Genomic DNA, 88,313 nt, shown 5'->3' with positions numbered 1-88,313 from the left:
GTTGTAAGCAAATACGATGTGGGCTGTCCACATAAGGCTGCCGCCTATGGCACGCCATAACCAGTACGGCGCCATAAATACCACACTATCTATAAATGGTTTCCCGGACTGCCACATGATCCCTCTGTAAGTAGCGCCGTACATCAATGGGACAGTATAGAATAACAAGCCGATCAGGGCCAGCCAGAAATGAATACCCACGGTGACCTGCGGAGGCTTCTACCGTTAATCTTGGTACAACCGTATAAATAGCCGCCCATAGCAAAAATGTGATAATGCCATACATGGTAATGTGCGAATGCGCTACTGTAAAGTCTGTAAAATGCCATATCAGATTGGTGTAGCGGAATGCCTCTGCGGTACCCTGCATGGAACCGGTAAAGTAAAAGACCAGTCCCACCAGAAAGAAAGGAAGCGTATAACTGCCTGCCAGTTTATGCCATCCATTGCGGAAAGTCATAAAAAAGTTGGTACTCCCCGATGTTACAGGGATCAGCATACCTGCACTGCCGACGATCGCGACTGTCTGTAACCACCACGGGATAGAACTAAATACAAAGTGATGCGTACCGATCACTGTTAGAAAACGATCTGTGACCAGAAGGCGAGATCCCCAGACTATAAGAATAAATAGGACGATTGAGCTGCTGTGGTAGGAAGTAGTACGTAACGCCCAACATAAAAAGCATAAACCACATCCCTACTCCCTGATGCATATAATACCCCTGAATGATCGTCTCTCCAAGCCCGTCCTGCCAGAAGGGTAAATATGCCACCAATACAATGACGATCGCAAATATGACCGCTGAAACAATATACCAGTTAGAGATATAAATTTCTTTGGAAGCTCTTCTGGCAATGGTCTGAAGAAAATTCGCGAGCGTAATACACAGACCTCCAGCAAACAAAGCCATCACGGCCATATGTATTCCCTGTATTCCCCGCCGGCATATTAATGCCCGCCATCAGACAGACCGTTCCCGATACAACAGCAGCGTTGACAAGTATAAGCGTATACCATCCTTTTTTCAGACTGGCAATGGAAGTATTACTTACTCTGGGCACAATATAATAACCTAAGCCCAGCATGGCCAGTGAGGCCCAACCCAGAAGACAGCATTGGTATGTACCGGGCGTAATCTGCCAAAACTCAGCCAGCTTACATGGTCTACATCAGGACTGACGAATTAATTCCGACATATTCCCTACCGTCGTTCCAAACAAAAGCCAGAAGGTTGCAGTACCCAGAAACCAAAGTACCAGTTTTCCGAGTGCAGGATCAACAGGCGGACGTGCTGCAGCATCCTTTTTCCGTGTTATAAAATTGATGTCAGGCGCATTACTGATATCACTCAGCAAACCTTTATTATCATCAGCTGGCTGCGTACCTGCCAGTTCATCGTGACGCAAAGAATAATCAAGTGCTGTTTTACGTTGTGATAATTCATTCAATAGCTCCACATCATTCATCTCTTCCAGATAAGCCGCCAGCTGCCCGGCGTCCTCCCGGTGTACTTTACGACGGTAGTTATCAATGACCCTTTTCAGCTTGAAAACCATCAGCGCAATACAACCAGCACCGGGATCAATATCAATATGATGGTAATCAGGATACCTGTCTGATTCATTAATTTAGTAGGCCTGATATCCTGTGCTTTTACTGACAGACTGCATCCCAGCGCCACCAGTGCCAACATTTTTATTTTGGTACTTTGTTTTACCTGTAGCAATACTGTTAGCTGGTGACGATTCAATTGACGGATATGCGCAACAATACTTTCTTGCTGCGAATGCTGACGTCTCGCCTTACGGAACCTGAGCACGTTCTGCAAACGATACTTCATATACAATGCTAATTGCAATATCACCGCCAGCAGTATTAAACAGCATGTCCATAAGCCGGCTTTGGAATTTGTCGCAAAGAAAGCATTCCCTTTTCCTGCGCCTGTGCAGCATATATTCCGGCTATTAAGACAAATGCTGTCAGCATAATTCGCTTTGACCAATGTTGTTTCATTTATTTATTTTTTGATGCTGCCTCCGCTTCCTTTTTGAGTATATGTTTGTCAACGTAGAATGTTGCGAAAGGAATGAAACAGGAGATTAAAATCCTTAAGGTTGTCTTTGTAAAGCTCCATTGCCGTTCCACCCCGACACTCAGGGTCAGCACAATAAACAAGAGAAACAATATACCATGTACCGGGCCGATGATGCGGACCAACACCGGATCACCGGCCCAATATTTCAGCGGCACAGCAATACCGGCCAATACCAGCAGGGAGATCCCCTCCATATAACTGACAAGCCTGAGACGTCCTAAAGATGTTTTAAAGAAAGATGCCATGACGATTGTTTAAAAGTGAAAGAATCTCAGTAAGGGTCTTTGCGCAAGCGGAGAAAACGGCCATGGAATAGCAATGATCAGGATGACCAATGCCGTCAGAAACCATTTCAATATCGTCTTATACTTTTCCTGATCGCCTGCAATTCTCTTTGCCTTTGCCGATCCGATAGTTATCAGTACAATCGCAAGGATCATCAGCGATATATGGACGTACCTGAAAAAAGTATATTCGGAAAAAGACGCTCCCTGCGCACCGCTGATCTTCATCCTGAGCAGGGGACTTAGTATATAAACCGTCATTCCGATCACCAATTGGATATGGGAAATTGTCATTGTCCAATGACGGATAGCATTAGCCTTTTCAGTAAACAGCTGCCGCTTGCTGATTCCACACCAGGCAGTGTAAACGGCATAGCAAAGACTTCCCAACATCAGCCACCTTAGCAGCGAATGCAGTACTAACAAAACGAAATACATGTATTGAGATTTTATTTTAGAAACAACCTGAAAGGCAATTGTATCCCGCACGCACAGGTAGCTGTGCGTATCAGGCAGGCAGGGCTTGCCAGCAATAAATTATAGCTTAAGTAGTGTATTAAACAGGCAACGCTTCATGGTCTCCGGTATCTTTCAGTGAAGTACGAAACGCACGGCGATAGTCTGAAGGAGTGATAGCAAGTTGTCGCAGAAATATACGCCGCATCGTAATAAGGTTACCAAACCCACATTGCTCAACGATCCTCTCCAGTAGCATATCTGTATCCTCAAGATACACGCGGGCCTTTTCTACCCGGAGTTTTTCTATAAACTTCGCAGGCGGCATACCTGTATGCTTTTGTAATACCCGCGTCAGATTACGAACACTCATGTTGAAGTTTTCAGCGATCTTACTAAGATCTACAGGTTCATGCAGCCGTTCATTCAGCCAGAGCTTCAGCTTTTGTCCGATGTTGTTGTTATCATAAACAGGAAGCAGGTTTCCAAATTGAGCCTGTACCCCCGGCCTTCTCAGGTAAAATACTAATTGCCGTGCTACCCTGACAGCAATCTCTTTCCCATAATCCTCCTCCACAAGCGCCAATGATAAATCTATGCCCGAAGACACACCCGCGGAGGTATACACATGACCATCCTGAATAAAGAATGCATTTCCATGTACGTCTATCGACGGATACTGTGCCTGTAGTTTTTCTGCCACTTCCCAATGCGTCGTCGCCTTCCGACCATCCAGCAGACCAGCTTTTGCCAATGCAAAAGTGCCGGCGCAGACCGATCCTATACGACGGGTATTTTGTTCACTTATACCGGACAACCACTCATAAAATGGCCCGAACTCGCCCGTATTAAGCGCACAATAGTCATCCCCCGCAATGAGTAAGGTATCAATAGGTATTTTTATATCCATTGCGCAGTATTGACAATTGATGGCAATACCGGCGGAAGTGCTTACTTTCTTATCATAGGTAGGCGCTACCACTTTTACCTCATAACCCTCGTTAGCGCCTGTAGCCTGTAAAAACCTGTCTGCGTTGGTAAACACATCCGCGGGCCCGGTAAAATCAAGCAGCATGTGCCTTGTCATCGCAACGATAACTACCAGTTTCTTCTGCCCTGCTGCGTTTCCTTTGTCTTGACTAACTTCCATGGCCACAAAATTAGCTACGGGATCATTTGTCTCAAAGGACATTAATTATACATTTTGGGACATTGGGGAGAGGTGGGAGCTGCTGATATGAAAACTGTGTAAAATAAAAAAGCAGCTTGTATACGCAAGCTGCTTTTGTGTCTGTGACCTCGTCTGGATTCAAACCAGAAACCTTCTGATCCGTAGTCAGATGCTCTATTCAGTTGAGCTACGAAGCCATTCCCGTTGTTGGGATTGCAAAGGTAGGAATATTTTTATAATCACCAAATTTTTGAATATTTTTTTGTTTGATTCATAACAAACAGGTTACGTACATTTACCGCCCGGCTTTTCAGACCGGTAGATGATCAAATATTTGTACGGTGAAAATACAACTCTGGAGTATAGGAAAAGAGAATGACCCATATATAAGGGATGGTATCGCGATCTTTCAAAAGCGATTGCAACACTATGTGGATTTCGAATTAAAGCTGATCCCTACGGTGAAACAGGCCGCCAGTCTCTCTGTGCCCGAACTGAAAAAACAGGAAGGGAAAATGATACTGGATATGCTGCAACCACAGGATTATCTGGTCGCACTGGATGAATATGGGAAAATGCAGACGACCATGCAACTGGCAGACTTTATTCAGCAAAGGGCCAATGCCGCTACGCGCCAGGTGATATTCCTGATCGGTGGCGCCTTCGGACTCGATACCGCCGTACTCGAAAGAGCACAACTTAAATTATCCCTGTCTCCCCTCACCTTCCCTCACCAGCTGGTGAGACTGATCATGACAGAACAACTCTACCGGGCCTATACGGTCATCAACCGGGAGAAATATCATCATCAGTAAAAAATCAGTATAATTACATTCTCATCAATTAAATTACCTGTTTCGAATGGAATTGACACTTAGCATATCAATTATCGTCATCACCTGTATTATCTCATTCACCTCTTTCAATAATGAAAGACGTATGGGAGATCTCAGTATGTGGCCTTATCTGGTAAGAGAAAAGAACCAGTACTATCGTTTTATTACTTCCGGCCTTGTACATGCTGATTTCATGCACCTCGGCTTCAATATGTTTACCTTATATTTCTTTGGTAGCTTTATTGAATACGCATTCGGGCAGATCTTTCAAAGTAAGATTTATTATCTGTTATTTTATGTACTGGCATTGGTGCTCTCAGATATACCCACTTACCTGAAACATAAGAATAATCCACATTATCAGACGATTGGTGCTTCCGGCGCTGTTTCCGCTGTTGTATTTGCAGCCATTCTTTTCAACCCATGGGCGAAGATATATGTATTCGTTATCCCGATGCCAGCTATCGTTTATGGGGTTGTTTATCTCGGCTATACGATTTATATGTCCCGCAGAGAAGGTACTGGTATCAATCACGACGCGCACCTCTGGGGAGCTGTATTCGGTTTGCTATTCCCATTAATTTTTAAACCAGAGATCGGAAAACTGTTCCTGTACCAGCTGCTAAACCACTTTTAAAGCGGCTTCTGCCTTTTCCGGTTTGTTTTTTGCTAAGTGTATGTCGGACAATATGCGCCATCAAAGCAAAACAAGCCACACATATGAAGCTAGACACAGCTAAGATTTTACAGAAAAGGAAAAAGCAGATTCTCGAATTGTGGATGAAGAACCAATTAGTGGATTTTTCTCTACGGGAGGACCTCATGTCGAACGACGAGCTGAGCGTGCAATCTGAGGAACTTGTAGACGTTTTACTACAAGCTTTGAGTAGTTCAACCCTTGAGGATATACAGTCATCGTCTCTGGAGCCTGTCTACGAAGTCCTGGAGGGCATTTCTATTTCCCGTGCTAAACAGGGCTATTCTCCCCGGGAGACCGGTACTTTCGTATTTAGTCTGAAAGATGCCTTATTATCCGTTCTGCAACAGGAGATCAAAAGCGATCCTTCCCAGTTGCTGGAAGAAAGCCTGAAGGTCAGTAAACTGATTGACAGCCTCGGTATTGTAACTTTTGAAACTTTTATTAAAGGAAGAGAAGAAGTGATTTTGCGTCAGACAGACGAAATAACCGAGATCTCTACTCCCGTTATCCGCGTATGGGACGGCATCGTCGCCATGCCAATTATCGGTACCCTTGACAGCTCCCGTACTCAGGTAGTGATGGAAAGCCTGTTACAGGAAATCGTTGACACTTCCAGCAGCATCGCCATTCTGGACATTTCCGGTGTACCCGCAGTGGACTCCCTTGTGGCCCAGCACCTTATCAAAACAGTCAGTGCTACCCGTTTAATGGGAGCAGAATGCATCATCAGCGGTATCCGCCCGGAAATCGCACAGACAGTCGTTCACCTCGGAATTGACCTATCCGGTATTGTCACCAAAGCTACGCTCGCAAGTGCTTTGAGATACGCATTTGGACTCTTGCAACTGGAAGTGAAAAAAGTAGTAGTAAAGTAAAAGTTTCTTATTAATGGATAAAATACCTATCCTTAAAATTGGCATTTCCTCATGGTTGCCATACAGGTAGACCTATATGACAGACTTGCATTGAACCTCGAAGCAGATCTGGTACAAGCTGTAAGTAAAACCGGCGCCAAAGGAGTGTTAATCGATATTTCTGCTGTTTCAATTGTAGACTCCTTATGGGAGAATACTAGGAAATATTGCAGGCATGAGTAAAATTCTGGATGCAGATACTGTAATTGTCGGAATGCAGCCCGCTGTCGCCATTACACTGGTTGAACTGGGCCTTCCATTGAAAGGAGTACAAACCGCGTTGAATGTGGAAAAGGAATGGAGTTGCTTCAACAAAAAATACAGATCACCGAAGAAGAAGAACCTGAGGAATGATAGTACTATCCAGCGATAATATGCGCATAGAGAAAGAGTTGGATATGGTGGTGTTCAGAAACAGATTAAAGGAATTTGCCGTAAAAATAGGCAGGGCCTTGTCAATCAGACAAAACTGATTACTGCCGCCAGCGAGCTTTCCAGAAACATGCTCCGTACGCCGGAAAGGTGCTGTCCTCATTGAAATAGTTAACGGTCAACGTCAGAATGGTCTCCGTGTTACCTTTTCAGATAAAGGTCCGGGCATTGCCAATATTGAACAAGCCATGAAAGATGGCTTCTCTACCGGCAAAAGCCTTGGATTAGGATTGCCTGGCGCCAACGCCTCGTAAGCGAATTTGATATTAAAAGTACGGTAGGTAAAGGAACTACCATTACAATTACTAAATGGAAGAATGGATAACCGGACGGCAGATCAGTTTTAATATTGAAGACAGAAGTTATCTGGCGCTGTTAAAACGCGAAGTGCATCGTCTTTCTGTACAATGCGGACTAAGTGAAAAGAAAGTAGCGGAGATAGACATCGTCGTTGCCGAAATCGGTTCCAATATCATTAAACATGCGGGTAGTGGCGAGGTCCTCGTCATGTTGACAGACCAGCCCCAACCGCCATCGAGATCATTGGCATTGATAATGGCCAGGGCATAAATGATCTCGCCCGGATGATGCGGATGGTACATCCACGACTAATACACTTGGTCATGGTCTGGGAGCTATAAAAAGGCTGTCGGACTTCCTACAGGTATATTCAGTAAAAGGTTGGGGTACAATATTATTGGCCAGGTTTTTCATTAAATCCACAGAACAGCTGCAATATCTCCTAAACCAGGACCGGAAATAAGAACACTGCTGGTTGCGAAACCTGGTGAAAGAGTATGCGGCGACGGTTATTTTGTCAATACGGATAAGGCAGGGATCCGCATTTTTCTTGGTGATGGATTAGGACATGGACCGGAAGCACACAAAGCTGTCACAGCAGCTATCAGCTCTTTCAGATATTGCATGCTTCGCGATCTGGGCGAAGTAATACGTCAAATACCGAGGATGTGAAACGTACGCGTGGACTGGTAGTATGGCCATTTACAACTATAGAACAGGAAATGGCAGCTTTGCGGCGTAGGAAACATACACTCGCGTATGTGGACAGCTGCTTTGTCAAAGACCTATCTCCCATACAACGGAATCATCGGTCATAATCTGCCAGTACTATCAACGAGCAGGAAATAGAACATCCTGCAGGAAAAGAGCAGATCCTCATCATGTGTTCCGATGGTATCAAAACACGGTGGGAAATGACGCCTATCCCGGCATATTCAGATACGATATGTCGTACTCGCCGCGCTATCTATAAAGACAACGCACGTAAAACAGATGATATGTCAGTCGTAATTGTTAAAGTAAAATAAAGGCAATGCAGGAAATAACCCGGATCACGCTCGAAACTGATATGGACCTGGTGCTGGTGCACAAGCGTACTATGAACTGGGTGAATTGGCAGGCCTTTCACTGGCTTCACAGACCACCTTCGCTACCGCGTGTCAGAAGTAGCCAGACATGTCATTGAATATGGATACAACGCAGTATTGTTACTCGGTATCCGTGCCGATATCAAAGATCCGGAGAAATTCCTGATAGCAAGAGTACTGGACCGTAATATCAACCTCACCGAAAAGATCAATGAAAACCTTGTATATGCCAAAAGACTGGTAGATCAGTTTACATTGGATCGTACGGATAAAGGTATTGAGATCACCATGGAATTCAAAATTCCGGGAGTACAAAGAATTATCAGCAGTCGCATTGAACAGTGGATCTCCGCTTTCAGTGTCGAACAACCTATCTCTCCTTACGATGAAATCAAACGTAAGAACAAACAGTTACAGGAACTCGCAGAAAAGCTGAAAGAGAGTGAAACCCAATATAGAGAAGTAACCAATGCGCTCCCGCTGATAATATTTTCTATAAATGATGACGGTGAAATACTCTATGCCAATAGCTGGCTTAAAACATTTACAGGCTTTGATGCAAACGCACTCAATGAAAATAAATGGAAGCCCGTTCTGAGAGAAGAGGACTTTGTCATTAACTGGGAACAGTGGTGGTATCATGTCGCAGAAAAACATCTTTCAAAAGAGAGCTGGAACTGAAAAATGGCGATACAGGTGACTTCATCTGGCATTTGGTCACGGTTACACCAGTCACAGATGAAGGTGGAGAAATCAGCTACTGGACGGGATCTATGGTAGATATCCATGCGCAAAAGGTCATGGAGCAAACGCTTAGAGACAATAAAGAGCTGAAAGAAATGAAACTGCTGCTGGAGGAAAAAGTCAAAGAACTGAACCGCAGTAATCAGGAGCTGGAACAATTTGCATACGCCGCTTCTCATGACCTGCAGGAGCCATTGAGAAAGATTGTCTTTTACAGCGATTATCTGAATAAACATTATTCAGAACAGATCGATGAACGTGGCAAGCTATATTTCGGTAACATGACGAGCGCCAGTCAGCGGATGACACAGCTAATTCATGATCTGTTAAACTTCTCCCGTATCTACCGGGAAAATCTGCATCTGGTAAAAACAGATCTGAATGCACTGGCTACAGAGGCAATGAATGATCTGGATCTCGCTATTAAAGCCAAACATGCACAGATCGAAGTGAGCCCTCTGCCTGTTATTTCTGTTTATCCGATGCAGATGCGACAGCTGTTCCAGAACCTGTTGTCTAATGCCGTTAAATTTTCAGATGATAAACGTATACCGCTTGTGAAAGTATACGCAGAGACAAATGGAAGTGATGTGCAGCTGATTTTTGAAGACAATGGTGTGGGCTTCGAAGAGAAGTATCTGGATAAGATGTTCAGTTTATTTCAACGCCTGCACTCACGTGAGAAATACGCCGGAACCGGTATAGGACTCGCCATATGCAAGAAGATAGCCGACCTGCATAATGGGAGTATTACGGCCTGCAGTCAGCCGGGAAATGGAGCAAAATTTATACTGACTCTGCCTTCGGTTGCATAACCCGGCAGGAATATTTGGTTTTTGATTTTAAAGAAAGAATTTATCAGTTATGGATAATACTGTAAAGATATTACTGGCGGATGATGATATTGAGGATCGTTTCATCATGCAGGATGCCTTTAACGCGATAAATCTACCGGAAGTACCATTACTTGTGGAAGATGGAGAAAAAGTGCTGGAGTACCTTTCCGAAACACACCGCAATGCAGGCGTATTGCCTTCATTGGTAGTACTTGACCTGAATATGCCACGCCTGAGTGGTACACAAACCTTGCGCGAATTGAAAAGTCGCGACGCCTATAAAGACATCCCTGTTATTATATTCTCCTCCTCACTGAACGTGATAGAGATGCATGAATGTAAGCAACTGGGAGCCCTCTCCTATATGGTGAAGCCTTTTACCTATGAAGAGTATCTGTTGTCCGCACAGCACTTTTATGACTTCTGCCTGAAGAAGCATTCTTTTCCCGAGTTCAACAGTCTCATAAATAACTTTAAATAAGAAGGGAGGCTTAATAAGCCTCCCACTCTATTGTCAGTAATTCTTTTGTTTGCGGTGTGATCTTAAACCGATCATCTATTCTTAACCCCACAATCCACACAACCCGCTTCGCTGATTCCAGCACCCAGATATTTTCCTTCTGCACAACAGACAATTTCTGATCTATAAAAAACCGGCTCAGCTTCTTCTTCTTCCGCATCCCTAATGGATAGAAATAATCGCCTTGCTTCCATCTGCGCAATAATAGAGGATATTGTAATGCTGTCTTATCCAGACAGGCAATATTGGCGGCTGCAGGAATCGGCGTATGTGCCGACCGCTCTGTCAGTTTGATCCTGAGCACTCCATTTGCCGTACTGACCACCCCTCTCTCCTTTTCGATCACGATGGCAGCCGCCTCCTCTTCTGCCAGTGGCGTGATAAGCAACCATTGACGGTCCCTGATGATGCGGTGGGTGGCTGTTTCTATCATCTTTCCGGACCCGCTGTGCAACAGTTCCAATACCTGTGGCAGCTGCGCCGCCGTACAACCGTATTGCCGGAAGATCTCCCACGCCACGGTCCGCAGGGGTACGGTCTTCTGCAACTTCAGCACAGGAACCATATAAGTGTTTCCCTTCTGCGTGACCATTCTTTTAATATGTCTCTGCAAAGCTTCATTATACAGTAGCTCCGCCTCCCGGAAACGTTCTATACTGGCTGCAATATTAGGTACTGTACCAGCATTAGCTTCCTGCATGACAGGGATCACCTTATGACGAAAGAAATTGCGTGTATATTTGACGGTAAGATTGGAGCTGTCTTCCACATATGGAATATTATGCTCTGCTGCATACGCAAGCAGGTTTTCTTTTTCTGCGAATAAGAGTGGACGTAATAATTTCCCCTGTTTGGGCAGAATGCCATGCAGACCGGCAATGCCAGTGCCTTTACTGAGATTCATCAGTAAGGTCTCTACACTGTCCTGCATATGATGCGCCGTAACAATATGGCTGTAGCCACCTTCTTCGCGGGTCTGTTCCAGCCATTCATAACGCAGCTCCCGGGCTGCCACCTGAATGGATACACGTTTGCCTGCAGTATATGCAGCTGTATCAAATCGTACCTGATGAAAGGTGACGTCTAACTGCTTTGCAAGGCCTGCCACAAACGATTCATCACGTACTGACTCATCGCCTCTCAGCTGAAAGTTACAGTGGGCGATAGCAAAACGAAAGCCTGCCGCTTTAAACAGATGGGCCATTACAACGGAGTCTGCGCCGCCGCTGACAGCAAGCAGCAAAGACTGATACGGCATGAACAACTGCTCTTTTTCAATAAATATTTTAAACCCTGTCAGTAAATCCATTTGCTGGTAGTTAAATTAAATCAGATCGTCCAGTGCTGCCTGTAACTCATTATATGCGTGCCTGTCATTGGCTGCTTTCGCCATCTCCATACCTTTTTCGTATACGGCGATGGCCTCCTTCGGAAGCACGGCCCTTTCCAGCAGACGCCCGAGGTGATAATAAGAGCCGACATAGCCCGGCTCATATGCCAGCAGCTCTTCAAACAGCTGTCTGGCGCCCGTATCATCACCCAGTTTAATGTACTCAAGTGCAAGCGCATGCTTCAGAAAGCTGTCATTAGGAGTGCTTTTAAGAAATTCCTTTATCCTGGCTATTCTATCCATTATTTAAATATATTTGCTCATACCGCTTTAAAAAATAAAACAGTTTAGGCCATGAAGATTTTAGTTTGTATCAGTAAAACTCCGGACACGACTGCAAAAATAGCTTTCACAGACAACAACACGAAATTCAATGAAGCCGGTGTACAATTCATCATCAACCCCTACGATGAATGGTATGCCCTGGTTCGTGCGCTTGAACTGAAAGAAACGCTGGGCGCAACCGTTCATCTCGTAACCGCAGGCGGTGCAGATACGGAGCCAATTATCCGCAAAGCACTGGCATTGGGTGGAGACGAAGCTTTCCGCATTAATACTGATAGTCAGGACAGTTTTTATATTGCTTCACAAATAGCAGACCATGCCCGTAAACAGGGTTATGACCTGATTTTTACCGGTAAAGAAACCATTGATTATAACGGTGCAGCTATTGGCGGAATGGTAGCAGAACTGTTAGATCTTCCTTTTGTATCCATCGCTGCAAAATTTGAGCTGAACGGTACTGAAGCCACCATCCACCGTGAAATAGAAGGCGGAGAAGAAATTGTAAAAGTAACACTCCCCGTAGTAGTATCCTGCCAGAAAGGAATGGCGGAACAGCGTATTCCGGGGATGCGCGGTATCATGGCTGCCCGTACCAAACCACTGGCGGTAGTAGAACCCGTAGCAACAGATGCCTTAACCTCTGTGACCAGTTTTGAACTCCCCCCGGCAAAAGCAGGTGTGAAGCTTATCAGCCCCGACAATGTAGAAGAACTGGTAAAGTTGCTGCATGAAGAAGCAAAAGTGATCTGATCATTTTTGTAGTGATAAGCCCCCTAATTTTTTTCATTAAATTCTACGTCAAACATGTCAGTTTTAATATTCGCAGATCAGGCCCACGGCAAAATCAAAAAAGTAGCATTCGAAGCAATACAATATGGCGCAAAAGTAGCACAGCAACTGGGCGTAACTGCAACCGCACTCGTACTAGGCGCTGTTGACAATGCAGAACTGGAAGCACTGGGTAATTACGGTGCCACCAAAGTACTACATGCTGCAGATGCCAGACTGAATGAAGTCGAAGGAGCCGTATTCACCAAAATAATCGCGGCCGCTGCCGATCAGGAAGCAGCGCAGGTTGTTATATTCCCCCACAATTTTGACGGTAAGGCCGTAGCTCCCCGCGTGGCAGCACGCCTGAAAGCCGGATTTGTATCCGGAGCCGTATCCCTGCCCGATACCAGCAACGGTTTCGTGGTAAAAAAGAGCGTATTTTCCGGCAAGGCATTTGCCAATGTAAATATCACTTCCCCGAAAAAAGTGATCGCTGTGATGCCCAATACTTTTGCACTGACACCAACGGATGCAAAAGCAGCAGTAACAGCGTTCTCCCCTGCTATCAATGATGCAGATTTCCGGGTAAAAGTGAGCAGTGTTGAAACTGTCAGCGGAGAAGTGCCGCTTACAGAAGCTGAAATTGTAGTGAGCGGTGGCCGTGGCCTCAAAGGCCCCGAAAACTGGGGAATTGTGGAAGATCTGGCAAAAACACTCGGCGCGGCAACTGCCTGCTCCCGTCCTGTAGCAGATACAGGCTGGCGCCCCCATCATGAACACGTGGGTCAGACTGGCCTTACAGTCCGTCCTAATTTATATATAGCAATCGGCATTTCAGGAGCCATCCAGCACCTTGCTGGCGTAAACGGCAGCAAAGTCATCGTGGTTATTAATAAAGACCCTGAAGCGCCCTTCTTCAAAGCAGCCGACTACGGCATCGTCGGAGACGCCTTTGAAGTGGTGCCCAGATTAACAGCGGCCCTTAAACAGATAAAGTAGGTCAGTCGCCCCTGAGCACTAACTTATTATCTGTTTTTTAGATAAGGAATATTTTTTCTAACTTCACGGTCTTATAAAATATTCAGCGACAACGCAGGACAGATATGAGAAAAATAGAACTGGAAATAGTTGCTTTATCGCACAGCATTACGCAGACACATTCTTACGCCGTCGTTTTGGGAGAGGTGAACGGTTTGCGCCGTCTGCCTATTGTAATTGGCGGCTTTGAAGCGCAGGCGATAGCTGTGGCGTTGGAAAAAATGCAACCCAGCCGCCCATTGACACACGATCTGATGAAAAACTTTATGAATGCTTTTAATATTGAGCTTCATGAAGTAGTGATCAGCAACCTGCAGGAAGGAATTTTTTATTCTAAATTGATCTGCTACAGTAACGACGAAACAATAGAGATAGATTCCCGTACTTCAGATGCCCTGGCACTGGCGGTACGCTTTGGCTGTCCGATCTTCACCTACGAAAATATCCTTAACAGTGCCGGCATCCTGCTGGATGATCCTGCCGGAAAGAAAAGTGGTGTGAAACCCGTAACGCCTACTATCTCTGAACACGAGAAAGGTGCGGAAGACGACCTGAAAGTGCTGAACCTGGAGGAACTGACAACATTACTACAGGAAGTACTGGAACAGGAAGACTATATCCGTGCAATCGCTATCCGTGACGAGATCAACAGTCGCAAGAGCCACTGATAGTCATCTTAATAAAATTTATTATCAATAAATGATCCATAAACCATAGTATAACAGCTATGGTTTATGGTTTTTTATACCATGATCGTCTTCCCAAACTGTAAAATTAACCTCGGTCTGCATGTAGTCAGCAAAAGACCAGACGGCTTTCATGAACTGGAAACCGTTTTCTACCCCCTTCCATTGACCGATGCACTCGAAGTCCTCAGTCCGGGAAAACTTTCATTTACAAGCTCCGGCATCGATGTTCCCGGCGAACAGACAGACAATCTTTGTCTGAAAGCCTGGCGCCTCCTGAAACAGGATTTTCCTGAACTACCAGAAGTAAATATTCATCTGCATAAAAATATCCCGATTGGCGCCGGTCTCGGCGGCGGTTCTGCTGACGCAGCCTTTATGCTGCAATTACTCAATAACCGATTTCAGCTGGAAATATCAAAAGAGCAACTGATCAGCTATGCCGCCGCTCTGGGCAGCGACTGTCCTTTCTTCATTGAAAATAAAGCAGTCTACGCCACCGGTAGAGGAGAAATCATGCAACCCATTGCGCTTGACTTATCCGCCTATAGCTTTGTATTGGTATATCCTGCTGTACATATTAATACCGGCTGGGCTTTTGGAAAAATTACACCCGGCCCCCCTGCCCGCTCTTTACAGGAAAGCATCATGCAACCGCTTGCAAGCTGGAAAAATACTATATCAAACGATTTCGAAGCGGCGGTCTTCGGTACACATCCCGAGCTCATTACTATTAAAGAAAATTTATATACGGCAGGTGCCATATATGCATCAATGAGTGGCAGTGGTTCTGCCTTCGTCGGCATTTTCCCTAAAAACGAAATCGGCGATCTTAATTTCAATCCTGCATATAAAGTATTTGTATTATAGAGGCTATCCCCTATTTCCGTCAGATATAATGAACGTCTCGTAGCCGTAAGTCGCTCCCTGCCCTACCAAACACCAACCATCTCACAGCGACAATCCACTGCGCTGGTCTGTATTACCACTTCACAACTACCCCTCTTATATTATTTTTTCCCTAAAAAAAAGAAAGGCGCCCCGGAATAACCGGGACGCCTTTGCCTATTGTACTTTACACTTCTTATCTGATAGCGGTCACTTCGCCTTTCACAACATTTGTGTTGCCACCGAGCGATTTCTTATAGCTCAGCATCCAGACATAAGTTCCGTTTTCAACCAGGGCGCCTTTGTATCGGCCATCCCATCCGGTCTTCTGATCTTTACTTAAGAAGATCAGTTCACCCCAACGGTTGTAGATACGTAAGTCGTAGTCATACATCGGACCGCGAACGACAGGTCTGAAGATGTCGTTATGTCCATCACCGTTTGGCGTAAAGCCGGTCGGGAATTCTGGTTTAGCTTCACAAGGCTGATAGCGAACCACAATCTGGTCAGACATGGATCCACAATCATTGGAGATCGTCACTGTGTAAGTGCCCGGAGTGGTCACTTTATAAGTAGCAGCGGTTGAACCATCCTGCCAACGTATAGTGTTACCTGCACCAGCATTTACTCTCAGCGTCAGATCTTCACCGATACATAACATGGTGTCTCTGCCCAGATTGAAGTCAGGAATACCTGCCACAGTTACATTCACACTATCCATGGTAATTCTTGAACAGAATCTGTCCATTACAGACACTACATATTTACCGGCGCCAGTGATTTCTTTCACCGGATTCGTATCACCATCATTCCAGAGGTAAGAGATTGCATCAGGATGAGTAGCGTCGATCACTACACGTCCGCCGTTACAGAACTCTCTGTCTGGTCCGAGGTCAATACCCAGGTCAGGTCTTAAAGTGACGGTTACTTTATCAGTTACCACGCAACCATCGCGGGTTACAGTCACAGTATAATCACCTGGTCTTGATACTACGATCGAATTGGTGTTTTCACCTGTATTCCAAAGTACGGAACCTCCATCAGGTTCTACGTTCAGCATTACTGTTTCATTCGGACACAGTTCGGTATCGTCGGTCAGAACGATATTTGGCGGTGTACCTACGAGAACAACTGCTTCACCGTGATTAGAACAACCATTTACAGTCACATCCACACCATAAGTACCAGTTGCATTTACAGTGATAGAAGCGGTGGTTTCACCAGTTGACCATACATAGCTGCCACCTTCTACATAAGCGTTCAGTGTTACTGATTCGCCCTGACAGATAGCAGTGTCACGGATATTGATCGGTGGTGGCAGATTAACGATGACCTTCACAGAGTCTGTTGCAGAACAGATACCGTTAGTGACAGTCGCATAATAAGTACCAGCCGTGCTTACATCGATGGTTCTGGTAGTAGCACCAGTTGACCAGCGGATAGCGTAAACATCATTTGCGATACCGGCATCAAGGGTTGTTGTACTACCCTGACAGATAGTTACATCGTTACCCAGTTCAACCGTTGGTTTGGTTACATATTGCAGATCGTACGTGATAGGATCAGATACGCAGCCAGTTACACCGTCTGTTACGATGAAGGTAGCCTGAGTGGCACCATTCAGGTCAAACACGTTGCTGCTCTGTGTCAGCGGAGTGTTAACCGCAGTAGCCGGAACTACGCTCGTCAGGGTGAATTTAGGTCTGCTTACCTTATTCTCCAGCAGGATTGCAAATTTGGTATTGTCAGAACAGTTAGCAGGCAGGGATGGAACCAGGGCCGGTTTCGGACAAGGATTCACCGTGATTGTCTGTACACGTTCAGTTGCTGTGTTACCACATGCGTCAGTGATAGTCCATCTTCTTGTGATGGTATAACCAGCACACAGATCTACTGTAAACGGATCCTGGATCATGATAGCCTTCTTAGGGAAGGTAGCGTCACAGTTGTCACGTGCATACAGTGTAGCTGCGGCAGGGATAGCGTCACCACAATTCAACGTTACGTTTGCCGGAGCAGGATCGATCGTTGGTCTTGTAGTATCCGTTACGGTGATCACCTGACGGAAGATCGCTGTGTTGTTACATGCATCTTTTGCAGTCCAGATACGGATCAGACGGTAGTTGCTTGCGCAAGCGCCCTGAATCGTTTCACGTGTCTGGGTGTAACTGATTTTCACAGTGCTGCAATTGTCGGTTGCTCTCAGATTGGTCGGAGGAGCAGGAACCGCATCACAGCTTACTGTTGTATCAGCAGGAGGTGCTACAACGAACACCGGCCTTGTAGTATCCTGTACAGTGATCACCTGTTGCATTACGTTCGTATTACCACAGTTATCGGTAGCTGTCCAGGTACGTGTCAGTTTGTAGCTGCTTGCACAGGAAGAAGACAGGTTATCTCTTCTCTCTGTAACTCTTACGGCTACGGTTGAAGTACAGTTGTCTGTAGCTGTTATAGTTTCAACAGACGGTACCTTGTCGCAATCTACAGTGACTGCCGGAGGTACTGACATGGAGAATCTAGGCTTGATTGTATCCTGAACAGTGATAGTCTGCGTCAGTACGGTTTTGTTACCGCAAAGGTCAGTAGCTGTCCAGGTACGGATGATCTGGTAGTTGTCAGTACACTTGCTGCCGGAGATGTTCTTACGGGTATCTACCGGATTGATAGTGAGGACACCAGGTGTACAGTTGTCAGTCGCTGTCATTGGCGTACCGGCAGGAACCTTATCACAATCAACAGTGATATTGGTCGGAGCCGTACCGTCAAATACAGGAGGCGTCATGTCTCTTACAGTGATGATCTGTCTCAGCGTATCGCTCGCGTTACCACAAGCATCAACTGCAACCCATTTACGGATCAGCTGATAGTTGCTTGCACAAGCACCTGGCTGGTCGATTCTCACCTCGATCGGAGTGATCGTCATAGCGCCGTTACAAGCGTCGTTTGCAGGCAGGGTAACCGCTGCAGGTACTTTATCACAATCTACAGTGATGTTGGCAGGAGCAGTACCCGTGAATACAGGTGCTTTCGTGTCTACCACAGTGATTGTCTGTTGTGCCTGAGTAGTCAGACCACAACGGTCAGTAGCTGTCCATGTACGTCTTACCGTGAATGTACAAGCGTCAACTGTTACTGTTACGTCGTTGTAAGTGATGCTCAGTGGCTCATTGTCATAAGGAGCATGGCTGAACACCGGAGTACCGAATTTCTGGGTGTAGTCAGTACCCTGTTCGCAATCCACTGTCAGCGGACCAGGAACGGATATTACTACCGGAGGAATGTTCATCAGGGTCAGCATTACTGCGTTGCTGATGTTACCAGTACAAGCACCGGACATTACCACACGTCTGTACCAGGTATTACGGGTGATCATCGGAGGAGTGAATGTTGCATTGGTACCACCTACGGTTACGTTTGCGAAACCGACTGTTGCGCTGGTTGTACTTACCTGCCACTGATAAGTGAAGGTACCGTTACCACCGCTCAGGGTAGCACCCTGCAGCATTGCAGGTGTTTCATTTCCACAAAGCAGCTGATCAGCGGTGATGGTGTTACCCAGGATCATTGCCTGGTTGGTCAGCACCACGTCATCAGGAGTGGATGTACATGTTCCGTTAGAAATTGTCCAGCGCAGGGTTACTGTCTGACCTGGTTGAACTCTTACGGTAGTAGAAGGATTGTTTGGATCAGTGATTGTCGCTGTACCGCTTACGATTGTCCAGATACCTCTCGCTGTAGCAGGAGAAGGAACATTAGCTGACATTGTGAAGGTTGGATCGTCACAATGAACCTGGTCTGCACCAGCAGCCGCATTAGATGGCATTTCGTAGTTGGTCAGGATCACATTATCAGAAGTGGTACAAACACCATTTGTGATAGTCCATGTAGCTGTTACCGTCTGACCCGCAGGTACATTGATCACAGCATTAGGGTTAGAGCTGTCAGCTACGGCGAAGGAAGCCAGAGAACCAGCTGGAAGACTCCATTTACCTGTACCTACAGTTGGCGCCGTAGCAGCCATTGTGAATGCAGGAGTGTTACAATGTGTCTGATCAGCGCCGGCATTAGCAGCAGCAGGAGCCACAAAGTTGGTCAGCCTTACAGTATCTCTTGTTACGCAGACACCGTTAGAGATAGTCCATACCGCGTCAACTGTTACACCGGCAGGTACGTTGATTACCGCATTCTGTCTGGTGCTGTCAGCTACCGCGAAGGAAGCACCTGTACCTGTAACCGGTACGAGGCTCCATTTACCTGTACCTACAGAAGCTGTATTAGCAGCCATTGTAAAGGCAGGCGTATTACACTGTGCCTGGTCAGGACCGGCAGCAGCGGTTGTTGGCATTACGTAGTTGGTCAGTCTTACAGTATCTCTTGTTACGCAGACACCGTTAGAGATAGTCCATACCGCGTCAACAGTTACACCAGCAGGTACGTTGATTACCGCATTCTGTCTGGTACTGTCAGCTACTGCGAAGGAAGCACCTGTACCTGTAACCGGTACGAGGCTCCATTTACCTGTACCTACAGAAGCAGCGTTAGCAGCCATTGTAAAGGCAGGCGTGTTACACTGTGCCTGGTCAGGACCGGCAGCAGCGGCAGTTGGCATTTCGTAGTTAGTCAGCGCGACAGTGTCTCTTGTTTCACACACACCATTGGTGATGATCCACACAGCCTGTGCTGTTACGCCTACTGGAACATTTATTACAGCATTAGGATTGGTACTGTCAGCTACTGCGAAAGAAGCAGTAGTACCCGGTACCAGACTCCATTTACCTACACCTACATTGGCAACGTTAGCAGCCATTGTGAAGGCAGGTGTATTACATTTCTGCTGGTCAGGACCGGCAACAGCAGCAGCAGGCATTACTCTGTTAGTCAGTACAACATCATCAGATGTCACACAATAACCATTGGTAATGGTCCATGTAGCTGTTACGGTTACGCCCGCAGGAACGGTGATCACCGCATTAGGATTAGTACTGTCAGCTACCGCGAAGGAAGCAGTCGTACCCGGAGTCAGACTCCATTTACCTACACCAACAGAAGCTGTGTTAGCAGCCATTCTGAAGGCAGGGATGTTACAGTGTTCCTGATCAGGACCTGCATCCGCAGCAGTTGGCATCACGTCGTTAGTCAGCAACACAGTGTCTGAAGTAGGACATGTACCATTTGTGATCGTCCAGATCGCGGTTACTGTAGTACCCACAGGAACATTGATCAGTGCAGCTGGATTGTTGTCGTCACCTGCGTTGATTGAACCCGGAGAACCAGCAGCCAGTGTCCAGGTACCGGTAGCACCAGGAACATCCGGTGCATTAGCACCCATATAGAACGTAGAGATATTACATTCACGTTGATCCACGCCAGCATTAGCCGGAGATGGAGTCAGATAGTTGGTCAGTTCAACATCATCAAAGTTTGAACATGTACCGTTTGTGAGCGTCCAGCGCAGGATAGCTGATTCACCGTTCGGCACAGTGATGTGCGCTACAGGGTTATTCTCTTCGCCTGCTCTGATTGTTGCATTACCACTGATAACGGTCCACGCACCGGTTGCACCAGTAACTGTCGGCGCATTGGCAGCAGTTACGAAGTCAAGACCGGCACATTGTTCCTGATCCAGACCTGCATTTGCAAGGTTTGGTTGCTGGTAGTTGGTCAGTGTTACATCATCTGAAGTGGTACAAACACCGTTGGTGATTGTCCATCTCAGGGTTACTCTGCTACCTACAGGTATCGTGATACTTGCTGTACGGTTGTTCACCTGAGCAGCAGGGAAAGTGAATCCTGCAGGAGTAGAAGATACTACGCTCCATGCGCCTGTACCCACAGAAGCTGCATTAGCCGCCAGTGTGAATGTAGACGTGTTGTTACAATCTTCCTGGTCAGGACCTGCATTGGCAGGAGTCGGTGCTGCGAAGTTAGTCAGCACTACATCGTCTGTTGCAGAACAGGTACCGTTAGTAGCGGTCCAGCGCAGGGTCACAGTTGTACCGGCAGGTACAGTGATCGCTGCAGTCGGGTTGTTCACGCTACCGGCAGGGAAAGTAAATCCGGCCGGAGTTGAAGAAACTACGCTCCATGCACCCGTTCCTACTGTAATGGTGTTAGCCGCCAGTGTGAAAGCAGAGGTGTTACACTTAGACTGGTCAGGACCAGCGTTCGGTGTAGTTGGAGGTGCGTCATTTCTTAATACTACGTCGTCGGTTGAAGTACACACACCGTTAGTAATTGTCCAGCGCAGTGTCACTGTTGTACCTACAGGAACAGTGATAGCAGCTGTTGGATTACCTACGCTTGCAGCAGGGAAAGTGAAGCCGGTTGGTGTAGAAGAAACTACGCTCCATGCTCCGATACCTACTGTAGCTGTATTAGCGGCCAGTGTGAAAGAAGTATTGTTACATTTTGCCTGATCAGGACCCGCAGCAGCAGTTGTTGGCAGTGGTCTGTTAGTCAGGACAACATCGTCAGTAGAAGAACAAACGCCGTTTGTGATAGTCCAGCGCAGGGTTACTGTAGTACCCACAGGGATAGTTACAGCAGCGTTACGGTTGCTCATCTGAGCGGCGGTTAAAGTGAAACCAGCAGGAGCAGAAGAAACTACGCTCCATGCACCGCTACCTACAGTTGGTGCGTTACCAGCCAGTGTGAAGGCTGAAACGTTACACTGTTCCTGATCCGGACCTGCGTTAGATGTAGTTGCAGGCGCGAAGTTGGTCAGTGTCACAGTAGAAGAAACGGTACAGCTACCATTTGTTACAGTCCATGTAGCTACTACGGAAGTACCTACCGGAACATTGATGGTAGTGGTCGGGCTGGTTGTGCTTCCTGTGATGGTAGCAGTTGTACCAGCAGGGAGTGACCATACACCAGCACCAACGGTCGGCGTGTTAGCCGCCATAGTGAAGGATGGTGTATTACATTTCTGCTGAGCAGGACCAGCATTGGCAGTTGGCAGCTCGTTGTTGGTCAGCGTCACAGTAGAAGAAACAGTACAGGTACCGTTTGTTACAGTCCATGTCGCTACTACAGAAGCACCCGCAGGAACGTTGATCACCGCAGCAGGATTATTCTGCTGACCAGCAGTGATGGTTGCTGAAGAACCAGCAGGCAGCGTCCATGTACCAGTACCTACCGCAGGGGTGTTAGCCGCCATGGTGAAGGTAGTAATGTTACATTTTGTCTGGTTAGGACCTGCAGTTGCAGTCGGCAGTACATCGTTTCTGAGTACAACTATATCGCTGGTCGTACAGGTACCATTTGTGATGGTCCATACCGCGTTTACAGTTACACCAGCAGGAACGTTGATGGTAGTGGTCGGGCTGTTTACGCTTCCTGTAATGGTTGCACCGGTACCAACCACTGGTGTCAGGGTCCATGTACCAGTACCTACAGAAGCAGCATTAGCTGCCATTGTGAAGGAAGGCGTATTACATTTAGACTGGTCAGGACCAGCGTTAGCAGCAGTTGGTGCTGCGAAGTTTGTAATTACTACATCATCTGTAGAAGTACAAACGCCGTTGGTAATTGTCCAGCGCAGTGTTACAGTAGTACCGGCAGGTACACTGATAGCAGCTGTTCTGTTATTTACCTGAGCAGCAGGGAAAGTGAAACCGGCAGGTGTAGAAGATACTACGCTCCATGCACCTGTGCCGATAGTTGGTGCATTAGCAGCCAGCGTAAAGGCAGGGTTGTTACAGTTTGATTGGTCCGGACCTGCATTAGAAGTAGTTGGTGTTGCAAAGTTTGTCAACACTACATCGTCTGTTGCAGAACAGGTACCGTTAGTAGCAGTCCAGCGCAGTGTCACAGTTGTACCGGCAGGTACAGTGATCGCTGCAGTCGGGTTATTCACGCTACCGGCAGGGAAAGTGAAACCGGCAGGTGTAGAAGATACTACGCTCCATGCGCCTGTTCCTACTGTAATGGTGTTAGCCGCCAGTGTGAAAGCAGAGATGTTACACTTAGACTGGTCAGGACCAGCGTTCGGTGTAGTTGGAGGTGCGTCATTTCTTAATACTACGTCGTCGGTAGATGTACATGTACCGTTAGTAATTGTCCAGCGCAGTGTCACTGTTGTACCTACAGGAACAGTGATAGCAGCTGTTGGATTACCTACGCTTGCAGCAGGGAAAGTGAAGCCGGTTGGTGTAGAAGAAACTACGCTCCATGCTCCGATACCTACTGTAGCTGTATTAGCGGCCAGTGTGAAAGAAGTATTGTTACATTTTGCCTGATCAGGACCCGCAGCAGCAGTTGTTGGCAGTGGTCTGTTGGTCAGGACAACATCATCAGTAGATGTACAAAGGCCGTTCGTGATGGTCCAGCGCAGTGTTACTGTAGTACCCACAGGGATAGTCACAGCAGCGGTGCGGTTGCTCATCTGAGCGGCGGTTAAAGTGAAACCTGCAGGAGCAGAAGATACTACGCTCCATGCACCAGTTCCGATTGTTGGTGCGTTACCAGCCAGTGTAAAGGCTGAAACGTTACACTGTTCCTGATCCGGACCTGCGTTAGAAGTAGTCGGAGGTGCGAAGTTGGTCAGTGTTACAGAAGAAGACGCGGTACAGCTACCGTTAGTTACTGTCCATGTAGCTGTTACAACTACACCTGCAGGAACGTTGATGGTAGTGGTCGGACTGGTTGCGCTGCCAGTGATGGTAGCACCAGTACCTGTTACCGGTGTCAGTGTCCATGTACCTGTACCTACAGTTGGTGCAGTAGCAGCCATAGTGAAGGTAGGCGTGTTACATTTAGACTGATTTGAACCAGCAACAGCAGTTGGCTGTGCGTAGTTGGTCAGTGTAACAAATGAAGACACTGTACAACTACCGTTCGTTACTGTCCATGTAGCTCTTACAACTACACCGGCAGGAACATTAATAGTAGTGGATGGTGTCGTTGTGCTACCAGTGATAGTAGCACCGGTACCTGTTACCGGAGTCAGTGTCCATGTACCTGTACCAACTGAAGGCGTGTTAGCCGTTACATTGAATCCAGGTGTGTTACATTTAGACTGATCGGTGCCTGCGTTAGAAGTAGGCAGTACATCATTTCTGAGAACAGCGAAATCGCTGCTGATACAAGTACCATTAGTAATGGTCCATACTGCGTTTACCGTAACACCAGCAGGAATATTAATAGTGGTCGTTGGTGTGGTTGCGCTACCAGTGATAGTAGCACCAGTACCAGTTACCGGAACCAGTGTCCATCTGCCTGTACCCAGTGTCGGCGTGTTGCCGGTCACCGTAAAGGCAGGCGTATTACATTTAGTCTGGTCAGCACCCGCATTTGCAGTAGTTGGCTGTTGGTAAACAGTTACAGTACCGCTTGCGCAGGTTGTATTACCACAACCACCGACGGTGCTTTCAGCACGTACATAATAAGTGGTGGTAGCAGTGATGTTATTGACAGTGATAGTAGCACCGGTACCGATAGCAGTACCTGTTCCGCAACCACCTGCGTACCATCTCCATACTGCATTTGGTGTACCATTTGGCTGAGTGCCCAGGTTACCGCCTACAACAGTCAGTGTAGTGGAACCGGTTACGCAGATGCCAGGTGTACCAACAGTTACGGAAGTCGGAGCAGTCGGAGGCGTTGCTACACCTACCGTGAAAGTAATAGTAGAGTCACAACCCGCAGACGCGCTGTTTTTATAGCTCATGTTGAAGCTATAGTTGCCAGCTGGCGTATTTGCAGGAATGTTGAAGGTCAGAGGCCATGCTTTGATGGTGTCATTGGTGACAGCCGTGAAGCCTGGCATTGCTGGTGTACCGGTAGTCAGTGAGTATACATTCGGGTTACCTTTTGTGGAAATAGTATCCAGATTGAAGGTAGTCGCTGTGTTACAAAGCACTGGTACTGGTTGCAGTCTGATGATCGGTCTGGTAGTCTTGTGCAGTATAACAGTATCTTCATTCGGCGTACAATTACCAGCATTGGTAATCTTCCATGTCAATACGATATCCTGTTCATTTACCAGAGAGGTAACGGTGGTATTATATTGATTAATATTCGCGATGGTAGCGTTACCGCTCACCAGTTTCCAGGTTCCTGTCTCCGCATACAATCCTGTAAGCGTCGGATCAGGTCTGCTGGCCCTCATCGTAAATACATTATTATTACCACAAAGCGTAGTATCCGGACCTGCGTCGCTGTAAGACGGATCGTACAGGAGAGACAGGGTTACGGTGTCGCTGCTTGCACAGGCGTTGTTGGTTGTACTTTTTACAGTCCATTTGAATCTTACACTTGTACCACCTTTTTTCAACGTTACTCTTGTGTTGCGAAGAGTAGGCAGGGTGATGTTCGCGTAATCTTTCAGATTTACACCTACAGTATCAGGAGGTGCAGCCGGACCCCAGATAGAGTCAATTGTCCATACACCGCTTTCACCGGTCAGCAGTTGTGCTGCCATTGTGAAGTTACCGGAAGAGTTCATACTTGCACAAGCGAATTGTGAAGGACCAGCTTCGGCTACGGGGATTGGTGTTACATTAACAATGAATGGTGCGGATTGTACCCTACATATGTCACCCGGTGTGCTTACCACAACGGTGAAAACGCCTTCAGCAGAATTATTGATCTGTACCTGAGAAAGTGTAGTCAGACCATCGTATGCTGGTAAAGGAGTAAGTGTACCACCTGCATTAGGACCCTGGTACCATTTAATAATATTAGTACCATTGTTCAGAACGTCGTTGATTTTGATATCAACAGAGGATCCTTCACAAATATTCTGTGAAGTTGAGATGACTTCTACAACAGGCGCTTCTACGGAACTGATGAATGCAGTATTGGAGTCCACACAGGTGTGTCCATCCGCATAATCCACATAACCGTATACCATAATAGTGGTATCACCCAATATCTGGATGGTACGGGTATCACCTACGTATCCCGGAAGGTCTCTCCATGTAAACCGGTCGAAACCACCAGATGCCTGTAATTCAACAAAGGCCCCCGCGCAGACCCTACTCTTGGTGAGGTAGAGCTGTGGCATTGGCAGGATCGTTAACCGGACGAATTCCGAGGGCGCCGCACACGTGACCGAGTTACTCCCGACTTCATAAATACGGACGCGGAAACGATAAGAAGTGGGAACGTTTCTGGTACCTTTCAGTTCACCAGGTCCGATTACCAGTTCTTTTGCTGTATTGGTACCAAATGGAACATTCACATAAGTGAGACCTTCGTCATCACTCATTTCCCACTGGTAAGCCGGATTTGTAAAATAAGTAGCAGGAGTATAATTTGATGTAAGGGTAATAGGAGCGCCTTCGCAGACTACTTCCGCGAGGTTATCTGTCTTACCTTTAATAGATGCGGTGATGCTTGGGCTACAATATGCGAATTCGATATCGTCAATCGCGATATCGTTACCACAACCACCATCCATGTCGTTCATGATAATTACCTTAACGGAGTCAATATTGGACGGTACCGTAAATGAGCCACCATATTTTTGCCAGCTCGATTTAGCATTACTGAGGTCCATTGACACGTTATAGGTTGGGAAGTTTGCCAGAATCTGGCTTGGGTTGGCGGCATTCACCACCTGGAAGGTTACACCAGCATATTGATATTTGCTGACACAACCACTTTCAAAAACGCCAATAGGGTTGATGTTAATCAACCATGCACTAAAGTTGTATACAGAACCGCGACAGAGACCTGTTACTGTTTTCTGATACATTCTTTTCGGGAGATAAGCGGAGTTTGCAACCAGCATCGCACCACGGTTGTTACCGGTGTGGTCAGTGTTGTTCACCCAGTCTCCCTTTAACTGGGTCGTGTTAGAAATTGCATAATAGTTATCTGCAAGTTCCCCTGTACCCTGATAGTCGTAGGTTACTACGCCATCGATCGGATATTTTCTACGGGTTTGTCCGCTGGCCATCGTACCAAAGTCCTCAAAGAAACCTGGTTTATCATTGGCCTCGTTGGATCCACAGATATTAATGGTACAGTCATGCGCTATAATCGTACGGCTGGTGGTATAAGTTCTTACCGATCCATTGTTGTACGTATAGGGAATGGAAATATTCACGGTATAGGTACCGGCCTGCATAAACTGCAACGTCAGCGACTTTGTTCTTTGTAGCTTGGCTGCTTTAGTCGTTGCGGCGGTATTACCCGTGTACAGGATTTCATAGTCCGCATCAGTCCCGGATGGTCCCGATATCGTCCATGTAGCCTGGTCGGAAGTTTGCCGGTACCCATTACTGGTGGGTATCATGGCGTTAATGCTCAGATATTTGGCCTGACCGGCAGTACTACTGGCGGTCGAGATACAAACTTCATCCGGCACGTTAACATATACCGGAGGGTTGGTCTGGGCCATCGCCACGACACAACACATCATAGTATATAATAGGATTAGAATCTTTTTCATCAGTAGGTGTTTTGTGAAAAAAGTATCAGATGAGCCGCGATTAGACATCGCACCAACTGACGGATTTACAATAGCTTACCGATCGTTCATGACTCCAATCCCTTTCCGGAATGGCTTTTTGAGAAGTGTAAAGTGTTTCCATAGGCTTGATCATTTTTTTCTTGATATGGCTAAGAAATGAGACTATTTTAAAATTAAAATTATAACTAATATAGGAAATATAAAAAATGTGTATATATTCTAAAGCGATAAATGGAAGCATAATTAGAAATAAGAGGGCGGGGGGAATTTGATTTTCAGTACCTTAGTTGGACGAAAAAAAGTTTGCTGTTGTGGTTAAAAGTTATCCACACTCGCAATACGTTAATAAATATTTTATAACACGTGCTTGTTGTATGAAATATTTACCTACCTTTGCAGACCAAATTTGATGTAAGATGCCCAAAGTAAAGACTCATTCCCGGGCGAAGAAGACCTTCAAGGTGACCGGGAGCGGACAGATTAAGAGGTATAATGCCTTCAAAAGTCACTTGCTGACTAAGAAGTCTAACAAGAGAAAACGCCACCTGAGAGGTAGCACCCTTGTAGATTCGGCTAACCTGAACCTGGTAAAAAGAATGCTTGCTCTCAGATAATGAGAAGTGGTGTTGTTGAGTAATTAATTATTAAACCTGATCAAAAAAGCACTATATGCCTCGTTCAGTAAATGCTGTTGCTTCCAGGGCCCGCAGGAAGAAAATATTAAAGCAGGCCAAAGGCTTCTACGGTAAACGTAAAAATGTTTATACCGTAGCGAAAAACGTATTGGAGAAAGGTCTTACGTATAGCTACGTAGGTCGCAAACTCAAGAAAAGAAATTACCGTCAGCTGTGGATCGCTCGTATCAACGCTGCAGTTCGCGCTGAAGGAATCACTTATTCTGAGTTTATCCATAAATTGTCAGTTAAAAATATCGGCCTGAACAGGAAGGTATTAGCTGATCTGGCAATGAATGAACCAGAAACTTTCAAAAATCTGGTTGCTTCCGTTAAGTAATCTCGCGAAGCTTCGAAGCATAAAATACTTGATAGCCGGTGTTAAATAAACACCGGCTGTTTTGTTTTTGGACAAATCTGATCCACCCCTGCATTGGAGATAAAGTCCTGCGTTTTATCTTTATAGTTGTCAGCCATTGGCTGATAGTCTATAAGCTCTTTTGATAGTACTCAACTTACGTTAATGCTACGTTTAAAACGTAGCATTAACGTAAGTTGAGTACTATCAAAAGGGTTTTTATCGTTTTCCCCCCTTTTTTAGCTATCTTGGATGCGATAGGTAACCTATACCACCCTCTTAATAACTGTTAAATTGTCCCAGATGACAATCCACGTTCTCCGTTACAAACGGATAATGCAGACCCTTGCATTATTCCTTTTGCTGCTGACCGCAGCTTTCCATTCACAGGCTCAGACGCCCCGCTTTAAAGTCATTGCTTTCTACAATGGCACATGGGACGCTGCACACATCAGCTTTGTACAGGAAGCCAACCGCTGGTTTCCCACCATCGCCGCGCAGTACAATTTCTCCTATGAAGCGACCAACAACTGGAACAACCTGAATGCAACCTTTCTGTCGCAGTACCAGGTAGTCCTCTTCCTCGATGATCTGCCTTCCGGCGCCGCTCAGCGGGCCGCCTTTCAGCAGTACATGCAAAACGGTGGCGCATGGATGGGCTTCCATGTGTGCGCTTTCACCACCAGCGCCTCCGGCTGGAGCTGGTATCACAACACCTTCCTCGGCAGCGGTAACTTCCGCAACAACACCTGGGGACCTACCAGCGCTACGCTCAAAGTGGAAGACCGTACGCACGCCAGTACCCTGCGATTACCGGCAACTTTCACTTCGGCTGTCAGCGAATGGTACAGCTGGACCAATGATCTGCGAACCAACAGCAACATCAGGATTCTTGCATCCGTAGATCCGGTGAGCTTCCCGCTCGGTACCGATCCAAACCAGTCCTGGACAAGCGGTTACTACCCGATCATGTGGACCAACAACAACTTCAAAATGCTGTACGCCAACTTCGGTCACAACGACATGAACTACAGCAACAACACGCCGAAATCATCCACCTTCGCCAGCGAAATCCAGAACAGATTTATTATCGACGGATTACTCTGGCTCGGTGGCGTTACACCGGGAGGCCCCGCTCCTGCCCTTCCAATTCCAGGTACCGTACAGGCAGAAAATTTCACCAGTATGAGCGGTATCCAGACAGAAGCTACCACAGATGCCGGCGGCGGATTAAACGTTGGTTACACCGATGCGGGTGACTGGCTGGATTACAAAGTCAACGTACAGACTGCAGGCACTTACAATGTTCAGTTCAGAGTAGCCAGCGAGACTGCCGGCGGTACTATCGAACTGAGAAAAGATGGCGCAGTATTGTCCACAGCTACTGTGCCGGTTACAGGTGCATGGCAGACATGGACCACCGTCACCACAACTGCCACACTCTCTGCCGGAGAGCAAACATTACGTCTCCATGTCTCTGCAGGTGGCTTCAACCTCAACTGGGTACAGTTTTCCACAACCAGCAACCCCGGTAATAACATTCCGGTCGGCCAGATCATCACGCTCAGAGGTAGCAACAATCTCTATGTAAGTGGTGAAAATGGTACAAAAGCTATGACCTGCGAAAGAACGGCTCCGCAGACGTGGGAACAATTCTCCGTGTGGAATGCCGGTCCGGGCAAAGTAAACCTGCGTAGCATGGGCAAATACGTTTCATCTGAAAATGGTCTGCAAGCCATCACCTGTAATCGTACCACCGCCGCTTCTTATGAAGCTTTCGACTGGATTTCCAATGCCGACGGTACCATCTCCCTGAGAGGTAATAATGGCTTGTATGTTTCTTCGGAAAATGGCGCCGCTGCAATGACCTGTACACGCCCTACAATTGATGGATGGGAGAAATTTAATTTCACTATCGTCGGACCAGCAGCTGCTGCTTCCACACTCGCAGCTTCCAGACCGGAAGAGACACAAAAAGATGTACAATTAAACGTATATCCGAATCCGTTTGGTAATCAGCTGAACTACACTGTACCTGCGGCCTACGCTTCTCACGTAGCAACAATCTTTGATCTCAACGGTCGTCAGGTGTTACGTTCTGTGGTAAAAGGTAAACAATCTGCGTGTTTCCTGAACACCTCCAACCTGCCGCGTGGGTTCTATATTCTGGATATTTCAAGTGGTACTTATCACAAACGTTTTAAAATTCAGAAGGCAGGATAAACCTTAAAAATCAGGAATTACTTCGTCTTAAGTTTTACTAATTTTACTTAACGTATAGTCAATTTAGTTAGTAATAAAGTAAATAATTATTTCCGCTTAAGATGACTGATAGCAGCTGATTTAATTACAAACTTCTTAGTATAATATCAGATTATTTAAATTATCGTATATGCTATTAAATTAGTAATACTTCATCTCACCAGAATTCAATTCCTGATTGCAGCATATGAGATAAAAAAAGGCGATCGCTGTTCAGCGATCGCCTTTTTTTATCTCATATGCTGCTTAGTAAAGCAGTCTTGTTTTAATCGTATGATTCACATCTTTCAGTAATGCAAATGCTTCTTTGGATAACTTGCTATCCACGTCCAGTACCACATAGCCAATCGCGTCATTCGTCTTCAGATACTGACCCAGAATGTTGATCTTATTCTGAGACAATACAGTGTTGATCTCTGACAGCACACCCGGAACGTTCTGATGAATGTGCAGGATACGGTGTGTATGATCTACAGCCGGTACGCTGATAGCCGGAATGGTATGAGAACCAAAGCTCGCACCTTTCTCCAGATAGTTCAGCATTTTTGCACTCACATCCAGACCAATATTATGCTGTGCTTCTTCTGTGCTACCACCGATATGTGGCGTCAGAATTACATTGGATAATTTCTGCAAAGGAGTAGAAAATGCTGCACCATTTTTCTCAGGTTCAACCGGGAACACATCGATCGCTGCACCTGACAGCTGGCCGCTTACCAGCGCATCCTTCAGGTCATCCAGTTCCACTACTTCGCCACGGGCGTAGTTAATGAAAATAGCGCCCTTCTTCGCGTGTTTCAGAGTTTCTTTATTGATCATGTTTGCGGTAGTCTTTGTAGACGGAACGTGCAGGGAAATAATATCCGCCTGCCCGAACAGTGCTTCCAATGAACGTAACTGAACCGCATTACCCAATGGCAGTTTTGTTTCCACATCGTAATAGAATACATTCATACCAAGAGCCTCCGCCAGTACGCTGACCTGACTACCGATATTACCATATCCTACAATACCAAGTGACTTACCACGCAGTTCGTAACTACCCTTTGCTTCCTTCATCCAGATACCTTCATGTGCAGCCGCGTTCTTATCAGGAATACGGCGGATCAGCATGATAGACAACCCTATCACCAGTTCTGCTACAGAACGGGTATTGGAATATGGAGCATTGAATACAGCCACCCCCATCTCACGGGCGCTCTTCAGATCTACCTGATTGGTACCAATACAGAAACAGCCCACCGCCTGTAACTTGGTGGCAGCTTCCAGTACTTTCTTGGTAACCTGTGTCTTCGAACGGATACCCAGCAGATGAACGTCTTTCACTTCACGGATCAGATCTTCCTCACCTAATGCGCCCGACAATCTTTTTACATTGGCATACCCCGCCGATGAAAACTCCGCAGCTGCGGCATCGCTGATATTTTCCAACAATAAAATATTGATCTTCTCCTTCGGATAACTTGTCAACTTTTGCTGATCCATTGATTATATTTTATGCGTTACCAACTGCAATAAACAATTGGCTTAATAATTGTAATATGCCAAAACGAAGGCACAAACCTAAAAGATGTTCAGCAATTATCAAACAGTCTGCCCTCCGAATTTGATTTCGTCAAAATTTAAGTCGAATTTGGCCCTTTTTTAGGCGTTTTTGTCCTTTAAATCTTAAAATACCTTTAAAATCGTGTTTTGGCGACTGTTTTTTTTGCGTAACAATTCATCCGGGGCTAATTTTGGCGCCTTTACAATTAAGTAAGCAGAAACAGAACCGACTCTAACTAGCAGATGAAAGCAGCTTATATCGTATTAACTATTTCTGGCATGGCCTTGTACGCAATTACAGCCTGTCAGAGCAATGCAGCAAATAATAAAGAAGGTAAAAATAAAGCAGATACTCCGAGGACAGAAGTGTTAAGCGAAACAGCCATGGCCGTTCTTAACGCCCCCTCCACCAAAGCACAGCAGGTAGAATTAAACAGTTTCTACAAGGATATGGTTCGCGGTGGCTTTAATGGTTCCATGATTGTCGCTAAAAAAGGTGTTGTCATTTTTGAACAATACCACGGGCTGGAAAACTACCGCAACAAGAACTCCGCTATCAATGATAGCTCCTCTTTCCAGCTGGCCTCCGTTTCCAAGACTTTTACCGCAATGGGCATCCTTTCCCTGATGGAAAAAGGAAAACTCAGCCTGCAGGACTCCGTACAGAAATATTATCCTCAGTTTCCATATAAGGGTATTACCCTGCAGATGCTGCTCTCCCACCGTAGCGGCCTGCCTAACTATCTTTACTTCTGCGACAGCATCTGGCCGGATAAGGATAAATTCCTTTCCAATGACGATGTGATCCAGCTGATGATAAAACATCGTCCGCGTATCCAGCATGCACCGGGCACACATTTCCAGTATTGTAATACGAATTACATGCTGCTGGGTGCAATTATTGAGAAAGTAAGCGGACAAAAGTATGCCGAGTTCATGCAGCAGACCTTTTTCAATCCTCTGGGCATGACCAATACCTTTGTATATGATCCGGCAAGCGCTGTACGCGCCCACCAGACAGCCAGTCATAAATACAACGGACAACTGGAACCTGACACCTACTTCGATGGCGTGTTTGGTGATAAAGGTATCTACAGTACTGCCAGAGACATGCTCAAATGGGATCAGGCACTGTATAACGGTCAGCTGTTCTCTCCGGAAACCATTAAGGCAGCTTATACGCCTTATAGCCACGAAAAACCCGGCATCCGTAATTACGGCCTTGGCTGGAGACTCATGGTTTACCCTGACAGTAGCGAGATCGTTTACCACAATGGCTGGTGGCACGGCAATAACACCGTGTTCAACCGTATCATAAAAGATACTTCCACAATTATCATTCTTGGAAATAAATACAACCGGAATATCTACCGTGCGGTAAAACCGGTAAGTGCCATCTTAGGACATGGTACTGAGGATGGGGAGGAATAATTACTCCCCATGCTTCCTGTTGGGAAGGACATTTTCTCTCTTCCATTCAATCATCCCTGTAAAAGCATCCTGCCGTACAGGACAATTTTCCATCTGACAATAATGACAACAGGACGGAATGCAAGGGTCCGTATGTATAAAAAATTCCACTTCTCCGGAGGAAAACGCATCATTCACCAGTCGTTCGATCGCCTTTAATTCTTCATGCGCGTCACTGAGTTCCAGATAATAGGGTAAAGTCAGATGACAATCAATATGATAGTTGTTACCATATTGCTGCACCCGCATATTATGTACATCTATCCAGCGTGCCGCACGATGCGCAGACAATACCTGTATCACCTTGTCCACTACACGCATATCCGTTTCATCCATCAGACCGGAAATTGACGTCCGCAGCAGCTGATATCCCTGACGTAAAATTAATACGCCCATCAGCGCGGATGCTGCCGGATCTATCCATTGCCAGCCGGTAAAGTGTATGAGCAGCAAAGCGGCAATCAATCCGAGACTGCTGTATACATCCGTCATAATGTGCTGCCCGTTACCGGTGATCGTCATAGAATTCAGTTTCTTTCCTTCCCGCACCAGAAAAAGTCCCAATAACAGATTGGCCACTGTCGTACCGCCTACCAGCCAGACACCCTTATCCAGTTTATTCAGTTCCGTAGGAATAAAGATATATTGCCCTGCCTTGAAAAGAATAAGACAACCGGCAATAAAGATCATCGCCCCCTCAAAACCAATAGAAAAAAACTCCACCTTCCCATGCCCATAAGGATGATTTTCATCTTTCGGTTTCCGGGTAAGATAAATACTATAACAGGCAAAAGCCCCCGCCACTACGTTGATAATCGATTCCAGCGCATCAGAAAGGATGGCTACAGAGTGGGTCAGGAACCATGCAGCAAATTTGGTCCCCGTTAAAACAAAACTGACAATCAGTGATATTAATATAACGCGTAAGTCTCTTCTCTGCAAAACGTGACGGATTGATTCACAAAGAAAAGGAAAATATTGCGTAAGTTAGTAGAGGGGTTCGTAACAGAGCACTGTATGTAGAAACCTTGCAATTATCCTAATATCATATAAATGTTTTCCTTTTAACCCGTTGAAGGGTAACCAAAATCTGTAGTATGTACATTCTAAACCCAAAAGCAAAGTGGCTATGCCTGCTCGTATGCAGTGCATTCGGCCAGCTGCATGTAAATGCTGCCCCCGTCATGACGGAAACCGTTTCGCCCGGTACCTATGGATTATTTCAACAACCTGTTACTGAAACAGCTACCGGTATTGTGAGGATCTATGGTAAGAATGGCCGCCCGGAAGCTATCCCAGGTATTAACGTAATAGAAAAAGGTACCGTTAACGGAACCGTCACAGATGCCGCAGGCGCCTATACGTTAAAAGTAAAAAAAGGAGCTACACTCACCTTCTCCATGGTCGGGTACAAATCCCGCGAAATGAAAGCTTCCTCTACGGAACCTCTCAACGTCATTCTGGATGAAGACGTCAGCGCATTGAAAGAGGTCGTTGTTACCGGTTACCAGACAATTGACCGTAAACTCTTCACGGGTGCCGCCGCCAATGTCAAGGCCTCCGATATCAAACGTGATGGTATCACCGATGTGAGCCGTATGCTGGAAGGTCAGGTAGCCGGCGTCAGCGTACAAAACGTATCCGGTACCTTTGGTGCCGCACCTAAAATACGCGTGCGTGGCGCCACCTCCATCACCGGCGATAACAAACCGCTTTGGGTGGTCGATGGTGTTGTACTGGAAGACGTCATCAATGTCTCCAACGAACAGCTTTCCACCGGTAACCCCGCTACCCTGCTGGGCTCCTCCGTCGCCGGTCTTAACCCGGATGATATCGAAAGCTTTCAGATCCTGAAAGACGCAGCAGCTACCGCTCTCTATGGTGCGCGTGCGATGAATGGTGTGGTGGTCGTAACAACGAAAAAAGGTAAGGTTGGTAAACCTGTTATTTCCTATACCGGCAACTTCTCCACCTATCTGAAACCGACCTATAGCCAGTTCGATATCATGAACTCGGACGATCAGATGGCTTTCTATAACGAACTCTCCCTGAAAGGATGGCTGAACCATTCCGACGCTACCCGCGCTGAAAATGGCGGTGTCTATACCAAGATGTATAATCTGATAGACAAATACAACGCTACCAATGGTACCTTCGGACTATATAACAGTCCCGAAAGCAAACGCCAGTTCCTTGAGCGTTACGCTAAAGCCAATACCAACTGGTTTGATGTATTGTTCCGCAACTCCTTTATGCAGGAACACTCACTCAGCGTATCCTCAGGTACCGATAAATCACAACTCTATGTGTCCACCAGTTTCCTGCAGGATCAGGGCTGGACACTGGCAGATAAAGTAAAACGCTTTACGGGTAACGTAAGGGCCAACTACAACATCAACGACAAGGTATCCTTCGGTTTTATTACGCAGGGAGTGATCCGCGATCAGCGCGTACCGGGTACCCTGAACAGGAACAGTAATGCGGTAAGCGGACAATTCGACCGTGACTTTGATATCAACCCATATAGCTACGCGCTCAATACCAGCCGTGCCCTGACCGCTTATGATGAAAAAGGGGATCTCGAATATTTCACCCGCAACTTCGCTCCTTTCAATATCGTCAATGAAATGAACAACAACTATATCGACCTGACCCAGCTCGATATCAAGTTGCAAGGCGATTTCTCCTATAAGATCCTTAAAAATCTGAAATACACCTTCCTCGGCAATCTCCGCTATGTGAAATCCACACAGGAACACAAGATCAAGGAGAATTCCAATATGCCACAGGCATACCGTGCCGCAGGTGATGCTACCATCCGCTCCCGTAACCGCTTCCTCTATCGCAATCCGGACGATCCTGAAGCTGAACCGGTAGTGGTATTACCTTATGGTGGTATCTATACAACGGAAGATGATTACCTCGTCAGCTATTACTTCCGTAACATGATCGAATGGAATAAAACCTGGAATGATAAGCATATGGTGAATTTCCTCGGATCGCAGGAATTACGTTATGCTAACCGCCAGAACAGACAGTTCGATGGCTATGGATACCAATTCGATAAAGGAGGCGTACCATTCATCGATCCTAATATCATCAAACAAAACATCGAAAATAACTTCAACTATTTCGGCATTACGCAAAACTATGACCGTTATCTGGCATACCTCGCCAATGCTGCCTACTCCTATAAAGGAAAATATAACTTCAATGCCAGCATCCGCTATGACGGATCCAACCTCCTCGGCGAATCCCGCACTGCACGCTGGCTGCCTACCTGGAACGTCAGTGGCTCATGGAACGTGGATACAGAAGACTTTATGCGCAGACAGGAAACGGTGAACCGGCTGACACTCCGCGCCACTTACGGTCTGACAGGTAGTATGGGTAATGCGCGTAACTCCAGTGTCGTATTGCAGAACCGTAGCGCCAAACGTCCTTATCTTTCAGAAATAGAATCTGTAATTTATATCCAGAGTCTGGAAAACTCAGAACTGACCTGGGAGAAACAATACGAAACCAACGTCGGTATCGATGCAGGCCTGTTTCAGGACAGACTGACCTTCACCATCGATGGTTATCTGCGTAAAGGATTTGATCTCATCGGCCCTATCCGTACCTCTGGTATCGGTGGCGAAAGCGTAAAAATTGCCAACTACGGTGATATGAAATCCCATGGTGTGGAAGCTACTGCTGCCTATAAAATTGTCGATAACAAAACATGGGGACTCCGTACACAATTAACAGCCGGCTATAACAAAGGAAAGATCACCAAACTGGAAAACCTTCCTATCATCTGGGATCTTGTAGTTGCGGATGGTGGTGCTACTGTTGGTCACCCGGTACGTGGCTTATACTCCATTCCGTTTGAAGGATTAAATCCAAAAGACGGTACACCTGTATTCACCAATCAGGATGGACAGAAAAGCGGAAACGTATACCTGCAGAGCGACAAGGTAAATAACCTAGTTTACAATGGTCCGGTTGATCCGACTCTGACCGGTGGCTGGTTCAATACCCTTCGTTACAGCAATTTCTCACTTTCTGCTCTGGTGACATACAGCACAGGTAATAAGATCAGGCTGAACCCGGGCTTCAAACAGCAGTACACCGATCTGGATGCCAGTTCAAATGACTTCCTGAATCGCTGGACACTGCCGGGAGATGAAACCCGTACAGACGTACCTTCTGTACTCGACAAACTGGGCAATTCGCTACTGGACGGTGCATATCCCTACAACAATTACAACTATTCCACCGCCCGCGTAGCCAATGGTGATTTTGTCAGACTGAAACAGGTATCCGTTGCATACAATCTTTCTCCTAAGATGATCCGCAGGGCCGGATTTAACAACCTGTCCGTCAGTCTGGTGGCCAATAACGTATGGCTGATCTATTCCGACGACCGTCTTAACGGACAGGATCCCGAATTCTTCAATTCCGGAGGTGTTGCACTGCCGATCCCAAGACAGTTCACCCTTTCCCTGAAAGCAGGTTTATAACGTAAAAACCATGTAATGATGAAAAAGATAACTTACTATATACTTGCTGCAACACTGATCACGGCTGCCGGATGTAAGAAATATCTGGAGCAGTCTCCTGACCAGCGTACACAGCTTAACTCGGTAGAGAAAGTAGCCGAATTGTTAGCCACTGCCTATCCGCAGGCAGACTATGCCACCTTCACAGAAGCCGCCTCCGATAATGCAGCCGACAAAGGTACCGGTGGTTTCCTGACGGAACAGATCAATACCAACCCTTACTTTTTCCGCGATGTGACAGAAAGGGAACAGGGCTCTCCTACCAACTACTGGAATGCCTGCTACCAGTCTATAGCCGCTTGTAATCAGGCGCTGGAGGCAATTGCAAATGCAGACAATCCGGAGGACTACAACGCGCAAAAAGGAGAAGCACTGGTAGCCCGCGCATATAATCACTTTATGCTGGTGACCCTGTTCTCCAAAGTATACAACGCTACAACAGCAGCACAGGACCCTGGCATTCCCTATGTCACTACACCGGAGAAAGTCGTTAATGCGAAGTATGAAAGGAAGACAGTCGCCTATGTATATGAGCAGATCGAAAAAGACCTGCTAACAGGTTTACCGTTGCTGGACAATACCTCCTACAAGGTGCCTAAATACCATTTTAACAAAGCCGCCGCCAATGCCTTTGCGGCCCGCTTTTACCTGTTTAAAAAGGATTACCAGAAAGTAATCACCTATTCAAACAATGTTTTTCCGGGTGGAAACTTCAAAACCAATCTGCGTCCATGGGTGACGGTATATAGTCAGCTGACCGGTACTGAAATGGAGGCCATCTATACCAAAGCATCCGAAACAGCGAATCTGTTACTCGTAGAAACACCTTCCAACTGGGCCCGATCCGTAGCCAGCTATCGCTATGGTTTAAGAACAGATCTGGTGTATGAATTATTCATCTTCAGAAACGTAACCGGCTCCACATGGATACAGCCACTCTATTACAGAGGAAGTACGGAGAACTGGGTAGTCCTGAAATTCCGCGAGCATTTCGTACGCTCCAGCGCGAATGCAGATATCGGGGTGCCTTACACCATCTTTCCGCTTTTCACAGCAGAAGAAGCCCTGTTCAACCGTATCGAGGCGAATATCTATCTGGGCAATAACACCGCTGCCAAAAATGATCTCGACGATTACGCCAGCATGCGTATCGAGAACTATACCAACAACTTCAAGATCACAGACAGCAAGCTGAGAAACTTCTATGGCACCAATGATCTCAAAACAGCACTCATCGGCGCCCTGCTCGATTTCAAACGGGCGGAGTTTATACAGGAAGGTACCCGCTGGTTTGACATCTTACGCTACGACCTTCCAATTACACATACCAGCGTAACGGGGGAATCAGCTACCCTGACCGCTAATGACCCACGCCGTCTCTTCCAGTTACCACAGGAAGTTGTACTGGCCGGCATTCAACAGAACCCCCGTTAATACGGTAAAACTAATTGACTATGAAACAAATGCAGATAAAATTGCTCATGGTATTTATCTTCTTCGGCAGCCTGATGGCCTGTACAAAGGATGATAAAATAGATAGCGTTAACATCCCCGGACTCGGAGGAGAAACCTGGGAAAAAGGACCACTGGATTTCTGGCTGGATTCCGTTTTCACAAAACCATTCAATATCGAAGTCAAATACCGCTTCGAACGTTACGAACTGACACTGGATAAAACGCTGGTACCGGTTATGGAAAATAAGGTGCAACCAGTGATGAGCACTATCCAGAAAACATGGATCGCGCCTTACATCGCAGAAGCCGGCGAGACATTCTTCAAGACCTATTGTCAGAAACAGTTTGTGCTCGTAGGTAGTCCGCAGTTCAATTCAAACAATACTATCACCCTTGGTACAGCGGAAGGTGGTCGTAAAATCGTGCTGTTCTGGCTGAATGATTTTACACTCACTGATAAGCCCTTTGTAAAGGAAATGCTGCATACCATTCACCACGAATTCGCGCATATCCTGCACCAGACCATCATGTACCCTGTAGAATATAAACGCATCTCCACGGGTTATACCGGTAGCTGGAATGACTATACACTGGCAGAAGCGCTTGAAAGAGGATTTATCACACAGTATGCGCGCAGTGCCCCTGATGAAGACTTTGTAGAAATGATCTCCACGATGCTGGTAGAAGGCAAAGACGGTTATGAAGCCATTATCGCAGACGCACCCGATGATGCGCAGGCCAAATTCCGTCAGAAAGAAGAGATCGTAGTACGCTACTTCATGGAGAATTACAATATAGACTTCTACCGCCTCCAGACCCGCGTACAGGATGCAATTGATAACTTGTAAAACAGGAAACATGCTTTATAACAGACTATATATTATATTGCTGGCATTCCTCTTTGCCGCATGCTCGAAGGATAAAACCGAATCGCTCTTTGGAGAGAAACCGGAGGAGCGTTTGGAAGAAGCCATGAAAGAATATAAGGCTACTTTAACAGGAAGTACCCACGGCTGGAAAACGGCGGTTTATCCTGATGCTGGTGGCGGATATGCCTTCTATCTGAAATTTGGAACCAATGACCGCGTAACCATGTACAGCGATGTAACACTGGATGCTGCTTCCACAGGACTGGAAAGCACTTACCGCCTGAAAGCAGTACAGCGGCCGTCTATCCTGTTTGATACCTACTCCTATCTGCACCTGCTTTCCGATCCCGATCCAAATGTCTATGGCGGAGCTACAGGACAGGGTTATGCGATCGACTTTGAATACAGTATTGACGCCGTTTCTGCAGATACGATCAAGCTGACCGGTATCGCGAACAACACCAAAATGGTACTGATAAAAGCCACGCAGGCAGAAGCGGAAGCCTATGCGGCGGGTAATCTGGCTTCGCTGATCGACAATGTAGAAAGCTATATGGCGCAGAACCCATGGTTGTATCTTCAGTTCAGCGATGGCCGGAAACTACAGGTTAGTGTGAATTCCTTTGCCAAAAACTTTACCCTGATCTACATCGACGACGCAGGACAGGTACAACTATTATCAACCGGCTACTATTATACATTGAATGGACTCTATCTGAATACGCCGATTACATATAATGGCAATACATTCCATGAAGTCTTCTGGGATCCGGTGAAAGAAGTTTTCTATGTGACGGTAAATGGTCAACGGGTTGAAGTAAAAGTCTCCCCCACTTCAGTAGTCCCTGCACATAGACTATTAGGTGTTGACTTCTCTTCCCTGATCGTTCCTCCACAGGCATTACCGGGATGGTCAGCAGACTTTACGACTATTTACTCCACCGCTGCGAATGCGATCCGTACCGGTCCATATCGTCTGACCCTGTATTACACTGAGTTTGCCTTTGATGTGACACAGGGAATCATGAATGTAGATGTCTACGTCATTCAGAATAACAACCTGTATCTGGCTGAATATCCTTTCACATACACCAAAACAAACGATGGGGTATTTAAATTTACCGGACAAACCTTTGGTGGTAATGCGGCACTGATTGCTACTGAGATGAAGCCTTTGCTGGATTATATCCGTAATGACAGGTTTACGATGGATTTCCTTGTGGACAGTCAGGAAGGTAAACTGGCCCAGTTAAAAAGTATAGAACACCCCGGGTTCTATTTCTCCGGTTATCCGCAGTAATGATTGCGACGGACGAATCAAACAAAAAGAGGAACTGACTGATCAGTTCCTCTTTTTGTTTGATATCCTGCCGGTATATTAAGCTGGTAATATTACGGTAAATGTGGCCCCTTCGTTTAGCTTTCCGCTCGCCCTGATCACCCCATGATGGTTCTCTACGATCTTCTTACAAAGCGCTAATCCTATGCCGGTACCCGAATATACTTTACGTTCATTCAGGCGTTGGAAGATCGCAAATATTCTCTCTGCGAATTGCTGTTCGAAGCCAATTCCGTTGTCTGAAAATTCCAGTTTTACATAAGAAATCTCCTCTTGTAAACCCGGATAAAACGGTATTTCCGGAGCTGGCAACGGCGATGCTGAAATAGTAATAAGTGGCTGATTCTCACAGAATTTGAGCGAGTTACCTATCAGATTGGTAAAGAGCTGTTGGAGTTGTAAAGGGATCCCTTTTACAACGGGCAGCGTACTGTTTTTTATCACCGCCTGTTTCTGTTCTATCAGCAGATCAAAATCGCCTTTTACCTGTTGTAAAATGGTGTTAAGATCTATTGGTACAAACTTTTCTTCTGTATTAGACAGACGCGAATAATCCAGCACATCTTTGATCAGTTGCGTCATTCTCTCTGCGGATGACTGGATCTTCTCAAAATAGTTATTAACGGGATTACCTTTCTGCAGACTTTTCTGTAACAACTCAGAAAATGTCCTGATCTTACGCAACGGTTCCTGCAGGTCATGACTGGCGATATACGCAAACTGCTCGAGCTCTGAATTCTTACGCAACAACTCTGAGGTACGTGCTTCTACTTTCTTTTCAAGTTCCTCCGCGCTGTGCTGAAGGATATCCAGCGCATGACGGTGTAAACGTGAAACCCTGATCTGTGCACGTACTCTTGCCTGTAATTCTCTCGCAGAAAATGGCTTTGTCAGATAATCATCCGCACCAATATCATAACCTTCAATCGTCGCTTCCTCTCCTGCTCTCGCTGACACCAGAATGACTGGTAATGAATGCGTTACCGGATTGTGTTTCACATGGTGCAATAGCTCGATACCATCCATCTCCGGCATCATCACATCACTGATGATCAGTTCCGGCTGATGCGTATCTATTTTCTCAAGTGCCAGTTTTCCGTTGGCAGCTGTTTCGATGTAATAGTGTTTTTCGAGCAGACGATGCAGATAGTCACGCATGTCAGCATTATCATCAACGATCAGGATACGTGCTTTTTCATCACCTTCTTCGATCTTATTTATATCGATGCCATTGCCATCATCCTGCCTGCTGAAATACATGGCCTCATTGACATATGCTTCGCTGAGACCTGTACCATAATCGTCAACCATAGCGGTTTTTTCTACCACCTGTTCTTCCGGCAGATGCGCTCTTCCAAGGGGTATTCTTACGACAAACGTGCTGCCTTTACCTTCCTCACTCTCCACACTGATATCGCCGTTGTGTAACTGAACCAATTCTCTGACAAGAGAAAGTCCGATACCCGTTCCTTCAAAAGAGCGTCCTTTACTTTGTTTAACGCGATGGAAACGTTCAAACATATTAGGCAGTTCCGACGCCGGAATACCAACCCCGGTATCACGTACGAGCAATACGGCGTGTTGGTCGTCTTCCTCCAGAATAACACTGATGCTGCCCTGTAAGGTGTATTTAAATGCGTTGGATAACAGATTAAGTATGATCTTCTCCCACATGTCACGGTCTACATAGGCCGCCATAGAGAGGTCTTTACAGCTCACATTAAACTGCAGACCGGCATGTTCTACCGCTGCCCGGAACGTACTGGCAATGTCGGTCGTCACATCACTGAGGTTCACCGGGAAATACTGCGCCTTTACCTTATCTGCTTCAATACGGCTGAAGTCCAGCAGGGTATTTACCAGCCGCAGTAAACGCATAGCGTTACGATGTGTAGCGGCGACATTCGCCTCCTGTTGCTTATTCAGGACACCATCCTGTTGCGACAATAGTTCCTCCAGCGGACCAAGCATCAATGTCAGTGGCGTCCGGAACTCATGACTGATATTACTGAAAAAAGCAGTTTTGGCCCTGTCTATTTCCAGCAGGGCTGCGGCTCTTTTACGGGCTTCTTCTACTGTATGTACATTAACAATGTTACTTGCAATCTGGTCGGCTACCAGTTGAAAGAAACTGGCGTATTTTTCGTCCAGTTGGCGGTGCGGACTAAGTCCTACGACAAGCAAAGCAAACGGGCAATCCTGTCCATTTTGCATCACCGGGATCACTACTGCCTGATCCGGACTTATCTTCCAACTACCCGAAGGCAGTGTGCCGTATTTCTCCCGGAGCCCTTCTATGGTTGCGGTGCGGTTATGGGCAACTACGTAAGGGAATTGCCATTCACCGGCGATCCCGCTTTCCAGTAAAAGCTCTGGCGGCAGTGCAGCTGTCGATAACGAGGCAGCTGTTTTTGCGGTCATACGCAGGCTGGCTGACTGTATATCCAGTTCGTAAAGACAGGCAAAGGGGAAATCCGCAGGATTTTCCTTTAGTATCTCTACAGCACGGGTATATACATCTGTATCATCCGTTGCTTCTGCCAGATACCTTCCAAGGTCTTTCAATGTCCGGAGTTGCCGTTCTCCGAGGATACGCTGTGTATCATCCGTATTTGCGCAGATAATACCGCTGGTGCCCCCCTTGTCGCCCGGCACAGGACTATAGGAGAATGTGTAGTAAGTTTCTTCCGGATAGCCATTCCGTTCCATCAGTAATAACAAAGACTCATCGTAGGTACCGACGTTCTGCTGCATACATGCATCTACTCTCGGTCCTACCTCATGCCAGATCTCCGTCCATACCTCACTGGCAGGACTACCCAGCACGGCAGGATGTTTTCCCCCGAGAATACTTCTATATGCATCGTTATACAGGTTAATCAGGTCGCTGCCCCACCAAACAAACATGGGTTGCTGTGAAGTAAGCATAATACGTACACAGGTCTTCAAACTTTGGGGCCACGCTTCTACAGGTCCTAATGGCGTTTCAGACCAATCCCTGGAGCGAATCAATTCCCCCATTTCACCTCCGCCGGTGAGGAATTCAGGGGTTAAGGTCTTGGTTAGTTCCATAAAGTATCTAAATCGTCTTTGTTCTACTTCTCAAAACTTGCTCCAATCTTTTGACAAGTATAGAGATGCTGGGAGGCTTTATGATATAATCAGTGGCTCCTAACTGCTTTGTTTCAGTGATATCTTTCTGCTCAGAGGAAGTGGAGTATATAATTACGGGCGTCTCTTTCAGGCGTGGCAGTTTTCTTATTTCGGTCAGGCATTCCCTCCCGTTCATCCGTACCATATTCAGGTCAAGGAAAATAAAGTCAGGCAGGAAGTCACTGTCAATATTCAATTTGTTCAGCGCTTCGATTCCGTCATTTGCAGTGACGCAAGTAATATCCGTGTCTATCGAGCTAAGTGCCAGGGCAAAAATTTCCTGGTCGTCGTCGTCGTCGTCAATTAAAAAACAAATGATTTTTTCCTGCATATTGTGTCAAAACTTACCCAATATAATGAATTTGGGTATTTGATTTATCTGTTGTTAAACATAAGTATTCCCTATCTGTGACTATATGGAGGAAATAGTAAGGAGGACTACAAACAAAAAAACCCGGAACACAGGTCCCGGGTTCATTCGATATAATTGCACCAAGTAAATAAAGCGGATTAAGTTCCTATTACTCAGGTTTACCTTCAGATGGAGTAGGCGCTGGACGCGGCTCTCTTGGTTGCTGAGGGCGATCTTCTCTCGGACGATCATCTTTTGGACGGTCTTCTTTTGGTCCATCAGATTTCTTCTTGGCACTCTTAGGTGCGAAGATCGCAATCATGCGTTTACCTTCCATCGTTGGCATACCTTCGAGGGCGCCTACTTCAGCCAGCCTTTCAGCGAACTTCAGCAGAATCAGCTCACCACGTTCTTTAAACATGATCGCACGACCCTTGAACTGTACATATGTTTTTACCTTGTTACCATCCTTCAGGAATTTCTCCGCATGTTTTGCCTTGAAATCGAAGTCATGGTCATCTGTATTTGGCGTAAAACGAATTTCTTTCACCTCGCTCTTATGAGCTTTCGCCTTCATCTCTTTTTCCTTCTTCTTCTTCTCGTAGAGGAATTTGTTATAGTCGATGATACGGCATACCGGAGGTACGGCATTAGGGGAAATCTCAACCAGATCCAGCCCCTGCTCTTCTGCCATGCGCAGGGCTTCCTCTGTACGATATACCCCAACCTCAATGTTTTCACCTACCAATCGCACCTCAGGCACACGAATCATTCTGTTCGTGCGGTGCTCTTGCTGTTGTTCTCTGCGAAAGTTAGGATTTCTACCCCTGTTGGGATTGTTACTGTTAAAACTTGGTCTGGGTCCTTGTGGCATTAAAAAAAATAAAGTTACTAATTAATAATTGTCAGTATGTGGTCCATAGTCCACGAACAGCGTCTTTGAGATTGGTCGCCCGGCGGGTGATCTGAATCCGCAGACAGTCATCTGTAATCTATGGACTATAAAGCAATTAACGTACCCGAAAATACAAAAGTTCAATTAGTTAAAAATATATTTTATGATCTTTTGTATAGAATTGAATTATTCGAACGGTTTTCTGCTAACTACTTCCTCTTTTACAAGAGCAATGAATTGATCAATGTCCATCGAGCCGAGGTCGCCTTTTGCTTGTCTGCGTACTGCGACTTTGCTTTCAGCAGCTTCCTTTTCACCGATAACGAGCATATAAGGTATTTTTGCAAGTTCAGTTTCCCTGATCTTCTTCCCTATTTTCTCGCTACGATCATCAATTTCTGCGCGAATTTCAACATTTTTCAGCAATTCTGCTACTTTTTCTGCATATTCCTGGTTCTTATCACTGATTGGCAGGATTTTCACCTGAGTCGGCGTCAGCCACAGAGGGAATTTACCGCCACAGTGTTCGATCAGTACCGCAATGAAACGTTCCAGTGAACCGAATGGTGCACGATGGATCATTACAGGGCGATGTTTCTGATTATCAGCACCTACATACTCCAGTTCGAAACGCTCTGGCAGGTTATAGTCCACCTGGATAGTACCCAGCTGCCATTTACGGCCGAGGGCGTCTTTCACCATGAAGTCCAGTTTTGGTCCGTAGAACGCCGCCTCACCGTACTCTACTACAGTTTTCAGGCCTTTCTCAGCTGCAGATTCAATAATCGCCTGTTCCGCGAGGTTCCAGTTTTCATCGCTACCGATGTATTTAGCCCTGTCTTCCTGATCACGCAGGGAGATCTGAGCGGTATAATCGGTGAAATTCAGACTGTTGAACACATACAGTACGAGGTCGATTACTTTACAGAATTCTTCTTTTACCTGGTCAGGACGGCAGAAAAGGTGCGCATCATCCTGAGTAAATCCACGTACGCGGGTCAGACCATGGAGTTCACCATGCTGCTCATAACGGTATACTGTACCGAATTCTGCGAAACGTACCGGCAGGTCTTTATAACTTTTCGGACTGGATTTATAGATCTCACAGTGGTGCGGACAGTTCATCGGTTTCAGCATGAACTCCTCACCTTCTTCAGGTGTATGGATCGGCTGGAAACTGTCTTTACCATATTTCTCGTAGTGACCGGAAGTGATGTACAGGTTTTTGTTACCGATATGCGGCGTTACCACCGGCATATAACCACTTTCGATCTGAGCTTTCTGCAGGAAGCTTTGCAGGCGTTCACGCAGCATAGCACCTTTTGGCAGCCATAAAGGAAGACCAAGGCCTACTTTTTCAGAGAAAGTGAACAGTTCCAGTTCTTTACCCAGTTTACGGTGGTCACGTTTTTTCGCCTCTTCCACAAGGTGCAGATAATCATCCAGCTCCTTCTGTGTAGGGAAAGTGATACCATAGATACGGGTCAGCATCTTGTTCTTCTCATTACCACGCCAGTAAGCGCCGGCAATGTTGGTCAGCTTGATAGCTTTGATAAAACCGGTGTTCGGGATGTGTGGTCCACGACACAGGTCCGTAAAGTTACCTTGTGTATAGAAAGTGATAGTACCATCCTGCAGGTCCCTGATCAGTTCCAGCTTGTACTCATCATTCTTCTCAGTGAAATATTTTTCTGCTTCAGCTTTGCTCACGTCACGACGCTCATAGACACTGTTCTTTTTAGCCAGTTCAGCCATCTTATCACCGATCTTCTGCAGATCCTCTTCTGAAATGCTGCGTCCACCAAGGTCAATATCGTAATAGAACCCGTTTTCAATAGCAGGTCCGATACCTAATTTCACTCCGGGATACAGGGCTTCCAGTGCTTCCGCCATGAGGTGGGCAGAAGAGTGCCACATGGTAGATTTACCGTCCGTATCGTTCCATGTCAATAGCTGCAGCGTGCCATCCGTTGTAATGGGGCGGGACGCATCCGTCACCTCGCCATTAAATTTTGCGGCCAAAACTTTTCTTGCCAATCCTTCGCTGATGGATTTGGCAACATCCATTGCAGTTACTCCTGCTTCATACTGACGAACTGCGCCATCCGGTAATGTAATGTTGATCATACGATTTGAGCTGTTATTCTACAGCTGATTGCTGTTTGCTTTTATATTGATTTTAAATAGCCTATAAAATCGGCTTGCGAAGTTAAGAAAAATGACGGCATTTTTGTATATCAAATGTAATGGCCCTCACTGCATTCTTACCTCATGTGTAAAGTTTAATAACTTAAACTGTCCGTAACCTCCACACAACCCAGCATTCCGTTACCGAAAAAGGGATTCTGTAATTTACTGCTTTTACTCATCCAATACGCACCGCGGTCATTAAATGCCATCGGGCAATACTGCCGGTAAATCGTGTTCCCTTTCAGTCCCGTCGCCTGAATAATATCATACAACATGTCAGACACCATCCCGAAACCGGCCCTCTTCTCCTCCATATCCTGCTCTCCCAACACGCCCGCCAGATCCGCACTGATACTACCGGTTGTACTACGGATCGCCTCCAGTTTTACAGCATCCATCTGTAATGCCTGTAACGGCAGACTGTCAACATGCTGTTTCAGAATTGCTGACCATTTGTTAACATAGGTCGCATTTCCCTGAGAAAAACCATCGGTCAGGTCATAATAAGCATCCATCGTTACCTTCAGAGAGTCATAAAATTGTGCAGCATACGGCGCCTTCAGGTGCTCCTGTGCTGCGTCTCCGGCAGGTGATTTCTTAACAGATTCATTACAGGCAAAGAACGCGATGATAACCAGAAATATAGCTGACCTCATGTTTTATTTCACTTTTGGCTCCAAAGATAATCGAATCAGTCGATAGAAGTGCCTTCACCCCTAGGGACTCTCCCCGAAAAGCACTAACTTTGCACCTCTCAATTAAATTTGCACATGCTGATAGCACTACAGGATATCACTTTTGAGTTTGGCGCAAGGGCCATTGTTGAAGATGCTTCATGGCACATTGTACCGGGAGACCGCGTAGGTCTGATCGGATTGAACGGAACCGGAAAATCTACCATTCTGCGTGTCATCAATGGTGAATACACCGTTTCAAAAGGTAGCGTAAACAAGATTAAAAACCTCTCACTCGGATTCTTTAATCAGGATCTCCTCAGTTTTGAATCTGATGAATCTATCCTGAATGTGGGCATGACAGCTTTTGAGGCCGCCCTCAAACTGGAAAAAGACATTGAGCGTATCACTCTCGAACTGGAAACCAATGAAGCAGAAGCCCTGCTCATGGAATATGCCGACAAGCTCCATGAATTTGAAGCCCTCGACGGTTATAATATGCGGCATAAAACCGCTCAGGTACTGGAAGGCCTCGGCTTTTCCACCGCCGATCTCGAACGTCCCTACAGCCAGTTCTCCGGAGGTTGGCGTATGCGCGTACTCCTGGCAAAACTGATCCTGCAACAGCCGGATGTACTCATGCTCGATGAGCCGACCAACCACCTTGACCTCCCTTCCATCGAATGGCTGGAGAAATACCTCCTCGGCTACAACGGCGCCGTGATTATCGTATCGCACGACCGTTTCTTCCTGGACAGAATGGTGAACAAGATCGTAGAACTCTATCAGCAACAGTTACACCACTATACCGGTAACTACGAAGACTACGAACAGGAAAAAGACCTGCGCCGTGAAATGCAGCAACGTGCTTATGAAAACCAGCAGGATTACATCCGCCAGCAGGAACGTTTCATCGAGCGCTTTAAAGCGAAAGCTTCCAAAGCTGCACAGGCACAAAGTATTGCCAAACGCCTCGACAGACTCGAAAGAGTGGAACAGGTTGATAACGGTCCTTCCAAGATCCGTATCAACTTTACCCCCGATAAAATGCCGGGTAAGATCATTACCACACTTAATAACGTTACCAAACGCTTTGGTAATCTGACCATTCTCGAAAATGCCAGCGCAGAGATCAACCGTGGTGATAAAATCGCCCTCATCGGTGCGAATGGTAAAGGTAAATCCACCCTGCTGCGTGTAATAGCCGGCGTTGAACCCATGGAAGGTGAACGTATCGGCGGTCACAACGTCGTACAAAGCTTCTATGCACAGCACCAGCTGGAAAGCCTTGACCTGAACAGTGAGATCCTCGACGAACTGAAAAACTTCGGTAGCGGTCGTACAGAAGTTGAACTTCGCGCCCTGCTGGGTTGCTTCCTCTTCACCGGAGACGATGTATATAAAAGGATCAAGATCCTGTCCGGAGGTGAAAAAGCACGTGTGGCACTGGCTAAAACAATCATCAGTCAGGCAAACTTCCTGCTGCTCGATGAGCCGACGAACCACCTGGATATGAACTCCGTACAGATGCTGATTGACGCATTGGCCCAATATGATGGTACCTATGTACTCGTATCGCACGACCGTTACTTCGTAAGCCAGACCGCCAACAAGATCTGGGAAATCGTTGACGGCGAGATTAAAGAATTCAAAGGCACCTACACTGAATGGGAAGAATTCAAAAAACGTCAGGCAGATGCGGCTAAACTCGCTGCCGGCGATAAAAATGCCAACGAGTCAAAAAAAAAGAAGTAAAGACAGAGCGACCAGCGAATAACAATAATAACAACAACAATTCCGGTAATAAGAACAACGCCAAAACTGATACTCAACAGAAAAACGTACCTTTTGACAAAGAAAAACAAAAGGAACTACAGAAATACAAACGTCAGTTCCAGCAACTGGAAGAACAACTGGCCAAACTGAATGAGAAAAAAGTGACCATCGAAACTGCCATGAACAATCCTGATATATATGCCGACAGGAAAAAGTTCCAGCAGCTGGAAGCCGAATATAATCAGCTTGGAAAAGAACTGAAACAGGCAACTGAAGAGTATGAGAAAGTGTTCGAAATACTGATGGAACTGGAATAATTACAGCAGGATGAATACCAGACCGCCTACCGTCCGGCATAAAGTATTCATTATCTTCATACCCGCCGGGAAGTAAATATGAAAGGGCTTAAACCCCTGAATATTTACTTCCCGGTGTCAGTTTTAACCAACAACGACAAAACTGACAGCTTTAACCGCAACCCGGACAACCGATACTGAAAGCAAACTCGTATCTTCAGGCCGGAGAAACATATTAATATTATGCAGCGCATACTCGTAGTTGAAGACGAAATCAAAGTGGCTAATACCGTAAAAAAGGGATTGGAAGAGAATGGCTTTGAAGTAGACGTTGCCTATGACGGCCGTATGGGCAAAAGCCTCGCCGCCAGTAATAACTATGACCTGGTTATCCTCGACCTGAACCTCCCTCATGCTAACGGATACGAAGTATGCGAAGTGATCCGCCGTAAAAACAACGCCATCCCTATTATTATGCTGACCGCCCTCGGTGGTATGGATGATAAAATGCAGGCCTTCGAACTGGGCGCAGATGATTATCTGGTAAAACCCTTCGACTTCAGAGAACTGATGGCACGTATCAGGGTATTCCTCAAACGCGCCGGCTCAGAAGTACAGGAAAATAATCAGTATAAGATCATTATCGGTGACCTTGAGATAGACCGTGAGAAAAAAGAAGTGACCCGTGCGGGTAAAAAGATCGCGCTGACAGCCAAAGAATACCAGCTGCTGGAATTCCTGGCCCTCCATAAAGGAAAGGTAATCTCTAAATTGGTCATTGCCGAGAAAGTATGGGATATCGACTTCGATACCGGTACCAACGTCATCGAAGTATACATGAACTTCCTCCGTAAAAAGATCGACAAAGATTTTGATAATAAGCTCCTGCACACCAAAACAGGAATGGGATACTACCTCGCCGAAGAGTGAAAATAAAATATAAAATAGCGCTCTCCTACTCAATTTCAGCATTCGTACTGCTGAACACCTTTGCTATTCTGGCTTATTACTTCTCTGCGCAATCCCGTAAAGCGGAATATCTGGAACGTCTGGAATACCGTGCCCGCTCCATTGCCAACGTCATTATAGAAGATGACCGCGTCAAGGTAGACCTGCTGCGGAAACTGGATAAAACCACCTTTCAGGACCTTTACAAAGAAACCATTCTGGTATACAATCCGTCTTATGACCTCGTATACTCCAATGTAAAGGATACGGCTATCCGTACCCCCCGCCGCCTGCTGGATTATATTAAAAAGAACGGAGAATATAGTCATGAACGTGATAACGGTGAACTGGTTGGTGTATACTACACCGAAGGCTCCGTCTCCCTCATTGTATTGGTCACCTCTTTTGATAAATACGGTTTCCAGAACCTGCAGAACCTCCGTCAGATCCTCATCATTGAGATTGTCGTCGCTATTATATTACTTGTCATTATTGGGTATTTCTTTGCCGGCCGGATGGTACAGCCGATTGATAAGCTGGTGGAACAGGTACAGACCATCAACGCCAATAACCTTCAGGGTATGACGGTCGATGCCAAAGGCAAAGACGAGATCGCACAGCTGGGTGCAAACTTCAACACCATGCTGATCCGCCTCAGTAACGCATTTGACCTGCAAAAGAGTTTTGTGAGTAATGCCTCACACGAACTGAGAACACCGCTGGCATCCATCATCAGTCAGCTACAGGTAGCACTATCCAAAGAAAGAGAAAAGGAGATATATGTTGATGTCCTCAATTCCGTACTGGAAGACGCGCAACATCTCTCCGACCTGAGTAACGGACTGCTCCAGCTGGCTCAATCCGGACTGGACGAACAGCAGTTTGTCTTTTCTGAAGTCAGAATTGACGAACTGATGCTGGATATGGGCAATCTGATCAAACTCAAACACGCACCGGCTACTCAGGGAACTGAACCACAAAAGTCTCCCCGTATAGACATCAGCTTCCTGAAAGTACCTGAACAGGATACTGAACTGACCTGCGAAGGCAATGAAAGCCTGCTGAAAGTCCTGTTCCTGAACCTGCTGGATAATGCCCTTAAATTCTCAAAAGACAACACCGTGTCAGTAACTATCGACTTCACTGACAGCGCTATACAAGTACAGGTAATCGATAATGGTATCGGTATTCCTACCGCCGAACTGGCCAAAGTATTCGAACCTTTCTACCGGGGCTCTAATTCCCATCAGGTACGCGGTCATGGCCTCGGCCTTTCCATCTGCAAAAGGATCGCACTCTTACACAAAGGACAGATATCTGCCAGCTCTATACTGGGCGAAGGCACCACATTTACGGTGGAACTCCCGCATAAACACCAGTAAATCCTCACCCACCTCTACATTTTAAGCTCATTTTAATTGTCTTTAAAGCCTCCTTTAAGTGAGATTGCGGAGCTTTGCTGTAATTCTGAAATACGTCATGAAACGCAACACTCTTCTGGTCATCTTATTCGCTGCAGGTCTTAGCCTGTCAGCCTGTAAGCATCCCGAGCTTGAAGAGGGTGTTACCAACAAGACCTTTGTACTGAGCGATACCATGCTCAAGACAATCAGGATTGACACCGCCAGTTTTAAACCTGTCGAAAAGGAACTACAGTTACCGGGCAAAGTTGTACTGAACAATAGCAATGTGCGGAAAACGGATGTACTGATAGATGTGGCGCAGGCAGATCTGAGAAATGTGAAAGAAGGTTATGAAGCAGAGATCATCTCCGAAAGCCTGCCGGAGAAAGTGTTTTATGGTAAAGTGGAAACTGTATATCTCCCGAAAGACTCTGCTACCGGACGCCTGAACATTGTACTGAACGATCCGGAAGGCGTACTCAAACCGGATATGAAAGCAGCTGTGATCGTGCATTGTGATGAAGGAGATGACATGATTGCGATTCCTGAAACAGCAGTCATTGCAGATCACAGTAAGAATTTTGTACTGGTTTTCAAAGACAAATACAATATCCAGGTCAGAGAAGTGGAAACGTATACGACAGCAGGAGACATTATATATATACTCCGTGGTCTGGAAGCCGGCGAAAACGTAATATCCGCCCATCAACGGCAGATATTCGACGCGCTAAGCGATAATTAAGTTGATCATCAAGGTTTTAGTTCGCATATAGGTTGATAGAATGGACATGCAAACAGGACTCTGCAGGTGTTTACATTTGTTAGATAAGACTGTTCTACATGCTCAATTACTCCGCCCCGCCGCAGAAGATACAACGCGGGGCGGTTTTTTTTAAGGCGTTTGATTTATATTAAATAGAAAGAGGCTGCCCGGGATTTCCTGAGCAGCCTCAATTTTTATATATTCTCACTAATATACAATCACTCGTTTTCGCGCTCCAATCTTGGACGCAGTCGTTGTTTTGACTTATTGAAGATCATCTGCCCCTTGTCAACACCCTTCCTCAGTTCATCACGCTCCTCTTCCGGCAGATGCAATACGTTCTTACAATCTGCACTACAGGTACCTTCATAAGCTGCCGCACACTCTTCACACTGTATAAATAACAGATGACACGCATCATTCGCACAGTTGGTATGTGTGTCAGAAGGTTTACCACACTGATGGCACTTACTGATTACCTCATCGGTTATACGTTCTCCCAGACGATCATCAAACACAAAGTTCTTTCCTTTGAACTTCAGTGGCAAACCCTGTTGTTTCGCCTTATTGGTATACTCAATAATACCTCCTTCCAGATGAAATACGTTTTTGAAACCGTTGTGCAACATATAGGCAGACGCCTTTTCACAACGGATACCACCCGTACAATACATCACGATATTCTTGTCTTTCTGATCTTTCAGCATGTCAACCGCCATTGGCAGCTGGTCACGGAATGTATCAGAAGGAACTTCTATCGCATTCTGAAAATGCCCTACCTCATATTCGTAGTGATTACGCATATCCACGACGATCGTATCAGGATCTTCTGTCAGCTCGTTAAAAGCTTTAGCATCCAGATATTGGCCTCTGTTGGACATATCGAAAGTCGGATCTTCAATACCATCGGCCACGATTTTCTCACGTACCTTGATTTTGAGTACCCAGAAAGATTTTCCATCATCGTCAACAGCGATGTTCAGACGGATACCATTCAGGAAAGAATAAGAATAAAGCACATCTCTGAAAGCGTCAACATTGTATTCGGGAACGCTGATCTGTGCATTGATACCCTCATGGGCAACATAGATACGACCGAATACCCCTAAGGTAAACAGACGTTCGTACAGTTCATTTCGGAAAGCAGTGGGATCTTCGATCTTTGCGTACTGATAGAAGGAGATAGTGGTGCGGCGAAATGTTTCAGCCGCCAGCCGAACTTTCAGTTCAGCCGCAGAAACTCTGTTGTGTAATGCCATTTTTGTCGTTAAGAAATTTTAAGAACACTTGCCTTGTGAGCAAAATTTCATTTTTGCCTCACCGGTACTGATTATCAAGCAGTTTCTTTCAATAATATGCCTGAAAATCTGTCTGATTTTTCCGGTTCAGCCCCGCAAAGATAGCAAAACTTGCACTACGAATAAATGACAGTCGTCATAGAGATAGCTGACTCAACCCTGCCAGACTTCTGTCTCCCTTGACCAGTCGTACAAAACGGCAGTCATGTAGTAAGCCGCAGCACTGATAATCAGTACATAACCGGCAAAACCGATGGTCATAAATTCAGGAGAAGCCGTCCACTCATTCAATTCCGCTACATACGCCACTGTGGCCATTAAAATTCCTAATATGAAAGCGATTAGCGCAATTCTCTTCATAAGGGGATACGTTTCGTTAAAGATTCACATGAAAGTGTTAGACGATATACGGGCAAACTGGCTCAAAATATGTTTACTCACTATAATAACAGGTCAAATCGTGAAATTGTTCAGGTAGGTTTAACATATCCTAACCTTTGTAACTATTTGATTATTATCGTATATAAATAAACTTTAAGACTTGGCATCCTTTTTGAAATTAAGGTATTGGACAAGCAAATTCGAGTTTAACCCAAAAATGTTAATTATGAGTACAGTTTTTCTCTACATTTTTTACCTGATAGTCGGTTTATGGATATACCGTCTTCTGGCTTACTTCTACGATCGTGATCCCAAAGAAAGCTACAAGGCAAGAAAACAAAGAGTTTAAGGCAAGCAGGGAAAGTCAATAAAAGGGCTTTCCCTTTTTATTGCACGGTTTCATCCTGTTGTGGTCTTACAAAACTGCCGAATAGTCCCCCAAAGCCGAGCCGCACGCCTATCCGGGTATTATCCTTACTCTGATAGCCGGCTATGACATCAACGCGCAGTACCTTCAGAATATTTTCCAGTCCGGCAAAAACTTCCACATAATTATTGTCCCGGTTGACATAGAACGCATTTGACCCTGCTACCAGATTCCATTTCAACCGGTTAAACAGCGGAATCTTGTTTGTCAGCAGTCCGTTAAAATGATGTTCTACATTCGCAGTACCGAAAAGCGAAGCCGTGTTACTATAACGATAATAAGGCGCCAGCTGGAAGCTATTGAGATACTTGATATTATAAAACATCTGATTTCCATTAAAATGCTGGAAGTCAGGAATATCTACACTTTTGCTATTGAGGAATCCACCCGCCCCAAAACGATACTGAAATTCCCCGAAAAGACGCAGATTGACATTATCCCGGATCTCAAAATTCCATTTGTCAAAGTTTGCATCACTCCCGGCAATGTCCGGAATACCTTTACTATACGCAACCCGGAAGATGGGATATTTGGAACCAATGGCCACTTTCCTGTCGGGTAATTCTATAAAACGCTGCCCCGGCTGGAAAGAAAACGCCAGATTCAATACCAGTGCCTGATTCCTTTCAAATGGAATCCCTGCCAGTTCATACGGATGGTTGGGAAGGAAATGTTTACCGGTATCTTTTCTGAAACTGTAGTCAGTCGTATTCTGTACCGGGATCCTGTCTTCGTAGGAGATGCCGGCTGAAATAGTAGCACTGCTCTGGAATCTCCGACGGAATCGCAGTTCACCAAACCAGTTCTCATACAACTTCATATAATTATCCTTAAATAATAAGGTATAGAAAATATTAGCGATCGGTGAAACCGGATTGTCCCTGTTGAACTGAGACACCCTTTTACCTCCACCTGCAGTCCACGTATTGTAGCCATAACGGCCACCCAGCTTTGCCTCTTTCCGCCATGACACAAACGTGTAAGCATTCAGATGGGTATTGCTGAATCCATACCTGATCCTCGGGATAATCCGCAGTTGTTGGTTGCGCGGAAGGTCCAGATCCAGTTCTGGTTCCACATTCAGGGAGATTCCTTCCACAGTATTATATTCCAGCTGGGTCAATAACGACTTCATACTGAAATCGTGAGAATAGATCCCTGTATCCCGGCGGAAGTAAAACTTGTGCGCTGCGCCCCCCATGCTATACAGGATCTGGGACAGCTTGATTGGTTTTTGATGCGCTTTCAGGGTATCCAGCCGCCATTGTGAACGACTACTGTCCCGCCTTGCTCTGGCCGTACTGTCTTTTTTGCGGAAATCTGTCACTTCTTCAGGTTCCAGTGGCACCGGACGAATACTGTCCCAATACGCCAGCTGTTTACTGTCGAAAGCCGTATCATACCGCATGATAGTCCGGTCGAAGTATTTTTTTGTGAAATTCGGCTGCAGGTTGTAATTGGAATATACATTCACAAAACTACCTGCCACGTTAAAGCCAAACTGTTTAATCGTCAGATTGATGACCTGATCTTTCGTCCGCCATACTTCATTATTCACAGGTACATGGATCTGCGTGATATGCAGGGTATCCATGATTTCCAGCTGATATTCCTGTGTCACCATCAGGTCTACGCTATGTATGCGCCAGTCATTGTCTGTAATAAAGATATAGCCGGAGAACAGGGGTTCATATTTACGCCGGGGAATCACTTTAATCTTGTTCACCGTTTTACCATCATCCTGAAATACACCTTCCAGCCGATATTTATAATACAGCAATGCGTTTTCAGAAATAGGCGATATATATCCTCTTTTGCTGAATTGCGACACCATCGCCGTTACATTATTCTCATAAAAGTCTATAAAGGCCGGAAAGCTGAACCCGAAGCCACCCCCACTCTGACGGGCGGACAGCACTTCCACTTTAATATCGTCCGGTCTTTTCACGGCTACCTTTGTAACGGATTCCGACAGGAATAATACCCCTTTTCTGGTAGAGTCCAGTCCCATGTCTTCGACATCTTCTGCGCCTATCTTTTTACCAAAGAAGCTGCCGGGCATATCCCGCATTTTGAAGACACCTTTAATATAGTCGTTACAGGTATATTCTTTTACCTGATCAAGATAATAGCCACGTTTCTTAATCGCCTGACGGATAATTGCGTAGGCAGGATCTTCTCCGCCTGACTTTACGATCACTTCTTTTATCTGCAGGCTCAATGGTGACAATGTAAAGTCCAGGGTCTGCTCTGCGCCGGTCACTGTGATCTGCTGCTCTCCTTTTTTATAACCCATATACTGACACACCAATGTATAGCTACCTGCCGGCACATCCAGATGATACTGGCCTGCCGCATTGGTCGTCGTACCATTGGTGGTACCTTTGATAAATACTGATGCAAATGGCAAAGTTTCATTCTTGTCATTTGTTACCTTGCCCCGTATGATACCCGCCTGGGTATAATAAAAGCTGGTCAGCAGAATAAGGCTTAGTAAAATTTTGGGCATATTTGACAATTATGATATTTCCCACTATCCGTGCAGCAGGTTCTATCAAATAAATATAACGTTTAAGGGTAAGATGCGGGTATGCCGCGGTGCTTTTATATGAAATTTAACAAGCGGGCCGGTGTTTATGAGATAACGGCTGCGGGTTTCTTTTTATAACGCAGATAGCTGCCTGTCAGTCCGCCGAAACCAGCTGTCAGTCCGCCGATAAACGCACTGATCACCCCGATGAGTATCGGATTTCTGACCTTCACGATCAGTTCACTCATTCTGTTGGCGAGGATATGGTCATTCTGGATATCTTTAAAAAATGCCAGTGCCAGCCATAAAAGGAAGACGGCGATAAATCCGTTCAGGAATGATCTTAATGGCGGCAAAGGTATCAGTACAGCTACCAGAAATGCAGCTACTGCTACTGTCCACCAGGTGAAAAAGTAGCCACCCAGATAACTGAGTGCAATGATCAATATAAAGCGAGGAACGGATTTCATATATGTAAGATACGAAATATGCGCTAAAGTGAGCTCCGTATATCTACGCAATCTTTCTGTAATAAAGCAGATATATGCCGGCTATGAATAGCCGTATGGGCCTGCATATAATGCCACAGCAGGGGCAGATGGCATCTAACGGTCAGCGGTATATTTTCCGAAAAAAACCGGGAGCTTATCAGGGCTCCCGGTTGCTATTACTATTTACTTTGTTCGAGTGCCTGCAGAATATCTTCGAGGATATCCTGTGCGTTTTCCAGTCCGACAGAAATACGGATCATGCCCGGTGTAATACCCACCTGTGCACGTTCAGCATCGGTCAGCTTCGCGTGTGTGGTACTGGCCGGATGAGAAGCGATACTTCTGCTGTCACCCAGATTGGCGGTCAGCGTCAGCATCTTCAGTGCATCGAGGAAGCGGGTACCGCTTTGCAGTCCGCCTTTCAGTTCAAAGCACACGATACCACCACCTGCGCTCATCTGTTTTTTAGCGATTGCGTGCTGCGGATGGCTTTCCAGCATCGGGTATTTCACCCAGCTGATATGCGGATTATTTTCCAGCGCTTTTGCCAGTGACAGTGCGCTTTCGGAATGACGCGCCATACGGATATGCAGGGTTTCCAGACTTTTGCTGAGTACCCATGCATTGAATGGGGACATAGCAGGTCCGGTGCTGCGGCAGAAGGTATGTACTTCCTTGATAAGATCTTTACGACCTACTACAATACCTCCCAGTACGCGGCCCTGTCCGTCCATCCATTTGGTGGCGGAGTGGGTCACGATATGAGCGCCCTGTTCGATCGGACGTTGCAGTACCGGCGTTGCGAAGCAGTTATCAACGTTGAGGATAACGTTATGCTTGTTGGCGATAGCTGCCAGCACGCTCATATCAACGATCTCCAGTCCCGGATTGGATGGTGTTTCCACGAAGATCATCTTTGTATTAGGCTTGATCAGCGCTTCTACGGTCTCCGGTTTGTTGATATCAAAATAGCTGTATTCAATACCCCATTTAGGGAGGAACTTCGTGATAATGGTATGTGTAGAACCAAAGATTGAGCTGGCTGACACCAGATGATCTCCTGCGTTCATCAGAGCCATAAAGCTGGCAAATACCGCACTCATACCAGAGGCAGTAGCAAATCCGGCTTCTGCACCTTCAAGGGCACATACTTTCTGCACGAATTCATCTACGTTCGGGTTGCTGAAACGTGTATAGATATTGTTATCCGTTTCATCTGCGAAGGTAGCACGCATCTCTTCCGCGCTGTCATAGGTAAAGCTGGAAGTAAGGAATAATGGCGTGGAGTGCTCCATCTGCCATGTCTTTTCTGTCTGAATCCTTACTGCATTGGTCTCCGGCCGGTATTGGTCTTTCTCCATCGGTATATACTAATATAATGGTATGTAAAATGATATTAACCGTTCACCCTTGTTTCCCAGGTGAGGTCTCCACCTGCCCTGCGCAGGGTTTCTGCTACAGAACAATATTTGGTCATAGACAGTTCTACTGCACGGGCAGCTTTGTCAGGATCGATGTCTCCGCTGAGATGAAATATTATGTGCACCTTTTCCCAGATAGAAGGCTCTTTGCCCTTTTCTCTTTCCCCGTCAATCTCGATACGGAAATCAGTAAGTTCCTGGCGTTGCTTCTTCAGGATCATGGCAACGTCAATAGCGGAACAACCTCCGAGGCCCATCAGGAGCATCTGCATAGGTCTTACGCCATTATTTTTGCCTCCATTTTCCACGGAAGAATCCATCTGCACTGTGTGTCCGCCTTCATCCACCGCTTCCATATTGAACGCATCATCTAATCTCTTGAGTGATATCTTCATTGTATCTAAATTATATCTCCAAAGATAACTAGTACGCAGGCAAATCCCAAATGCCCCTTTGTACCAAAGTCATTATGCATTAAGCATTTTTTAACTTAGCTTTGCCCCCAAATTTTTCAGGGGCATTGACAGCAAAGAACTTCTATAGCAACCAGGCGTTTACCTTGGAATCCGGTGCAGTATTGCCGGAGCTCCACATTGCTTATCATACTTATGGTACCCTCAACAGTACGGGAGATAACGTAGTTTGGATCTGTCACGCCCTGACGGCCAATTCTGACGTGATGGACTGGTGGAAAGGCCTGATTGCAGCAGGGCATGCCATTGATCCGGAGCGCGATTTTATCGTGTGTGCCAATATCCTTGGCTCCTGTTATGGTACTTCCGGTCCGCTGTCCAACAATCCTGTCAGCAACCAGCCTTACTTCCACTCCTTCCCCCAGATCACCATCCGGGATATGGTCAGCGCACATGTAAAACTGCGTGAACACCTCGGCATCCGGCAGATAAGGCTGCTGGTGGGTGGCTCTATGGGTGGTTATCAGACCCTCGAATGGGCTTTACTGGAGCCAGCCGTTATCCAACGTCTCTGTCTGCTTTGCACCGGGGCTTCCGAGAGTGCCTGGAGCATCGCTATCCATACCGCCCAGCGTCTCGCCATACAGGCAGACCAGACCTGGCAGGAAAATTCCTATGCTGCTGGTGCACAGGGGCTTAAAGCAGCCCGCGCCATCGGTATGCTCACTTATCGCAACTACCAGACCTTTGTCAGAGCCCAGACTGACCCTGATAATGAAAAAACCGACCATTTCCGGGCTTCTTCCTATATCGAATATCAGGGTGATAAACTGGTAAAGCGTTTCAATGCGCAGTCCTACTGGCTGCTCAGTAAAGCGATGGACAGTCACAATATCTCCCGTGGCCGCAATACCGATCTTGCCGGTGCGCTGGCACTCATCTCCCAGCCTGCCCTCATCATTGGTATTACCAGCGATATATTATGTCCACCGGAAGAACAGTTATTCCTCTCACAACACATCCCACAGGCCACCTATCATGAGATAGACTCTACGTATGGCCATGATGGTTTCCTGATTGAATTTGAAAAGATCAATAAACTGATGATCAGCTGGAGTGGTAACAATTAGCCGCACGAAAAAGGGCCGGATATATCATAGATCAGTTTGCTATGTCTAAGTTGAACTTTTTCAGGAGATAAAAGACCAGCGTCTTTTATCTGGCTTGCATTACCTCATATGCGCTCCCATTAAACCTTCTTTATCGTCTTATTAAGCCGCTGACAGTACGTTTATAAACGGACCGCAAACGGCGTGATAAGATCATAGTAACATGATAGTACAGCATACCGGACGATTCCTGACGGGCCTTATCCGGTACAGGAAAAAACGGCACAAACACCCCTAAAAAGCCCGGCCAGTGCATATTCCATGCATTTATAACACATATATTGTATGGCCTTCGGAATCGTTAAAATCCCATTAAAATGGGCTTAAAGTTCCTTAAGACAATAACTATTATACATACGTCAATCTATATTTGTATTGTTAATACTATGACAAGGTTTTTTGCATACATATTACTCTTCATTCACGTCAACACGACGATGTTCGTTCCGGTAACGGACGAGAAGGACGTATATGATGCATGCGGCCGTCAGATCAATGATATTAACACCTTCCTCGGCCTGATCGATCAGATCATTCTCGGGAATACAGAAATCACTACGCAGGACGAAGACGATGACCTTGCACACTATTTCACCGGCAGCTCGGGCGTAACCTGTTACGTCTCCAATACGCAGGAAATAGTATTGACGAGAGATGAGCCTACCACGGCAGATCTTGCAGTTGCTTACCCCCCTTCAGAAGTGCAGAAGATCAGCTCTATCGCCTACGATATCCTCACCCCGCCCCCGGAGGCCTGATTGTCATACCATTCTACAGATCTCTCATTATGCGAGCACGTTAGACAACTATAAACGGTTGACTGACAGAACCTTTTTGTGCCTGTATTGTTGATCTTTTCACGTACCCTCTTTTTGTAAAATATTATTTAAACGAATCAAATGTCTAGTAAGGACGCGCGCATAGCCATGTTCTGCCGGATGCTTCTCTGCTGTGCCCTGTTATTGACAGCTAAGCTGTCCGTACAGGCCCAGGATACCTTGCACATTACCCTTCAGGATGCAGAAAAACAGTTTCTTGAAAAGAATCTGCAACTGCTGGCGGAAAAATATAATGTATCCATCGCACAGGCTGAAATTATTCAGGCAAAGCTTTATAACAATCCTAATCTTACCCTCAGCGGTAACCTTTACAATCCGGATAGAAAAAAATTCTTCGACGTCAGCAATCAATATGGCCAATATGAAGTGGGCATACAGCAGCTGATATCACTCGCCGGTAAAAGAAATAAACAGGTGCAGCTGGCCCGTACCAATGCCAGTATGGCCGAAAATGCCTTTTTCGATCTGCTGCGCACCTTGCGCTTCACACTGCGCAGTAACTTCTATCAGGCCTACTATCTGCAAAACTCCATGAAAGCCTACGAAGAGCAGATCTCTTCTCTGGCAAAAATGGACGCTACTTATAAAGACCTGCAGCAGAAAGGACTCGTTACTCTGAAAGATGCCGTACGACTACGCTCTCTGTTATATAGTCTGCGTGCAGACCGTACCAACATGCAGAACCAGCTGAACGATCTTCAGTCGGAAATACAGCTGCTGCTGCAAAACAACCACGCATGGTTTGTATTAGATATGCCGGATGATGCGATTGCAGGCATTCCGGAAATCAGACAAACCAGTCTGCAGAGCCTCGTAGACAGCGCTTATGCCAACAGACAGGACCTGCAACTCGCACAAAACAACCTTCGTTATAACCAGCAGAACTATAACCTGCAAAAAGCAATGGCAGTACCCGATCTGACACTGGGCGCCAACTTTGACAAACGCGGTAGTTTCGTGGACAATGCAACCTTTCTGAATGTCGGTATCGACCTTCCTTTCTTCAACCGCAATCAGGGTAATATCAAAGCGGCCAGATACAGTATGGACCAGACAAAACTACTGGTACAACAACAGACACAGGCTGTAGAAAATGAAGTGCAGACGGCATATGCGAAAGCCATTAATACTGATAAAATGCTGGAAACAGTCGATCCTGCTTTCCGTAGCCAGTTTGAGCAATTGTTACAGGCGATCACAGATAATTTTCTGAAAAAGAATATCAGTCTGCTTGAACTGACAGACTTCTATGATTCCTATAAGGAGAATATGCTCCAGCTCAACCAGCTGCAGAATGCCCGGATGCAGGCAATAGAAACGCTCAACTTCGCAGTGGGCAAAACCATGTTCAATAACAAATAATAATTGAAACCAGTCATGAAATCTTTCGCTATATATCTTCTGCCACTTGCCTTTGTAAGCATGCTCTCTGCCTGCGGCTCCCATGAAACGGAGAATAAAAAGGACGAGCCGGCTGTATCTGATAGTCTGATTAAAAATGTAGAAACAGCTACTGCCAAAATGGAAGAGCCTTCCGAATCTATCAAGCTGAATGGTAAGATCCAGCCGGATGAAAGCAAACAGTCAAAGGTGTTTGCGCTCGTAAGCGGTAAAATAAAAAGTGTGCAGGTCGAACTGGGCGACTATGTTAAACAAGGTCAGGTACTGGCCGTTTTACAGAGTGCCGAAGTGGCCGGCATCACCAATGATGTGTCTATTGCAGAATCCAGTCTGGAGATGGCAAAAAAGAATGTGGAAACACAGAAATCCCTTTTTGAAGGCAATCTCGCTACACAACAGGATTATCTTTCTGCACAGATAGAATACAAAAAAGCGCAGTCAGAACTGAACAGGGCCCGTCAGGTAGCCAACATCAGTGGTGGCAGCAGCGCCGCTTATACATTGAAAGCGCCGATCAGCGGTTATGTGATCGAGAAGAACATCACCGGCAATTCTGAAGTACGTCAGGACAACAACAACAGTCTCTTTACCGTAGCTGATCTGTCTACCGTATGGATCATTGCAAATGTATATGAATCTGATATCGCCAATATACGTTTAGGCGACGAAGTGAGAGTAAAAACACTGGCAAATCCGGAGAAAGAATACCTCGGTAAAATAGATAAAGTATACAATGTACTGGATCCGGCAAACCGTACCATGCAGGTACGTGTCAGCATGCCGAATGCTAACGGTGAGTTGAAACCTGAAATGTTTGCCACTGTGAAAGTGAGCGCCAAACCTACCGGCGCAGTACTCAGCATTCCTGCAAAGGCAATGGTGATGGATAACAGCAAACAGTATGTAGTAGTGAAGAAAGCAAATAAGCTGGAGATAAAGCAAATCAGCCTGTTGCGCAGAATTGAAGACCGTGCATTTATCTCCGGTCTGGAAGAAGGTGATCAGGTGGTTACCTCCGCGCAGGTCTTTATCTACGATGCTCTTAACTTAAAATAATCAGGCAGAATCTCATGCAGAAGATAATAAAATCAGTCATTGCCTTTTCCTTGAAGAATCGGCTCTTCATAGGTTTTGCCACACTCCTGCTCATTATATGGGGTGTGATCGCATTTAGAAATATTCCTATTGAAGCATTCCCGGATGTAACAAATACACAGATCACTATTATCACCCAATGGCCCGGCAGAAGCGCCGAAGAGGTGGAAAAATTTGTAACGGCTCCTATTGAGATAGCCATGAACCCCGTGCAGAAGAAGACTTCCGTACGTTCAACCACGGTGTTCGGACTATCCGTAGTGAAAGTGATCTTTGATGATAATGTAGATGATCCGTTTGCACGTCAACAGGTAAACAACCTCTTACGCGACATCGAATTACCGGAGGGTGCAGAACCAGATGTACAGCCTCCTACCGGTCCGACGGGAGAAATATTCCGTTATACACTGGAAAGCAAAACCAAAACGGTAAAAGAACTGAAAACATTGCAGGATTGGGTGATAGAACGCCGCCTGCTGAATGTTCCGGGTGTTGGTGATGTAGTAAGTTTTGGTGGTGAGGTAAAGACTTATGAGATCACGGTAAATCCACAGAAACTGGCTTCTTATGATATCACGCCACTCGATGTCTATAGTGCGATTTCAAAAAGTAATATCAATGTGGGTGGAGATGTCATCGTCGATAATTCACAGGCATATGTTGTACGTGGTATCGGTCTGCTGAATAACGCAGAAGAAATCGGTAACATCATTGTAGACAATATCAATAACACTCCTATTCTGGTAAAAGATATCGCGCAGGTAGATGTATCTGCTCTGCCGAGACTCGGACAGGTAGGCCGTGACAAGCAGAATGACGTCGTAGAAGGTATCATTGTGATGCGTAAGGGCGAAAACCCCAGCGAGGTGATCAAACGTGTGGAAGACCGTATTAATTATCTGAATGAAAAGGTATTGCCCGCGGATGTGAAAATCAACACCTTCTACAACCGTAACAATCTGATTGAATTCGCCACACATACCGTACTGCATAACATGCTGGAAGGTATCATCTTTGTAACGGTGATCGTTTTCATCTTTATGGCAGACTGGCGTACCACAGTGATTGTGGCCATCGTAATACCACTGGCACTTTTATTTGCATTCATCTGTCTGACGCTGAAAGGCATGTCAGCCAATCTGCTGTCGATGGGGGCGATAGACTTCGGTATCATCATTGACGGAGCCGTCGTGATGGTCGAAGGGATCTTTGTATTGCTCGACCATAAGCAGCAACAGATGGGTATGGAGAGGTTCAATAAACTATCCAAACTGGGTCTGATCAAACAGACAGGTGGAGAACTCGGTAAAGCGATCTTCTTCTCCAAACTGATCATCATTGCCGGTTTGCTGCCCATCTTCTCCTTTGAGAAAGTGGAAGGCAAGATGTTCTCCCCGCTGGCATGGACATTGGGTTTTGCGTTACTGGGTGCACTGTTGCTGACCCTGACACTGATACCGTTGTTAAGTAGTTTGTTGCTGAAAAAGAATGTACGCGAGAAACACAACGTATTCGTGGAAGCCATCACCGGTGGTGTTATGAAAATGTTCTCCCGTACCTATCATCACAAACGTATGACTTTACTGCTGTCAACGGTGTTGGTGGTGGTTGGGCTGTTCAGTTTCAGATTTCTCGGCTCTGAGTTCCTGCCGGAGCTGGATGAAGGGGCTATTTATATCCGTGCGACCTGTCCGCTGAGTGTATCACTGGACGAATCAAAAACACTGGCCAATAAAATGCGCCGTATCATCCTTGCTTTCCCGGAAGTGAAACAGGTGATGTCGCAGACGGGCCGGCCGAATGACGGAACAGATGCTACCGGATTCTATAACATTGAGTTCCATGTAGATATTTATCCGAAGAATGAATGGAAAAGTGGGCTGACGAAAGAGGAACTGATTGACAAAATGCAACAGCAACTGGCGGTCTATCCGGGTGTAAACCTGAACTTCTCACAGCCGATCATGGATAACGTAGAAGAAGCCGTATCCGGGGTAAAAGGATCGCTTTGTGTAAAAATCTATGGTGATAGTCTGACTTACACAGAAGCCCGCGCAAACGAGGTGTATGACATCATGAAGGACATTCCGGGGGTAACTGACCTTGGTGTGATCAAAAATATCGGTCAGCCGGAAATGAGAATTGACCTTGATGAAAATAAAATGGCCCTTTATGGCGTTACTACTGCGGACGCGAATGCGATCATAGAAATGGCGATCGGGGGTAAAGCCATCACGCAGATTTATGAAGGAGAGCGTAAATTCCAGTTACGGCTGCGCTATGAAGAGAAATACCGCAACACAGCAGAAGCAATCAGTAATCTGATGGTCCCTACCCTGCGAGGTGCACGTGTGCCGATCAAGAATATCGCCACTATCCGTACACTGACTGGTCCGAGTATTATTTTCCGCGACGATAACAGACGCTATACCGCCGTTAAGTTTTCTATCCGTGGGCGTGATATGGGTAGCGTAATAGGAGAAGCACAAGATAAGGTAGATAAAAAGGTAAAGCTGGATAAAGGCTATGAAATGCAGTGGGCGGGTGACTTTGAAAATCAGCAGCGTGCTACCAAACGTCTGACGGAGGTAGTGCCTATCAGTCTGATGATCATCTTCCTGATCCTGTTTGTGATGTTTGGTAATGTGAAAGACGCCGGTCTGGTATTAATCAACGTACCGTTTGCCATTATCGGGGGTATTGCCGCCCTGCTCATATCGGGTACAAACTTCAGTATATCAGCAGGTATCGGTTTTATCGCATTGTTCGGCATCTGTATACAGAATGGGGTGATCCTGATATCAGTATTTAAGAATAATATGCAGTCGGTCAAACGACATGAATTTAATAAACATACACTGGAAATAGCTATCAGAGACGGGGTACGTACGAGAGTACGTCCGGTGGTAATGACAGCATTGATGGCTGCAATCGGACTTTTACCAGCAGCACTGTCCAGGGGAATTGGTTCTGAGACTTCCAAACCACTGGCCATCGTAGTAATTGGCGGCTTGATCACTGCCACAATACTCACGCTGCTGGTATTCCCTCTGTTCTTCTACCTGGGTTACAGGAAAATGGGGCAGAAACTGGATTAGTAAATTTATATTTATCAGGAACGAAAGGGGCTCATAATGGGCCCCTTTTTTATTTAGAACTTAATCCCTTTCCGGTTGTTAACTATAAAACCGGCTGTGCCGACTATTCAACTATTTTCCTTACATTCATTAAAACAACAAAACAGAACCGTAATCCCAAGATCATCCTAAATCGCCACTGTATGAAGAACTATTTACAACTCGCCTGTTTGTGCGCCCTTTTGTTGCTGATGAACCTATCTTCTGTCGTCTATGGACAACAACAGCAGACCATTACAGGCACGGTAACAGACAAAACAACAGGTAATCCCTTACCAGGCGTCACGGTTAGTGTAAAAGGCTCTCTGGCCGGTACAATTACTGACGGAAGCGGCAATTTCCGGTACAATACCAGCAAGTCCTTTCCGCTGACGCTCATTTTCTCCTCCGTTGGTTATACGAATAATTCAGTGGTGGTCAACAGTGCCGGTAATATCACGGTACAACTCAGTTCAACAGAGATCCTGGGAGAAGAAATCGTAGTAGCGGCCAGCCGCGTTTCCCAAAGTATACTGGAGTCACCGGTATCTATTGAGAAGCTGAATGCCACGGCTATACGCGAGTCCCCTACCCCGAGTTTCTATGACGCATTGCCATCCCTGAAAGGCGTAGAGTCCAGCGTACAGAGTCTTACTTTCCGTACCATTACTACCAGAGGTTTTAATACCAATGGTAACACCCGCTTTAACCAGCTGATGGATGGTATGGACAATCAGGCCCCCGGTCTGAACTTCTCCGTAGGTAACATCGTTGGTATTTCCGAACTGGACGTAGCCAGCGTAGAATTACTGCCCGGAGCATCCTCTGCCCTCTATGGCGCCGGTGGTATGAACGGTACCCTGCTGATGACCAGCAAAAGTCCTTTTGAATATCAGGGGCTAAGCCTGAAACTGCAGGGTGGTATCAACCACGTGGGTAAAAAGCAGCAGAACTACATAGGATTCATTCCTGATGTTACTGCCCGTTATGCAAAGGCTTTCGGAAAGTTTGCCTTCAAACTGAATTTTGGCTATATGCAGGCTGACGACTGGCAGGCAATCGACTCTACCAATTTCAGCAGACTGAACCTCACTACAAAACCGGGTTTCTCCCACGCACAGGATCCTAATTACGACGGTGTCAACATCTATGGTGATGAAATTACGAATACCTTTGGTGCTACCGGCGGATTGCTCAACGGACAGGCTGTTTCCCGTACAGGTTACAAGGAAAGAGACCTCGTAGATTATGGTACACACAGTTTAAAAACAGGTGCTGCCTTCCACTACAAAATCACGGACAATACAGAGGTGATCCTTCAGGGGAACTGGGGAACCGGTACGACCGTTTATACCGGTTCTGACCGTTACTCCCTGCGTAAATTCAACCTTGGTCAGTATAAACTGGAAGTACGTGGCAAACGCTTCTTCGTGCGTGGTTATACCACACAGGAGCGTTCAGGAGAAGCTTATAACGCTACCGCACTGGGTACCATCCTCAATGAAGCCTATAATCCAAGTGTTACAAGAGATGCCAATGGTAATATCAACGGTGGATGGTTTGCTGAATATGCAACGGTTTATAATCAGGCAAGAGCCGGTATCTTCCCGGGTGCGCCGGGTGCAAAAACCAATGAAGAAGCACATTCTATCGCAAGGTCTTATGCTGACAGAAACCGTCTACAACCCGGTTCCGCTGCCTTTAATCAGGCCAAAGAAACAATCACCGGCAATTATATTGGTTTCGGTGCAGGCAGAAACGGCGCGAAATTCAATGATAAGACAAACCTCTATCACTATGAAGGATTCTATGACTTCAGTGATCATATCAAGGTATTAGAAGTACAGGCAGGTGCATCTTTGCGCCGTTACTCCCTGAATTCTGATGGTACCATCTTTGACGATGCAGACGGCCGTATCAAGATAGACGAATATGGTGCTTATCTGCAGGTTGGTAAGAAACTGGTCAACGACAGGATCAAGCTGACGGGATCTATCCGTTATGACAAGAATGAGAATTTTGACGGCCGCTTTACGCCACGTTTATCAGGCGTATTTACAGTAGCACCACGTCACAATATCCGGTTGTCCTTCCAGACTGCTTACCGCAATCCTACCAATCAGGATCAGTACATTGATCTGCCAATCCGTGCCAATACACGTCTGATAGGTGGTTTGCCTGAACTGCTGACCAAGTATGACCTGTATAACAATAAAGGTTATACGCAGGCAAGTGTACAACGTTATGCTGCTACCGGCGATCCAACCCAGTTACAGCAATATACTTTCAATAAATTCAGACCAGAGAGTGTAAGCGCCTACGAAATTGGTTATAAGGGTCTTATTAAAAACCGTTTATTGATCGATGCCTATTACTATTACAGCGCTTACAAAAACTTCCTTTCCTATGTAGCACTGATACAACCTACACAGCCACTGGCACAGGATCCGGCACTAAACAGCGCAAGGATCTTTGCGACCTACGTGAACAATCCTGAGACGGTAAAAGCACAGGGTGCTGCGATCGGACTGGATTATCTGATCAACAGCTGGACCTTATCCGGTAACTTCTCCTATAACGACCTGACCAACGATGAAGGCGATCTGGATAACAATTTCAATACGCCGAAATATCGTTTCAATATAGGTATTGCCAATAAGAACATCTACAAAAACTTAGGCTTCAACGTGATGTACCGCTGGCAGGATGCCTTTACCTGGAGCTCCAGCTTCGTAAGAGGTGATGTATCAGCATATGGTACCATTGATGCACAGGTGAACTACAGAATTCCGAAGATCAAAGGAACGATCAAAGTGGGTGGTTCTAACGTGACCAATCACTACTTCCAGACTTCCTTCGGTAACCCGAAAGCAGGTGGCATCTACTATGTGGCGATCCTGTTTGACGATCTGCTGAGATAATACGGTCAATCAGAAAATAAAAAAAGGGGACTGCCACAAGTAGTCCCCTTTTTCATGTAATAAAGTATAGCTACAGAACGATGATTATTGATTCTTTTCTGCCCAATCGCGCAGGGTTACAATTACATCGAATAATACACCAGCTTCTCCTCTGAAATCACCCGATCCTTTCGGCTCACCTGTACGCACATCATACCATTCATAGAAGCCTTTATTTGTCAGCACTCTTTCTATAATCGGGTTCAGTTCTGCTACTGCTTCTTTCACCAGACCATGCTCTGCCAAGGTCTGTATCATCCTGCCACCAAACCAGGTCCAGTCACCTCCATTCTGATATACATAAGGATGCATGTTGGGATATAAGTCAGCAGGATAAGGCGGATATACTGTTATACCGATGGTAGCATGTTTTTCTTTTGCCGCTGCGGCGACCATCTGTCTGTTGATGACGATGATCTCTTTTGGTGTGTTGAAGCCAGCCATAATCGCACAGGCAGAACCACCGGTATAGAGGATTTCCTTTTCATTGAATGAAGCCGGGAAGGGACTTCCATCCAGATAAAGGTGCGGAATGTATTTCTGCGCATCACTCATCCACAGATGCTTTCTTACATTTGTTTTAATGGCAGCTGCAGTTGTTACCCAATTCCTCGATGTTTTATATGTAGCAGGTTTTATCGCAAGGAAATCCTGAATAGCGATGACGTACATGGCATTGTCATAAATATCTACTGCCCATTTTGTTTTATCATTGATCGCAACGCCCCAGCCTGTCTCTGGTTGTACATCGCCCCAATCTACTGTCGTAGCGCCTTTCACAAGTCCATATTTTTCCGCCCATCTGTCTTTAAGGATATATTCCAAAGCAGCTTCGAGTCTGCTCAATACGCTCTTTCCTCCTATCTCTTCTTCCAGTATACTACGATCGCCGGTTACGTCGATGTATTTTCTGATAGCCTGTATAAGCGAAGATTCCTGATCAGTTTCGACTGTATTTTTATGTGCCGCCCATTCCGGCGCCAGTGGAGAATACCGGTACTGATAACCTACACCCGCCTTTTTGCTATCAATGACACCATCTACGATATTACCGTCTTCTCCCTGCATCTTCAGGAATAACAATAACATGGATCTGACTTCTTCTTTTGTGCGGACTTTCAATGACCCTTTAATAAAGGTATTGAAGTCGCGGATCCAGACTTCTCCATAGGAAGTACCGGCATTAAAGCTTGTCAGGAGCGCTAATGCCCGTCGTTGAATGGTATCGAGACGGGCGTCTTTCAGGATGCCGGCCGAAAGCGCCTTTTTATCGGTTTTCTGTGCAGATGCCGGCATACAGAAGGCCAGAGTAGATAAGGTAATGATCAGGTAAGCTGAACGTACATGCATATCGTGGTTTGTTCTATTTACAAAGTAAATGTACGAACATGTATTTAAATGTACAAACATAATAGTCTAACAGGTATCAGTCGGGGAATAACAGGGCGGTAATGGTCATAAGTAAGGGGAAGTCTTATATTTGCGACATGCAACCCATATTCCCCACTACTTATTCGACCCTTAGCCCAGACGCCCTTGCCACTTATGTCAGCGAGCATTACGCACTGCAAAATGTACAATGTCAGTTCATTGTCCGCGGTGTTGGCGACACTTATCTGATTACGACAGATAAGGACCGTTTTATCCTGCGCATTTACCGGTCCTCTCACCGGACACTAGGGCATATCCAGTCAGAAGTGACGCTGCTGAATGCCTTAAAAGACGCAGCTATTTCTGTTTCCTATGCAATAGCAGACAAGCATGGCCATCAGATTCAGGCCTTGCCTGCGGCAGAAGGTATCCGGCATGCAGTATTATTCTCTTATGCGGAAGGTCGTTCGCATGGTATGCTCTCGGATAACCAGCTACGCAATTTAGGCCTTGAAATGGCCCGTTTTCACAATGTGTCAGCGGCTATCAGACTGGAAGATCCCCGCTGGACTTTTGATCTGGATACGACCTTATTTCAGCCACTGGCGGCAGCAAAGCCTTATTTCAGGGAAGATCCTGTTACTTATGAGTGGATGCTGGCAGCTGTGGAAAGAGTAAAGCTCGCACTGGATGGCATCCATACTGACCAGATCAGTACAGGTTATTGTCATTTTGATTTTTTGCCTAAGAACTTCCATTTCGACAACAACGATAAGATCACGCTATTTGACTTTGACTTCTTTGGACGTGGGTGGTTGATTTATGATATCATGACTTTCCGCCAGCAGTTATTGCTGGATAAGCTGATGAACAGATTGACGGATGAACAGATGGAAGCGGCTTTCGCTACCTTTCTGAACGCCTACCGTTCGGAGCGACACCTGAATGAGGAGGAACTGGCAGCTATTCCGTGGTTAGGATTGGGATTCTGGTTCTATTATATGCACTTTCATTTTACGCATGACCAGTTTTATCCACTTACATTACTATATGCTTTGCAAAGCAGAATGGGAATGTTGAAGAAATTGCTGGAGGAAGAGTGGAAAAAAGCGATGGCTGTAATGTCTTAAAATAGGCGACGTCCCGGGGAGGCCCGGGACGTCTTAGATTTGTTGTACCCTTCAGTGGGAAAACCCTGAAGTATCTTTTAAACGTTGAAACGGAAGTGCATTACGTCACCATCGTTTACAATGTATTCTTTACCTTCTATACGTAAACGGCCGTTATCGCGGCAGGCAGCTTCTGAACCATATTTTACATAGTCCGCATAAGCGATCACCTCAGCTTTGATAAAACCTTTTTCGAAATCAGTGTGGATCACACTTGCAGCCTGTGGCGCTTTCCATCCGGTGTGGATAGTCCATGCTCTCACTTCCTGTACACCAGCGGTGAAGTAAGTGATCAGGTTCAGGAGGCTGTAAGCAGAACGGATCAGGCGGTTCAGGCCTGGTTCCGTCAGGTTATATTCGGAGAGGAACAGTTCTTTATCAGCTGCATCTTCCATTTCGGAGATCTGGGCTTCAATGCTGTTGTTCATCACCACTACAGTTGCGTTTTCTGCTTTTACAGATTCCTGCAGCTGTACAGAGTATTTGTTGCCGGTCAGCATGGATGCTTCGTCCACGTTTGCCACATACAGTACTGGTTTTTCTGTCAGCAGGAACAGGTCAGCGACTGCAACACGTTCTTCTTTGCTCAGACCCAGTTCACGGATATTTTTACCTTGTTCCAGATGCGCCTGGCATCTTTTCAGGATTTCGAATTCTATTTTAGCTTTTGGATCACCACCGGTTTTAGCCATTTTCTCGGTACGCGCGATTTTCTTTTCAACGCTTTCGAGGTCTTTCAGCTGTAATTCGGTATCGATGATTTCTTTATCGCCTACAGGATTGATCGCACCTTCTTCTCTCAGAATGTTTTCATCTTCAAAACAGCGGATCACGTGCACGATTGCATCCACCTCACGGATATTAGCGAGGAACTTGTTACCAAGACCTTCACCTTTGCTCGCACCTTTTACAAGGCCTGCGATATCTACGAATTCAATAGTAGTAGGAACCACGCGTTCCGGTTTCACCAGTTCTTCCAGCTTTGCCAGACGCTCGTCCGGTACGTCTACAAGTCCTACGTTAGGTTCAATTGTGCAAAAGCGATAATTGCTCGCCTGCGCTTTTGCGCTGTTGCTTACCGCATTAAATAATGTCGATTTTCCCACATTCGGTAATCCAACAATTCCTACTTGTAACGCCATTTTAGAAAAAATTTGCGCGAAGATAATGCTTTTTTAGCTATCAACCCACACTCTCCCGGAGTGAGCCTGATGATATAACACAGATTTCTCCTTTTAATATTAAATTTTTGCCATTAGATTTGATGTTCAATCATTTCACATATATGGCATTAAACTATGTTTGGCTTGGCTTCTTCCTGATCTCTTTTGTTGTGGCCGTTTGCCGCCTCATATTCCTGCAGGATACTGCCGTATTCTCAACTGTGATGAATGGCATGTTTGAGAGTGCTAAAACAGGGGCAGAAATATCTCTTGGGCTGGCAGGTATTATGACCTTCTGGCTGGGGATCATGAAAGTGGGAGAACAAGGTGGAATGATCGGTATTCTGGCCCGCTGGGTGGATCCTTTCTTTTCGAAACTATTTCCGGGTATTCCGAAAAAGCATCCGGCGATGGGCTCTATTCTTATGAATTTTAGCGCCAATGCACTGGGACTGGACAATGCGGCCACCCCTGTCGGTTTAAAAGCCATGAAGCAGTTACAGGAGCTGAACCCGGAGCCGGAAGTGGCGACGAATGCCCAGATCATGTTTCTGGTGCTGAACACAGCCGGTATCACCCTGATTCCGACCTCTGTGATCGCTTTACGTATTGCGGCGGGCAGTTCGAATGCGGCGGATATTTTTATCCCGACACTGATTGGTACCCTGATCTCCTTTATTTCCGGGATGCTGGCAGTGGCCCTGTACCAACGTATCAATCTGCTGAAAGCACCTATAGTACTCACCTTTGCTGTGTTCGGCATCTTGCTGGCAGGACTTTATTATGCGATGCAGGTATTGCCTCCGGACAAAATTGCTGCTTATACGGCCTTTGTAGGCGGATTTGTAATATTTGCCATCGTGGTTGCTTTTCTGGGTCTGGCAGCGGTGAAAAAGATCAATGTATATGATGTGTTTATAGAAGGTGCGAAGGAAGGTTTTCAGGTATCCATTACTATTATCCCCTATCTGGTGACGATGCTGGTTGCTATCAGCGCGTTCAGGAATACAGGTTGTATGGATTATGTACTGGACGGGCTGAAGGCATTATTTGCCGGTCTTGGTGTCAATACCGCTTTTGTAGACGCATTACCGGTAGGCCTCATGAAACCATTGAGTGGTGGTGCAGCCCGCGCATTGATGGTAGATATCCTGAAAACGCATGGTCCGGATTCATTTGTAGGACGACTGGCCAGTATTATTCAGGGTTCTACGGAAACGACGTTCTATGTGCTGGCGGTGTACTTTGGCTCTGTCAATATCAAAAAGACGAAATATGCGCTGACCTGCGGACTGATAGCCGACGTGGTAGGTATTGTGGCAGCAATTATTCTCGCTTATATATTCTTTCCACTTGCTTAAATTCTTTTTACTATCTTGGCCGGCACCACCAATAAATCCGCTTCCACCAAGGGGAAAAACTTAACTTTTTTGTCATGCCTAAGAAAACGCTTCACGAAGATTGGATTGCTGTAATTATTGCATTTCTGACTATTGGCCTGGTGCTGTTCGGCCTTAAACCTGTCCTTCCAAAAATTGCGGTATGGAACGACGCTTCATTTATCACCGCGCAATTTGCGGGTGTTGAGATCTGGAAACAGACCGGTATTTTATTCCTGTGGGTATTGGGCAGTATACTGCTGGCCAAATCATTCACAGGCAAGGTAGAGGTAGCAAAACTCTTTATCTCTCTCCTGTTCATCATCTTTGTAACATTGCTGGCACAGTTTATTGCCAGCTATAAAACATTGAAGGATTTCGGGATTGAGGTGGTGTTGTTCAGCCTTATCCTCGGACTGCTCATCAGCAATCTGGTGGGAGTGCCTGCTATACTGAAACCTGCTATTCAGACGGAGTTATATATCAAAATCGGGTTGGTTCTGCTGGGTGCCAACGTCCTGTTTGACGATATTATTAAAGCCGGCGGACTAGGTATCCTGCAGTCCGTGGCAGTTGTATTTACTGTCTGGTATTTCAGTTTCTGGGTATGCCGGAAACTCAAACTCGATGATGAATTCCGGATGATGATATCCAGTGCGGTATCTATCTGCGGTGTATCAGCCGCTATCGCCACCGCGGGTGCGATCGAAGGAGATAATAAAAAGCTTTCTCATGTCATCTCATTGGTACTGATCGTAGCGATCCCTATGATGTTGTTCATGCCATATATTGCCACATGGGCACATATGCCGCCAGCCGTTGCTGGTGCCTGGCTGGGAGGTACAATTGATACTTCCGGCGCCGTAGTGGCCGCGGGAACTATGCTGGGAGAAGAGGCGCTGAAATATGCGACGCTGGTGAAATTCTCACAGAACGTATTACTCGGACTGGCCGCATTCTTTATTTCCCTGTACTGGTCGTACACCCGTAAGGAAGCTGGTTATGAAAAGCCTACGCTGCGTACGATATGGGAGCGTTTCCCAAAATTTGTGCTCGGATTTATATGCGCTTCCCTCCTGTTTTCCTTCCTGCTGCCGGCAACATCAGTGGTTGCTGCGAAAGGGCCTTTAAAAGATCTGCAAACATATTGGTTCGCTATTGCGTTTACCTGTATAGGACTGGAGACGAAATTCACCGATATCTTTAAGATGGAGAATGGTCGTCCGGCAATGGCCTTTATCATTGCTCAGGCCTTTAACATCGTATTTACGCTGGTGATAGCCTACCTGGTATTCGGAAGATCATAAGATACAGACCGTTCGCAGATACCGGCAACCGCAACGCCAGTCACTGTGAACGGTCTTTTTCTTTATCTGTTTACCATGCGACACCCCAGATCACAGGAACGTACATTGATTTTTACCGGTATTGCCGGATATATCCTGTTGTTTGTCATCACACTGTTGCATAAACAGCCTCCCCTTTTTGATGAACCCCTTTTCATTCCTAATGTTTATCTTTTTGAACAATACGGCTTCAGCAGGACTTTCCTCTTACATATCGACAATCAGGCGCCGGGCCCTCTTTATCAGTTTGTTCATTCCGCTTTAAAACCGCTCACGCACCTGCAAACGCCCGGTATACGAATGGTTAATACAGGCATGTTATTGCTGATCATTCTCCTGCTGGCGGCTATTATCCGTAAGATGCAACGCAGGTTGAAACGAAATGTGTGGCTACCGGCCTTTCACATCATGGCGGTTCCCATGGTCTGGCAGGTAGCGGGTATGGCGCTGACAGAAATCCCACCCATGTTATTTGCTACTATTTCCATCTGGCTGCTGCAACATGCGATGGAACGTACGACCAAACGCTGGTGGCAGGGGTTGTCGTTAAGTATATTGGCTGGATTAAGTCTGGGACTCGCCATACTGGGACGTTCTCCCTTTGTGGTGATCGTACCGGCGGCGCTGTTACTTTTATTGCAGACAGCCGGAGAATGGCGGAAATGGGTCATCGTGTCTGTCTATATGGGACTGGCACTTGCCTGTTGCGTACCGGTATTTATTATCTGGGGAGGATTGATGCCACCGAAACAGGCCATCATCAGTACGGGCGGATTAGTGCTATGGCATGGGATACTGGCATTCTCTTATGGGGCTTTGATCGCTGTTATTATTGCGCCCGGCTGGTTTATCTATAACCGGCAGATATTACTGGTACTGATTATACTTTACGCCATACTATTGCCGGCTAATTACTACTGGCTGCATTATGAGTATGCGCCGTTAAATGAGGCCCTGAAGAAGATCTTCCCGGCAGCCGTCATGCACATTTATCCTTATCTGATATCGCCATTGCTGGCTACCATTGCACTATATTTTCTGTATTGTGCTTTCTGGCAGGGAATGGAGCGGCGTACGGAACCCTTTTTCCTGTTTATTCTGTTTGCCACGCTGCTGATGCTGGCTACCAGTTTTAAGGTAACACATCTTTTCAGTTCGCGTTATGTGGCACAGGCAGCTCCTTTATTCATCCTTTTACTCGCTCCCTATATCCGTATCAGTTATGGGCAATGCATACGTTTTGCTGCCGGAATGATCATCGGACTATTGTCACTGGAAACCTATTTCCAGTTCAGATAAAAACTCAGTCGTATTTACCTGTTTTATCTTCTATGCTGACATCAGCATCCTTTTTGATCTGCATCTTTACATAAACCAGCAACTGGGAAGCGCCTGCTTTGAAGCAAACTTCCTGTGCTTTTCTCACTACTTCCATACACTCATCGTAAGTTCCCTCTATCACTGTTTCAAAAGGACAAACCCTGTATTTGAGGCCAGAAGCCTGAATCACTGCTATCGCTTCATCCACTACCGCATATACCTGATCGCTGGGAACAGAAGGAAGGATCTGCAAGGCTAAATTGATCTTGTGTGCCATAATTTTTATACTGTTTAACGTTTCTTCCATTTTACTTCATAAAGATCCCTTCTCATGTCCTTCTTTGTCTGCACACTGCCAAAGGCACTCAGCTCTTTCAGCAGTACCAGATCTACGTCTGCGATAACCACCATTTCTGTATTGGCAGTAGCATCGGCTTTGACGCCGGTCACCGGAAAGGCAAAGTCAGAAGGCGTCAGCACAGCGCTTTGCGCATATTGCAGGTCCATATTATTTACCTTGGGTAAATTACCCACGCAACCGGCCATCGCCACATAACACTCATTTTCAATGGCCCTTGCCTGTGCGCAGAACCGCACACGATTGAAGGCATGCTGGGTATCTGTCAGGAAAGGTACAAACAATATTTGCATTCCCTGCTCTGCCAGTATGCGGGAAGGTTCAGGAAACTCTACATCGTAACAGATCTGAATACCGATTTTACCACAATCTGTATCAAATACTTTCAGCTGATCTCCGCCTTTGATCCCCCATGCATATACTTCGCTTGGCGTCGGATGCATTTTGATGTAGTAGTCGTGCGTACCATCCCGGCGACAGAGATAGCAGATATTGTATAATGAATCTCCGATGAGGATCGGCATGCTGCCGGAAATGATATTTACGTTGTAGGAAACCGCGTGTTTGATAAACTGGTCCCTGAGTTGCTCGGTATACTGTGCCACTCCCCTGATAGCGGCGGCGCCATCCATCTGATTAAATTCTGCCATCAGAGGGGCGTTAAACAATTCGGGGAATACGACGAAGTCAGAGCCATAGTCGCTTACCGCGTCAATAAAATATTCCACCTGCTGCAGGAAGCCATCAAGTCCACCATAATCCCGCATCTGCCACTGCACTAACCCTATACGTACCGTAGATTTATTGTATCTGATAGTGTCATGATCCTTTTCATAATAGATATTATACCATTGCAGTAGTGTCGCAAAGCCCATGGAAGACTCGTCATGCGGCAGGTAATTCTTGAGGATCTTTTTCACCTGAAAATCATTCGAGAACTGAAAGGTCAATGTAGGATCATAGATCTCCTTATCACGTACCTTTTCGATATAGTCTCTTGGGGACATTTCTTCGGCATATTTCAGATAATTGGGGATACGTCCGCCCGCAACGATACCCCGCAAATTAAGGCGTTCGCAAAGGGTTTTGCGCGCATCATATAACCTGCGGGCCAGTCTGCGGCCACGATAGTCAGGGTGCACGAAAACTTCTATCCCATATAGTACATCACCTTTACGGTCATGTGTACTGAACGTGTAATATCCGGTAATCTGCTCGTAGGTATGTTCATCACCAAATTTTCCATAATCAACGATAATAGAAAGTGCGCAACCTACTACTTTATCATTTACAGTAACAGCGATCTGTCCTTCCGGGAAAAGCTCTACCAGTCTGCGGATAGTAGGTTCCCGCCAGTAGCTGCCTTCCATGTCTGCATAAGCCGATACCATAGATTCTTTCAGATCGAGATAGTCTTCGGGGGTCAGTTGCCTGATGTCGATTGTTTCGGGGATGTGTTTTGATGTCATAACATTAAAGTTCTCTTTATCTTTTACTGCTGCTTTTCTATAATGTAAAAAAAGTAGCTATATTTGGTTTGTTTTTAGCCATGCTCCCATGTAGACCTCGATAAGCAATTATATCACCATAATTCTTAACTGCAGTGTCACTTATCAGGAATCGGGATATAGTTATCATTGGATTACAACAATGGTATACCCCAATAGGAAGTAATTGTAAGAATATAGCTTTACAATTTGCGCGCCATAACCGCGTGTTATATGTAAACACTCCGCTCGACAGAAATACCATCCTGCAACAGAAGGATGATCCCAACGTCGCTTATCACCTTAAGACTATACAGAAAAAAGAGCCTTCGATCGTACCTGTACGGGAAAATCTTTGGAGCTATTATCCTTCTGCGGTCCTTGAATCAATCAACTGGTTACCGGCGCCTGCTTCGCCCGTCTTCTCCTGGTTAAACAAACGGAACAACAGGAAGTTTGCTGCGAGTATAAAAGAAGCGATGGATGAACTGGGGTTCAAAGATGTTATCCTCTTCAATGATAACGATATTTTCCGTGGTTTTTATATGAAAGAGTTGCTGAAACCAGCTACTTACATCTACTATAGCAGGGACTACCTGCTGGGTGTGGATTACTGGAAAAAACACGGCGAAAAGATCGAACCATTACATATCGCAAAGGCGGATATAGCGGTAGCCAACTCCAATTACCTGACTGATATTCTAAAAAAATATAATCCAAACAGTTATTACGTAGGACAGGGCTGTGACCTCAGTCTCTTTGACGTCACACAGGGTTATGCCATTCCTGAGGATCTGAATGACATTAAAGGCCCCATTATTGGCTATGTGGGTGCCCTGAATGCACACAGGCTGGATCCGGGTATTATTGAACATATCGCGCAGGAGAAGAAGGATTGGTCCATAGTACTGGTAGGTCCGGAAGATGAGACTTTCCAGAAATCTATCTTGCACCAGCTGCCGAATGTACACTTTCTGGGCAGAAAAGAACTAAAGGAACTACCAGCCTACATCAAGGCTTTTGATATATGTATCAATCCGCAGCAGGTGAATGTACTGACTGTCGGTAATTATCCGTTAAAAATAGACGAGTACCTGGCTTTAGGAAAACCAGTAGTGGCAACAGCCACCAGAACGATGGAATTCTTTGATTCTCACACTTATCTTGCCCGGAATGCAAATGAGTATGTTACGCTGATCACAAAGGCCCTTGCAGAAGATAATGTAACCCTGCAGGAGCAACGGATCGCCTTTGCCAGATCCCATAGCTGGGAAAACTCCGTAACTGCTATTTATGAGGCAATATTAAATACCGCTTGACCAGATGAGCACACTTACAAGTCTGAAAACAAGGATTAAAAGCAATCCTAACCTCAAACAGTTCGCGCACCGCATGATCATGCCTAAAAATCAGGCAAAACCCCGGCTGTGGATCCGCTGGATCGTGAACCCTTTTGTACATAAAAGAGGTAAAGGCGCCATTGTACGCCGTTATACCCGCCTGGACGTATTTCCTTTCAATCCGTTCAATCTGGGCGCCGGATCCATTATTGAAGACTTTGCTACTGTCAATAACGGGATGGGAGCCGTGAACATCGGTGAACGCGTACAGGTGGGTATGGGCAATGTACTCATCGGACCGGTCACTATTGCCGATAACGTCATTATCGCACAGAATGTGGTGATGTCAGGACTAAACCATGGATATCAGGATATCAGTATCCCTATCGGTTTGCAGCCCTGCTCTACCAGTGAGATCTATATAGGTGAAGATAGTTGGATTGGTGCGAATGCGGTTATTACTGCCGGCGTCAGAATCGGTGAACATGCAGTAGTTGCAGCAGGCAGCGTTGTCACTAAAGACGTGCCTGCGTACAGTGTGGTAGGCGGTAATCCTGCCAAAGTGCTTAAACAATACAATCCTGAAACGAAATTATGGGAAAGGGTGCGCTAAGCGGAAGCAGCGTGTAATTTCCCGGTAGCTGTTTCTCCGTCAGCTCCCAAAAACAAAGAGGCTGGACTTTTAATAAGTCCAGCCTCTACTTTTTAGCGCTTTCTGCGCTGCTATAATTGGCTTAGGTGATGACCACTTATTCACTCTTTACAAACTTGGTGCTCCACTTGTAAGTGTTGTTTTTGTACACCACCTGCAGTATGTAAGTACCTATTGGCAGATTGGACACATCCAGTGTTTGCTGTATGTTTTCGCCTGCCGGCAGATTATAGCTCCTCATCGCTTTACCTGCTATGTTGAAGATCGTAATAGTACCCTGACTGGAGTTCTTCATACGCTGTTTGAAGGTCAGCGCAGTGACAACCGGATTCGGATATGTCGTGATTTCCGGTACGAAGGCATCTCCACCTGCTTCAAGTACAGTTACTTCGAATGTAGCGCGGCTGCTTTGTTTCTTATCATCGGTAACGATCAGTTCGAATACATAGCTACCCGGGAAGTTCATACCAGTGATATCTGTTGCTTTAGCAGATGGTGCTGCTATAACTGCCTGTAGCGGACCGTATACCTGTTTCCATGCGTAGCTGCTGATGTTGGCACCATTCGCATAAGACCTGCTACCATCAGCCTTCATACCTGCATTCGGCAATCTGAGTGTCAGATCACCCTGTGTCAGTACTACAGGAGGTTTACCTGTGCTGTTTTCAGCTGGCAGCACCGTGATGGTCAGTCTATCGCTGGCTTTGGCGTTCTTATTATCGGTTACCTGCAGTTCGATCACATATGTGCCCGGTGTCAGACCTGATACTACGTTGATGATACCTGTTGCGTTGGAGAAGTGAACATCTTTACCGGAGATCTTTAACCACTGGTAGTTGGTCACGATACCATCCGGATCAGAAGACGCTGCACCATTCAGGATCACACTATTTACCGGCAGTCTGACAGTGATATCATTGCCTGCTCTTGCTACCGGAGGTGCATTCACCGCAGGCGGAGCTGCTTTCACAACCAGTTTCATGGTATCGATATCTGTTGCGCCAGCGGCATCCGTTACCTTCAGGGCCAGCAGATAAGTACCTTCGATCAGCAATTGCGCAGTGGTGATAGCTGCATCTTTTACTTTGATCGTACCACCATTCGGACCACTCACTTTATACCATTCGTATTTCGCGATCTTACCATCTGGATCCATTGACAGGGAGCCATCCAGCAGTGCGGAGTTTTCAGGCAGTGTGATGGTTACGTCCGGACCTGCATTTGCTATTGGTAGCTTATTTGCTGCCGGAGCAGCTTTCACGGTAATGGTCACATTTGCGGTAGCAGATGCGCCACTGTTATCAGTTACTGTCAGTGCATACACATAAGTGCCTGCTGTCAGACCGGTGATCGTTGTCTTCACAGCTGCAGGAGTTGTGATAGCGCCTCCATTCGGACCGCTTACTTTCTTCCATGCATATTTGGTGATTGTACCATCTGCATCACTGGAAGCTTTACCATCGAGTGTTACGGTGCTGGTTGGTAATGTGATGGTCACTGCGCTACCTGCATTTGCTACAGGTGCTTTATTAGGCGCAGGCTTAACAGTCACGGTTACATTCGCAGCAGCGACAGCTCCGCTATTATCTGTTACAGTCAGCGAGAATACGTAGGTGCCGGCTGTCAGTCCGCTGATAGCTGTTTTCACAGCCGCAGGCGTAGCAATAGTGCCTGTTGCCGGACCGCTTACTTTCTTCCATTCGTATTTCGCGATTGTACCATCTGCATCCGCAGAGGCCTTACCATCCAGTGTTACTGAATTGGTTGGCAGGGTGATGGTCTGCGCGCTACCTGCATTTGCCACAGGTGCTTTATTAGGTGCAGGGTTTACTTTCACCGTTACATTCGCGGTGTTGGTCGCCTGTTTATTATCTGTTACTGTCAATGAGAATACGTAGGTACCTGCTGTCAGTCCGGTGATCGCTGTTTTCACAGTGGCCGGCGTAGAGATCGCTCCACCTGCAGGACCGCTTACTTTCTTCCACTCATATTTGCTGATAGTGCCATCCGGATCGCTAGAAGCCTTACCATCCAGTGTTACAGTGCTTACCGGCAGGGTGATGGTCTGCGTGCTACCTGCATTTGCTACAGGCGCTTTATTGGCAGCCGGATTCACTGTTACGGTAATATTCGCAGAAGAAACCGCGCCGTCATCATCTGCTACACTCAGGGAGAATACATAGGTACCTGCTATCATACCTGAGATGGTGGTTTTCACTGCTGAGGCATTACTCAGGGTCACATCATTCGGACCGCTCATTCTCTGCCACAGGTATTTAGTGATTTTACCATCAGGATCGTAGGAAGCCTGACCATCAAGTGTTACGCTGTTTGTCGGCAGGGTGATGCTTACCGCATTGCCCGGAACGGCTACAGGTAATTTGTTGGTCGCAGGGTTGACTGTCACCGTCACTGTTGCGGTGTTGGCGGTCTGTTTATCATCCGTTACGGTCAGAGAGAATACATAAGTACCTGCTGTCAGACCGGTGATAGTGGTCTTCGCGGCTGCCGGTGTAGTGATAGCACCTGTTGCCGGACCGCTTACTTTCTTCCATTCATATTTGCTGATCTTACCGTCTGCATCACTGGAAGCACTGCCATCGAGCGTTGCGCTGTTTGTTGGTAAGGTGATATTCACAGCTTTACCGGCATTCGCGACAGGCGCTTTATTAGTGGCAGGATTTACGGTTACACTTACTGTTGATGTGCTGGCAGACTGTTTATCATCTGTTACTGTCAGCGAGAATACATATGCGCCCGCTGTCAGACCGGTAATAGTGGTCTTCACAGCTGCTGGTGTAGTAATAGTACCAGCGGCAGGACCACTTACTTTCTTCCATTCATATTTGTTGATCTTACCATCACCATCAGCGGAACCAGCACCATCCAGTGTCACGGTATTGGTTGGCAGGGTGATGATCACTGCGCTACCCGGATTAGAAACCGGAGGCTTATTCGCAGCAGCTGCATTCACTTTCACAGTTACGCTGTCAATATCAGTGGCAGACTTATCATCCGTTACTGTGAGGGTGAAAATATAAGTACCCGCTGTCAGACCAGTTACGCTGGTACTTGCAGTGGCATTGTTGGTGATGGTACCACCGGCAGGGCCACTTTGTTTTGTCCAAAGGTATTTGCTGATCTTACCGTCAGTATCAGCAGAGCCGGTACCGTCCAGTGTGACAGTATTCGTCGGTAATGTAATTGTAACATCTTTACCGGCGTTTGCAGTAGGTGCTACGTTTCCTTTAGATGGTGTTTTAGGTAACTGATATTCGTATGCGCCCACATCGTAACCGCTGTTCATAGGACGCTTAAGATCATCCTTATCAGTGATCAGTCCGAGGTCAGCCACACTCTTACCCGCATCTACAGCAGTTGATGCAGCCGTCAGGTGAAAATCACCGCTATTCACATTGGTCACTACTTTACCTGCATTCGCAGTAGTAGAGAACATATTATTCCCGTAATCAAACTTAATATTCTGTGCACCTCTGATATAAAGACCATCAGTAGGATAGCTTCCACCCGCTGCCTTTTCGATCACCAGGTTGTTGTATACCTTATGACCGATGGTAGTGAGGTAAGCGTATATTTTAATACCGGTATTGCCGGTGTTATAGATCGTGTTGTTGTAGATATAACCGGTTACAGGTTCCAGTATCAGCTTATCTGATACGTTGATACCTTCTCCGTTTTCAACGTTGGAAATAACGTTATTATAAACATAGGAAATACCTGAACCAAACAGTGCGATACCCGGCAGATAACCATTGTCAACCACGTTGTTGTACAGCTTTACGCGGGAACCTCCACCCATCAGCATACCATAGCTTTGTGCGTCCAGTTTGGTGGTGCCGTAGTTACGTACAATATTATGATGGATCTTATTTTCTCCAAGGTCACACATAGAGATCTGGATACCATCCTGCCCCATATACTGCAGATCGTTATCATATACTTCCAGATCCTGAATGTGGTGAGATTTGATACCCTGACAAAGCAGATAATCCATCACATAATGCGTGTTACCGATGTAGAAACCTTCGTAGTCAGAATAACGGCCTTTAATATGGTGGATCTTCACATTCTTCATCACATACTTGCCTTCCCAGAACTGTGGGTTGCCACATTCCTGTGTTGTTTTGGCTACCATAAAGGAACCTACATCATGTACATAGAAGTTATGTATATCGATGTCAGAACTACCCGAGCCAAGATAAATACCCTGCATTTTAATACCGAGCAGGTTACGACCATTGATATCAAAGCCATATTCTACGCCGGGAGTACCAGAACCGGTGATATGCAGAAACTTGCCTCCCATTATATTGAAAGACACGTCAGTTTTCAGTGTTT

The 88,313-nt window shown here is 46.1% G+C and carries 65 protein-coding genes, 1 tRNA gene and 1 pseudogene (1 of these 67 cut by a window edge); 37 read left to right on the top strand and 30 right to left on the bottom strand.

What is annotated here, in order from left to right; genetic code table 11:
- The 9 genes and pseudogenes from FEF09_RS32895 to FEF09_RS12060 all read right to left on the bottom strand — a co-directional run.
- Positions 1-201: hypothetical protein (locus tag FEF09_RS32895; protein ID WP_261387437.1), on the bottom strand; the 201-nt coding region annotated here is incomplete at its 3' end.
- A gap of 76 nt (positions 202-277) precedes the next feature.
- Positions 278-577, bottom strand: a pseudogene (locus tag FEF09_RS32890) (cbb3-type cytochrome c oxidase subunit I); the annotation flags it as partial.
- Positions 549-914 carry a cbb3-type cytochrome c oxidase subunit I gene (locus FEF09_RS32885; protein WP_261387434.1) on the bottom strand — a complete coding sequence of 122 codons (366 nt, stop codon included), beginning with the start codon at positions 912-914 and terminating at the stop codon, positions 549-551. The gene FEF09_RS32885 and the pseudogene FEF09_RS32890, both read right to left, overlap by 29 nt.
- Before the next feature lie 259 nt (positions 915-1,173).
- Positions 1,174-1,560, bottom strand: coding sequence for a hypothetical protein (locus FEF09_RS32880; protein ID WP_261387433.1), 387 nt, complete (start codon positions 1,558-1,560; stop codon positions 1,174-1,176).
- Positions 1,560-1,844: a hypothetical protein gene (locus FEF09_RS32875; protein WP_186774307.1), complete on the bottom strand. Its 285-nt coding sequence runs from the start codon at positions 1,842-1,844 to the stop codon at positions 1,560-1,562. Before FEF09_RS32875 ends, FEF09_RS32880 begins: the two co-directional genes overlap by 1 nt.
- 173 nt (positions 1,845-2,017) lie before the next feature.
- Positions 2,018-2,344 (bottom strand): DUF3817 domain-containing protein, encoded by a 327-nt coding sequence (locus tag FEF09_RS12075; RefSeq protein ID WP_146305345.1) that lies wholly within the window; start codon positions 2,342-2,344, stop codon positions 2,018-2,020.
- Between the two features lie 9 nt (positions 2,345-2,353).
- Entirely contained in the window at positions 2,354-2,644 is a 291-nt protein-coding gene (locus tag FEF09_RS32870; protein WP_261387432.1) for a hypothetical protein, read from the bottom strand.
- A 295-nt stretch (positions 2,645-2,939) separates the two neighbouring features.
- Positions 2,940-3,989 carry a GlxA family transcriptional regulator gene (locus FEF09_RS12065; protein WP_146305343.1) on the bottom strand — a complete coding sequence of 350 codons (1,050 nt, stop codon included), beginning with the start codon at positions 3,987-3,989 and terminating at the stop codon, positions 2,940-2,942.
- Between the two features lie 144 nt (positions 3,990-4,133).
- Positions 4,134-4,207 (bottom strand) — tRNA-Arg (locus FEF09_RS12060).
- A gap of 144 nt (positions 4,208-4,351) precedes the next feature.
- Here FEF09_RS12060 and FEF09_RS12055 point away from each other — a divergent pair.
- From FEF09_RS12055 to FEF09_RS12015, 8 genes are all read left to right on the top strand, one after another.
- The gene (locus FEF09_RS12055; RefSeq protein ID WP_012791405.1) at positions 4,352-4,825 is read left to right on the top strand and encodes a 23S rRNA (pseudouridine(1915)-N(3))-methyltransferase RlmH; all 474 of its coding nucleotides are present in this window, start codon (positions 4,352-4,354) and stop codon (positions 4,823-4,825) included.
- Between the two features lie 46 nt (positions 4,826-4,871).
- Positions 4,872-5,483 (top strand): rhomboid family intramembrane serine protease, encoded by a 612-nt coding sequence (locus FEF09_RS12050; protein ID WP_146305342.1) that lies wholly within the window; start codon positions 4,872-4,874, stop codon positions 5,481-5,483.
- Positions 5,484-5,566: 83 nt separating this feature from the next.
- Positions 5,567-6,421, top strand: a complete 855-nt coding sequence (locus FEF09_RS12045; protein WP_146305341.1) for an STAS domain-containing protein — start codon at positions 5,567-5,569, stop codon at positions 6,419-6,421.
- 214 nt (positions 6,422-6,635) lie between these two features.
- The gene (locus FEF09_RS32865) at positions 6,636-6,833 is read left to right on the top strand and encodes a hypothetical protein (RefSeq protein ID WP_261387431.1); all 198 of its coding nucleotides are present in this window, start codon (positions 6,636-6,638) and stop codon (positions 6,831-6,833) included.
- Positions 6,834-7,201: 368 nt separating this feature from the next.
- Complete coding sequence (locus FEF09_RS12030; RefSeq protein ID WP_146305340.1) at positions 7,202-7,462, top strand: anti-sigma regulatory factor; 261 nt, start codon at positions 7,202-7,204, stop codon at positions 7,460-7,462.
- Between the two features lie 887 nt (positions 7,463-8,349).
- Entirely contained in the window at positions 8,350-8,961 is a 612-nt protein-coding gene (locus tag FEF09_RS12025) for a PAS domain-containing protein (protein WP_146305339.1), read from the top strand.
- Positions 8,910-9,839 (top strand): ATP-binding protein, encoded by a 930-nt coding sequence (locus tag FEF09_RS12020; protein WP_146305338.1) that lies wholly within the window; start codon positions 8,910-8,912, stop codon positions 9,837-9,839. Before FEF09_RS12025 ends, FEF09_RS12020 begins: the two co-directional genes overlap by 52 nt.
- A 49-nt stretch (positions 9,840-9,888) precedes the next feature.
- On the top strand, positions 9,889-10,341 hold the full coding sequence (locus FEF09_RS12015) for a response regulator (RefSeq protein ID WP_146305337.1): 453 nt from the start codon (positions 9,889-9,891) through the stop codon (positions 10,339-10,341).
- A 10-nt stretch (positions 10,342-10,351) separates the two neighbouring features.
- On the opposite strand, the gene tilS is transcribed toward FEF09_RS12015, so the two are convergent.
- Entirely contained in the window at positions 10,352-11,689 is a 1,338-nt protein-coding gene (gene tilS / locus FEF09_RS12010; protein ID WP_146305336.1) for a tRNA lysidine(34) synthetase TilS, read from the bottom strand.
- A gap of 15 nt (positions 11,690-11,704) precedes the next feature.
- Positions 11,705-12,013, bottom strand: a complete 309-nt coding sequence (locus tag FEF09_RS12005) for a hypothetical protein (protein WP_146305335.1) — start codon at positions 12,011-12,013, stop codon at positions 11,705-11,707.
- Positions 12,014-12,064: 51 nt separating this feature from the next.
- Between FEF09_RS12005 and FEF09_RS12000 the strand changes: the two genes are divergently transcribed.
- From FEF09_RS12000 to ispE, 4 genes are all read left to right on the top strand, one after another.
- Positions 12,065-12,805, top strand: a complete 741-nt coding sequence (locus FEF09_RS12000; protein WP_146305334.1) for an electron transfer flavoprotein subunit beta/FixA family protein — start codon at positions 12,065-12,067, stop codon at positions 12,803-12,805.
- Between the two features lie 54 nt (positions 12,806-12,859).
- Complete coding sequence (locus FEF09_RS11995) at positions 12,860-13,825, top strand: electron transfer flavoprotein subunit alpha/FixB family protein (RefSeq protein ID WP_146305333.1); 966 nt, start codon at positions 12,860-12,862, stop codon at positions 13,823-13,825.
- Positions 13,826-13,929: 104 nt separating this feature from the next.
- Positions 13,930-14,532 (top strand): bifunctional nuclease family protein, encoded by a 603-nt coding sequence (locus tag FEF09_RS11990; protein WP_146305332.1) that lies wholly within the window; start codon positions 13,930-13,932, stop codon positions 14,530-14,532.
- Positions 14,533-14,598: 66 nt separating this feature from the next.
- The gene (gene ispE / locus FEF09_RS11985; RefSeq protein WP_146305331.1) at positions 14,599-15,420 is read left to right on the top strand and encodes a 4-(cytidine 5'-diphospho)-2-C-methyl-D-erythritol kinase; all 822 of its coding nucleotides are present in this window, start codon (positions 14,599-14,601) and stop codon (positions 15,418-15,420) included.
- 214 nt (positions 15,421-15,634) lie between these two features.
- On the opposite strand, the gene FEF09_RS11980 is transcribed toward ispE, so the two are convergent.
- Positions 15,635-27,841: a gliding motility-associated C-terminal domain-containing protein gene (locus tag FEF09_RS11980; RefSeq protein WP_146305330.1), complete on the bottom strand. Its 12,207-nt coding sequence runs from the start codon at positions 27,839-27,841 to the stop codon at positions 15,635-15,637.
- A gap of 437 nt (positions 27,842-28,278) precedes the next feature.
- Between FEF09_RS11980 and rpmI the strand changes: the two genes are divergently transcribed.
- From rpmI to FEF09_RS11965, 3 genes are all read left to right on the top strand, one after another.
- A complete protein-coding gene (gene rpmI / locus FEF09_RS11975) occupies positions 28,279-28,476 on the top strand; it encodes a 50S ribosomal protein L35 (protein WP_012791390.1) in 198 nt (65 codons plus the stop codon).
- Between the two features lie 55 nt (positions 28,477-28,531).
- Positions 28,532-28,876: a 50S ribosomal protein L20 gene (gene rplT / locus FEF09_RS11970; RefSeq protein WP_012791389.1), complete on the top strand. Its 345-nt coding sequence runs from the start codon at positions 28,532-28,534 to the stop codon at positions 28,874-28,876.
- A 321-nt stretch (positions 28,877-29,197) separates the two neighbouring features.
- On the top strand, positions 29,198-31,117 hold the full coding sequence (locus tag FEF09_RS11965) for a carbohydrate-binding protein (protein ID WP_146305329.1): 1,920 nt from the start codon (positions 29,198-29,200) through the stop codon (positions 31,115-31,117).
- 285 nt (positions 31,118-31,402) lie between these two features.
- Here FEF09_RS11965 and serA read toward each other — a convergent pair whose 3' ends face one another.
- Positions 31,403-32,641: a phosphoglycerate dehydrogenase gene (serA, locus tag FEF09_RS11960; RefSeq protein WP_146305328.1), complete on the bottom strand. Its 1,239-nt coding sequence runs from the start codon at positions 32,639-32,641 to the stop codon at positions 31,403-31,405.
- Between the two features lie 303 nt (positions 32,642-32,944).
- On the opposite strand from serA, the gene FEF09_RS11955 reads away from it, so the two are divergent.
- Positions 32,945-34,132 (top strand): serine hydrolase domain-containing protein, encoded by a 1,188-nt coding sequence (locus FEF09_RS11955; protein WP_146305327.1) that lies wholly within the window; start codon positions 32,945-32,947, stop codon positions 34,130-34,132.
- Here the strand turns inward: FEF09_RS11955 and FEF09_RS11950 are convergent, their stop codons facing one another.
- On the bottom strand, positions 34,133-35,113 hold the full coding sequence (locus tag FEF09_RS11950) for a cation diffusion facilitator family transporter (protein ID WP_146305326.1): 981 nt from the start codon (positions 35,111-35,113) through the stop codon (positions 34,133-34,135).
- Positions 35,114-35,268: 155 nt separating this feature from the next.
- Here FEF09_RS11950 and FEF09_RS11945 point away from each other — a divergent pair, with 155 nt between their 5' ends.
- Genes FEF09_RS11945 through FEF09_RS11930 form a run of 4 tightly spaced genes read left to right on the top strand, consistent with a single transcriptional unit; the run spans position 35,269 to position 42,339 of the window.
- Positions 35,269-38,676, top strand: coding sequence for a SusC/RagA family TonB-linked outer membrane protein (locus FEF09_RS11945; protein WP_146305325.1), 3,408 nt, complete (start codon positions 35,269-35,271; stop codon positions 38,674-38,676).
- A 15-nt stretch (positions 38,677-38,691) separates the two neighbouring features.
- On the top strand, positions 38,692-40,149 hold the full coding sequence (locus FEF09_RS11940) for a RagB/SusD family nutrient uptake outer membrane protein (RefSeq protein ID WP_315898153.1): 1,458 nt from the start codon (positions 38,692-38,694) through the stop codon (positions 40,147-40,149).
- 20 nt (positions 40,150-40,169) lie between these two features.
- On the top strand, positions 40,170-41,018 hold the full coding sequence (locus FEF09_RS11935; RefSeq protein WP_146305324.1) for a putative zinc-binding metallopeptidase: 849 nt from the start codon (positions 40,170-40,172) through the stop codon (positions 41,016-41,018).
- A gap of 10 nt (positions 41,019-41,028) precedes the next feature.
- Positions 41,029-42,339 carry a DUF4302 domain-containing protein gene (locus tag FEF09_RS11930; RefSeq protein WP_186774306.1) on the top strand — a complete coding sequence of 437 codons (1,311 nt, stop codon included), beginning with the start codon at positions 41,029-41,031 and terminating at the stop codon, positions 42,337-42,339.
- 78 nt (positions 42,340-42,417) lie between these two features.
- On the opposite strand, the gene FEF09_RS11925 is transcribed toward FEF09_RS11930, so the two are convergent.
- From FEF09_RS11925 to FEF09_RS11905, 5 genes are all read right to left on the bottom strand, one after another.
- Positions 42,418-45,450 (bottom strand): ATP-binding protein, encoded by a 3,033-nt coding sequence (locus tag FEF09_RS11925; RefSeq protein WP_146305322.1) that lies wholly within the window; start codon positions 45,448-45,450, stop codon positions 42,418-42,420.
- A 7-nt stretch (positions 45,451-45,457) separates the two neighbouring features.
- A complete protein-coding gene (locus tag FEF09_RS11920; RefSeq protein ID WP_146305321.1) occupies positions 45,458-45,862 on the bottom strand; it encodes a response regulator in 405 nt (134 codons plus the stop codon).
- Positions 45,863-46,052: 190 nt separating this feature from the next.
- Positions 46,053-46,757: a translation initiation factor IF-3 gene (gene infC, locus FEF09_RS11915; protein WP_146305320.1), complete on the bottom strand. Its 705-nt coding sequence runs from the start codon at positions 46,755-46,757 to the stop codon at positions 46,053-46,055.
- A gap of 207 nt (positions 46,758-46,964) precedes the next feature.
- Positions 46,965-48,905, bottom strand: a complete 1,941-nt coding sequence (gene thrS, locus FEF09_RS11910) for a threonine--tRNA ligase (RefSeq protein ID WP_146305319.1) — start codon at positions 48,903-48,905, stop codon at positions 46,965-46,967.
- Positions 48,906-49,060: 155 nt separating this feature from the next.
- Complete coding sequence (locus FEF09_RS11905; RefSeq protein WP_146305318.1) at positions 49,061-49,624, bottom strand: DUF3347 domain-containing protein; 564 nt, start codon at positions 49,622-49,624, stop codon at positions 49,061-49,063.
- A 114-nt stretch (positions 49,625-49,738) separates the two neighbouring features.
- Between FEF09_RS11905 and FEF09_RS11900 the strand changes: the two genes are divergently transcribed.
- From FEF09_RS11900 to FEF09_RS11885, 5 genes are all read left to right on the top strand, one after another.
- Complete coding sequence (locus FEF09_RS11900) at positions 49,739-51,397, top strand: ABC-F family ATP-binding cassette domain-containing protein (protein ID WP_261387430.1); 1,659 nt, start codon at positions 49,739-49,741, stop codon at positions 51,395-51,397.
- A 146-nt stretch (positions 51,398-51,543) separates the two neighbouring features.
- Positions 51,544-51,735 (top strand): hypothetical protein, encoded by a 192-nt coding sequence (locus tag FEF09_RS32860; protein WP_315898154.1) that lies wholly within the window; start codon positions 51,544-51,546, stop codon positions 51,733-51,735.
- A 222-nt stretch (positions 51,736-51,957) separates the two neighbouring features.
- On the top strand, positions 51,958-52,644 hold the full coding sequence (locus FEF09_RS11895; protein ID WP_146305317.1) for a response regulator transcription factor: 687 nt from the start codon (positions 51,958-51,960) through the stop codon (positions 52,642-52,644).
- A complete protein-coding gene (locus tag FEF09_RS11890) occupies positions 52,641-54,044 on the top strand; it encodes a sensor histidine kinase (protein ID WP_146305316.1) in 1,404 nt (467 codons plus the stop codon). The genes FEF09_RS11895 and FEF09_RS11890 overlap by 4 nt, the downstream gene beginning before the upstream one ends.
- Positions 54,045-54,141: 97 nt before the next feature.
- On the top strand, positions 54,142-54,807 hold the full coding sequence (locus FEF09_RS11885) for an efflux RND transporter periplasmic adaptor subunit (RefSeq protein WP_146305315.1): 666 nt from the start codon (positions 54,142-54,144) through the stop codon (positions 54,805-54,807).
- Positions 54,808-55,046: 239 nt separating this feature from the next.
- Here the strand turns inward: FEF09_RS11885 and FEF09_RS11880 are convergent, their stop codons facing one another.
- The 6 genes from FEF09_RS11880 to FEF09_RS11855 all read right to left on the bottom strand — a co-directional run bounded on the left by FEF09_RS11880 (position 55,047) and on the right by FEF09_RS11855 (position 61,771).
- Positions 55,047-56,087: a rhodanese-related sulfurtransferase gene (locus FEF09_RS11880; RefSeq protein ID WP_146305314.1), complete on the bottom strand. Its 1,041-nt coding sequence runs from the start codon at positions 56,085-56,087 to the stop codon at positions 55,047-55,049.
- Between the two features lie 192 nt (positions 56,088-56,279).
- Positions 56,280-56,486, bottom strand: coding sequence for a hypothetical protein (locus FEF09_RS11875; protein ID WP_146305313.1), 207 nt, complete (start codon positions 56,484-56,486; stop codon positions 56,280-56,282).
- A 407-nt stretch (positions 56,487-56,893) separates the two neighbouring features.
- Positions 56,894-59,443 carry a DUF5686 family protein gene (locus FEF09_RS11870; protein ID WP_146305312.1) on the bottom strand — a complete coding sequence of 850 codons (2,550 nt, stop codon included), beginning with the start codon at positions 59,441-59,443 and terminating at the stop codon, positions 56,894-56,896.
- 125 nt (positions 59,444-59,568) lie between these two features.
- Positions 59,569-59,934, bottom strand: coding sequence for a hypothetical protein (locus tag FEF09_RS11865; protein ID WP_146305311.1), 366 nt, complete (start codon positions 59,932-59,934; stop codon positions 59,569-59,571).
- A gap of 200 nt (positions 59,935-60,134) precedes the next feature.
- Complete coding sequence (locus FEF09_RS11860) at positions 60,135-61,316, bottom strand: trans-sulfuration enzyme family protein (protein ID WP_146305310.1); 1,182 nt, start codon at positions 61,314-61,316, stop codon at positions 60,135-60,137.
- 35 nt (positions 61,317-61,351) lie between these two features.
- The gene (locus tag FEF09_RS11855; protein WP_089806958.1) at positions 61,352-61,771 is read right to left on the bottom strand and encodes an OsmC family protein; all 420 of its coding nucleotides are present in this window, start codon (positions 61,769-61,771) and stop codon (positions 61,352-61,354) included.
- A 125-nt stretch (positions 61,772-61,896) separates the two neighbouring features.
- Here FEF09_RS11855 and metX point away from each other — a divergent pair, with 125 nt between their 5' ends.
- The 6 genes from metX to FEF09_RS11825 all read left to right on the top strand — a co-directional run bounded on the left by metX (position 61,897) and on the right by FEF09_RS11825 (position 72,330).
- A complete protein-coding gene (gene metX / locus FEF09_RS11850; RefSeq protein ID WP_261387429.1) occupies positions 61,897-62,919 on the top strand; it encodes a homoserine O-acetyltransferase in 1,023 nt (340 codons plus the stop codon).
- A 425-nt stretch (positions 62,920-63,344) separates the two neighbouring features.
- Positions 63,345-63,716 carry a hypothetical protein gene (locus FEF09_RS11845; RefSeq protein ID WP_146305308.1) on the top strand — a complete coding sequence of 124 codons (372 nt, stop codon included), beginning with the start codon at positions 63,345-63,347 and terminating at the stop codon, positions 63,714-63,716.
- A gap of 141 nt (positions 63,717-63,857) precedes the next feature.
- On the top strand, positions 63,858-65,159 hold the full coding sequence (locus FEF09_RS11840) for a TolC family protein (protein WP_146305307.1): 1,302 nt from the start codon (positions 63,858-63,860) through the stop codon (positions 65,157-65,159).
- A gap of 15 nt (positions 65,160-65,174) precedes the next feature.
- A complete protein-coding gene (locus FEF09_RS11835) occupies positions 65,175-66,254 on the top strand; it encodes an efflux RND transporter periplasmic adaptor subunit (RefSeq protein WP_146305306.1) in 1,080 nt (359 codons plus the stop codon).
- 14 nt (positions 66,255-66,268) lie between these two features.
- Positions 66,269-69,391, top strand: a complete 3,123-nt coding sequence (locus FEF09_RS11830; protein WP_146305305.1) for an efflux RND transporter permease subunit — start codon at positions 66,269-66,271, stop codon at positions 69,389-69,391.
- Positions 69,392-69,573: 182 nt separating this feature from the next.
- A complete protein-coding gene (locus FEF09_RS11825) occupies positions 69,574-72,330 on the top strand; it encodes a TonB-dependent receptor (RefSeq protein ID WP_146305304.1) in 2,757 nt (918 codons plus the stop codon).
- An 84-nt stretch (positions 72,331-72,414) separates the two neighbouring features.
- Here the strand turns inward: FEF09_RS11825 and FEF09_RS11820 are convergent, their stop codons facing one another.
- A complete protein-coding gene (locus tag FEF09_RS11820) occupies positions 72,415-73,719 on the bottom strand; it encodes a hypothetical protein (protein ID WP_261387428.1) in 1,305 nt (434 codons plus the stop codon).
- A 137-nt stretch (positions 73,720-73,856) separates the two neighbouring features.
- Here FEF09_RS11820 and FEF09_RS11815 point away from each other — a divergent pair, with 137 nt between their 5' ends.
- Positions 73,857-74,870 (top strand): phosphotransferase enzyme family protein, encoded by a 1,014-nt coding sequence (locus FEF09_RS11815; RefSeq protein ID WP_186774305.1) that lies wholly within the window; start codon positions 73,857-73,859, stop codon positions 74,868-74,870.
- A gap of 77 nt (positions 74,871-74,947) precedes the next feature.
- Here FEF09_RS11815 and ychF read toward each other — a convergent pair whose 3' ends face one another.
- Positions 74,948-76,051, bottom strand: a complete 1,104-nt coding sequence (ychF, locus tag FEF09_RS11810) for a redox-regulated ATPase YchF (protein ID WP_146305301.1) — start codon at positions 76,049-76,051, stop codon at positions 74,948-74,950.
- A gap of 143 nt (positions 76,052-76,194) precedes the next feature.
- Between ychF and FEF09_RS11805 the strand changes: the two genes are divergently transcribed.
- The 3 genes from FEF09_RS11805 (at position 76,195) to FEF09_RS11795 (ending at position 80,096) form a co-directional block, all read left to right on the top strand.
- Positions 76,195-77,433: a nucleoside recognition domain-containing protein gene (locus FEF09_RS11805; RefSeq protein ID WP_146305300.1), complete on the top strand. Its 1,239-nt coding sequence runs from the start codon at positions 76,195-76,197 to the stop codon at positions 77,431-77,433.
- A 74-nt stretch (positions 77,434-77,507) separates the two neighbouring features.
- On the top strand, positions 77,508-78,758 hold the full coding sequence (locus tag FEF09_RS11800; RefSeq protein WP_146305299.1) for a YeiH family protein: 1,251 nt from the start codon (positions 77,508-77,510) through the stop codon (positions 78,756-78,758).
- Between the two features lie 75 nt (positions 78,759-78,833).
- The gene (locus FEF09_RS11795) at positions 78,834-80,096 is read left to right on the top strand and encodes a glycosyltransferase family 39 protein (RefSeq protein ID WP_146305298.1); all 1,263 of its coding nucleotides are present in this window, start codon (positions 78,834-78,836) and stop codon (positions 80,094-80,096) included.
- Positions 80,097-80,100: 4 nt separating this feature from the next.
- Here FEF09_RS11795 and FEF09_RS11790 read toward each other — a convergent pair whose 3' ends face one another.
- Together FEF09_RS11790 and FEF09_RS11785 are read right to left on the bottom strand one after the other, a co-directional pair.
- On the bottom strand, positions 80,101-80,394 hold the full coding sequence (locus FEF09_RS11790) for an MTH1187 family thiamine-binding protein (RefSeq protein WP_012791353.1): 294 nt from the start codon (positions 80,392-80,394) through the stop codon (positions 80,101-80,103).
- Between the two features lie 14 nt (positions 80,395-80,408).
- Positions 80,409-81,944: a bifunctional GNAT family N-acetyltransferase/carbon-nitrogen hydrolase family protein gene (locus FEF09_RS11785; RefSeq protein WP_146305297.1), complete on the bottom strand. Its 1,536-nt coding sequence runs from the start codon at positions 81,942-81,944 to the stop codon at positions 80,409-80,411.
- Positions 81,945-82,189: 245 nt separating this feature from the next.
- Between FEF09_RS11785 and FEF09_RS11780 the strand changes: the two genes are divergently transcribed.
- Together FEF09_RS11780 and FEF09_RS11775 are read left to right on the top strand one after the other, a co-directional pair.
- The gene (locus FEF09_RS11780) at positions 82,190-83,281 is read left to right on the top strand and encodes a glycosyltransferase (protein WP_261387427.1); all 1,092 of its coding nucleotides are present in this window, start codon (positions 82,190-82,192) and stop codon (positions 83,279-83,281) included.
- A 4-nt stretch (positions 83,282-83,285) separates the two neighbouring features.
- Entirely contained in the window at positions 83,286-83,915 is a 630-nt protein-coding gene (locus FEF09_RS11775) for an acyltransferase (protein WP_146305295.1), read from the top strand.
- 136 nt (positions 83,916-84,051) lie between these two features.
- On the opposite strand, the gene FEF09_RS11770 is transcribed toward FEF09_RS11775, so the two are convergent.
- Positions 84,052-88,313 carry the 3' portion of a PKD domain-containing protein gene (locus tag FEF09_RS11770; RefSeq protein ID WP_146305294.1) on the bottom strand. 1,054 nt of this gene lie beyond the right edge of the window, so only the last 4,262 of its 5,316 coding nucleotides appear in the window; its start codon lies beyond the right edge, outside the window — the gene reads right to left on this strand; the stop codon is at positions 84,052-84,054.

Origin of the sequence: Chitinophaga pinensis, assembly GCF_007896845.1 — a bacterium.
GTDB classification, from domain to species: Bacteria; Bacteroidota; Bacteroidia; order Chitinophagales; family Chitinophagaceae; genus Chitinophaga; species Chitinophaga pinensis_C.
This window is presented reverse-complemented; position numbering and strand designations above follow the sequence as displayed.

Excerpts from the sequence above, each read along its gene's own strand:
- FEF09_RS32885 (WP_261387434.1), bottom strand. The coding sequence starts at position 914 with ATGGCTTTGTTTGCTGGAGGTCTGTGTATTACGCTCGCGAATTTTCTT.
- FEF09_RS32880 (WP_261387433.1), bottom strand. The coding sequence starts at position 1,560 with ATGGTTTTCAAGCTGAAAAGGGTCATTGATAACTACCGTCGTAAAGTA.
- FEF09_RS32875 (WP_186774307.1), bottom strand. The coding sequence starts at position 1,844 with ATGAAGTATCGTTTGCAGAACGTGCTCAGGTTCCGTAAGGCGAGACGT.
- FEF09_RS12075 (WP_146305345.1), bottom strand. The coding sequence starts at position 2,344 with ATGGCATCTTTCTTTAAAACATCTTTAGGACGTCTCAGGCTTGTCAGT.
- FEF09_RS32870 (WP_261387432.1), bottom strand. The coding sequence starts at position 2,644 with ATGACGGTTTATATACTAAGTCCCCTGCTCAGGATGAAGATCAGCGGT.
- FEF09_RS12065 (WP_146305343.1), bottom strand. The coding sequence starts at position 3,989 with ATGGAAGTTAGTCAAGACAAAGGAAACGCAGCAGGGCAGAAGAAACTG.
- FEF09_RS12050 (WP_146305342.1), top strand. The coding sequence starts at position 4,872 with ATGGAATTGACACTTAGCATATCAATTATCGTCATCACCTGTATTATC.
- FEF09_RS12045 (WP_146305341.1), top strand. The coding sequence starts at position 5,567 with ATGAAGCTAGACACAGCTAAGATTTTACAGAAAAGGAAAAAGCAGATT.
- FEF09_RS32865 (WP_261387431.1), top strand. The coding sequence starts at position 6,636 with ATGAGTAAAATTCTGGATGCAGATACTGTAATTGTCGGAATGCAGCCC.
- FEF09_RS12030 (WP_146305340.1), top strand. The coding sequence starts at position 7,202 with ATGGAAGAATGGATAACCGGACGGCAGATCAGTTTTAATATTGAAGAC.
- FEF09_RS12015 (WP_146305337.1), top strand. The coding sequence starts at position 9,889 with ATGGATAATACTGTAAAGATATTACTGGCGGATGATGATATTGAGGAT.
- tilS (WP_146305336.1), bottom strand. The coding sequence starts at position 11,689 with ATGGATTTACTGACAGGGTTTAAAATATTTATTGAAAAAGAGCAGTTG.
- FEF09_RS12005 (WP_146305335.1), bottom strand. The coding sequence starts at position 12,013 with ATGGATAGAATAGCCAGGATAAAGGAATTTCTTAAAAGCACTCCTAAT.
- FEF09_RS12000 (WP_146305334.1), top strand. The coding sequence starts at position 12,065 with ATGAAGATTTTAGTTTGTATCAGTAAAACTCCGGACACGACTGCAAAA.
- FEF09_RS11995 (WP_146305333.1), top strand. The coding sequence starts at position 12,860 with ATGTCAGTTTTAATATTCGCAGATCAGGCCCACGGCAAAATCAAAAAA.
- FEF09_RS11990 (WP_146305332.1), top strand. The coding sequence starts at position 13,930 with ATGAGAAAAATAGAACTGGAAATAGTTGCTTTATCGCACAGCATTACG.
- ispE (WP_146305331.1), top strand. The coding sequence starts at position 14,599 with ATGGTTTTTTATACCATGATCGTCTTCCCAAACTGTAAAATTAACCTC.
- FEF09_RS11980 (WP_146305330.1), bottom strand. The coding sequence starts at position 27,841 with ATGAAAAAGATTCTAATCCTATTATATACTATGATGTGTTGTGTCGTG.
- rpmI (WP_012791390.1), top strand. The coding sequence starts at position 28,279 with ATGCCCAAAGTAAAGACTCATTCCCGGGCGAAGAAGACCTTCAAGGTG.
- rplT (WP_012791389.1), top strand. The coding sequence starts at position 28,532 with ATGCCTCGTTCAGTAAATGCTGTTGCTTCCAGGGCCCGCAGGAAGAAA.
- FEF09_RS11965 (WP_146305329.1), top strand. The coding sequence starts at position 29,198 with ATGACAATCCACGTTCTCCGTTACAAACGGATAATGCAGACCCTTGCA.
- serA (WP_146305328.1), bottom strand. The coding sequence starts at position 32,641 with ATGGATCAGCAAAAGTTGACAAGTTATCCGAAGGAGAAGATCAATATT.
- FEF09_RS11955 (WP_146305327.1), top strand. The coding sequence starts at position 32,945 with ATGAAAGCAGCTTATATCGTATTAACTATTTCTGGCATGGCCTTGTAC.
- FEF09_RS11945 (WP_146305325.1), top strand. The coding sequence starts at position 35,269 with ATGTACATTCTAAACCCAAAAGCAAAGTGGCTATGCCTGCTCGTATGC.
- FEF09_RS11940 (WP_315898153.1), top strand. The coding sequence starts at position 38,692 with ATGATGAAAAAGATAACTTACTATATACTTGCTGCAACACTGATCACG.
- FEF09_RS11935 (WP_146305324.1), top strand. The coding sequence starts at position 40,170 with ATGAAACAAATGCAGATAAAATTGCTCATGGTATTTATCTTCTTCGGC.
- FEF09_RS11930 (WP_186774306.1), top strand. The coding sequence starts at position 41,029 with ATGCTTTATAACAGACTATATATTATATTGCTGGCATTCCTCTTTGCC.
- FEF09_RS11925 (WP_146305322.1), bottom strand. The coding sequence starts at position 45,450 with ATGGAACTAACCAAGACCTTAACCCCTGAATTCCTCACCGGCGGAGGT.
- FEF09_RS11920 (WP_146305321.1), bottom strand. The coding sequence starts at position 45,862 with ATGCAGGAAAAAATCATTTGTTTTTTAATTGACGACGACGACGACGAC.
- infC (WP_146305320.1), bottom strand. The coding sequence starts at position 46,757 with ATGCCACAAGGACCCAGACCAAGTTTTAACAGTAACAATCCCAACAGG.
- thrS (WP_146305319.1), bottom strand. The coding sequence starts at position 48,905 with ATGATCAACATTACATTACCGGATGGCGCAGTTCGTCAGTATGAAGCA.
- FEF09_RS11905 (WP_146305318.1), bottom strand. The coding sequence starts at position 49,624 with ATGAGGTCAGCTATATTTCTGGTTATCATCGCGTTCTTTGCCTGTAAT.
- FEF09_RS11900 (WP_261387430.1), top strand. The coding sequence starts at position 49,739 with ATGCTGATAGCACTACAGGATATCACTTTTGAGTTTGGCGCAAGGGCC.
- FEF09_RS11895 (WP_146305317.1), top strand. The coding sequence starts at position 51,958 with ATGCAGCGCATACTCGTAGTTGAAGACGAAATCAAAGTGGCTAATACC.
- FEF09_RS11885 (WP_146305315.1), top strand. The coding sequence starts at position 54,142 with ATGAAACGCAACACTCTTCTGGTCATCTTATTCGCTGCAGGTCTTAGC.
- FEF09_RS11880 (WP_146305314.1), bottom strand. The coding sequence starts at position 56,087 with ATGGCATTACACAACAGAGTTTCTGCGGCTGAACTGAAAGTTCGGCTG.
- FEF09_RS11875 (WP_146305313.1), bottom strand. The coding sequence starts at position 56,486 with ATGAAGAGAATTGCGCTAATCGCTTTCATATTAGGAATTTTAATGGCC.
- FEF09_RS11870 (WP_146305312.1), bottom strand. The coding sequence starts at position 59,443 with ATGCCCAAAATTTTACTAAGCCTTATTCTGCTGACCAGCTTTTATTAT.
- FEF09_RS11865 (WP_146305311.1), bottom strand. The coding sequence starts at position 59,934 with ATGAAATCCGTTCCTCGCTTTATATTGATCATTGCACTCAGTTATCTG.
- FEF09_RS11860 (WP_146305310.1), bottom strand. The coding sequence starts at position 61,316 with ATGGAGAAAGACCAATACCGGCCGGAGACCAATGCAGTAAGGATTCAG.
- FEF09_RS11855 (WP_089806958.1), bottom strand. The coding sequence starts at position 61,771 with ATGAAGATATCACTCAAGAGATTAGATGATGCGTTCAATATGGAAGCG.
- FEF09_RS11845 (WP_146305308.1), top strand. The coding sequence starts at position 63,345 with ATGACAAGGTTTTTTGCATACATATTACTCTTCATTCACGTCAACACG.
- FEF09_RS11840 (WP_146305307.1), top strand. The coding sequence starts at position 63,858 with ATGTCTAGTAAGGACGCGCGCATAGCCATGTTCTGCCGGATGCTTCTC.
- FEF09_RS11835 (WP_146305306.1), top strand. The coding sequence starts at position 65,175 with ATGAAATCTTTCGCTATATATCTTCTGCCACTTGCCTTTGTAAGCATG.
- FEF09_RS11830 (WP_146305305.1), top strand. The coding sequence starts at position 66,269 with ATGCAGAAGATAATAAAATCAGTCATTGCCTTTTCCTTGAAGAATCGG.
- FEF09_RS11825 (WP_146305304.1), top strand. The coding sequence starts at position 69,574 with ATGAAGAACTATTTACAACTCGCCTGTTTGTGCGCCCTTTTGTTGCTG.
- FEF09_RS11820 (WP_261387428.1), bottom strand. The coding sequence starts at position 73,719 with ATGCATGTACGTTCAGCTTACCTGATCATTACCTTATCTACTCTGGCC.
- FEF09_RS11815 (WP_186774305.1), top strand. The coding sequence starts at position 73,857 with ATGCAACCCATATTCCCCACTACTTATTCGACCCTTAGCCCAGACGCC.
- ychF (WP_146305301.1), bottom strand. The coding sequence starts at position 76,051 with ATGGCGTTACAAGTAGGAATTGTTGGATTACCGAATGTGGGAAAATCG.
- FEF09_RS11805 (WP_146305300.1), top strand. The coding sequence starts at position 76,195 with ATGGCATTAAACTATGTTTGGCTTGGCTTCTTCCTGATCTCTTTTGTT.
- FEF09_RS11800 (WP_146305299.1), top strand. The coding sequence starts at position 77,508 with ATGCCTAAGAAAACGCTTCACGAAGATTGGATTGCTGTAATTATTGCA.
- FEF09_RS11795 (WP_146305298.1), top strand. The coding sequence starts at position 78,834 with ATGCGACACCCCAGATCACAGGAACGTACATTGATTTTTACCGGTATT.
- FEF09_RS11790 (WP_012791353.1), bottom strand. The coding sequence starts at position 80,394 with ATGGCACACAAGATCAATTTAGCCTTGCAGATCCTTCCTTCTGTTCCC.
- FEF09_RS11785 (WP_146305297.1), bottom strand. The coding sequence starts at position 81,944 with ATGACATCAAAACACATCCCCGAAACAATCGACATCAGGCAACTGACC.
- FEF09_RS11775 (WP_146305295.1), top strand. The coding sequence starts at position 83,286 with ATGAGCACACTTACAAGTCTGAAAACAAGGATTAAAAGCAATCCTAAC.